The sequence below is a fragment of the Candidatus Filomicrobium marinum genome, assembly GCF_000981545.1.
GTDB classification, from domain to species: domain Bacteria; phylum Pseudomonadota; class Alphaproteobacteria; order Rhizobiales; family Hyphomicrobiaceae; genus Filomicrobium; species Filomicrobium insigne.
This window is the reverse complement of the sequence record NZ_LN829119.1, coordinates 3605056-3720398: the sequence shown is the minus strand read 5'-3', so window position 1 is coordinate 3720398 and position 115343 is coordinate 3605056. Positions and strand designations below refer to the sequence as shown.

114 protein-coding genes and 1 pseudogene (2 of these 115 only partly in view) are annotated in these 115343 nt (G+C 56.9%); 46 read left to right on the top strand and 69 right to left on the bottom strand.

All coding sequences use genetic code 11. The features are described from left to right. Window positions 1-1772, bottom strand: partial view of a DUF3141 domain-containing protein gene (locus YBN1229_RS17365; RefSeq protein WP_082101196.1) — the 5' portion only. 520 nt of this gene lie to the left of the window's left edge; the window shows 1772 of its 2292 coding nt (coding positions 1-1772); the start codon lies at window positions 1770-1772; the stop codon falls past the left edge of the window. Window positions 1773-2220: 448 nt separating this feature from the next. On the opposite strand from YBN1229_RS17365, the gene YBN1229_RS17360 reads away from it, so the two are divergent. Both YBN1229_RS17360 and YBN1229_RS17355 read left to right on the top strand, forming a co-directional pair. Continuing rightward, window positions 2221-2712 (top strand): hypothetical protein, encoded by a 492-nt coding sequence (locus YBN1229_RS17360; protein WP_046479445.1) that lies wholly within the window; start codon window positions 2221-2223, stop codon window positions 2710-2712. Next, complete coding sequence (locus YBN1229_RS17355) at window positions 2705-3937, top strand: HlyD family secretion protein (protein WP_046479444.1); 1233 nt, start codon at window positions 2705-2707, stop codon at window positions 3935-3937. Before YBN1229_RS17360 ends, YBN1229_RS17355 begins: the two co-directional genes overlap by 8 nt. A 73-nt stretch (window positions 3938-4010) precedes the next feature. On the opposite strand, the gene YBN1229_RS17350 is transcribed toward YBN1229_RS17355, so the two are convergent. The 10 genes from YBN1229_RS17350 to YBN1229_RS17305 all read right to left on the bottom strand — a co-directional run bounded on the left by YBN1229_RS17350 (window position 4011) and on the right by YBN1229_RS17305 (window position 13417). Beyond that, window positions 4011-4544: a GNAT family N-acetyltransferase gene (locus YBN1229_RS17350; protein WP_160298733.1), complete on the bottom strand. Its 534-nt coding sequence runs from the start codon at window positions 4542-4544 to the stop codon at window positions 4011-4013. 263 nt (window positions 4545-4807) lie between these two features. Further along, window positions 4808-5899: an AI-2E family transporter gene (locus YBN1229_RS17345; RefSeq protein WP_244464957.1), complete on the bottom strand. Its 1092-nt coding sequence runs from the start codon at window positions 5897-5899 to the stop codon at window positions 4808-4810. A 188-nt stretch (window positions 5900-6087) separates the two neighbouring features. Continuing rightward, on the bottom strand, window positions 6088-6882 hold the full coding sequence (scpB, locus tag YBN1229_RS17340; RefSeq protein WP_046479442.1) for a methylmalonyl-CoA decarboxylase: 795 nt from the start codon (window positions 6880-6882) through the stop codon (window positions 6088-6090). A gap of 65 nt (window positions 6883-6947) precedes the next feature. Next, on the bottom strand, window positions 6948-7112 hold the full coding sequence (locus YBN1229_RS18785) for a hypothetical protein (protein ID WP_160298732.1): 165 nt from the start codon (window positions 7110-7112) through the stop codon (window positions 6948-6950). 685 nt (window positions 7113-7797) lie between these two features. Further along, window positions 7798-8049, bottom strand: a complete 252-nt coding sequence (locus YBN1229_RS17335) for a hypothetical protein (RefSeq protein ID WP_046479441.1) — start codon at window positions 8047-8049, stop codon at window positions 7798-7800. Window positions 8050-8300: 251 nt separating this feature from the next. Next, entirely contained in the window at window positions 8301-8804 is a 504-nt protein-coding gene (locus YBN1229_RS17330) for a methyltransferase (RefSeq protein WP_348519228.1), read from the bottom strand. 682 nt (window positions 8805-9486) lie between these two features. Continuing rightward, complete coding sequence (locus YBN1229_RS17325) at window positions 9487-9732, bottom strand: helix-turn-helix transcriptional regulator (protein WP_197540868.1); 246 nt, start codon at window positions 9730-9732, stop codon at window positions 9487-9489. A gap of 278 nt (window positions 9733-10010) precedes the next feature. Then, the gene (locus YBN1229_RS17315; protein WP_046479439.1) at window positions 10011-10913 is read right to left on the bottom strand and encodes a helix-turn-helix domain-containing protein; all 903 of its coding nucleotides are present in this window, start codon (window positions 10911-10913) and stop codon (window positions 10011-10013) included. A gap of 457 nt (window positions 10914-11370) precedes the next feature. After that, window positions 11371-11751, bottom strand: a complete 381-nt coding sequence (locus YBN1229_RS18775) for a hypothetical protein (RefSeq protein ID WP_152025035.1) — start codon at window positions 11749-11751, stop codon at window positions 11371-11373. Between the two features lie 349 nt (window positions 11752-12100). Further along, a complete protein-coding gene (locus YBN1229_RS17305; protein WP_046479437.1) occupies window positions 12101-13417 on the bottom strand; it encodes a tyrosine-type recombinase/integrase in 1317 nt (438 codons plus the stop codon). 529 nt (window positions 13418-13946) lie between these two features. Here YBN1229_RS17305 and YBN1229_RS19220 point away from each other — a divergent pair. Continuing rightward, window positions 13947-14276, top strand: a pseudogene (locus YBN1229_RS19220) (HlyD family secretion protein); the annotation flags it as partial. Between the two features lie 52 nt (window positions 14277-14328). On the opposite strand, the gene YBN1229_RS17300 reads toward YBN1229_RS19220, so the two are convergent. Then, the gene (locus YBN1229_RS17300; protein WP_046479435.1) at window positions 14329-15027 is read right to left on the bottom strand and encodes a cyclic nucleotide-binding domain-containing protein; all 699 of its coding nucleotides are present in this window, start codon (window positions 15025-15027) and stop codon (window positions 14329-14331) included. 279 nt (window positions 15028-15306) lie between these two features. Here YBN1229_RS17300 and YBN1229_RS17295 point away from each other — a divergent pair, with 279 nt between their 5' ends. From YBN1229_RS17295 to YBN1229_RS17260, 8 genes are all read left to right on the top strand, one after another. Beyond that, the gene (locus tag YBN1229_RS17295) at window positions 15307-18039 is read left to right on the top strand and encodes a nitrate/nitrite transporter (RefSeq protein WP_046479434.1); all 2733 of its coding nucleotides are present in this window, start codon (window positions 15307-15309) and stop codon (window positions 18037-18039) included. A gap of 55 nt (window positions 18040-18094) precedes the next feature. Next, a complete protein-coding gene (locus tag YBN1229_RS17290; RefSeq protein ID WP_046479433.1) occupies window positions 18095-21850 on the top strand; it encodes a nitrate reductase subunit alpha in 3756 nt (1251 codons plus the stop codon). Then, window positions 21847-23373, top strand: coding sequence for a nitrate reductase subunit beta (gene narH, locus YBN1229_RS17285; RefSeq protein WP_046479432.1), 1527 nt, complete (start codon window positions 21847-21849; stop codon window positions 23371-23373). The genes YBN1229_RS17290 and narH overlap by 4 nt, the downstream gene beginning before the upstream one ends. Then, window positions 23373-24122 (top strand): nitrate reductase molybdenum cofactor assembly chaperone, encoded by a 750-nt coding sequence (gene narJ / locus YBN1229_RS17280; RefSeq protein WP_046479431.1) that lies wholly within the window; start codon window positions 23373-23375, stop codon window positions 24120-24122. Before narH ends, narJ begins: the two co-directional genes overlap by 1 nt. A 13-nt stretch (window positions 24123-24135) precedes the next feature. Beyond that, window positions 24136-24864, top strand: a complete 729-nt coding sequence (narI, locus tag YBN1229_RS17275; RefSeq protein ID WP_046479430.1) for a respiratory nitrate reductase subunit gamma — start codon at window positions 24136-24138, stop codon at window positions 24862-24864. 3 nt (window positions 24865-24867) lie between these two features. Further along, window positions 24868-25716, top strand: coding sequence for a peptidylprolyl isomerase (locus YBN1229_RS17270; protein WP_082101194.1), 849 nt, complete (start codon window positions 24868-24870; stop codon window positions 25714-25716). Window positions 25717-25728: 12 nt separating this feature from the next. Further along, window positions 25729-26040 (top strand): hypothetical protein, encoded by a 312-nt coding sequence (locus YBN1229_RS17265; RefSeq protein ID WP_046479429.1) that lies wholly within the window; start codon window positions 25729-25731, stop codon window positions 26038-26040. A gap of 182 nt (window positions 26041-26222) precedes the next feature. Further along, on the top strand, window positions 26223-26795 hold the full coding sequence (locus YBN1229_RS17260) for a flavodoxin domain-containing protein (RefSeq protein ID WP_046479428.1): 573 nt from the start codon (window positions 26223-26225) through the stop codon (window positions 26793-26795). Window positions 26796-27253: 458 nt separating this feature from the next. On the opposite strand, the gene YBN1229_RS17255 is transcribed toward YBN1229_RS17260, so the two are convergent. The 7 genes from YBN1229_RS17255 to YBN1229_RS17225 all read right to left on the bottom strand — a co-directional run bounded on the left by YBN1229_RS17255 (window position 27254) and on the right by YBN1229_RS17225 (window position 33671). Next, the gene (locus tag YBN1229_RS17255) at window positions 27254-28459 is read right to left on the bottom strand and encodes an NAD(P)/FAD-dependent oxidoreductase (RefSeq protein WP_046479427.1); all 1206 of its coding nucleotides are present in this window, start codon (window positions 28457-28459) and stop codon (window positions 27254-27256) included. Between the two features lie 83 nt (window positions 28460-28542). Next, complete coding sequence (locus YBN1229_RS17250; RefSeq protein ID WP_046480757.1) at window positions 28543-29373, bottom strand: alpha/beta fold hydrolase; 831 nt, start codon at window positions 29371-29373, stop codon at window positions 28543-28545. A 296-nt stretch (window positions 29374-29669) separates the two neighbouring features. Then, window positions 29670-30605, bottom strand: coding sequence for an MBL fold metallo-hydrolase (locus tag YBN1229_RS17245; protein ID WP_046479426.1), 936 nt, complete (start codon window positions 30603-30605; stop codon window positions 29670-29672). 129 nt (window positions 30606-30734) lie between these two features. Then, window positions 30735-31634, bottom strand: a complete 900-nt coding sequence (locus YBN1229_RS17240) for an AraC family transcriptional regulator (protein WP_052744054.1) — start codon at window positions 31632-31634, stop codon at window positions 30735-30737. Between the two features lie 43 nt (window positions 31635-31677). Further along, window positions 31678-32430: an SDR family NAD(P)-dependent oxidoreductase gene (locus YBN1229_RS17235; protein ID WP_046479424.1), complete on the bottom strand. Its 753-nt coding sequence runs from the start codon at window positions 32428-32430 to the stop codon at window positions 31678-31680. Beyond that, the gene (locus tag YBN1229_RS17230) at window positions 32430-32858 is read right to left on the bottom strand and encodes a hypothetical protein (RefSeq protein WP_046479423.1); all 429 of its coding nucleotides are present in this window, start codon (window positions 32856-32858) and stop codon (window positions 32430-32432) included. The genes YBN1229_RS17235 and YBN1229_RS17230 overlap by 1 nt, the downstream gene beginning before the upstream one ends. A gap of 57 nt (window positions 32859-32915) precedes the next feature. After that, window positions 32916-33671, bottom strand: a complete 756-nt coding sequence (locus YBN1229_RS17225; protein WP_046479422.1) for an SDR family oxidoreductase — start codon at window positions 33669-33671, stop codon at window positions 32916-32918. Window positions 33672-33875: 204 nt separating this feature from the next. Here YBN1229_RS17225 and YBN1229_RS17220 point away from each other — a divergent pair, with 204 nt between their 5' ends. After that, window positions 33876-35453: a winged helix-turn-helix domain-containing protein gene (locus tag YBN1229_RS17220; RefSeq protein WP_046479421.1), complete on the top strand. Its 1578-nt coding sequence runs from the start codon at window positions 33876-33878 to the stop codon at window positions 35451-35453. Window positions 35454-35638: 185 nt separating this feature from the next. On the opposite strand, the gene YBN1229_RS17215 is transcribed toward YBN1229_RS17220, so the two are convergent. Then, on the bottom strand, window positions 35639-37870 hold the full coding sequence (locus YBN1229_RS17215; protein ID WP_046479420.1) for a TonB-dependent receptor: 2232 nt from the start codon (window positions 37868-37870) through the stop codon (window positions 35639-35641). A 173-nt stretch (window positions 37871-38043) separates the two neighbouring features. Then, on the bottom strand, window positions 38044-38412 hold the full coding sequence (locus YBN1229_RS17210; RefSeq protein WP_076605354.1) for a DUF2946 family protein: 369 nt from the start codon (window positions 38410-38412) through the stop codon (window positions 38044-38046). A gap of 370 nt (window positions 38413-38782) precedes the next feature. Between YBN1229_RS17210 and YBN1229_RS17205 the strand changes: the two genes are divergently transcribed. Further along, the gene (locus YBN1229_RS17205; protein WP_046479418.1) at window positions 38783-39079 is read left to right on the top strand and encodes a hypothetical protein; all 297 of its coding nucleotides are present in this window, start codon (window positions 38783-38785) and stop codon (window positions 39077-39079) included. Window positions 39080-39135: 56 nt separating this feature from the next. On the opposite strand, the gene napH is transcribed toward YBN1229_RS17205, so the two are convergent. From napH to YBN1229_RS17150, 11 genes are all read right to left on the bottom strand, one after another. Beyond that, window positions 39136-40023, bottom strand: a complete 888-nt coding sequence (gene napH, locus YBN1229_RS17200; protein WP_046479417.1) for a quinol dehydrogenase ferredoxin subunit NapH — start codon at window positions 40021-40023, stop codon at window positions 39136-39138. Then, entirely contained in the window at window positions 40023-40706 is a 684-nt protein-coding gene (gene napG / locus YBN1229_RS17195; RefSeq protein WP_046479416.1) for a ferredoxin-type protein NapG, read from the bottom strand. The genes napH and napG overlap by 1 nt, the downstream gene beginning before the upstream one ends. Window positions 40707-40759: 53 nt before the next feature. Further along, window positions 40760-41104, bottom strand: a complete 345-nt coding sequence (locus YBN1229_RS17190) for a methylamine utilization protein MauL (RefSeq protein ID WP_046479415.1) — start codon at window positions 41102-41104, stop codon at window positions 40760-40762. A gap of 26 nt (window positions 41105-41130) precedes the next feature. Beyond that, window positions 41131-42168 (bottom strand): tryptophan tryptophylquinone biosynthesis enzyme MauG, encoded by a 1038-nt coding sequence (gene mauG, locus YBN1229_RS17185; RefSeq protein WP_082101286.1) that lies wholly within the window; start codon window positions 42166-42168, stop codon window positions 41131-41133. Window positions 42169-42243: 75 nt separating this feature from the next. Next, on the bottom strand, window positions 42244-43164 hold the full coding sequence (locus YBN1229_RS17180) for a methylamine utilization protein MauJ (protein WP_046479414.1): 921 nt from the start codon (window positions 43162-43164) through the stop codon (window positions 42244-42246). 26 nt (window positions 43165-43190) lie between these two features. Next, window positions 43191-43550: a cupredoxin domain-containing protein gene (locus YBN1229_RS17175; RefSeq protein ID WP_076605426.1), complete on the bottom strand. Its 360-nt coding sequence runs from the start codon at window positions 43548-43550 to the stop codon at window positions 43191-43193. A 74-nt stretch (window positions 43551-43624) separates the two neighbouring features. After that, entirely contained in the window at window positions 43625-44176 is a 552-nt protein-coding gene (mauA, locus tag YBN1229_RS17170; RefSeq protein WP_046479413.1) for a methylamine dehydrogenase (amicyanin) small subunit, read from the bottom strand. A gap of 38 nt (window positions 44177-44214) precedes the next feature. After that, a complete protein-coding gene (gene mauD / locus YBN1229_RS17165) occupies window positions 44215-44853 on the bottom strand; it encodes a methylamine dehydrogenase accessory protein MauD (RefSeq protein WP_046479412.1) in 639 nt (212 codons plus the stop codon). Window positions 44854-44867: 14 nt separating this feature from the next. Next, a complete protein-coding gene (locus YBN1229_RS17160; RefSeq protein WP_046479411.1) occupies window positions 44868-45419 on the bottom strand; it encodes a MauE/DoxX family redox-associated membrane protein in 552 nt (183 codons plus the stop codon). 14 nt (window positions 45420-45433) lie between these two features. Next, window positions 45434-46666, bottom strand: coding sequence for a methylamine dehydrogenase (amicyanin) large subunit (mauB, locus tag YBN1229_RS17155; protein ID WP_046480754.1), 1233 nt, complete (start codon window positions 46664-46666; stop codon window positions 45434-45436). Between the two features lie 52 nt (window positions 46667-46718). Next, the gene (locus YBN1229_RS17150; protein ID WP_046479410.1) at window positions 46719-47573 is read right to left on the bottom strand and encodes a cytochrome c biogenesis protein CcdA; all 855 of its coding nucleotides are present in this window, start codon (window positions 47571-47573) and stop codon (window positions 46719-46721) included. 629 nt (window positions 47574-48202) lie between these two features. Here YBN1229_RS17150 and YBN1229_RS17145 point away from each other — a divergent pair. Beyond that, window positions 48203-48673 (top strand): CYTH domain-containing protein, encoded by a 471-nt coding sequence (locus YBN1229_RS17145; protein WP_046479409.1) that lies wholly within the window; start codon window positions 48203-48205, stop codon window positions 48671-48673. Between the two features lie 77 nt (window positions 48674-48750). Here the strand turns inward: YBN1229_RS17145 and YBN1229_RS17140 are convergent, their stop codons facing one another. Then, window positions 48751-49245 (bottom strand): GFA family protein, encoded by a 495-nt coding sequence (locus tag YBN1229_RS17140; RefSeq protein ID WP_046479408.1) that lies wholly within the window; start codon window positions 49243-49245, stop codon window positions 48751-48753. Between the two features lie 1316 nt (window positions 49246-50561). Between YBN1229_RS17140 and YBN1229_RS17135 the strand changes: the two genes are divergently transcribed. The 3 genes from YBN1229_RS17135 to YBN1229_RS17125 all read left to right on the top strand — a co-directional run bounded on the left by YBN1229_RS17135 (window position 50562) and on the right by YBN1229_RS17125 (window position 54315). Beyond that, a complete protein-coding gene (locus YBN1229_RS17135; protein WP_046479407.1) occupies window positions 50562-51464 on the top strand; it encodes a formylglycine-generating enzyme family protein in 903 nt (300 codons plus the stop codon). 54 nt (window positions 51465-51518) lie between these two features. Continuing rightward, on the top strand, window positions 51519-53171 hold the full coding sequence (locus YBN1229_RS17130; RefSeq protein ID WP_076605353.1) for an arylsulfatase: 1653 nt from the start codon (window positions 51519-51521) through the stop codon (window positions 53169-53171). A gap of 112 nt (window positions 53172-53283) precedes the next feature. Further along, a complete protein-coding gene (locus tag YBN1229_RS17125) occupies window positions 53284-54315 on the top strand; it encodes an HAD family hydrolase (RefSeq protein ID WP_046479406.1) in 1032 nt (343 codons plus the stop codon). Window positions 54316-54352: 37 nt separating this feature from the next. Here YBN1229_RS17125 and YBN1229_RS17120 read toward each other — a convergent pair whose 3' ends face one another. Continuing rightward, the gene (locus YBN1229_RS17120; RefSeq protein WP_052744051.1) at window positions 54353-54748 is read right to left on the bottom strand and encodes a DUF983 domain-containing protein; all 396 of its coding nucleotides are present in this window, start codon (window positions 54746-54748) and stop codon (window positions 54353-54355) included. Window positions 54749-54848: 100 nt separating this feature from the next. Between YBN1229_RS17120 and YBN1229_RS17115 the strand changes: the two genes are divergently transcribed. Beyond that, window positions 54849-56219 carry a PLP-dependent aminotransferase family protein gene (locus YBN1229_RS17115; RefSeq protein WP_046479404.1) on the top strand — a complete coding sequence of 457 codons (1371 nt, stop codon included), beginning with the start codon at window positions 54849-54851 and terminating at the stop codon, window positions 56217-56219. Window positions 56220-56267: 48 nt separating this feature from the next. Here the strand turns inward: YBN1229_RS17115 and YBN1229_RS17110 are convergent, their stop codons facing one another. After that, window positions 56268-57173: a LysR family transcriptional regulator gene (locus tag YBN1229_RS17110; RefSeq protein WP_046479403.1), complete on the bottom strand. Its 906-nt coding sequence runs from the start codon at window positions 57171-57173 to the stop codon at window positions 56268-56270. A 138-nt stretch (window positions 57174-57311) separates the two neighbouring features. On the opposite strand from YBN1229_RS17110, the gene YBN1229_RS17105 reads away from it, so the two are divergent. Continuing rightward, window positions 57312-58394, top strand: a complete 1083-nt coding sequence (locus tag YBN1229_RS17105) for a YeiH family protein (RefSeq protein WP_152025034.1) — start codon at window positions 57312-57314, stop codon at window positions 58392-58394. A 20-nt stretch (window positions 58395-58414) separates the two neighbouring features. Further along, window positions 58415-58930, top strand: coding sequence for a tRNA (N6-threonylcarbamoyladenosine(37)-N6)-methyltransferase TrmO (tsaA, locus tag YBN1229_RS17100; protein WP_046479402.1), 516 nt, complete (start codon window positions 58415-58417; stop codon window positions 58928-58930). Between the two features lie 51 nt (window positions 58931-58981). Here tsaA and YBN1229_RS17095 read toward each other — a convergent pair whose 3' ends face one another. From YBN1229_RS17095 to YBN1229_RS17080, 4 genes are all read right to left on the bottom strand, one after another. Beyond that, a complete protein-coding gene (locus YBN1229_RS17095; RefSeq protein WP_052744050.1) occupies window positions 58982-59950 on the bottom strand; it encodes a DUF2950 domain-containing protein in 969 nt (322 codons plus the stop codon). 39 nt (window positions 59951-59989) lie between these two features. Further along, window positions 59990-61366 (bottom strand): DUF3300 domain-containing protein, encoded by a 1377-nt coding sequence (locus YBN1229_RS17090; protein WP_046479399.1) that lies wholly within the window; start codon window positions 61364-61366, stop codon window positions 59990-59992. A 686-nt stretch (window positions 61367-62052) separates the two neighbouring features. After that, window positions 62053-62817, bottom strand: a complete 765-nt coding sequence (locus YBN1229_RS17085) for a response regulator transcription factor (protein ID WP_076605352.1) — start codon at window positions 62815-62817, stop codon at window positions 62053-62055. A 230-nt stretch (window positions 62818-63047) separates the two neighbouring features. Further along, window positions 63048-63299: a hypothetical protein gene (locus tag YBN1229_RS17080; RefSeq protein WP_046479398.1), complete on the bottom strand. Its 252-nt coding sequence runs from the start codon at window positions 63297-63299 to the stop codon at window positions 63048-63050. 601 nt (window positions 63300-63900) lie between these two features. On the opposite strand from YBN1229_RS17080, the gene YBN1229_RS17075 reads away from it, so the two are divergent. The 4 genes from YBN1229_RS17075 to YBN1229_RS17060 all read left to right on the top strand — a co-directional run bounded on the left by YBN1229_RS17075 (window position 63901) and on the right by YBN1229_RS17060 (window position 68809). Then, the gene (locus YBN1229_RS17075) at window positions 63901-64992 is read left to right on the top strand and encodes an HPP family protein (protein ID WP_046479397.1); all 1092 of its coding nucleotides are present in this window, start codon (window positions 63901-63903) and stop codon (window positions 64990-64992) included. A 99-nt stretch (window positions 64993-65091) separates the two neighbouring features. Then, window positions 65092-65463, top strand: a complete 372-nt coding sequence (locus YBN1229_RS17070; protein ID WP_046480749.1) for a tRNA-binding protein — start codon at window positions 65092-65094, stop codon at window positions 65461-65463. A 528-nt stretch (window positions 65464-65991) separates the two neighbouring features. After that, on the top strand, window positions 65992-68166 hold the full coding sequence (locus YBN1229_RS17065; protein WP_046479396.1) for a protein-disulfide reductase DsbD family protein: 2175 nt from the start codon (window positions 65992-65994) through the stop codon (window positions 68164-68166). Window positions 68167-68182: 16 nt separating this feature from the next. Continuing rightward, entirely contained in the window at window positions 68183-68809 is a 627-nt protein-coding gene (locus YBN1229_RS17060; RefSeq protein ID WP_046479395.1) for a thioredoxin family protein, read from the top strand. Between the two features lie 94 nt (window positions 68810-68903). On the opposite strand, the gene YBN1229_RS17055 is transcribed toward YBN1229_RS17060, so the two are convergent. Beyond that, on the bottom strand, window positions 68904-69971 hold the full coding sequence (locus tag YBN1229_RS17055) for a hypothetical protein (protein WP_046479394.1): 1068 nt from the start codon (window positions 69969-69971) through the stop codon (window positions 68904-68906). A 165-nt stretch (window positions 69972-70136) separates the two neighbouring features. Here YBN1229_RS17055 and YBN1229_RS17050 point away from each other — a divergent pair, with 165 nt between their 5' ends. Beyond that, entirely contained in the window at window positions 70137-70688 is a 552-nt protein-coding gene (locus YBN1229_RS17050) for a BPSL1445 family SYLF domain-containing lipoprotein (protein WP_046479393.1), read from the top strand. 44 nt (window positions 70689-70732) lie between these two features. Here the strand turns inward: YBN1229_RS17050 and YBN1229_RS17045 are convergent, their stop codons facing one another. Then, on the bottom strand, window positions 70733-71656 hold the full coding sequence (locus YBN1229_RS17045) for a LysR family transcriptional regulator (protein ID WP_244464955.1): 924 nt from the start codon (window positions 71654-71656) through the stop codon (window positions 70733-70735). A 128-nt stretch (window positions 71657-71784) separates the two neighbouring features. On the opposite strand from YBN1229_RS17045, the gene YBN1229_RS17040 reads away from it, so the two are divergent. The 4 genes from YBN1229_RS17040 (at window position 71785) to YBN1229_RS17025 (ending at window position 74632) form a co-directional block, all read left to right on the top strand. Continuing rightward, complete coding sequence (locus tag YBN1229_RS17040) at window positions 71785-72348, top strand: NADPH-dependent FMN reductase (RefSeq protein ID WP_046479392.1); 564 nt, start codon at window positions 71785-71787, stop codon at window positions 72346-72348. 181 nt (window positions 72349-72529) lie between these two features. Beyond that, a complete protein-coding gene (locus YBN1229_RS17035) occupies window positions 72530-73009 on the top strand; it encodes a TspO/MBR family protein (protein WP_046479391.1) in 480 nt (159 codons plus the stop codon). A gap of 53 nt (window positions 73010-73062) precedes the next feature. Next, complete coding sequence (locus YBN1229_RS17030; RefSeq protein WP_046479390.1) at window positions 73063-73572, top strand: hypothetical protein; 510 nt, start codon at window positions 73063-73065, stop codon at window positions 73570-73572. Between the two features lie 88 nt (window positions 73573-73660). Then, window positions 73661-74632, top strand: a complete 972-nt coding sequence (locus YBN1229_RS17025; RefSeq protein WP_082101193.1) for a DMT family transporter — start codon at window positions 73661-73663, stop codon at window positions 74630-74632. A 5-nt stretch (window positions 74633-74637) separates the two neighbouring features. Here the strand turns inward: YBN1229_RS17025 and YBN1229_RS17020 are convergent, their stop codons facing one another. After that, the gene (locus tag YBN1229_RS17020; protein WP_046479389.1) at window positions 74638-75231 is read right to left on the bottom strand and encodes a TetR/AcrR family transcriptional regulator; all 594 of its coding nucleotides are present in this window, start codon (window positions 75229-75231) and stop codon (window positions 74638-74640) included. Window positions 75232-75321: 90 nt separating this feature from the next. Between YBN1229_RS17020 and YBN1229_RS17015 the strand changes: the two genes are divergently transcribed. Both YBN1229_RS17015 and YBN1229_RS17010 read left to right on the top strand, forming a co-directional pair. Further along, a complete protein-coding gene (locus tag YBN1229_RS17015; protein WP_046479388.1) occupies window positions 75322-76248 on the top strand; it encodes an alpha/beta hydrolase family protein in 927 nt (308 codons plus the stop codon). Between the two features lie 269 nt (window positions 76249-76517). Further along, complete coding sequence (locus YBN1229_RS17010) at window positions 76518-77783, top strand: multidrug effflux MFS transporter (protein ID WP_052744049.1); 1266 nt, start codon at window positions 76518-76520, stop codon at window positions 77781-77783. 93 nt (window positions 77784-77876) lie between these two features. Here the strand turns inward: YBN1229_RS17010 and YBN1229_RS17005 are convergent, their stop codons facing one another. The 3 genes from YBN1229_RS17005 to YBN1229_RS16995 form a co-directional block, all read right to left on the bottom strand. After that, a complete protein-coding gene (locus YBN1229_RS17005) occupies window positions 77877-78251 on the bottom strand; it encodes a DUF779 domain-containing protein (protein WP_046479387.1) in 375 nt (124 codons plus the stop codon). A gap of 157 nt (window positions 78252-78408) precedes the next feature. Continuing rightward, window positions 78409-79929 (bottom strand): aldehyde dehydrogenase, encoded by a 1521-nt coding sequence (adh, locus tag YBN1229_RS17000; RefSeq protein WP_046479386.1) that lies wholly within the window; start codon window positions 79927-79929, stop codon window positions 78409-78411. Window positions 79930-80148: 219 nt separating this feature from the next. After that, a complete protein-coding gene (locus YBN1229_RS16995) occupies window positions 80149-80505 on the bottom strand; it encodes a YbaN family protein (protein ID WP_046479385.1) in 357 nt (118 codons plus the stop codon). Window positions 80506-80625: 120 nt separating this feature from the next. Here YBN1229_RS16995 and YBN1229_RS16990 point away from each other — a divergent pair, with 120 nt between their 5' ends. From YBN1229_RS16990 to YBN1229_RS16965, 6 genes are all read left to right on the top strand, one after another. Next, the gene (locus YBN1229_RS16990; protein ID WP_046479384.1) at window positions 80626-80805 is read left to right on the top strand and encodes a hypothetical protein; all 180 of its coding nucleotides are present in this window, start codon (window positions 80626-80628) and stop codon (window positions 80803-80805) included. 78 nt (window positions 80806-80883) lie between these two features. Then, complete coding sequence (locus tag YBN1229_RS16985) at window positions 80884-81747, top strand: mechanosensitive ion channel family protein (RefSeq protein ID WP_052744048.1); 864 nt, start codon at window positions 80884-80886, stop codon at window positions 81745-81747. 141 nt (window positions 81748-81888) lie between these two features. Then, a complete protein-coding gene (locus YBN1229_RS16980) occupies window positions 81889-82452 on the top strand; it encodes a hypothetical protein (RefSeq protein WP_046479383.1) in 564 nt (187 codons plus the stop codon). A gap of 169 nt (window positions 82453-82621) precedes the next feature. Continuing rightward, a complete protein-coding gene (locus tag YBN1229_RS16975; protein ID WP_046479382.1) occupies window positions 82622-83212 on the top strand; it encodes a hypothetical protein in 591 nt (196 codons plus the stop codon). Between the two features lie 659 nt (window positions 83213-83871). Continuing rightward, on the top strand, window positions 83872-85608 hold the full coding sequence (locus YBN1229_RS16970) for an RNA-directed DNA polymerase (RefSeq protein WP_152025033.1): 1737 nt from the start codon (window positions 83872-83874) through the stop codon (window positions 85606-85608). Window positions 85609-85735: 127 nt separating this feature from the next. Continuing rightward, window positions 85736-86119, top strand: a complete 384-nt coding sequence (locus tag YBN1229_RS16965) for a VOC family protein (protein ID WP_046479380.1) — start codon at window positions 85736-85738, stop codon at window positions 86117-86119. 103 nt (window positions 86120-86222) lie between these two features. Here YBN1229_RS16965 and YBN1229_RS19285 read toward each other — a convergent pair whose 3' ends face one another. From YBN1229_RS19285 to YBN1229_RS16930, 8 genes are all read right to left on the bottom strand, one after another. Continuing rightward, window positions 86223-86345: a hypothetical protein gene (locus tag YBN1229_RS19285; protein ID WP_280136716.1), complete on the bottom strand. Its 123-nt coding sequence runs from the start codon at window positions 86343-86345 to the stop codon at window positions 86223-86225. 480 nt (window positions 86346-86825) lie between these two features. Next, on the bottom strand, window positions 86826-87212 hold the full coding sequence (locus YBN1229_RS16960) for a hypothetical protein (protein ID WP_139165319.1): 387 nt from the start codon (window positions 87210-87212) through the stop codon (window positions 86826-86828). Window positions 87213-87467: 255 nt separating this feature from the next. Further along, window positions 87468-87650: a hypothetical protein gene (locus YBN1229_RS16955; protein WP_046479378.1), complete on the bottom strand. Its 183-nt coding sequence runs from the start codon at window positions 87648-87650 to the stop codon at window positions 87468-87470. A gap of 195 nt (window positions 87651-87845) precedes the next feature. Next, window positions 87846-88958: an ABC transporter permease gene (locus YBN1229_RS16950; RefSeq protein WP_046479377.1), complete on the bottom strand. Its 1113-nt coding sequence runs from the start codon at window positions 88956-88958 to the stop codon at window positions 87846-87848. 2 nt (window positions 88959-88960) lie between these two features. Continuing rightward, complete coding sequence (locus YBN1229_RS16945; protein WP_046479376.1) at window positions 88961-90124, bottom strand: ABC transporter permease; 1164 nt, start codon at window positions 90122-90124, stop codon at window positions 88961-88963. Next, a complete protein-coding gene (locus YBN1229_RS16940) occupies window positions 90121-91869 on the bottom strand; it encodes an ATP-binding cassette domain-containing protein (protein WP_046479375.1) in 1749 nt (582 codons plus the stop codon). Before YBN1229_RS16940 ends, YBN1229_RS16945 begins: the two co-directional genes overlap by 4 nt. Then, on the bottom strand, window positions 91866-92888 hold the full coding sequence (hlyD, locus tag YBN1229_RS16935; RefSeq protein ID WP_046479374.1) for a secretion protein HlyD: 1023 nt from the start codon (window positions 92886-92888) through the stop codon (window positions 91866-91868). Before hlyD ends, YBN1229_RS16940 begins: the two co-directional genes overlap by 4 nt. Then, entirely contained in the window at window positions 92885-93733 is an 849-nt protein-coding gene (locus tag YBN1229_RS16930) for a CerR family C-terminal domain-containing protein (protein WP_082101192.1), read from the bottom strand. Before YBN1229_RS16930 ends, hlyD begins: the two co-directional genes overlap by 4 nt. Window positions 93734-94046: 313 nt before the next feature. Here YBN1229_RS16930 and YBN1229_RS16925 point away from each other — a divergent pair, with 313 nt between their 5' ends. Continuing rightward, complete coding sequence (locus YBN1229_RS16925; protein ID WP_052744046.1) at window positions 94047-94457, top strand: c-type cytochrome; 411 nt, start codon at window positions 94047-94049, stop codon at window positions 94455-94457. Between the two features lie 118 nt (window positions 94458-94575). Here the strand turns inward: YBN1229_RS16925 and YBN1229_RS16920 are convergent, their stop codons facing one another. Then, a complete protein-coding gene (locus tag YBN1229_RS16920) occupies window positions 94576-94764 on the bottom strand; it encodes a hypothetical protein (protein WP_139165321.1) in 189 nt (62 codons plus the stop codon). A gap of 249 nt (window positions 94765-95013) precedes the next feature. Here YBN1229_RS16920 and YBN1229_RS16915 point away from each other — a divergent pair, with 249 nt between their 5' ends. Beyond that, on the top strand, window positions 95014-95922 hold the full coding sequence (locus YBN1229_RS16915) for a cation diffusion facilitator family transporter (RefSeq protein WP_046479372.1): 909 nt from the start codon (window positions 95014-95016) through the stop codon (window positions 95920-95922). Between the two features lie 96 nt (window positions 95923-96018). Here YBN1229_RS16915 and YBN1229_RS16910 read toward each other — a convergent pair whose 3' ends face one another. Beyond that, entirely contained in the window at window positions 96019-97242 is a 1224-nt protein-coding gene (locus YBN1229_RS16910; RefSeq protein WP_244466779.1) for a serine hydrolase domain-containing protein, read from the bottom strand. Between the two features lie 206 nt (window positions 97243-97448). On the opposite strand from YBN1229_RS16910, the gene YBN1229_RS16905 reads away from it, so the two are divergent. The 4 genes from YBN1229_RS16905 to YBN1229_RS19210 all read left to right on the top strand — a co-directional run bounded on the left by YBN1229_RS16905 (window position 97449) and on the right by YBN1229_RS19210 (window position 99861). Beyond that, complete coding sequence (locus tag YBN1229_RS16905; protein WP_342027537.1) at window positions 97449-98312, top strand: lytic murein transglycosylase; 864 nt, start codon at window positions 97449-97451, stop codon at window positions 98310-98312. A 15-nt stretch (window positions 98313-98327) separates the two neighbouring features. After that, window positions 98328-98816, top strand: a complete 489-nt coding sequence (locus YBN1229_RS16900) for a DUF6653 family protein (protein WP_046479370.1) — start codon at window positions 98328-98330, stop codon at window positions 98814-98816. A 197-nt stretch (window positions 98817-99013) separates the two neighbouring features. Next, window positions 99014-99235 carry a DUF2188 domain-containing protein gene (locus tag YBN1229_RS16895; RefSeq protein WP_046479369.1) on the top strand — a complete coding sequence of 74 codons (222 nt, stop codon included), beginning with the start codon at window positions 99014-99016 and terminating at the stop codon, window positions 99233-99235. Between the two features lie 2 nt (window positions 99236-99237). Beyond that, entirely contained in the window at window positions 99238-99861 is a 624-nt protein-coding gene (locus YBN1229_RS19210) for a hypothetical protein (protein WP_046479368.1), read from the top strand. Between the two features lie 11 nt (window positions 99862-99872). Here YBN1229_RS19210 and YBN1229_RS16885 read toward each other — a convergent pair whose 3' ends face one another. The 7 genes from YBN1229_RS16885 to soxY form a co-directional block, all read right to left on the bottom strand. After that, window positions 99873-100994 (bottom strand): imelysin family protein, encoded by a 1122-nt coding sequence (locus YBN1229_RS16885; protein WP_052744044.1) that lies wholly within the window; start codon window positions 100992-100994, stop codon window positions 99873-99875. Between the two features lie 124 nt (window positions 100995-101118). Beyond that, a complete protein-coding gene (locus YBN1229_RS16880; RefSeq protein ID WP_052744043.1) occupies window positions 101119-101616 on the bottom strand; it encodes a hypothetical protein in 498 nt (165 codons plus the stop codon). A gap of 340 nt (window positions 101617-101956) precedes the next feature. Beyond that, a complete protein-coding gene (locus tag YBN1229_RS16870; RefSeq protein WP_046479366.1) occupies window positions 101957-102619 on the bottom strand; it encodes a c-type cytochrome in 663 nt (220 codons plus the stop codon). Continuing rightward, window positions 102603-103901, bottom strand: a complete 1299-nt coding sequence (gene soxC, locus YBN1229_RS16865) for a sulfite dehydrogenase (protein ID WP_046479365.1) — start codon at window positions 103899-103901, stop codon at window positions 102603-102605. Before soxC ends, YBN1229_RS16870 begins: the two co-directional genes overlap by 17 nt. Before the next feature lie 65 nt (window positions 103902-103966). Further along, complete coding sequence (gene soxB, locus YBN1229_RS16860; RefSeq protein WP_046479364.1) at window positions 103967-105661, bottom strand: thiosulfohydrolase SoxB; 1695 nt, start codon at window positions 105659-105661, stop codon at window positions 103967-103969. A gap of 160 nt (window positions 105662-105821) precedes the next feature. Beyond that, window positions 105822-106154, bottom strand: coding sequence for a thiosulfate oxidation carrier complex protein SoxZ (soxZ, locus tag YBN1229_RS16855; protein WP_046479363.1), 333 nt, complete (start codon window positions 106152-106154; stop codon window positions 105822-105824). 51 nt (window positions 106155-106205) lie between these two features. Next, window positions 106206-106661, bottom strand: a complete 456-nt coding sequence (soxY, locus tag YBN1229_RS16850) for a thiosulfate oxidation carrier protein SoxY (protein ID WP_046479362.1) — start codon at window positions 106659-106661, stop codon at window positions 106206-106208. A 146-nt stretch (window positions 106662-106807) separates the two neighbouring features. On the opposite strand from soxY, the gene YBN1229_RS16845 reads away from it, so the two are divergent. Beyond that, the gene (locus tag YBN1229_RS16845) at window positions 106808-107299 is read left to right on the top strand and encodes a transcriptional regulator (RefSeq protein ID WP_342027538.1); all 492 of its coding nucleotides are present in this window, start codon (window positions 106808-106810) and stop codon (window positions 107297-107299) included. Next, window positions 107299-107643, top strand: coding sequence for an ArsR/SmtB family transcription factor (locus YBN1229_RS16840; RefSeq protein WP_046479361.1), 345 nt, complete (start codon window positions 107299-107301; stop codon window positions 107641-107643). The genes YBN1229_RS16845 and YBN1229_RS16840 overlap by 1 nt, the downstream gene beginning before the upstream one ends. 19 nt (window positions 107644-107662) lie before the next feature. Here the strand turns inward: YBN1229_RS16840 and YBN1229_RS16835 are convergent, their stop codons facing one another. After that, window positions 107663-109171 carry a fused MFS/spermidine synthase gene (locus tag YBN1229_RS16835; protein ID WP_152025032.1) on the bottom strand — a complete coding sequence of 503 codons (1509 nt, stop codon included), beginning with the start codon at window positions 109169-109171 and terminating at the stop codon, window positions 107663-107665. Between the two features lie 206 nt (window positions 109172-109377). Here YBN1229_RS16835 and YBN1229_RS16830 point away from each other — a divergent pair, with 206 nt between their 5' ends. Next, window positions 109378-110343, top strand: coding sequence for an MBL fold metallo-hydrolase (locus tag YBN1229_RS16830; RefSeq protein WP_046479360.1), 966 nt, complete (start codon window positions 109378-109380; stop codon window positions 110341-110343). Between the two features lie 33 nt (window positions 110344-110376). Here YBN1229_RS16830 and YBN1229_RS16825 read toward each other — a convergent pair whose 3' ends face one another. The 6 genes from YBN1229_RS16825 to YBN1229_RS16800 all read right to left on the bottom strand — a co-directional run. Continuing rightward, window positions 110377-111507 carry a DSD1 family PLP-dependent enzyme gene (locus tag YBN1229_RS16825; RefSeq protein ID WP_046479359.1) on the bottom strand — a complete coding sequence of 377 codons (1131 nt, stop codon included), beginning with the start codon at window positions 111505-111507 and terminating at the stop codon, window positions 110377-110379. A gap of 75 nt (window positions 111508-111582) precedes the next feature. Further along, complete coding sequence (locus YBN1229_RS16820; protein WP_046479358.1) at window positions 111583-112017, bottom strand: GlcG/HbpS family heme-binding protein; 435 nt, start codon at window positions 112015-112017, stop codon at window positions 111583-111585. Continuing rightward, window positions 112014-113222: a CaiB/BaiF CoA transferase family protein gene (locus YBN1229_RS16815; RefSeq protein WP_046479357.1), complete on the bottom strand. Its 1209-nt coding sequence runs from the start codon at window positions 113220-113222 to the stop codon at window positions 112014-112016. Before YBN1229_RS16815 ends, YBN1229_RS16820 begins: the two co-directional genes overlap by 4 nt. A 48-nt stretch (window positions 113223-113270) precedes the next feature. Further along, window positions 113271-114551: a TRAP transporter large permease gene (locus YBN1229_RS16810; protein WP_046479356.1), complete on the bottom strand. Its 1281-nt coding sequence runs from the start codon at window positions 114549-114551 to the stop codon at window positions 113271-113273. Window positions 114552-114553: 2 nt separating this feature from the next. After that, window positions 114554-115096, bottom strand: coding sequence for a TRAP transporter small permease (locus YBN1229_RS16805; protein ID WP_046479355.1), 543 nt, complete (start codon window positions 115094-115096; stop codon window positions 114554-114556). A 147-nt stretch (window positions 115097-115243) separates the two neighbouring features. After that, window positions 115244-115343, bottom strand: partial view of a TRAP transporter substrate-binding protein gene (locus tag YBN1229_RS16800; protein WP_046479354.1) — the 3' portion only. It continues 884 nt past the right edge of the window; the window shows 100 of its 984 coding nt (coding positions 885-984); its start codon lies off the right edge, out of view — the gene reads right to left on this strand; its stop codon occupies window positions 115244-115246.

Here is a 115343-nt window from a genome sequence, read left to right as displayed (position 1 = left end):
CTTTTTCCCGGTCCTCGTCGGATCGGCGCATCCGACGCCTTGAGGCCCACCATGGCTTGAAGGGCGGGGGATCCGTAAACCGCGTGAAACATGGTTTCGAACATTCTGTCTCTAGTGTCGCCGTAAGCGTCCAATGTTGTTTCGATCCACCGCGCATAGCGTCCCTGCATCTCCCAAAAGGGATTGTTCTTCGGCACTTGCCTGCGTGGGGTCTCCGATCGATCGAGTATCTCGATCAAGGGGCGCATGAAGGGGTTAGCAGAAGAGAAGAGCTCGTACTGGAGGCGCAGTGGATGCATACGACGCGACCATTCCGCGATACCTTCATGTGCCCAAGTCTTCATCCACGGCTGCACGAACGTGCGATAAAGTCCGAGGTTGATTTCCGAGACGCGCGCGACGGTCGCAAATTCGCGGTCGTCCTCTTCTGAGTTACCGCCAAGGGCGCGGATGTCATTCAGCGTCCTGTCTTCGAAGCGAACCAGGTACTCGCCGCCTACCAGCTCCGAGCTGGGATCACCAGCGTCCTTCGGTGTCATGACCGCTTCGTAGAGACCCGGTGGAAGCACATCGATCAGGTCGATGTTGCTGGCGAACTCACCATGCTCCTTCTTGGCGACGGAGCCCGAGACAAAAATTCCAAGGTGGCCAATGGACTCGTGAACACCATAAACAATTGTCTGCCCGTGTGCCCGGATGTCATCGACGCTCTCGTAAAGATCGAGAATCCAGTCCAACGCCTGCGGCGGCGGCGTAATGTTGTCCGCTTTGGAGCAGAAGACGATGATAGGCGACTTGATATTGCGCAAGTCAACGCGTGCACCGTCGGACGTCCTAAGTTCGCCGGCAGTGAGCTTATTCCCAATGAATAATTCATCCGCAATAAATTGCATTTCTCCGCTGTTGAGCAGGACGTGCGCGCCCCACCACTGCTCGAACTCGAGAAAACGCGACTCTTCGGTGTCGATCTTCGAATAGAGGTTGTAGAGCTTCGTCCAATAGGTGTTGGCCGGATTGAGATTTTCAAAGTTCGATACGAGCCATGCACCATCGAACTTGCCGTTGCCGATATCTCCGGTAAGTGCGGTCAGCCAGCTTCCGCCAAGTAGTCCCCCAAGGTAGCGCATGGGGTTCTCTCCGCGAACACCGGCCCAATAAGAGAGAGGAGAGCCTGCGATAATGATCGGGCCGAAAAGATCGGGCCGAATTGCCGCGACCATCATGACAGCCCAACCTGCTTGGCAGTTTCCGATAACAGCTGGACGTCCTTCTGCGTCCGGATGCAATTCGATCACCCGCTCGAGAAAGACTGCCTCCGCGCGCGCGATATCTTCAATGGTCTGCCCTGGGATGGGATTGGGCAAAAAGCCTATGAAATAACAGGGATGGCCGGCCTTGAACGCAACTCCGAGTTCGCTTTCCGGCTTAAAGCCGCCGATGCCTGGCCCGTGGCCTGCACGCGGGTCCACGATTACGAATGGTCGCTTGCGTTTATCGATCTCGACACCGGCCGGCGGCTTCACGCGCACCAAAACATAATTCACCGGGTGCTCTAACGTGCGTCCGTCGACGAGAAGCTGAAGGTCGAACTTCAGGACATGTGGTGCGGTTTTTGCTGCATGGTCTTCATACCGCTCTCCCCGCTGCTGCAGCACCTTAAGGAAGAGAGCTGACCGCTGACCTGCGTCAATCCAATAGTCGGAAACGCTTTGGAATAGATCGGATGCACGATTTGCGTCGGCACTGATCGAGTTTGGTGCTCTTGCAGCCATGGGGCTCACTCGGCTAACGAACAAACCCCCGAGAGCAAGAGTACTCTTTCGATTCTAGCTGATCAATCCCAATCTTAGTACACAGGCTTCATGCGCTTTTGGCAGGGACTCTCACCGTGGTGGGTCGCCGTTTTGTGCCGTTCTTCGATCTTTAGCGAGCCTATTACCGGAGAATATTGGGTGATGCCCCCCGCCTGCGTACGATGGCATTAGATATTACACTATATAATTCCCTGCGAACTTCATTGCTTGACGTCGGGATTGGGCGCATCATGCAAAAGTGCTTTTGGCAATCTGCTTTTTCATTTCGATGCTCACAATAAAGAAAGTTGGTTCCCAACATCGCCTCGCGAATTGGACCGCAATCTGTGAGGCCATGACGTGTTCAAGGACTTCATTCTGCGCTTGAGCGAGCAGCGATTCTGTCTTGGCATGTGGGGAGAGAACGATGGAACACTCGCTCCATGAGGCAGCGTCACATCACCTGCCACCATTCATAACAGCGCCGGGTCAGACCGACTGGCTGCTCTCGCTCATGGCCGTAGTCCTCATCGGGTCGGTTCTCGGCGCCGGTGTATTCTTCTTCTGGCTGCACTCGCTGCCCGAGAGGATGGTTCACAACAAAGCACAATTCGATCTCGTTGCAGTGTTGGCTCTGTTGTCGCTTTTCACGCACATCCATGCATTTTGGGTCGCCGCCCTTATCATTGCCCTCATTGAATTTCCGAATTTCTCGGTTCCGGTTATTTCGAGCTCTCTCAAGCGGATCGCCGGTTCACTCGAAGCGATGGCTGATGCGCAATCGAAAACCGGCGAGATGAAGTCGCTAAAAGTAGACGGCACCCTGCACCCGCCTTCGGACAAGACGAAGATTGATGCCACGAGCGCAGGGACGCATGCGGACGAGCCAACGAAGAGGCAGGAGGCCGGACATGCTTGAGCTGATGATTTGCTCGCTGTTCACGATCCTGCCCGATTACCTTTACCGGCGCTATGGCCAAGGCAAGCGCTTGGGCCGGGAGATCACATTTTACTCGGTGTGGTACGAGTTCAGATACGGCATCACCACATGCCTGATGCTGACCGTGGCTCTGATCACCGTTATTTTTTACTTCCATCCATCGAGCACCAACGTCACGGCGTACTTCCGCACAATTCCAATCTTGCCTGAAACGAACGGCCGTGTTGCGGAGGTCTTCGTTGGGTTCAGCGATCAGGTCGAGAAAGGCGCCCCGCTTTTCAAGCTCGACAGCACCAAGCCGCAGGCCGCGTTCGAGCTTGCCACTCGACAGCTGGTTGAGGTGGATGCGGCGATGGTCATGGCCAAGGTGGACATCGCCGCGGCCGAAGGCGATATCCAAGAGGCGAAAGGGTCCTATAAGCAGGCACTCGAAGAGCTCCAGACGAAGGAGGAGTTACAGCGCCGCAACGCCGACGTCGTGACTAAGCGTGAGATTGAGCGGCTCCGAAATGCGGTAGAGGCCCGACAGGGAGCATTGACCGCAGCGGAGGCTGCCAAACAGTCTGCTGAGACGAAGCTTTCGACACTTCTGCCCGCACAAAGAGCCAGTGCCGAAGCTGCGCAGGCGCAAGCTCAAGTCGAATTGAACAAGATGACCGTATATGCCGGAGTAACCGGCCATGTGGAGCAGTTCAGCCTGCGCGTGGGAGATGTGGTCAATCCCTTAATGCGGCCTGCCGGAATTCTTATTCCGTCAGAAGCCGGTCGCCTGTACTTGGTCGCGGGCTTCAATCAGATTGAAGCTCAAGTCGTGAAAGTTGGAATGACAGCGGAAGCCACCTGCGCCTCCAATCCGCTCACTATCATTCCTCTGGTGGTCACACAGGTTCAGGACTTTATTTCTGCCGGTCAGTTCAGAACTTCGGAGCAACTGATCGACCCACAGCAGACTGCGCGGCCGGGGACCCTCTTGGTCTTCCTGCAACCCCTGTTCGAGGGCGGTTTGGATAAAGTCACTCCAGGCAGCAGCTGCGTTGCCAACGCCTACACAAACAATCACGACTCGCTGGCGCAGCCGAACATCGGATGGGGGCGCTGGCTTTTTCTGCATATGGTCGACACGGTCAGCATCGTCCACGCAATGATCCTGCGGCTACAGGCGCTCGTCTTGCCCATCAAAGTTCTCGTTTTCGGCGGACATTGAAGCGCGCGCGCAACAAGGCTTTCCTCCCTCGCCCACGGTTACCTTCGTACTGTCGCTAGGGCGTCGATCTTCTCTATTCGTTCAATAATAACGTCACATGCACCGTGTTTCCGTCACGCCGCTGAATCACCTTCAGACCGCTCCGGCCAAAGACAGCAAGCATTGCCCTGTTCTGTGCGAGTACCTCCGCCTCAAACGTTTCAATGCCCTGATCGCGGGCAATGCGCGCGAGGTGCCTTAGGACTAGGCTCGCAATGCCGCGCCCGTGCCAATCATCGGCAGTAACAAACGCCAATTCTGCGCTCCGGGGTGCCGGTGAAGCAGCATCGACATAATAACGCCCGCCGCCGATCAGCCTCCCTCCCTCACCGCTTTGAATGGTGACGACCAGCGCCACTACATTCTCGAAATCGACTTCGGTAAACTGCTTAAGCTCGGCCTCCGTCAATTCCTTTTTGTACGTAAATAGCCGCGTGTAGACCGACTCTCGATCGAGACTTTTGAATGTTGCGAGAACGGAGGCCCTATCATCGTGACGGATCGCTCGAACGATGACAAGAGTTCCATCCTTGAGAGCATCGGCAGCACTATAGCTTCGGACATCCATCACGATCTCCTCTACCGGGATCAGGTGCATCCTTTGACAAAAGCGCAAGAACGACTACCGCCACAGCCGCAATAGTGATGTCGCTGGCGGATAAGTTGGTTGAGAAAACTCCGATAAAGCAAATGCCAATAATTCCGGAAAAAGCGGCCCACCAGGCACACACAAGCCGGGCTGATTGATGCGGAGTCTGTCGCCGTCTACGATCGAGAGACGCTCGAGCCGCTGAGAGGCCCGTTGGATCAGGTCTGCCAGGCGTGAACATGCTAGCTGTGCCTCGATTGCTCGTCCGTATCATCGTCGCTCTCTAGCCAGACGAGAATGAGCTGCCATGCGACTGCGACGATAACGGGGCCCAGAAACAGACCGATGATGCCATTGGAAATTGTGCCTCCAAGCACGCCGATGATGATAAGGGGCATGGGCATCGACAATCCACGCGTCATCACGATCGGTCTGAGGACGTTGTCGACCAGCCCGACCGGAATCATGTAGGCGGTGAACAGTGCCGCCTGCACTGCGCCGAGCTCCATCCAACTCCAGATAACCACCGGCAGAATGACAAGGCCCGGGCCGATTTGAATAATTCCCAGCACCAGCGCGATGAAGGCCAGAATTCCGGCCCCTGGAACGCCAGCCACAACGAACCCTAAGCCGACGAGCGCGGTCTGCAACACAGACACGCCGACCACACCGCGCGAGACATTTCGGATCGTCGCCCCGACCAGCCGAACGATTTCGCGGCCGCGTGGGCGCAGCAGCCTGTCGCAAGCCCGACTGATGGACTCGACGATCTTGGGGCCCGGGGTAAACAGAAGCCCGGCGATCATTATCGCAACGAGAAATTGCAGAAGTCCCACCATAACGTTTTGCGCGATATCCAGGAAACTCGGTGCCAGCGGGCGAAGTTTCGGGGCGAATTCGACCAGCATGGCCTTAGCGTTCGTGGCACTTGCAAGCCACAGATCGTAGAGACGTTCACCTGCGATCGGCCATGACTTAATGCTATCGGGCGGCATCGGCACCAGCAGTCTGCCGCTTTCAAGGCCTTCGCCGATGTACCCGATCCCATGCGCCATCCCGAAGCCAAGCCAGGTCAACGGGCCCAGCACGACCGCAATACTGACAGCGGTGATGAAGAACGCTGCGAGCTTCTGCCCGACCCACGCAGAAAGTCGATTGTGCACGGGGTACAACGCCACGGCGAGAATGGCACTCCAGAGCCCAATGGTAAGAAACGGAGAAATGATGGCCCAGGACGCGTAGGCGACGACGGCGAGCAGCGCAACTTTAATGACCGTTTCGATGATCCGGTCATGCGAGGTGCCGTCTATGTCCATTTCGCTCTTTCCAGCCACGGCCCTGTTCCTCAACTTTGCACTGAGAGCTCTGCTCTTGAGAAGGTTCGCATTTCGACCAACTGAGCCTTGCTGGCAACAACGATGGTGGGTTTCGACCGTATTGGTGCCGCGCTCATGGTTCCGGCGGTGTAATGGCTTGCCTACAAGCGCAAGGGCCCTCTGACCTGACTAGCACTCGCCAGCGCTCACTTGCCGACAAACTTTGGCCGACGTTTTTCTCGGAATGCCTGAATGCCTTCTGCGTAGTCGGCGCTGTCGTAAACCACCCGGCGCAGACCCTGCACGCGCTCGAACCGCCGCGGGCTCATGGAATGAGCGCCGGCCAGCATACGAAGCTGCTCCTTCATAACGGAGACCGCGAGTGGCGCGTTATCCGCGATCTGTCGCGCGAGATCGTAAGTGAAGGACTCGAACTGATCGGCCGGCACGGAGTGGTTGACGATACCGAGACGCTCGGCGCGTTCGGCGCTCATAGGTTTGGCCGTAAAGGCCATCTCTTTGGCGATCCTCAGCGAACACGCGTTCATGAACGTCAGCATTCCAGAAACACTGTAAGGCACGCCGAGACGCGCCGGAGTGACGGCGAAGGACGCCGAGGGCGCGGCGACGATGAGATCGCAGGCAAAGACAAGCTCACACGCACCGCCCCATACACCGCCCTCGACCATGGCAATGACCGGGGCCGGGCATTTCTCAATGGCGCGGATGAGATAGGGAAGCGGATCGTCCCAGCCGAGCGGGTCACGCTTACCTTGGGGCAGCTCGTCGATGTCGTGACCGGCGGAGAAGACTTTCGCGCCCGGCCGAGCACGCAGGATGACCACGCGGAAGCCGTACTTCTTTGCCCGGCTGAGCGCCTCCACAATGGATTCGGCCATTTCTTTAGAGAGCGCGTTGAGACGCTGCGGTCGGTCGAGGGTGATGGTCCCGATGGGCAGTTCAGCGGCAATTTCAATCAACGGCAACTGTCGCGGCTTCATGGTCTGATCTCCGCAGAGAGCGACGGTACACGCCGGCTACCTCAGCAAACACAAAAGCCGATGCTCTATGCCGGAATGAGCTTAAATGCAGACAAAAGACGTTTGTTGATCGAAGTCAAAATCGTAACTCCATTGGCGATTTCTCCCCATGGCAGTATTCGCGTCTGCTTGTCTTCGAGCATATGGGTCGCATCGCCCGTCACCGTTCGCAGCATCTGCTCTACGGTCAAGCCCAGATGGCTCAAGATCGCCGCAGGCGGGGAAATTTTCCGCTCCTGAAGACCTCAAGTTTGTCGATCTGCAGAAATCCGTCGGAACCAAGGCGTCGGAACCGAGTAGCTTGTTGAGCGACGCTTGCTAAAGCTAGCCTCAGAAGTTGGGCTTCTCGTCGTCGCGCTCCACCCTCGTGTGGCATCTATTGGAAAGGGGGGGGCGCCTTGCTCGTGCGGATGAAGGAAACACATTCCACAGGAACACGGGGCGCCCGATGTTCTCCAGCATGCGCCAAATGATTGTCGCGGTGCGCTCTGCTGCCATTGGCCCTTTCGTTGCGTGGGAAAGGGAGGTGCAGCCGAAGATCTCAGCATGGGATGATAAATGGGCCCAAACTGCGGCTACTCCGACACAAATCTCATGCTAACGTGATCCATGACACAAAGCTGCTGGCAAGGGAATCAGGCATCACAGCGCCCCGGAAATTGAAGTTGGATTAGTCAAAGCTGTGATCCGTGGGCATCAATCCTAATCTCGTGAGCGGGCTCGCGCCAAATAATGGGCAGTGACACAATCTTTAAGCGGCGTTCTGAAGCGCGATTCCAAGCAGAGTTCAGGATGACGGAACGGAAGTTCGTCTAATGCCGATGCATAGCCAGCAGCTCCTGGAAGCAGCTGACTATGTCGCCTTCGTATTATCTCCTAATGCCGTTTTGGAGGCTTTGCCCCTACAAACAAGTGAACCTCGGCGTCAGCGCCGCTCTGGTCCCCGGTAAAGCCGATACGGTCGCTGCCAAGTGTTGAATCTACGGAGCCGTACGTCACGAATCCGTCCGCATGTTTAAAGACACGGTCATGTGGGCAGCGTTCATCTACGCTGAAAAGGTCGATGGGTTCGTCTGCATGCACGCGGAACGTGCCATCGGCGAGCCAATGCAATGCAATCCTGTTCACTGAGTAGATCTCCTTGTTTCAGATAGGGATATTTTGCTCAATGCCTGCGGTCTGGCTGGCTCCAATGATTGAACTGGAATCGTCATGTGACACAGCTTTACGGGGGGCTGCTTGACAAAACCAAATGGAAAAATCCACCGGCTAAATACACGCAAAATCTGCGGTACGGCGCGCCGCAACAGCGGCACCGCCAGGAAGAACCTAAAGGGGTCCCCCCGACATATCACGAGCAGAGCGGTCCCGAGAAAGCGCTACAGATCCCGGCTAGCTGAAATCACCCTAGTAGCAAACCTGTCGACATCCCCTGGGCGCGAAAGCTTCTTTCTCTGACCGGGCGGGATCCACTGAAGGCGAGTTTCACCAGTTGATGGCTTTCGCCAGATCACCCAAGCATACGCTGTGGCCGTTGAGGCCTTTGGATCCCAGCGCCCCTTGACCATCGGCACTCGCTCCGAGAACAACGCGACCTCATCGGGTGGAATTTTCTCGAACAACTCATTATAGCGCCGGGCTCCTTCCAACCAATTCGTGCGGACCAAGAACGCGACGCCGGACTTCGCTTCACTCAAGGCGCGAATTGCGAACTGCAGAGCTAAATTATAGGGTGGATTCGTTATGATCCAATCGGGATTGAAAGAGCAGAACGCCACTTTCGATCCTTCCCCTACAAACGAGCCTACTTCGTATCCTCGACCGTAGTCGTGGATGTCGCTCGCGTGGACCTTCCCAAAATATTCGCGAAGGACCTCGATCATATGACCCTCACCGCATGCCGGCTCCCAAATGCTAAGCTGACGAAAACCAATCACGTCTGGCGAGGCAGCGGGATGAAACGATTTAGCGAGCACATGCTCAATCAAGGCTCGCGTCGCCCATGGAGGAGTTGGGAAATAGTCCAGACCATTCGGCGGCTCCGCACGGGAAGCCATCACTGAGCGGGCGCCGAATGGCAGGTCTGAAGAGATACATGAATCAGATACTTCCTGCGTACCATTTACTGTCGCAGAATCCATAAAGAGTTGCATTTTCAGATGGCCTCTCAAAACATGGTCAAAGCTGTACCTCTATGCGTCACCGCATCGGCTCACATCTATCCGTTAGTCGGCATCGACGCTGACCTAGAGTCGCGCCAGAACATGTCGAGGCCGGCATTGAGTTTTCAGGATTGTGGGCGACGCGATTTCTATGCCGCCAATTGGGAGTTCATGTTGCCACCACCCGCCGCGATATAAGATCGAAGACCCTCTCTAATGTTTCGACATCTCGCGGCAACTTTTCGTCGATTCCTTTTTTGTTTAGCCACATTCGTAGTCGAGCGGCGCCCACTCCCGGCATCATCACTCTCTCACCCATGATTGCCCCCTGTTGCTGTCATGAATGTGAGACGGGCAGTAGCGCTCCTACTCTTAAGCGCAGGAGAGCTGCGATAGCTGGGCATCACGCCGCTCCCACGTCTAGCGTCGACGTACGGGCTCGGCCTGCGAGCCACAAATCCAAATCTGATCGACGGTAAAGCACCTTACGAGCGGACTGGCGAACAAAGAGAGGACCACCGCCGTAGCACCGATATTTCGCTAGCGTGCTACGGGATGTCCTCAGGTAAGCGGCCGCTTCCGCGGCATCGAGAATGTCGAGGTTCCGGATGTACTGCGGGTCGAGATTGCGCAGCTTTGTTCTTCGCACAACTTCCACTTCGATTCTCCATACGTTCAAACACGTACGGAAATATGCGTGGAGGCGCCAAGTTTTATAGGGCAATTCCGCCCTAAAGCTTGGCGATCAAATTGTCCCATTTCTGAAACTGCCGCTTGGCCCGCTCCTCCCTCGGAGTAACCATCCGGATTATCGCGACCAACTCCTTCCAGAGCGCGGCAGCTATCCATTTCCTGACCACTTTGACCTGTATTTGTCGCAGTTTCACGCCACCACTCTCCAGCGCGAGAAAGAACTCCCGCACCACCTCATAGTTCGTGGCATCGGCTATTCCGTTCGGCGCATACCGACTTCCGGCGGGGCCGCTGCCGCCGAGGAGATGATGCCGCGGCGGAAGCCGCAGGCCGGACACAGGAGTTTACACTTTCGTCGCTTTTATAATCAGTACTCTTAATAGGAGAGACGAAACTGTAAAATTCAGCCGCATTATCGAAGCCTCCGCTTCGCATCCGCTTATAGAGCGTCGGCCGGCTAATACCGAGCTTGCGTGCGATTTCGGAAACGGACGTTGATCGCGGCGTTGATCCGCTTGCCGCTCGCTTCGCGGCAGCGCGCTGCTTGTCGCGAGCCTTCTTCATGGCTCGCTGTAGTTTCAGAACCTCGCCTTTTGTCATGTCGGCCGGGTGGATGCCCCATGGTCGACCGGCGCGAAGCCAATGAAGCTTATCAAGTTCAAGATCGAAGCCGACAGCTGAGGGGGACTGAATGGTTCGATACCCCTCATTCATCATCACAGCCTCAAATGCTAGCGCCACTTCTGCACGCGTCGCGCCGTCAATGTATTTGTCTGCCCACTTCTGAAGACTGGCTAGACCGACGCTGCGATTGTCGTGCTCCGCCACGAGCGCGAGCAAGTTGCCGGCGATAGTCAGGAGGGCGAGCCGGTGGCGTGAGCGAAACAGGGCCGGCCTGCGTGTCGCGTAGACCTTCGCTAGTGATCCAAGAAGACGAAAGGCACGGCCCCTTACGGCCATCCTCATCCGCTTTTCAGGGCCGACACCTTTGACTTGATCAATCGTCGCCAGGTTTCGCCGGACCTTTGGCTTCGAAGATTCAATCTTCTCGTGGAAGGTTATGACACCTGTCTCGGTCTCCTCACGGTAGACCTCCGTGATTGACTCACTCTTGAAGGCGGTTGCAGTTGCTCGCATAGGCATAGATGTTTCATTTCATTTGAATCGCGCTGCGGTGCCGGTCGGAACGCGGTTTTTCGTTGAGGTCAATGGGGTCGCGGACAGTCGCGATCACGCGGTTGCACGCGAAGCGAGGGATCAGCATCGCGATCTTCACTCAATCCGGAGCGAGCGGCGCGCACAAGAGCACCCTGGCCGTCTCCGTGCGGGTGTAATGCGCTAAGAAGCGTTCCTCATCCCCTCAAATTCAAAGTAGGGACCGTCCCAGTAGCACCGATAATTCGCTAGCGTGCTACGGGACGTTCTCAGGTAAGCCGCTGCTTCCGCAGCATCGAGAATGTCGAGGTTCCGGATGTACTGCGGGTCGAGAATGCGCAACTTTGCTCTTCGCACAACTTCCGCTTCAACTTTCAGTACGTTCAAAGACGTACTGAGATATGCATGAAAGCGCCAAGTTTTTTAGGGCGATCTGACCCTAACGACTGGGGGGCGAATTACCCCAATTCTGAAACTGCCGCTTGGCCCACTCCTCCTCAGAATAACCATCCGGAATATCGCGACCAAACTCCTTCCAGAGCGCGGCAGCTATCCGGTTCCTGACCGCTTTCGCACCACGTCGACCTGTATTCGTCGCAGTTTCACGCCACCACTCTCCAAGCGCGAGAAAGAACTCCCGCACTTCATGGTTCGTGGCATCGCCCGTTTCCGGAAGCGGTTCGGAGGCGTAGGCATCTAAGAGCGGAGTCAGCTCTTCTCCGAGCAGCAGTATCTTCCTCTCGTTGTCGATGTCAGGCTCCTCGTCCCCTTTATCGGCTATGTACTCTGCGCTGTCGACTTCCTCTGCGACGACCTCCAAGAGCTCTCGTAATGCCTCCGCGATCCGCTTGGCTTTTCGTTGCCTATCGATGCGCACCGGAACGGATAACACTCTCGCATAAGTGACAGTGGCACCGGCTCTCGCCGATACCGCCCAAGCGCATAACTGCTGTCGCAGCGAGGCTATCTCACCCGCCAGGAAACCCCTGGAGATTGCTTCCGCCAATGGCCCGTCAACAGCACAAATATCGTCTGGGTGCGAAAGTCGCCCTATTGCGTCGGTCTCGGAGTTGGGTAGTAGGACACACCCCCCTGAGGGACCTTGAACGTACCGGCGCGCGTCCTCGGCGAAGAAGCGTTCAGCACGTGATTGCTTAGCTACACGCTCCTTAGGCGGCATCCTCTGCCCCCTTGCGGATCAGCGTGATCTTCCCCTTCGTACCGCTCATAGCGCCGGCGATCGCCCCAGCCGCCGCTTCGGCGGCAGCACGGACAGGATCAGCCGCCAAATGAGCATATCGTTGCGTGGTGGTTGGGCTGCCGTGTCCGAGCAGCGCGCCGATCATGGGAAGGCTTGCACCCCCGCTGACAGCCACGGATGCGAAGCTATGGCGCAAGTCATGGATACGAAGGTCAGGCAGGCCCGCCATCCGACGGATGCCGCGCCAGGGCCGATTCAAGTCAGCCCTCGGCTGATCCGGTACTGATGAGCGGATTACATAAGGGCTATTTATCCTCGGCAAGTCGACAAGGATTTCGAGGGCGGGCGCGGGCAGTACGATATGACGTCTGCCAGTCTTGCTGAACACCGTAAGCAGACCCCGGCTCATGTCGACATCCGCCCATTTAGCATGAAGAATTTCGCGGAGCCGCGCGCCACTGAAAATTAGCAGCCGCAAAGCAGCGGCCGTGTACTGGTCAATGATCGTCGGGGGCACGTTCTTCGGAACGTGCTTAGCCTTTTTACCGGGCCTTGACGGCGGCTCGTAGGGAATCCCCGTTGTCTCGGCTTTACGGATAGCCTCACCCAGCCGAGCAAGCTCCTGCGGAGTGAGGAAGCGTTCGCGCTTCCGCTCCTTGTACGCCTTGATACCCCTCGCTGGATTGGTGCCTTCCCCGACGTGACCTGCGTGGTCAGCAGCCTTGTATATCGAGCCAATGAATTCCAGGCATCGGTTAGCCGTAGTCGGACTAGTCTTACCGATCCGCGTGTGCAGTCGCTTGATTTCATCGCGCGATATTGCGTCAAGCTGGCAAGAGCCAATGGCCGGCCCAACATGCCTCTTCAATAGAGAGCGGTAGTTTCTGATGCTCCCCGGCCGCAGCGTCGCCTGCTCTGGATGATTCTGAGCAATTTCATCCATGGCATCGAGATGTGCGGCAGCGTACTTGGCGAAAGTCGGAACTCTCTTCGCCTTGGCCTTAGCCGTTGCCGGATCGCTGCCCAGCCGCACTTGCGCCAGAAACGTCTTTGCCCGCTCCCTTGCTTCCTCCGGCTTTAGCTCGGCGGTCGTGCCAAGCGTAAGTCTCTTCTTGACGACGCCGCGACCGCCGGCACCGGGACGGTATTCGACGAAGTACGTCATGCGCCCCGTTGGCTCGACGCGCATGGCAAAGCCTGCAAGATCTTCATCATAATACACAACGCGTTTATCGGCCGGCGTAATGCCGGCGAGACCACGCCGCGTGAGCTTCGTCGTTGGCATGAGGCTCCCCCTATTCGTGCGCCACCCGTGCGCCACCGCATCGGATATCACGTGGTATGAATAGAAGCCAAGCTAGACTTAAAATTACTTGTATTCAATTGGATAGGGAGAGATACGGAAACTCTTGGAAACAGCGGAATAGATCAAAAATAAAGCTCATAACCTGAAGGTCGTAGGTTCAAATCCTGCCCCCGCAACCAAAATCACCAAACCAAATCAGCAAGTTAAGAAGCCCGGCCAGCGCCGGGCTTTCTTGCGTTTGGGCATTGGTAGCCACGGCTTGGCGAACGCCTTACTGCGCACCATCCGCAACTGGCTTGAATGGCTCAGCAAGTTGCTGGCCCGCGAACCTTCGCGACATTACACTAACGTGGCTCGAAGACGGCTTTGGGAAGAGAGCCATCACGGACGGAACGTCCAGGCGGGGGGCGACAGAAAAAGGAAGCTCGTCATGGCGAAGGCGGACATCGCAGCGGCAGAAGGCGAGATTCAATAGGCAAAGGGTTCCCATAAGCAGGCACTCGAAGAGGTGGTCACACAGGTTCAAGACTTTATTTCTGCCGGACCAGTTTAGAACCTCTGAGCAATTGATCGAGCCCCAGCAGACTGCGCAACCGGGAACGCTCTTGGTCTTTCTGCAACCCCTGTTCGAAGGCGGTCTCGATAACGTCACCCCAGGCAGCAGTTGCGTTGCTAACGCCTATACCAACAATCATGACAAGCTGGCGCAGCCGGACATCGGATGGGGCGCTGGCTTTTTCTGCATATGGTCGACACGGTCAGCATCGTCCATTCAATGATCCTGCGGCTACAGGCCCTCGTCCTGCCCATCAAAGTTCTCGTGTTCGGCGGACATTGAGGCCTGATAGCACAACGACGCTTGAGCTCATCGCTCTTAGCAAGCTCTGCATTCACGAGGTTGGATCATCGATAAGCGGGTTCGGCTTGCTGAAGGCAATAAGCTTCGCCGCGTCTCCCACGCGGATCATCGGCCCATCAACGGTAACGCCAGCCTCGGCAAGCTCAGCTAAGGCCCGCGACAAGTTCTCCGGCCGCATGCCGAGGCGGCTCGCCAGCGCCCGCTTTTCGAACGGCAACCGAAACGTGCCACAGCCTCCCGACTGGCTCGCTTGGGTGAGAATCCAATTGGCGAGACGTTCGCTGCTGGACCGCAAGCGTACGTTCTTCAACTCTTTAACGATCGTACGGTAGCGGCAAGCAAGCTCGGCCACCGTTGCTCGTGCAAAGCCTGTGTCGCGCTCGAAGACCTCGCGCACAGCCCCGGCTGGTATGAGCACAACCGTCGACGACGACAAGGTGCGAGCCGATTTCAGATAAGGTCCGTCGACAATCACGGCAGCAAGAATGAAAGCAGCTGGCGGCGTCAGGATCGACACCGTCGCCTCACGATCATTATGAGAAGCAAAGAAGGCGATCTGACCGTCGACCAGAACGTGCAAGAAGTCCGGCCTCTCACCTTCGTGGATGAGCACAGTCCCCGTCGGGAAACGTTGCACATATCCAGCTGCGATCAGCGTTCTGAAATTTTCCAGCTCGACGCCGCGAAAGAGCGGTAGTTCGCGGACAATCTCGGAATCCTCGCGGCGCATGCTCTATCGCAGGTGCTCCTATTACGGTCGGTCAACGTTGCCTCGGTCCTGGCCTCGTTGCAACGAGCATCTTGCCTTGATTTTTATCAATCATTGTATTGAACAATATCAATTACAAAATTGCTTTTACATTACTCAGGACACAAAGAAGCGACTAATATTTCTTTTGTCTGCGTAGTTTTTAACAAGTTGATCTCGATCAACGAAAAGCATTTCCCCAAACGTAATTCTTGTCGTGCCGAGTTTTTTTCCGGCGACCTCAAGTGGGGTGCTTGATACATGAATACTCAGCCTACCGTGGATCCTGGCGACCAGAGCAGGGCGCTTTGGCTGTCCACCATTTCCTTCACTGTCTGCTTTGCGGTTTGGACAATTTTCTCAATCATCGGTGTGGGCATAAAGGAAGAGCTGGGACTTAGCGATACCGAGTTCGGCCTACTGGTAGCAACACCTATTCTAACCGGTTCGTTGAGCCGGATATTCCTCGGCATCTGGACAGACCAATACGGCGGCCGCGTCGTATTCACAACGACGATGGTGCTGGGTGCCATTGCGACCTTCCTTTTATCGTACGCGACGACCTACGAGTTGATGCTTTTGGCCGCCCTCGGGGTGGGACTCGCAGGCGGCTCATTTGCCGTCGGCATCGCCTACGTCTCCCGCTGGTATCCGTCGGAAAAGCAGGGGACGGCACTCGGGATCTTCGGCGCCGGCAACGTCGGCGCAGCCGTGACTAAGTTCCTGGCACCTTTTGTGATGGTCGCCTACGGCTGGACCGTGGTGGCTCAAGTGTGGGCCGCAGGGCTGGTGATCATGACCGCCGTCTTCTGGTTCGCAACCAAAGATGACCCGGTACTGCGCGCTCGGCGACAGCGTGGGGAGAGCGCACGCAGCACGCTGTTAGAACTAGATCCACTGAAACGGCTGCAGGTGTGGCGGTTCTCGCTCTATTATTTTTTCGTGTTCGGTGCGTTCGTCGCCTTGGCTCTGTGGCTGCCGCGCTATCTAGTCGGTGTTTACGAACTCGACATCCGGACCGCCGGCATTCTGGCCGCCTTCTATTCTGTGCCGGCGAGTATCTTCCGCGCCTACGGTGGCCACCTTTCGGATCGGATCGGCGCCCGTAAGGTGATGTACTGGACGTTTGGCGTGTCGGCGGTGGTGTGTTTCATGCTGTCCTACCCGAACACCGACTACGTCATTCATGGCATTCGCGGCCCGATCACCTTCTCGACGAGTGTAGGCCTAGTGCCATTCGTGATCCTCGTATTCGTACTGGGCTTCTTCATGAGCCTGGGCAAGGCAGCGGTCTATAAGCACATCCCCGTCTACTATCCCAACCACGTCGGCGCAGTCGGCGGCATGGTCGGACTCGTAGGTGGGCTTGGGGGCTTTATCCTACCGATCATGTTCGGTGTCATGCTTGACCTGACGGGCATATGGACCAGCAGCTTTATGCTACTCTTCGCCATCGCCAGCATCTCGCTCGCGTGGATGCACTTCGCGATCCTTGCGATGGAGCGCAGAGCGCGCGCCCCCGAGCCAGAGATTCTGCCGCAGCTGCCGGAGATGACAGAGATCCATCGGCCGGAGCATCGTGGCGCGCTAGCTGGTGTCATCGAGGATTGGCGACCGGAAGACAAAGAGTTCTGGGAGAGCAAAGGTCGGACCATTGCACGCCGCAACCTTTGGATCTCGATCCCGGCCTTGTTGCTCGCGTTTGCGGTGTGGATGGTATGGAGCGTCGTTGTCGCCAAGTTGCCTGCGATCGGCTTCACCTACTCGACAGATCAGCTCTTCTGGCTAGCAGCTCTGCCGGGCCTTTCCGGCGCGACACTGCGCATATTCTACTCGTTCATGGTGCCGATTTTTGGTGGTCGACTTTGGACATCGCTGTCGACGGCCTCGCTGCTGATCCCGGCGTTCGGCATCGGCTATGCCGTGCAGGACCCGCAAACACCCTACGTCATCTTCCTCGTGCTGGCACTACTCTGCGGTTTCGGCGGTGGCAATTTTGCCTCGTCGATGGCCAACATCAGCTTCTTCTTCCCGAAGGCTGAAAAAGGCAACGCGCTGGCTCTTAATGCCGGCCTCGGCAATGCCGGCGTCAGCGTCATGCAGTTTATTGTGCCGCTCGTGATAACGGCAGGCGTCTTCGGCGCGCTTGGAGGTGAGCCGCAAACACTGTCAGACGGTAAACTGCTCTGGCTGCAAAACGCCGGCTTCATCTGGGTGCCGTTCATTATAGCCTCGGCGATCTTTGCATGGTTCGGCATGAACGACATTGCCGATGCGAAAGCCTCTTTCGCTGAACAGTCGGTAATTTTCCAGCGCAAGCACAATTGGGTGATGTGCTGGCTCTATGTCGGCACCTTCGGCTCGTTCATTGGCTATTCGGCGGGCTTCCCACTCCTCGCAAAGAACCAGTTCCCGGCTGTCGACTCGCTGCAGTACGTCTTCCTTGGCCCGCTGGTCGGTGCTCTCTCCAGGGCAGCCACAGGCTGGGTCTCGGACAAGTATGGCGGCGGCCGAGTGACCTTCTGGGTCTTCATCGTGATGATCGCCGCAGTGGCGGGAGTGCTTTACTTCCTGGGTATCAAAGAAGAGCCGGGCGCGTTCTGGGGCTTCTTCGCAATGTTCCTGATCCTGTTCCTGGCGACGGGCGTCGGCAACGCATCAACCTTCCAAATGATCCCGATCATCATGCGCTCCGAGATCGGGCGCCTGATGCCCGAAAAACCTGCCGAGGAGAGACTGCGTCAAGCGGAGAGGGAAAGCGCAGCCATTATCGGATTCACCTCGGCGATTGCAGCCTATGGGGCCTTCTTCATCCCGAAGGCCTACGGCTCATCGATAGTGATAACCGGCGGCCCGGAGGCGGCACTGTGGGGTTTCATGGCCTTCTATGTGACGTGCGTTCTGGTGACGTGGTGGTTCTACACGCGTCCCGGCGGAATGCTTCATGACATCGAGCGCGGGAAAACGGCCGCTTCCCCACAACCAGCGGAATAATCATTGCGCGGACGTTGGGCAAGACGGCCGAAGCCCGCCATATCGGAGCTACCAGATGAGCCACATTCTCGATCGCCTCACGTTCTTCAACCGCGTCGTCGACGAGTTCTCGGATGGCCACGGCATCACCACCCGTGAGGACCGCACGTGGGAGGACGGCTATCGCAAGCGGTGGGCGCACGACAAGATCGTCCGCTCGACGCATGGGGCGAACTGCACGGGCTCATGTTCGTGGAAGATCTATGTGAAGGGCGGCATAGTTACCTGGGAGACGCAGCAGACAGACTATCCACGCACCCGTCCTGATCTGCCAAACCATGAGCCACGCGGCTGCTCCCGCGGCGCCTCCTACAGCTGGTATCTCTACTCCGGAAATCGCGTCAAATATCCGCTGGTGCGCTCGCGGCTTCTAAAGCTGTGGCGCGAGGAGCGCGCCATTCGCACGCCGGTTGCCGCATGGGCCTCGATCGTCGAAGACCCGACAAAGCGCGCTGCCTATACGAGAAAGCGCGGACTTGGCGGTTTTGTGCGCGCCAGCTGGGATGACGTGACCGAGATCATCGCCGCGGCCAATGCGTATACCGTCAAACGCTATGGCCCGGACCGCATCCTTGGCTTCTCGCCGATCCCGGCAATGTCAATGGTGTCCTATGCGGCGGGTTCGCGCTACCTGTCGCTGCTCGGCGGCGTCGCAATGTCATTCTACGATTGGTACTGCGACCTGCCACCGTCCTCCCCACAGACATGGGGCGAGCAGACGGACGTGCCCGAGAGTGCCGATTGGTACAACGCCGGCTTCCTAATTCTGTGGGGTTCGAACGTCCCGCAGACACGCACCCCCGACGCTCACTTCTACACTGAGGTTCGCTACAAGGGGACGAAGAGCGTCGTCATCTGTCCAGACTATTCCGAAGCCTCGAAATTCGCGGACATGTGGCTCAGCGTGAAGCAGGGGACCGATGCGGCGCTTGCCATGGCCATGGGTCACGTCATCCTCAAAGAGTTCCACGTCGACCGCAAGGTCGCGTACTTCGAGGACTACGCCCGCCGCTACACCGATATGCCAATGCTGGTCCGGCTCGTGAAACGTGACGACCATCTTGTGCCGGACCGCTTTGTACGCGCTAGCGATTTCGCTGAAGAGCTGGGCGAGAAGAATAATTCGGAGTGGAAGACGGTCGCATTTGATGAGACGTCCGGCAATCTGGTTGTACCCAACGGCGCTGTCGGATTCCGATGGGGCGAGAAGGGAAAGTGGAACCTTGAGGAAAGGGCAGCGAGCGCCGAAACCAAGCTGCGCCTCTCACTCGCAGGAATTAGGGATGACATTGCCGCTGTCGCGTTCCCCTACTTCGGCAACATTGAGCACGACCACTTCAACGGCACCGATCACCCGAGCATTCTGCCGCGCAACGTGCCGGTGAAGAAGCTCGTGCTCAAGGACGGCGAGACCTTGGTCGCCTCCGTTTACGACCTCTTCCTCGCCAACTACGGAGTCGACCGCGGTTTCGGCGGCAAGCACGTCGCAAAAAGCTACGACGACAACGAACCCTATACCCCGGCATGGGCCGAGGCGATCACTGGCGTCAGGCGCGACCAGATCATCCAGGTGGCACGCGAGTTCGCGCTGAACGCCGAGAAGACCAACGGCCGGTCTATGGTGATCATAGGTGCTGCGATGAACCATTGGTATCACTCCGACATGAACTATCGCGGCGTCATCAACATGCTGGTCATGTGCGGCTGCGTCGGTCAGTCGGGTGGCGGCTGGTCGCACTACGTCGGGCAGGAGAAGCTGCGCCCGCAGTCAGGCTGGCTGCCACTCGCCTTCGCGCTCGATTGGGCCCGCCCACCGCGTCAGCAGAATTCAACCTCGTGCTTTTATGCCCATACCGATCAGTGGCGATACGAGACGCTTAATGTCGGTGACATTACCTCGCCAACTGCACCGCCTGGCCCATGGGACGGGGCGCTCATTGACTACAACGTCCGCGCCGAGCGCATGGGCTGGCTACCGTCGGCGCCACAGCTGGAAACCAACCCAATCGAGGTCGGCAAAGCGGTGGCGGCATCCGGCAAGGATGCGCCGACTTACGTCGCCGACGCGTTGAAGTCCGGCGCGCTCAAATTGAGCTGTCATGACCCCGACAACCCCAAGAATTGGCCCCGCAATCTTTTCGTCTGGCGCTCGAACCTGCTCGGCTCGTCAGGCAAAGGCCACGAGTACTTCTTGAAGCACCTGCTCGGCACGAGCCATGGCGTGATGGGTAAGGACTTGGGTGAGATGGGTGCGAAAAAGCCCAAAGAGGTGGCTTGGCGCGACGAGGCGCCAGAAGGAAAGCTCGATCTCCTGATCACGCTCGACTTCCGCATGTCGACGACGTGCGTTTACTCCGACATCGTACTACCGACGGCGACTTGGTACGAGAAGAATGATCTCAATACCTCCGACATGCACCCGTTCATTCACCCGCTGACGGGCGCGGTCGATCCGGTGTGGGAAGCAAAGAGCGACTGGGAAATCTACAAGGCGATCGCCAACAAATTCTCCAACGTGGCACCCGAGGTGCTCGGCATTGAGAAGGACGTCGTACTGACCCCAATCATGCACGACACGCCAGCCGAGATTGCACAGGCCACGGACGTGCGCGACTGGCACCGCGGTGAGTGCGAGCCGGTGCCCGGCAAGACCATGCCGACCGTAACGCTTGTCGAGCGCGACTACCCCAACCTCTACAAGCGCTTCACGGCGCTCGGGCCGCTGATGTCCAAAATGGGCAACGGCGGCAAGGGCATGTCGTGGAACACGGAGAACGAGGTGAACTTTTTGAAGCGCCTTAACGGCGAGGTGACGGAAGAGGGCCCGACGAAGGGCCTTGCACGAATTGAGAGCGATATCGATGCCGCCGAGGTAATCCTGTCGCTCGCGCCCGAAACCAACGGCGAAGTAGCGGTCAAGGCTTGGGAAAGCCTATCGAAGGCCACCGGCCGCGATCACACACACCTCGCACTGCCCAAGGAAGATGAAAAGATCCGCTTTCGCGACATCGTCGCCCAGCCGCGCAAGATCATCTCTTCGCCGATCTGGTCGGGGCTCGAGAGCGAGAAGGTTTGCTACAACGCCAGCTACACGAACGTGCATGAGCTGATCCCCTGGCGCACATTGACTGGCCGTCAACAGCTCTACCAAGACCATCTTTGGATGCGAGCATTCGGCGAAGGGTTGTGTGTATACCGCCCCCCAATCGACACGCGAGCCGTCAAACCGGTGCTCGACGCGAAGCCCAACGGCAACAAGACCGTGGTCCTGAACTTCATCACGCCACACCAGAAGTGGGGCATCCACTCGACCTACACCGACAATCTGCTGATGCTGACCTTGAGCCGCGGTGGGCCTATTGTCTGGATCAGCGAAAACGACGCCAAGAAAGCCGCTATCGTCGACAACGACTGGATTGAAGCCTTCAATTCCAATGGCGCCCTCGTGGCACGTGCTGTCGTCTCGCAACGCGTGAAGGACGGCATGTGCCTGATGTACCATGCACAAGAGAAAACCGTGAACGTGCCGGGCTCCGAAATGACCGGCCAGCGTGGCGGCATACACAATTCGGTAACGCGTGCCGTCGTCAAGCCAACGCACATGATCGGCGGCTACGCCCAGCAGAGCTACGGTTTCAATTACTACGGCACGATCGGCACGAACCGCGATGAATTCGTGGTCGTGCGCAAAATGAGCAAGGTGGACTGGCTCGAGCGGCCGAACACCGATGCCCCAGTCGTTACCACTCAATCCCGTGAGGCCGCTGAATGAAAATCCGCGCTCAAATCGCAATGGTGCTGAACCTGGATAAATGCATCGGGTGCCACACCTGCTCTGTTACCTGCAAGAACGTTTGGACGAACCGGGAGGGCATGGAATATGCCTGGTTCAACAACGTCGAGACCAAGCCAGGCATCGGCTATCCCAAGGATTGGGAGAATCAGAAGCGCTGGAACGGCGGCTGGGTGCGCAAGTCGAACGGCAAGCTCCAGCCCAAGATCGGGTCGAAATGGCGGGTACTGGCAAAGATCTTCGCCAACCCCGACTTGCCCGAAATCGATGACTACTACGAGCCATTCACCTTCGACTACGAGCACCTCCAGAAGACGCCGGAACTCGAGGCCTCTCCAACGGCAAGACCGCGCTCGCTGATCACCGGCAAGCGGATGGAAAAGATTGAGTGGGGACCGAACTGGGAGGAGATCCTAGGCGGCGAGTTTTCAAAGCGCTCAGCCGACTACAACTTTGAAGGTGTCCAAAAGGAAATTTACGGACAGTTCGAAAACACCTTTATGATGTACCTGCCGCGGCTGTGCGAACACTGCCTTAATCCGGCGTGTGTCGCAGCCTGCCCATCAGGTGCCATTTACAAGCGCGAAGAGGACGGCATCGTCCTCATCGACCAGGACAAGTGCCGCGGATGGCGCATGTGCGTGTCGGGCTGCCCATACAAGAAGATTTACTTCAACTGGTCGAGCGGCAAATCGGAGAAGTGCATCCTTTGCTATCCGCGCATCGAGGCCGGCCAGCCGACGGTGTGCTCGGAGACCTGCGTCGGGCGCATCCGCTATCTAGGCGTCGTGCTCTATGACGCCGACCGCATTGAGGCGGCTGCAAGCGTCCCGGATGAGAAGGCGCTCTACGAAGCGCAGCTTTCCGTCTTCCTCAATCCGCAGGACCCCGAGATCATCTCGCAGGCACGTGCCGATGGTGTGCCTGAGAGCTGGCTCGAAGCCGCGCGCCGCTCGCCGATCTGGAAGATGGCGATGGAGTGGAAGGTCGCCTTCCCCTTGCATCCGGAGTACCGCACGCTGCCGATGGTTTGGTACGTGCCGCCGCTATCGCCGATCCAGTCCGCGGCGGAGGCAGGCAAGATGGGCTCGGACGGCGAGATGCCGGATGTTCGCTCGCTACGCATTCCTCTGCGTTATCTCGCCAACCTCTTGACGGCTGGTAACGAAGAGCCGGTGGCGCAGGCGCTCGAACGCATGCTCGCCATGCGCTCTTACATGCGCGCGAAGACAATCGATGGCGTCATAGACGACGCAATCGCCAGGCGCGTTGGCCTCAAAGCCAATCAGATCGAGGACATGTATCAGGTGATGGCAATCGCCAACTACGAGGACCGCTTCGTGATCCCGACAACGCACCGCGAGCTAGGGGAGGACACCTACGATTTACGCGGATCGTGCGGCTTTACGTTCGGCGGGGACTGTTCCGATGGACGGACGGCGGACGTCAACATGTTTGGCGGCCGCAACAAGGCGCCCAAGAGAACCACGGAGACCGTGTAATGGCAAAGACCTTCAAAGTTCTCTCGACACTGCTAAGCTATCCGACCGAGGAAATAGTCGCTGCCGCACCGATCATGGCAGGTGTCCTGAAAGAAGAGCGGCTCTTGCGACCACGAGAGATCAAGGCGCTAATACCCCTCGTCGAAGAACTCAGCGCCAGCGATCTTTACGAGCTTCAGGAGCGCTACGTGCTTCTGTTCGATCGTACGCGCTCACTGTCATTACACCTCTTCGAGCACGTACATGGCGAGAGCCGCGACCGCGGTCAGGCCATGGTTGACCTGAAGGCGGTTTACGAGAGAGCTGGCCTGGAGATCAGCTCCAACGAGTTGTCCGACTACCTACCTTTGTTCCTTGAGTTTCTGGCAACACAACCGCTTACCGAAGCGCTCGATTTAGTCGGCCAACCTGCGCACATCTTTGCCGCGCTTGCAGAACGATTGAGGCGGCGCAAATCGATCTACACGGCGGTTTTCGATGTGCTCGCCAAGCTGGCGAAGGCTGATCCGAGGTCGGCGGAAGTACGTCAGCTCGTCGGCGAACCGGAGATCGATCCCAATGATCTGGAGTCGCTGGATGCCGCCTGGCAGGACGAGGAAGTACGATTCGGTCCGTCCGCGGATGCGCAATGCGGCGGCGATCGGTTGATCCCGAAGCTCCGCGCCGGAAGCCGGCCAGCGCCGGGCATGGAGGTTGTCCAGCCGCAGCCTCGCACCATAATCACCCACTCCGGTTCCCGGAGCATCTAAAGGAGCCGCTGCGATGCGCGATATGCTGTTCCACCTTCTGTTCGTCTGGTACCCTTACGTTTGCTTGGGCTTCTTCGTCGTCGGCTCGCTGTTCCGCTTCGAGCGTGATCAGTATTCGTGGCGTGCGTCCTCAAGCCAGCTTCTGCGCCGCCGCCAATTTATTATCGGCTCCAACCTGTTCCACTTCGGGATCCTGTTTCTGTTCGTCGGCCACTTCGTTGGCCTTCTAACACCCACTTGGCTTTACACGAAGCTCATCACCATAGAGCAGAAGCAGATGATTGCCATTACGGCCGGCGGCATCGCCGGTGTGGTCTGCTTCGTCGGACTGACCATGCTGCTCCATCGCCGGCTGTTTGACCCGCGTATCCGTATTACCTCGACGACGATGGATATGGCGATCCTGACCATACTCTGGGTGCAGCTTGCCCTCGGGCTCGTGACACTGCCCTACTCGCTGCAGCATTCGGATGGGGAGACGATGCTCAAACTTTCGCATTGGGCCCAGGGCGTGCTGACCTTAGAGCCAAATGTCGACAATTACCTGAAAGGGCTTGAGTGGCCCTACCTCGCTCACCTCGTGCTCGGCATGACAATCTTCCTGTTGTTCCCGTTCTCACGGCTCGTCCATATCTGGTCGGCGCCAGTCGGGTATCTTGGGCGCAAAGGTTATCAGATTGTCAGAACGAGCCGGCCCCAACGTCAGAGCGCCGTCGCAGGATCGAGCCAGCGAAGTAGATGACCAATGACAACGGTTTATAAGGCCGAAGATCCGGCGTTGCCGTTTCGTGCAGCGCAAAGCGCGAAGGTCAGCGTCAACGGCGTCTCAATCCCCGCCGCCGCCATCTCGCGGGAGGTCCAGCATCATACGGCCGCGACGCCGTTGCAAGCATGGAAGGAGGCCACCCGCAGCCTCGCCCTGCGCGAGTTGATACTGCAGGAGGCAAGACGGCTTGAGATTGAGCCGGAGCCGGAAACGGACGAGGAAGGACGTCGAGAGACCGACGACGAGGCGCTGATCCGCCAGCTCATCGAGAGAGAGGTGAAGACGCCGACGGCCGACACAGAGTCTTGCCGGCGTTACTACGAGTGCAATCGCGCGCGCTTTCGCTCACCCGACATTTTCGAGGCGGCGCACATCCTGATTGCGGCGCACCAGAATGATGTAGAGGCCTTCGTTGCGGCACGCACCCTTGCCGATCAACTAATCGAAATTCTGTCCGTTCGACCCGAACTATTCGGTCAATTTGCCGAGACCTACTCAACCTGCACCTCGGCCAAGACGGGGGGAAACCTCGGTCAAATATCGCGCGGAGACACGACACCTGGATTTGAAGCTGCACTGTTCAAGTTGGTTCCTGGAGAAATGACGCGGGAGCCGGTTGCGACGCCTTACGGCCTGCATATCATCCGGCTCGACCGACGCATTGAGGGGGGTGTGCTTCCCTTCGAGATGGTCGAGGAACGTATCGCGGCTTATCTCAGCGAGCGCAGCCGGCGCCAGGCAACCGCGCAGTACTTGGCGTGCCTTGCCGCGACAGCAGAACTGGAAGGCGTTGATTTTCTAACCCCCACGGACGTCCGGGTGTATTAGGGAACAGGCGACATGCTCCTCGGGGATCTCATAAAGCAGCTCGACGATGAGGCTGCAGCCACGGAAGCGCTGCTGTCGATTGGCGACATCGCATTTATAGTGCGCATTCAAGAGCTAGCGGCGGCAGAAGAGACGGCGCTTGGCGCTTATTTGAGGCGAAAGATCAGCCACTTCTCTGCGACCGCGGATGCTGACACATGGATGGCCGTAATGATGACGTCGAGCCGCTCGAAAAACCCCGGGGGAAATTGTCTGCGCGCGATTCTCGAAACCACTTGTATGCCCGGCGGTGGTTGCGCCGATACCAGCGAGGGGCAGGCCTAGTTGGGACCGACATTTGACAGGGATCAAGGTCGGCAAACACTAGGCCTGTTTAACTTAAAGCCGAAACTAGAAAGCCGCTCATTTGCGGTGCGGAAACGACTGCGAATTCGTTTTCCAGATAGAGCGATGCACCTGTTTGCTATTCTGACTGCCGCAAGGATGCATCGCGCAGAGTGGTGCTAATGAAGGTCCTCATCGCATATGGATCTGTAGAAGGTCAGACACGCAAGATCGCGGAAAGAATAGCCGAACGCATTCGCAATCGCGGCGAAGAGAGCACTCTCTACGACACTGAGTGCCGTCCGCGTCATCTGGCCGTCGACGTGTTTGATGCTGTTATCGTGGCGTCTTCCGTACATCAAGCGCTGCACCAAATTTCTGTACGAGATTTCGTCGCCGCGCATCGTGCCCTGCTCGAAGATATTCCGTCGGCGTTTGTGTCCGTGAGTCTCTCCTCGGCCTTCCGCAACGGAGGAACTGACGCGCAGAACTACGTCGATTATTTCTTTGAAAACACCGGCTGGCATCCGACGTACTACATCAAGGTCGCCGGTGCGTTGCGCTACTCAGAGTATGACTTCTTCAAGGAACAGATTCTAAGGCATGCCGTTTTCAAGGACAGGCTGGAAATCGTCGATGGTCACGATCATGAATTTACTGACTGGTCCGAAGTAAACGAGTTCATCGATCGTTTTTTGCAACACACCAAAGCCCGATCGAGAACGAGCCCTGTTCCGACTGCAAGCAAAAACTAGCAGCGGGCCGACCATATCAAATCGTTAGCGGCAGACTTGGCTGAGGACTGCGGGTACCGTCGATGTCAACCTCGCTGACGTGCGCTTCTGAAAGAATCCGCTGGTTCCCGCGACAATCGACTCGACCGCGTCCACCGTACAAGTCGTGCCCATTAGGTAGGTGATGGCGGCCGGCCGCGAGGGGAGGGCCGGCCGCATTGCGCACCCTATCGTATTGCAGCCGGGGGGAAGCTGCAGGGTGGCAATCTACTCGCTGGGGGAAGCGAGGTTCGAAGACCTGAACCCGAACATTGGGTTTCACTGAGCCGGCCAGTCACCTTCAGACACCGCCCGGCGCAAGGCGTCCGAGTTAATAGGAACAGGGTGGGAAACGCAGGATTGGCGAGTGGCGTGGCAAACGCTGGGTTTCTCGAAACATAGCAATGGCCTTCACTTGGTACGACAGTGTCAGGGCTGGGTCAGAGATCAGTAACGCGCTGCGGATCGGCAGACGCGAGGGCCGCAGCGCGCACGGGTTTCGGCGGATAGATCCAAACCGTATTGATCTCCTGCTTAATCTTCTTCGCGTCAGCGCCAACGTGCTCGACGTTGCGATCCCAGCCGCGCGTGAACAGCGCGCCTGCCTCTCCAAGGTCGAGGCAGGTAACATAGGCCTTCTGGTGATAGGGAGTCGGCGCTTCGCCGAGCAACTCGGCCGCGGCGTTGTTGCCGGCGAAGGCGCCCATACGCGTGGCGTGTTGACACGACATTAGCGCGTGGTTGCCGTCGTCGTCGCAAACAGCTTTTGCAGCATCTCCCGTCGCGAAGACGCCGGGAACGCCGACGACGCGCAGCTCGCGGTCAACGACGAGGCGACCAAAGTTGTCGCGCTCGCCTGGCACTTGGGCGGTGAGAGGAGCTGCGCGGATTCCTGCTGCCCAAATGACGGTCGCGGCTTCGATGCGTTCACCATTGGAAAGCGTGACACTCGTCTCGTCGATCGCCGCAACGCCTGCTCCGAGCCTGGTTTCGACGCCGAGTTTGCGAAGCGCATCCTCGATTAGCGGACGCGGACCGGCGCCCATGTCGGGGGCGATTGCTGGGTTGCGCTCGACAATAATCACGCGCGTGTTGACATCCTTGCCAAAGATTTCACGCAGCCGGCTGGGCATCTCCGTCGCCGCCTCGATACCCGTGAAACCGCCGCCTGCGACGACCACCGTATTGCGAGCTTCCGATGCCGGCCGGCTCGAAAGACTCTTGAGGTGGCGGTCTAGTGAAATGGCATCTTCCAAACTGTCAACGCTGAATGCGTCCTCGGCGAGGCCCGGTACGTTCGGCCGAAACAGCCGGCTGCCGGTCGCGACGACTAGGCGGTCATAGCTGATGGACTTGCGTCCCTCGTGGGACGTGGCCACCACGACTGAGCGGCACGTTGTGTCGATGCTTTCGGCTGTTCCCCGCAGAAACGTGACGTCTGTCGCCTTCAAGACGTCGAGCAGCGGAGCTGTCAATGTCTCCGGCTTAGGCTCATAGAGGCGCGGCCGGACCACGAGGGTGGGCTCAGGCGCAACCAGCATGATCTCAAGCTCCTCGGGAGCCAAGCCTCTAATGTCGCGAAGACGAGCTGCAGAAAGAGCTGCATACATGCCGGCAAATCCGGCACCGATGATGACTAATCTCAAGGGACTTCTCCGTTCAATTGGGCCGCACGCCTCTCTTCTCCGTTTTGCAACGGAGTTGGCTATCGTGCAGAGTTTTGCGCTCGTCAGTCGGTGATGAACTTCAGCAGGTCGGCGTTAACGGCATCGGAGTGCGTCGTGCACATGCCGTGAGGCAGCTTCTCGTAGATCTTGAGCACACCATTCTTCAGAAGCTTGGCCGACAGGGGCGCGGAGTTGGCGATCGGAACGATCTGATCATCGTTCCCGTGCATCACGAGCGTGGGCACGGCAATGGCCTTTAGATCGTCAGTAAAGTCTGTTTCGGAGAATGCCTTGATGCCGTCGTACTGGGCCTTGGCACTCCCCATCATGGCCTGCCGCCACCAGTTCCAGATGACACCCTGCGATGGCTTCGCGTCGGGGCGGTTGTAGCCGTAGAAGGGTCCGCTCGCGAACTCGAGATAGAACTGCGATCTATTGGCTGCGAGTTCCTTGCGTAGACCGTCGAACACATCGATCGGCAGTCCGGCGGGGCTGGCAGGAGTTTTGACCATGATCGGCGGCACGGCGCCGATCAGCACCAGCTTCGCCACGCGGCCGTTGCCGTGGCGCGCGACATAGCGCGCGGCTTCGCCGCCGCCGGTCGAGTGTCCGATATGAACCGCATTGCGCAGGTCGAGATGCTCGACAACGGCCGCGGCGTCGGCAGCGTAGTGGTCCATGTCGTGGCCGTTGCCGACCTGGCTCGAGCGGCCGTGCCCGCGACGATCGTGAGCAACGACTCGATAGCCATTGCCGACGAAGAAGAGCATCTGCGCATCCCAGTCGTCTGAGCTCAGCGGCCAGCCGTGATGAAAGACGATCGGTTGTGCATTTTCCGGTCCCCAATCTTTGTAAAAGATTTGGACGCCATCCTTGCTGGTGATCGTGTTCATCGAGCGAAATCCTTCGGTTTGAGAAGAGGGTTGGAAAGTTGCAGCGACGCCTTTTGTGGCCAATAGGCTGACCGTTGTGGTAGCCACGCTGGCCGCGAGGATCTCGCGCCGCGTCGCCATGGATGAAGAAAGATGTCCGTCCATCAGGTTTCTCCTTAGTGGCGGGCAAATGTGATCAATGGACCAATCTCCCGCGGCGCTGCCGGAGCAGACCGGGCAGAACGGGCACACATGGTCGACCCGCTTCAGCCGAAGCCGATCGACCACTTGGTCAAGTGGATGCGGTCATCCCGCGGTCAGTAGTCCCAGAAGACCGGCACCCAACGAAAGGCGTCGCCGTCGATCGCCACCCTGCCGACGGATGGGAACGGGAGGTGAGTAGCCACCAGCATCTCGCCGGTCTCGGCCAGCCCCCGCAGAAGGCGGACCCGAACGCGCTCCGCCTCCTCGGGGTCGTGTTCAAAACCGTTGTGCCAATCGGGATGATCGAACCCGACCGCGAACACGGCATCGCCCGCGAACGTCAGCGCTTCGCCGCCGGACGCCACACGAACCACGCTATGCCCAGGCGTGTGGCCACCGGTTCGATAGACCACCACACCTGGCGCCACCTCGTACGTCTCCTCGAAGGGCCGCAGATGGGTGTGGTACGCATTCACGAACCGCTTGGCAGTGACGCGAAGCGCGTCCGGGAATCCCGCCGGCATGGAGGCGCGAGTGAAATCGGGCGCCTGCCAGAACTTGATTTCGGCAGCCGCAACGTGGATCCGCAAGTCCGGACTCAGCCGGTCCTTTACCCCATCGATGAGCAGCCCACCGATGTGATCCATGTGCATGTGGGTCAGAATCACGTCGGTCACGGAGCCTAGATCGATGCCGGCAGCCTCCAGTCGCTTGATCAACTGCCCGGCGCGCGGCAGGTTCAAATCCGGGTCCAACCCGAGCCCCGCGTCAATGAGAATGGTCTGCGCACCGCTGCGCACCACGACCACGTTCAGCGACCAGTCGAACGCATCCGGCGGCAGGAACATGTCGGCCATCCAAGCTGCCCGCGCGGACGGGTCGGCGTTGTGTCCCAACATTTTTGTTGGGAGCGGTAGCACGCCATCGCTGATCACCAGTACTTCGATTTCGCCCACCTGCACTGCGTAGCGCGACGGAACCAGTTCGCTCGGCGCCGATCCGCCGGAGCGTGTGGCGGTGTCTCTTGGGTTCGTGACGACTTTCAACATTGCAGCTCTCCTTCGGCTATCTCGCTGAACCAGTTCGTTTCGCCCCGCGTGTGTGGGCATGCCGATGGTTTAGCGAAACGCCTCAGATGCTGCGCCAGAGCGATTGCGGCGATTGAAGAGCAATTGCTGTCAACTCGCCTGGCGCCGAAATTCTCTGGGAGATAGCCCGGTGAGCTTCTTGAATGCCGCCGCGAAAGCCGTCTGGGACGCATACCCGAGCGCCACGGCGACCGCGATGACCGACATGGATGGATCACGCAACATTGCCTTTGCCTGCTCCAGCCGATACTGCCGGAGCCAGACATGCGGCGGCATCCCGGTACTTTCCTTGAATGCACGGCAGAAATGAAAGCGCGACAACCCGGCGTCTGCGGCCAAAGCGGCCAACGAGACATCTGCGTCGCTCTCCGAGCGAAGACGCTCTAATGCGCGGCGCAGAATTCTCGGAGGCAGTCCGCCTGTTACCAGCTGAGGTGCAACCGGAATCCCGGCATGCGCTGCTAACAACCGGGTTGCCAGTAGATCTGTCAGTTGCTGGCGGAACATCGTGTCCAGCGTGGTGTTACCATCAAGCGCTTCTGCCGCCGTGGTGAGCAGACGCGACGTAATCGGGTCGAGATGGCCAGTCCGCTCCATAAGCTCGGCCGGAGATACATTGTCGGCTTCAGCAGAGACACGCTCGATCGTTTCTTGAGGAAGATAGAGTTGCACGACATTGACGGCACCTGCGATGTCCCATCGCGCACTTGTGCCTGAAGGGATGATCGTAACGACACCCGGGCGTGCCACACCGGTCGCGATGCTTCGACCTGTCCGTCGCGCCAAGGGTTGCATGGTGTCGATGTACGTCATGATCACATGATCGGCCATCGGTTGAACAACGTCGTGCAAGGCACCATGCTTCCAATGGGCAATTCCACCGCTGGACGGGTCAGACCCAGAAACAAGGTTAAGTGGCTTAGTCTTCAAAACGCGAGCCATTTCGGCATCGGCGGGTCGGCGCCGCTGGTCCTCCTCGCCGTCGATCATGGTACACCTCCCCATGTGGTGGCTTCAAACTGCGGCGGGATTGTCAGGTCACGCTTAGCCCGCCATCGACGGCGAAGACCTGACCTGTCACCCACTCCGCGTGCAGCCCGGCAAGGAAAACGATCCAACGCGCCACATCGTCAGGCACACCGCGACGCTTGAGGGGAATGTGCTCGCGCTCCTGCGCTTCTATGGCTGCGGCAGCTTCAGGAGACAGCCCCATCATGCCGGTCAGGGCGTTCGATTCGGTCGGCCCAGCCGCAATAGCATTGACGCGGATACCCTGAGGCGCAAGTTCGAGAGCCCAGCATCGCGTGAGATGCTCCAAGGCTGCCTTGCTAGCCGCGTAATGAGAAAGGTCGGCAGCCGCTTTGTGTCCGAACGTGCTTGAGATGTTAATAATCGCGCCATTGCTTTGCGCGAGATAGGGGAGCGCGGCGGCGGCCAGAAGACTGGGCCCGACCACATTGACCGAGAAGATGCTCGCGATCTGATCCGCTGTGGCCTCAGCCAAGGGAAGAATGGCTCCAGCACCCGCATTATTTACCAGCACATCAAGGCGGCCCCACAAGTTTGTCGCACGCGCGGCGGTGCGGGTGGCGTCTTCCGGCCGGGCCACGTCGGCAACAAAGCCTGTGATGTTGCTGTGAGCCGCTGCGACCTCCGCGACAGGCCCATTACGACGCCCCGTGATCAATACGTTTGCGCCTTGTGCTGCAAATCCGAGAGCAGCTGCCCGACCGATGCCGGAGCTTCCACCGGTTACGATCACAACCTTTCCCGCGAGTGTACCCATCACGCCACCGTGCCGAGGGTCGCGAACGTTTCGTTGCGGGCTTCAGCCATCGCCCACACTGTGAGGCAGAGTCCAATGACTGCCGGCAGCGTCACCGCCAGAAAGTCACGCGCAAGAGCCGATGGACCACAGATGCCGACAGCCACTTCCCAAAAGTGAAAGAGCGCGTGCCCTGCGAGCCAGAGCGACGGAGCAGCCCAGAAAACAACCCTAAGACGCGACCGAGCGGCACCGAGCAGGAACGAGCCACCCACGAGGAGAAAGATCAGTCCAATGTCGCGGACGAAGTGTTGATTGAAGGGGCCGGTCGTGGTCACTCCAGGCACCTCAAGGTACCAGCGCTCGGGATAGATCAGCATAAACGTGCCGTTAGCGATGGTGGCTATCCCAAGTACGACAGATGCTGAGATACAGGTTGTCTTAAGCATAGTTGCCTCTTGGCGATGGAAAGCCGCTGGCTATTGGGCTGCGAGACGCGAACGAGATCAGCCCCGCCCCGACGGACGGAGTAGCCACTCCTCGAAGCGGATCGCGCCTAACATCGGATGTGCGCCAGGCGTAAGCGACCTGTCGTCGAGCTCAGCGCCGAAATAGCGGGCGCGGATGTCGGCAATTACTTGGCGGCGGTCGCCCGTTGCCGCCAGGTAAAACCTCACCAGAGCGTCGAGCGGAATCTTCTCGGGCCCTGCCAGTTCCACGATGCCGCAGACCGGTTCGCCCGTTGCAACCGCGGCCAGCGCTGTTGCAACGTCATCCGAGGCTATGGGCTGAAGAAGCGCCGGCGACAACCGGATCGTCGTACCATCCGAAGCCGATTGCGTAATCGCCCCGACAAACTCGAAGAACTGGGTCGAGCGGACGATCGTATACGGGATCGTCGACCCACGAATGAGCTTCTCCTGCATAACCTTGGCCCGCATGTAGCCGCTGTCGGAAAGGTGATCGGCGCCCACAACAGAGAGCGCCACGTGATGGCTAACGCCTGCTGCCGTCTCCGCGGCGAGCAGATTGCGGCCTGCGGTCTCGAAGAACTCCAGCACAGCTTGGTCCTCGAATGATGGCGAGTTGGCCACGTCGACGACGACGCTTGCACCGGAAAGCGCTTCTGCCAGCCCCTCCCGTGTGATGGTGTTTACGCCTGTGTTCGGAGACGCAGGCAGGACATCGTGCCCCTTGCCACGCAAAAGTCCGACGACCTTTGATCCAATGAGGCCAGTCCCCCCGATCACGACGATTTTCATGACACATCTCCAAGAATCCGACGTCGCACCGCGAGGACGTCGCTACTGCATGGAGAGTGCCGTGAATGCCGCAGAAAGGCTTTGCAGCGACCTTCAAATACCCTTTAGTTTACCCTGGAAATACGTCCAAAACCCAGCCAGACACCGTATTATGTTATGTACTTTGACCGACACTCTCCGGTTGGACTCCTGGCGGAGTTATACGTGCAATTCTTGTTCTCAGACTGTACCCTCGACCCAGAGCGCCGAGAGCTTACGCGGGCTGCCCAGTCAGTCGGCGTTGGACCACAAGTCTTCGATCTTCTGCTCTACCTCATTCAGAACCGCGATCATGTGGTGAGCAAGGATCGCATAATCGAGGCCGTGTGGGGCGGACGCATCGTTTCGGAATCGACGCTCACCAGCCATATCAATGCCGTTCGCAAGGCCATTGGCGACAGCGGCGAGAAGCAGCACCTCGTTCGCACCCTCCCACGAAAAGGCTTCCGCTTCGTGGGCGACGTGACCGAGGCTCAAGTAGCTGAGCAGATCGCGAACGAAGCTATTCACCCGACGACGAACGTCTCCCGTCCTGCGCCGCTCCTTCCGAGCAGGCCGTCCATTGCAATACTGCCATTTCAGAATTTGAGCGGAGACCCCGAGCAGGCCTACTTCGCTGATGGTGTGGTAGAGGAGATCATCACCGCACTGTCGCGCGTGCGCTGGCTGTTCGTAATTGCTCGCAATTCAAGCTTCACGTACCAGGACCGAACCGTCGACCTGAAACAGGTAGGCCAAGAACTCGGCGTCGGCTACGTGCTGGAAGGCAGTTTGCGCAAAGCTTCCGATCGCATCCGCATTACAGGACAGCTTGTCGAGGCTTCAACCGGCGTACACCTCTGGGCTGAGCGTTTCGAAGGACGGCTCGAAGACATCTTCAAGCTGCAGGATGAGATCGCAGCGAGTGTTGCCGGCGCGATCGCTCCACAAGTGGAATTGGCCGAAATCGAGCGTGCGAAGAACAAACCTACGGCCAGTCTGAACGCCTACGACTGCTACCTGCGCGGAATCGCGCACATGCATCGGGGCACACAAGAGGCCATCGAAGAAGCCTTGTCACTTTTCCAGAGAAGTATCGAACTCGACCCCGATTTCGCGGCCGGTCACGCCATGGCTGCCTGGTCCTACTTCTGGCGCAAGATCAACGGTTGGACAGATGATCGCGCCCGGGAAATCGCCGAGGGAGAACGCCTCGCACGCCGCGCCGTCGAATTGGGCAGGGACGATGCTGTAGCCCTCACGCGAGGTGGCCATGCACTCGCGCATCTGACCGGCGATCTCAACAGTGGCATTGCACTTCTCGACAGGGCCGTATTCCTAAACCCTAATCTTGCCTCAGCCTGGTTTCTCGGCGGCTTCCTACGGATTTGGCACGGTGAATGCGAGGACGCAATCGAGCACTTCGAGCGAGCTATGCGCCTGAGCCCTGTCGACCCAGAGCTCTATCGCATGCAGGCGGGGATCGCGATGGCGCATTTATTTGCCGGTCGCATCGGGACGGCGTCTACGTGGGCAGAACGATCATACAGCAATCTGCCAAGCTTCCTCATGGTCGTGGCGTTGATTGCAGCGACCCGAGCGCTCAACGGCCGCCAAGAAGACGCAAGACGTGCAATCGAAGAACTGCGGAGGCTCGATCCGGGGTTGCGCATTTCAAATATCAGGGACTGGCTCCCGATCAGCCGCCCTGAGCATCTTTCGATATTTGCCGATGGCCTGCGGAAAGCTGGACTCGCGGAGTGAACGGCCCCCCGTCGACCTTGCGTGAGATCGAGCCGACCAGAGTTCCAGTGATTACTGAGGAATTCCAAGACATCGGGATCGCTACTGAACATGTTCGTTACCTGAGACGGAAACGGTTTTACACCTATTGTTCCGCTTGCAGAATTGCCCGGGTCCTGAGACCCGAGCAATCTTGAAAACATGGATCAGAAGTCGACAGTCATTCCAACGTTGAAGGAACGCCCAGGACCATGCACGCGGGCATGGTCGAGGTTTGCCGCATCTCGGTTGTAAACGTAGGCGCTGAGCCCGCCCAAAGGCAGCTCGTAGTCCGTGTCGAACACGTTATCGATGCCGAAGTCGAACCGGACGTTGTCCATTGCGTAACTGCTGCGCCAATTTACGAGCGCATACGCACTCGTGCGTGGCTCGAGACGGACAACATCGACGTTGTTCTTCGCCGCCACGCCCTGCAGTTCGACGGTGTTTGACCAGTTCCCAAGAGTATGGGTCAGCGCCACACGCACATTCGCAGGCATGATGTTGTAGAGGTAGGTGTCCGCGTCGAGATCGCGTCCCGCGACATAGCTGAAGACGCCACTGACCCGCCAATCGCCCCAGGCATAGCCGAGCGCCTTCGAGGCCTCGATATCGACACCTGCGAGCCGCGCATCATGATTGACGAACCGCAGCTTCGTGCGTCCTGGTGGCGGCGCACCCCCGATCGTATTCGTCTCCACGTTGATGTAATCATCCACGTAAGTCAGATATCCGCTGACTTTGAAATGCCAATCACGATGCGCCGCATCGTGCCATTCGGCACTGGCGCGCGCGCTATGGGCAATCTCCGGCTTGAGATCAGGATTGCCGACATAGGCATTGAGATCGCCAAACCAGTTGACCATAGTCCCGGCCATAGTCGCGTTCGACCAAGCGTAACGCTCGTAGAGATTGGGAGAACGCGTTTTGCGGGCCGCTCCGAACTCGAAGGCATGCGTAGCAGCCGGCTCGTAGCGCGCGGTCGCCGTGACATCGACATTGGTATCTGTCCGTTTACGGTCAAGCGAGTTAAACGCGTTGGCATCCGCAGCGTACATCATCATGGGGCTGTAGCCCTGCACGGGCCCGGTGTCGGATACGACGCGATCGAGGCGTACACCGACAAGCGTCGTCCAGGCCGATGACCAGTCGGTCTCCAGCTCACCGAATGCGGAAGTTCGATCCCGCTTACCATCGTTGATGTTCCAGTAGGTATTGGGCCCCATCATCGGGGCTGCACCCGCAAGAGGAGGCCACCAGTCGTCAAGCCGATAGCGGTGATACTCGTGACCAACCCGGAGCTGTGTCGCCTCGGTCAGCTGCAGCCCGGCCTTGAAGGCATAACCGGTGTCGCTCCCGCGCGTTTCCATCGGCATATCCCAGCCCAGACTCGCTTTGTCTTCGAGCATATTCATGGAATGGCGAATGGATTGGCGATAAACCCGGCCTTCTAAAAAGCCCCAGTCGAATTGTCCTTTGTAATGGGCATTGACAGAAAAGCTCTTGTTGTCGGTCATGTCCATGTACTGATTGACGAAGCCCTGATAGGGGATCGACTGCCATCCGAAATCGACACCGAACTGATTGTTGCCCGACCGACCTGCGGCACTGAGCAGGTGATTGGTTGCCTTATAGAGCGAGGAATAGACTTCCCTGCCGCTGCCGTCTTCGTAGTTGCTGGCGCGGGTCGTCGACCCTGTGTAAGCGATGCTCACGTCTTCGGTAGCGGCATAAGCATGCGCCGTCGCGCCAAAGCCATTACCGTTGCTGCGGTAAAAAGCGGAAAGACGACCGCCCGCAATCGCACCTTCACCTGAAGTGGCGAATAAGGGCGCAGCGGAATCGACCGCGATGGTGCCGCCCAGACTGTCGCCCCCCATGCTTACGGGCGTCACGCCCGCCACGACCGAGATCTTATCGACCGCAGTCGCGTCGATATACGACAGCGCCGGATTCATGTGGTTGCCGCAGGACGACGTCAGCGTCATGCCATTGACGACAACCTTCAGCCGATCGTCTCCAAACCCGTTCAAATACGGCAGCGCCGATACACCGCCTCCAGTTTGAAAGCTCATGCCGGGTACGCTTTGGAACAAACGCGCACTGTCATTGCTGCTCAAAAATTGCTGCGGCATGACAGATTGCTCGCGCGCGAACGGCTGCGTCGGTGGCGGCGATGAATGGGTTGGCATCGCCTCCATTTGGGCAGGTGATGGTGAAGACGTGAGCTGAGCACTCGAAGCCTTTTTTGGGGTCGGCGTTCCAGTCGTTTCGACCGTAATCTCCGGCAACTGTGCAGGTGCAGATTGTTGCTGTCCAAGCGCGCCGCTAGGTCCGACAACAACGGCTACCGCCGCAGACGTCGCCCAGAGCGCCCGAATGTTTTTTCTTAGTCGCATTGGTGAAACTCGATGAGATGTCAGTCATGACCACGCACAGCCGTGCTCGCCGTCCGCATCAGACATGCGGCCGCGCGCCCAGCGATGGTGTTCGTTGCAAGGTCAGCGTTCTGGTTCGACAGTCATGACGACTACCGACGAACACGCACGGACGCAGTATCCGCAAGGAAAGTTTAAGCGAGGGGAGGACCGCGCGCGGGAGCCGGCAATTCCGGTCGCGATGACGGCGCTGTATAGGATGCGTTGGGAGCAATCCTTAGCTGAGGCGCAGAGCGCGCCGGTTCAGCGATAAGAAGAGGAGGAAGAAGGGCGACAATCGTTGAAGCCGCGTACGGACACTTCGAGTGCTCACCAACCCCTTCATCGGATTTTGTTGGGAGCCCATCGCCGCCGACCTGAATGTCGACAGCACCGTGTTCCGTACAGATAACGACAGTAAGGCTATCAGAGTCCGGCGTCGCGCCCAGCATAAAGCCCGGCGCAACCAAACTGCGTAGGACAACGGCTAGGATAATAAAATAAGCGACGACACCACTAGGCACGGAATTCCCCCTGTCCGTAGCGTTAAGTTACGGGCATCACAAAGGCAACATTATCAGGGAGCTGCCTGAACAATTGTCCACCGACTGTGACGTACTTGTGACTCATATTTTCAGGCCCGTGACTTCATAAAAGCCGCATGCTTCGTTTCGCTTAATCGAGAAGCGCGAGAAGCACCTTCAATGGCCCAAACGTGGAATGGTTTCTGCGCGCAAACCTAAAGCGCAGATCGCGGACGAAACGGATCCGTGTCAGTCGACAGAGTTCCAACAAAGTACGTCGGCAGATTGCGGATGCGCCGCAAACACGAAGCCTGTTGGTGATCGATAGCGGCTGAGAAAACATCGCGAAACCATCAAGCGGGACAGCTTAATGAACACCGGACTTCTGTTACTGAGTATCGGGCTTCTTCTCTGGACTTTCTTTCACACGTTTCGGAAATCAGCAGAAAACCGTATGGCTTGGGGCACCGTGGCCCTTCTCCTCACAACCGCACTTGGGCTGCTCTATCTGGGCAATCGCTTCGTAGCAATCGATGAGGACGGCATCCTTCGCGAGTTTGGTCCGTCGCTCCCCGTTGGCGCGACCCTCTTGATACTCGGCATCCTGGGAAGCGCGGCACTGAGCATCCGGCTGGCTTATCGGCGTCTCGTATCATGTCGACAATGAACACGTCATCAATGCGTGCAGACCACGAACCTACAGTCAGAGAATATTCGGAGCCGTCATGATACGCGATCTGCGGCAGGCGGATCGACGGGCCAAGTCCGAAACCTTTGAGTCATTTCGAAAACATCAACCGGACAGGAATCGATACAGCTTCCACAATTGACGCAGTCTCCCGAAAGAATGAGACGCGTACCATTACCTTTTAGCGCCGGCGTAATGACGTGGGGTTCTGTGCAAACGTTGAAACACTTTCCGCAGTTTGTGCAATCCTCACGCCGCGCGGCCGCGACGCGGACCAGACTGCCCCGACCAATGACGCCATAAAAGGCTCCGACGGGGCACAAATGGCTGCACCATCCACGCCGTGTCACAAATAGATCGAGCAAGAACACGGCAACGACAATGCCCCATCCCGCGCCAATCCCGAAGATCAGCCCACGTTGCAATATCGATACGGGATTGACGAACTCCCACGCGATCGTTCCGGTTGCAAACGATGTGACCAAAGACGCGAACAAGATCCAAACGCGCGTTCGCCGGTCCAATTTGCGGTCCCGCGTAATCCCAAGCTTTTCTCTGAGCCAGAAAGCACTGTCAGTTACGACATTCACCGGACACACCCAGCCGCAGTAAGCCCGCCCACCAACGACCAGATAAAGAGCCGTGATGAGAGCCGCGCCAATCACCGCAATGGCAATCGGCGGATTACCGGCCACCAACGACTGTACAAAGATGTAAGGATCAGCCAGTGGCACCGTGCCAAGAAGCTCGCTGGAAGCGAAATTACCTCGCATGATCCAGACGCCGGCCATGGGCCCAATCATGAAGATGCCTAACACGGAAACTTGGCACAGCCTGCGCAACAACCACCACTTGTGCGCACGTAGCCAACCTTTTGCTGCAGCCCCCTCTCTGCGGCCCTCGCTCGTCAGCGTGAACCCCATTACGATGTACGCCCCGCAGGGTTTCTGCCTGGCGCTCCAAGGCCGAGCTTACGCGGCAATACGCGGATCGCGGCTTCCTTTAATACGCATTGCTTCTCGCATGTCCCGCACCCTGTACATTTGTCTGAGTGCACGATAGGGATCACCATCTTGCGTCCGCGGATCACCTGCGGCTCAAGCGTAATGGCCTCATTCAGAATCGGACAAACACGGTGACAGATGCTGCAATGCATCCCACGATAATTGAGACAGTTCTCATGATCGACCAGAACGGCCACGCCCATGTCCGCCTCACGAATGTTTCCGATATCGCGGTCCAGCGCACCGGTGGGGCAAGCCTTTGCACACGGCACATCGGGACACATGAAGCACGGGGTCTCCCGCGCCACGAAGTACGGCGTCCCAACTGGCGCCATGTCACCAAGCGTAGCGAGATGAAGCGTGTCATACGGACAAGCACGAACGCAAAGCCCACAGCGCACGCACGCGGCAAGGAACTCTTCCTCTGGGAGAGCTCCCGGCGGACGCAGAGCCTGCGCGTCTCGTGCCCGAGCAGTATCCACATACTTTGCAAGCGCAACGGCCGCCAGACATCCAACACCCGCGACCTTGGAGGCGCCGACAATCATCTCTCGACGAGAAATTTCCTTCGGCTTGTTCGTTTTTCCTTCCGGGTCTGCCATGCCAACCCTCCGTTCAAACGTTTGTCGATCACCTCAAACAAAGCACGTCAGTTTCAGTCGGCATCCGCAGCGTCGAATTCCATCCGGATCACCGGATGAATCCAACAGCGGACAACGACCTTTCCGCTTCTTTCAATTTTTGCGGTTTTTGACATGCCGGGAAACTGAGTATCCAAATTTTGGACCGTGCCATCTTCATAAGTGAGATAAAGATTGTGAGCGATATCGGCTTGATTGATGAACTTCACCGTATCTCCCACTTTCGGCCGAATGTTCGTTTCGGCAATTTCCATGTGCGTTATAACAAGCTCATGCTCTTCAGCCTGAACGGCATTGGGCACCAACGCCCAAACCAGAACAGCAGCCAGCGCAATGATCACGCGCCTAATTTGGTCCATTGACGACCTTCTCCATTCACTCATCATCATGGCAAGTCCGGAAGCTGCGGCTTTACCGAAGGGCCACGTAGTGTCTCAAGAAACGCGATCAAATCGCTCTGTTCCGTTTTGGAAAGCTTCACCGGCCGCATCTCCGGCGAGAGGTTGGGGCTCTTACGGCCACCCTTCACATAGTGTTCCAAGACTTCATCAAGATCGGCCATCGAGCCGTCATGCATATATGGCCCTTGCATACGGAGATCTCGCAGGGATGGCGTTTTAAACGCGTACTTCATGATGGCAACACTTGGCGGAGTAAACTTGCCACGACCGACGTCGTCCGTTTCAAGACCGATGTTGTGAAAACTATCGTCGGTAAACCGCCAGCCGGCATGACACGCGCTGCAACGGGCCTTCGTATTGAACGTCACGAAACCACGTTTTGCCTCTGCCGAGATCGCATCCTCGTCACCCTCGACCCATAAATCAAACGGGGCCTTATGAGAAACCAACGTCCGTTCGTACGTTGCAAGCGCCGCGACGATATTTTTGGCATTGATGGAATCAGTTTCGCCGAACGCCTCCGAAAATAACTCTCGGTAACCGGGGACCATGCGCAGCCGATCGACGACATCATCCATCGTCATATTCATTTCTTGGGGAGCCGTAATCGGCATCAGCGCTTGTTGCTCAAGCGAATGCGCCCGCCCATCCCACATGAGGCTTAGGGCCCAGGCGAGATTCAACACAGGCGGGGAGCGCCGTTCCAATGGCTCCATACCGTGACCGACGCCTTTGGGGAGCCCGTCGGACCATCCTAAACTCGGGTTGTGGCAAGTTGCACACGACACGATTTGCGATCGCGACAACCGCGGATCGAAGAACAGCTTCTTACCGAGCTTCTCCTTCTCTTCCGTGTAGGGATTATTCTTTGGAAACGGGATCGCATCGGGCCGCTCATAGCGTTCCTTCAACGCCTCCAGCGTTATGATCTTATCGCCGGCTGCTGTAGAGATTGTGATTCCGCCAGCCTCAGCCAGACCGGAAACTGCAGCGAACGCGATCGCGGCCAGAGACAGCGACATCTGCGCGCCCCGTCGAATCATGCGACCAACCCTCTGCGAAGTCTTAGTCAAAGCTTTGACATCTCCCTTTTCGACTCACACATGTTCCAAGCGTTTAGCTTCTTCAGTCGCTTGAAGAAGCGTCAGTTCCCCAGTAAGCACCTCACGGGCACAAGCATCTGCTAGGTTGGCGAATTCGGCCAATTGAGCCGCTTCTGCACGTGTCGGGACGCTGTAAGCGTCGCGCTCGCCTTCAAGCGCGCGAATGACTTTTCGACATACCGGCTCAAGACGTTGAATGAGTTCGGCAAGCGGTTTGTCTCGCAGGTCGGACGCGCTCGATCCCGCGCCACTATGCATAAGCGTCTCAAAGGTCACGAGATGCTCTCGCCGCGACTGCCCAACTTCAGAAGCACGTTGATCTGTCGACCCGAACGGCTCGGCGCGATCCCGCCACGCTCTTAGGATCGTCATTGCGTTCAGCAACCGCCAAGCGGGAGACGTCGCGTTCCGCACTTCGCCATAAAGGTGGAGAAGATGACGATGCGTATCGGGAACCTGGTCCAGAGTTGGCTGCTTGAGTTCCAGTGCACTTGGACGAAACGGCACGCAGCGCCAACGCGTCTCATGTTTCAGATCTGCGACACGCCAGCCGGCCACCGCCATGCCGCGTCCAAGTCTCAAGGCCCACGATGCCAATTGCGTGGTTACGTGCGCATAACACGCGTCTACGGCTTGCTGGGCGCTACACGCCTCAATGCGGTATAGGATCTCGTCAAGCTTCCCAGCATCGTTCGGAAAGAGATTCATGACGGCTGGGCGCCCATGAAAATTCAGCGTCTCGCTGTGCGTTCCGTTATTCAACAGAATGTCGACTTCCCAAACCTGGGTAACTGGATTTCGCACAAAGAAGCCGACGAGAAATTCACGCTCATTCGTATCTTCGGCGGAATTCCGAACTGTTTCCGGAGCACTTTCAGCCTTTAATGGCCCGAGCAAACCGTACGGGATCCACATACCTTCACCTCAGCTTTTGAAGCGCCTTATTCAACCTTCACTGTCGCCTTCATGAATGGGTGCGGCGTGCAGATATAGGGAAATTCGCCAGCCTCATTGAATTTCAATGCGTAGGACTGTCCGGCGCGTAGCATGTCGCCTTTAACTTCGTTCTTTGGATCGCCTTTGCCGAAATGCACATTGTGCGGCATGGCGTCGTCATTGGTCCAAATGACGGTCGTTCCCTTGGCAATGACCAGCTCTTTCGGGTCGTATTTCATTTTATCGATATGCACGGTAACCACCTGCCCTGAAGCAGCGGCAGGGTCCACATGCTCCAGCCGATCAGCAGCGTGCAATGGTGTTGTGAGAAGAAGCGTTCCAACAATAATTGAGAGAAATCTCATACGCAGTTCGTTTCCTTGCTTTCCCAGTGTGCCTGTGTCGGCGGCAGCAACAAATGCTGCCGCCGACAATGAAATCACGCCTTACCAACGATTGGCGAAATCGTGCAGTGATAGGTCATCGCGTCGTCTTCGGCACCGAAGCACCAAATGATGTCGTTCGCGAATTCCGGACGGTAAACCGGCAACTCGCCTTCCGTGTTCAGACAGCCGCAACGGCCGCACACGTTCTTGCCGCAACAATCGCGGTAAGCGATCAGGTAGCTTTGCTTGTCACCTGGGTTGTAGCAGCTTGCCACCCACGAACTCGGGGAAAGCTTGGTGCCCGGAGGGCAGTTCGTCAGCGAGCCGCCGCAGCAATCGCAAATGTTGCCGTCGATCGAGCAGTGGCGCCAGTAGTCGCACTGTGACGGGTCGTTATCCTGCGGCTTCCAACCTTCGCGCGTTCCGGAAGCGGCGTGGGCGCTCCGGCTCACGCGTCCGCGACGGTCGACTGGAAGCAACGGAACGAGAGCAACACCGGCAAGGGCGGTGCCAACTTTTCCGATAAAGCCGCGGCGGCTCGTGCGCCCCGCGATAGTACGCGAGAGGCTTTCAAAAACTTGATCGAACTTCGTCTTCTCCAACATGGGGTATTCCTCCTCCACTTATCGCTATGTCGTGGCGTTTAGTGCTCGACGTGAATGCCGCTACCGTTGGCATTCAGTGCATTGATGCCTTGCTTGCTCATGTAGTCCTGGAGCGAATGGTGACCGGACCGTGCACCTTCGAGCAGGCTCTCAAGATGTTCGCGCGTATTCGTCAGCCCCTTCGCGCGGATCTTTCCGTGTTGATCTAAGACAACGCCATAAGGGATCTTGCCGACCTGAAAGCGCATGCCGACTTCCGGAGAAACGATGTAGGGAATATCTCCGACGTCGTGGTTCTTCAGGAAGCGCGCGTGGTCCTCCGGCTGGCCGTCACTGATCAGCAAAACCGAAACCTTCTCATCGCGCGCCACCGATTTAATGATCGGCAGAAGCTTGTCGCAGATCGGGCAGGTTGGAGCCGTGAACATGAGAAGCGTCTCTCTACCACGGGCTTCGGGGCCTCCGATGCGAAGAGCCTTCCCGTAATAGTCGAACACATCAAAGGTCGGCGCACTGTCGCCAATGTCGGGACCATGGTCCGTGATCATGGCTCCCAACGGAGCTGATCTCTCGTGCAAAATCCCGACCTGGCGGGTTACTCCGAGCAGAACGACCGCTCCGCCAATGAGCGCGAGCCAAAGCAAAATATTAGACGCAATCAGGAACTCGATCGCCATTGCGTTCATCCTTTCTAGACAAGGTGGCCGTTGTTCCGCGCGGTGTTCGCCACACCGGTGAGAAGTCCGGACGTGAAATAGAGAGTCATGGCGACGAGCGCAGCCAAGACACCGCTCATAAAGTCGACAACGGTCGCAGTTCTGACCGCCTGTGGAGCCAACACGAGGATCAGACCTGCACCTGCCAGCAACACGTTGCGGAGAACGAGAAGCCAGCTAAGGTTCTGCCTGTAACCCGTACGGAAACATCCGCAGTCGATAGCCTTCCGGCCGCGTGCCACATTGATGGCGATCGCGAGTGCAAAGACGATGAGAAGTGAACTCGCCGCCACGGCGGCCACCGGCATCGCACGATCGACCACCAGCCCGACCGCAACTGCAAGTTCCAGCCACGGCAGAATCATAGCGAAGGGGTAGGCCAACCAATCCGGCATCAGCCGGAAATTGCGCACCACCCCATAGAACTCTTCCTGGTGGCGCAGCTTTGAGTAAGCTGCGCCCGCAAACAGAAGAGCCAGAAACGACCGAACGAAGATCGTTACGAGTGGATCTGACCAAAGCCACATGGCTTGTTCCTCGCTCAGTTATCGTGAGCGACGATCACTTGTGGACCGTGGCCAAGTTCTGGAACCTTGTGCAGTTCTTTGCCAGTCTCAGCGTCGAGGATGTAGAGGGTTTTTTCCCCGGTCGAGAGCGCATAGAGCTGAGGCTTGTCGTCCTGGCTTACAGCGATCGAATCGATGTCTCGGCCAAGTTCGATTTTGCGAATGCGCTTGCCTGTCTTCGCGTCGTGTACAAACACGAACTGGCTAGAATACTTGTGAGTCCACTTTGCCCGCTGGTCGGCAAGCAGATAAACTTGCCCGGAGTCACGATGATAAGCGACAGGTAACCACCCGCCCGTACGCCAGTTGTCGGCCTTTTCCTCGTCCGAAAAAACATCAAAATGTTTTCCGAACTTTGCCTCACCCGAAGAGACGTCGATCATGAAGATCTTGCCTTCGTAAGTCGGCCAGGCAATCTGTCCCGCCTTCATGGAAAAGGCCGGCGTGTTGATCAGATATTCGCTCTCGCTGTGGAAGGCCTCTGTTTGCTTAACGTCAACCTTGCCATCCTTGTCGAAGGTGATCTTCGCCATGCTGCCATTGCGGCAATGCATGAAGAACGTATCGTTTGACGTCGGGAAGATGTGATAGCAATCCGGCACGTCAAGCATGCGGACGAACTTCTTGTTCTCGATGTCGACGAGACCGACCTGTGGCGACGGCGTGAATTGATAGAAGAGCAGCGACTTGTTGTCCGGCGTAACTGTCGTCATCCACGGATACGTACCGACGAGAAACCGGCTTTCCGGGATATCGATGTCAGCGATTACGTCGTGCGTCTTCGCATCGTAAACCTCGATGTAGTCATCCCGCTTGCCGTGCGAAACGCGCGAGTAAACCGTGCTGGCCAGCCCGAAATAGCTGCCATCCGTTGCAGCGAAAGGATTGGCTAGGAAGCCACCGTCAGTGATACTGAGAACCTTGCCTTCATTGCCGTCAATGGTGAACGTCTGGGTCGCAACCGCGAAGTGAGCGGGATCCGTGATATAAATGCGGCGTGAATCCGGGGTGGAAGCACTTAGGATCTGCGGGTCGTCCTCGAGTTGAGACGTCGCTTTTTCATCAAGGTGCTTGGGAACTTCGGCTCCGGACGGGCTCTGCTGCGCATAGGCTGCACCAGAGACAAAAAGGCTGAGACTCGCCACACCGCCCAAAAGGGCCGTGCGATACTTTGCCAATAATTCCGGTGTAGAGTGGACGTGCGTCATTGTTTCCTCCATGAGGCCACGATTGTTCTGGTTGCGTTGAAGGGCGGAAGGCTTAGGCGAGGTACATCGCCAGGATCGCCGCGCCAGAGCCGACCAACAGTGCGCCATCAAAGGTCGCAGCTGCCTCCTGCCTGCGGGCAAGCCATGCAGTGACCGATCGATCCGTAACGGGAAGCAGATTGATTAGCATTGGTAGAAAGCGGCCAAGATTGAAGATCGCAAACAATGCGATTGCCGTTGTCACGTTTCCGCTTAAAACCGCAAGCGCGGTCACGAGATAAAGGATAGGCGTCTGGACATACGTCAGGTAGTTGAGCCCCAAAGATACGCCGTAGAGCAACCCAATCGCTTCAATCGGAAACCGCTGACGCGCATCATGCGGAACTTGCGCACGGCGCTGCGGATAAGGCACACGCAGAAATCCGAATTGGTGCGCGCCGTAAAGCACAGCAACAACCGCAAGAACAACAGCTCCAGTCGTTACGTAGTTATCAAGGCCTACCACGTAGCCAATGCCAGCCAAGACACCACCAAGCACAACAGCACCAAATGCATAACCCAGACCATGCAGAACAAGCGTCGGCACATAACCAACAACAGACCGCAACGAGTATTCATGACCTCGCGGCCGCAACAAGGTAAGACTGGAATAGCCGCAAGGTGACCACGTAGACAGCAGACCACCCATCAGGGCCACACCCGCAACAAGCCAGATTGCAATCTGTGTTTCCGGGAAAAAGTGAGAACCGCCCAGACCGACAGCGACACCAATCGCAGCGCTAAGAGCCATAAGAACGGCGCGTGAGCTGCGCGACTGCGGTGCTGCGAACGAGACGCAATCAGGAACACCTTCTGTAGCAACAGCAGATGCTTGTGCCTCTTTGGAAAGAGATGCGTAGGTGGACATGGCGTGCCCCCTTTGAATGTTTCCTACCAATGACTGCAGTTTCCCTACAGTTCACTGGCCGCGACTATAAGCATCAGTCACAGGAAACTTCAAGCACCCACAGGAAAATTAATACATAAAAATGATGCATAAAAATGCAACTCGCTCAAGAAATGGGCATTTTGCGCGCAAGGATTGAACAGGAGTTACTGGCGCAGATCTGCGCATTTTATCCTGCCATGAGCACCATTCCCACGCTCATGTAGTCAAAGATTTCTGCGGGAACGCAAGGCAGCAAGACCATTATGTCCGACGACTGACATCGCCCAAAATCAGTGGATCGACCCTGCACGCACTTACCGACGTCATCCGCGCGTTATTTCACTTCGGCGAGGGCATGCCGATAAAACGTCCTCGAACTCTTATTTGTAGCAAGAGCCAACACCACATCGGATCACGCGCAACATCCAATGGCGGAGTCATAGTTGGCAGTTAGCCTAAATATGTTCGACGAGGATGATCCGATAGCGGCTTCGGCAGTGACAATTTTGAATCTCATTCAGGTAGCGCAAGAGTGGGAGTGAGGTTCTGATCCGTTAGAATATACTGAGCCCTGAGCTTCTACTGACTTTGCTCTGAAACGAGGCCACATGGCGTTAGAGATCGAGCGCAAGTATCGCGTTGCAAACAAAGAGTGGAAACCACTTGCCTCGGCAAAGAAACACATTCGCCAAGCCTACCTAGCCGACACGGAACAAATCTCACTGCGTGTACGCATCAAGGATGCCACGACGGCGACGTTGACGATCAAAACCGCCACACCAGGGCATACACGCCAGGAATTCGAATATCCCATTCCGCTTGCTGATGCCGAGGAACTTCTGCAAGCGCGGACAGGATCAGTCGTTGTCAAAACCCGACACATTGTACCTGCAGGAAATCTTGCCTGGGAAATCGATGTGTTCGAAGGAGAGAATGCTGGCCTCGTGCTGGCCGAGATAGAACTGGAACACGCCGACCAGCCATTTGAGCATCCCGCTTGGCTAGGTGAAGAAGTGACCTTCGATCGGCGATTCTATAATTCCGAACTCGCCCGGGTTCCATTTTCACAATGGTCCTGACCAGCGCTCCTTACCCGACCAAGCCTGTCACCAACCGTTAGGAACTCGTTCTTCACCAAGAACGCCGTGTCTCCAAACTAATCGATCCAGAAACCACGCTGCTTGTGCCACGCCTCAATGGAAAGCTCTGAGTACTCTTCGAAACAGTCATCTTCCGGCCCGACATCCGGCACAACCCAGCTCGTTCTGTAACGCAGCATCAAATGTACTTTGGCAGGTGGAACCGGCAAATCAGTGTCAATGGCCGAAGCGAATGGATGCACCAGATCCGGCCAGCTTGGATCAGAAATCCAGAGTGCACTTGCACAACGCGCGCAATAATGCCGTTCACCCGTAGACACATTACAGTGTCCGGCCTCGTCACGTATCTCTGCATGATAGACGCGTAAGGTGCGCTTGCCTGTCACCTGCAGGGTTGCCGCATCACCCATGATGTTGATGGCGAAACCACCGCCACCCGCAGTCTTGCGGCAGATAGAGCAATAACAAAGCTGATAGGGATAGGGCGTATGACTCGCGACTGTGAAATGCACAGCGCGGCAGTGACAGGAGCCGTCCAATTGCATCGGCATGGCCATCTCCATAGTCCAGTCAAAAGCTGGAGCATACGCGATACGATGTCAACGCGATCACCGATCCCATTCGCGTGAGCAAAATGCGATCGCCGTTGCAGCCGTACTCATTGGAGCACGCCAATGATCTCTGAGGTCGTGCCAGCGAGACATCATCGTAGTGTCGCCGTCGTGGCCACGCCGAATTGGAGGAGCCAAGCCACGCAGGCGGACGTTTCTTCCACGCCGCCTTCCAGTAAGGCCGGTAATCCTCAGCCTCTCCAACACTGAGATAAACAAGCACGACACGACGTCCACCATCCGGTTTGACTTTTAGCTTTCTACGTCGTGCGCATTCGCCACCACAAATCCGGGGTCACCCAGAGCATGATCCACAACGATAAGATCGAGTGAGGAACTCGTGATCTTATCGATGTCTGTGTTTTGAAACTGCCCCCCCAAAAAGCGCACGCTGTTCAAAAGGCCTCGCCGCTTCCCGAGCCCTCCGAGGGTTCATGAAAAAATTTCAATATTGCCCGCCTATGTCGCGGCCAGCCCCCCCCCAAGACTATGAACAAAGTCTTATCGCGGAGAAGTTTCAGTTCACCCCCTCTTAGCAATTATGATTAACGCCATAATCGAGAGCCATTTTCTATAGCGCAGCACGCAACAATAAGAAGCGTCTATTGGGTTTGCACTCGTGGAGTTATGCAGATTCGCATGCGCGATATTTCGCTAAAAAAACTTGCTCGAATAAGCCCACCAAGAACAATCTCCAACGCACATCATTCAATCGGCAAATTAATCCCGCTGACACGCGTTATTAGACAATTCTCGACGTCCAGCGCCAGCCTCCCCTCGCGAGGCAAACCGTGCGAGCTCTCAACAGGAGAGCAGGAGAGCAGGAGAAAGAGACAAGTTAATCAATAGTTTTTGGATTAATTTTGCGGTTGCATACGAAGTAGACTGCCGATAGCATCCGCCTGTCACGACGGGTGGCTGAGGGACTTGTTTAAAGGAGCAAGTCCATGACAGCCGGGGTGGTTATTTTCCGAAGGCAGAGCGTTGCCTTCAGTACGTTTTTTTTAAATTGGTTTTTTAGATGGGTCGCACGCGACAATCTAAAACTCCAGAACCTCGGCATATTTTATACTTCTCCTCACAACTCCGACAAATCTTGCCGGAAGAAGCTCGCGCTTCACGCGTATAAAAGTGCACTTTTATCAGCATCAATAGCGCTAGCGTTTCTAGCCGCTCCGGGGACCGTCAGGTCCGAACCATCGCAATGCTCTGTGCGACCCACCAATACGTCATCGCAAGACGATGCCGCGCCTGAAATGGAGTTCATTCCCGGTGGCGCATTTCAAATGGGATCCGATCGGTTTCGTCCTGAAGAGCGATACGCGCATAGCGTTCGGATAGATAGCTTTTGGATTGATCGCCACGAAGTGACGAATGCGCAGTTCCGCAAATTCGTACAAGCCACGGGCTATGTCACGCGGGCGGAGCGCGGAGCAGATTCAAAGACGCATCCCGACTTGTCGGCTGAGGTCCTCGTGCCAGGCTCCGTGGTCTTCATCAGCCCAGCGAACTTAACGCGCGGCGGGAACCTTACACAGTGGTGGCAATACGTTCCCGGTGCTGATTGGAGACATCCAACGGGTCCCGGCAGCTCCATCGACGACAAGGACGATCATCCCGTTGTCCACGTTGCTTATGAGGACGCCGAAGCCTACGCGCAGTGGCTAGGCCACAGCCTGCCTACTGAAGCGCAATGGGAATTTGCAGCGCTCGGTGGACGGGGATCGGACGAGGATTGGACAAAGCCCTATGATGCGGAAGGAAAGCCATCCGCTAATACTTGGCAAGGCGTCTTCCCAATCGTGAATACCAATGACGATGGATACGAAGGCACTGCGCCCGTCGGAAGCTTCAAACCGAACGGCTATGGCCTGTACGACATGCTCGGCAACGTTTGGGAATGGACCAACGACTGGTACCGCCCAGGCCATATGCGCGAACCGGTCATTAATCCTTCCGGGCCCTCTTTCAATCTCATCCGCCTAGCACCCAACGAATTTCCCCGACGTGTGATCAAGGGTGGCTCTTACTTATGCGCGGTCAACTACTGCGCCCGCTACCGCCCCACCGCACGCCAGCCCCAGGAAGCAGATCTCAGTGCCGCCCATCTCGGTTTCAGGACGGTACTCAATTGCCCCTCAAACAAGAACGACAACTGAAGAGAGTTTCATCAAGCGAACATAGTGGTTTTTTGCGTTCAGGAGGAAGTGAGAATGAAGCCTAGTTTGTCCCGCTGTGTCGCCGCGTTGTTTGCGGTAGCATTTCTCGTCCCAGCCAGCCTTTCGTCCGGCGCACACGCCCAAGACAAAAAACCAAACATCCTGTTCATCGTGTCGGATGACACGGGTTATGGCGATCTCGGTCCCTACGGTGGCGGTGAGGGAAGAGGCATGCCCACCCCGAATATCGACCGCCTGGCCAACGAAGGAATGACCTTCTTCTCGTTCTACGCGCAGCCAAGCTGCACGCCCGGCCGCGCAGCGATGCAGACGGGCCGGATCCCGAACCGCAGCGGCATGACAACCGTGGCATTTCAAGGGCAGGGCGGCGGCCTGCCGGCTGCAGAGTGGACACTCGCCTCCGTCCTGAAGGAAGGCGGCTACAAAACCTATTTCACCGGCAAGTGGCACCTGGGCGAAGCGGACTATGCCCTGCCGAACGCCCAAGGCTATGACGTTATGAAATACGTCGGCCTGTATCATCTTAACGCGTACACCTATGCCGACCCGACGTGGTTCCCAGACATGGATCCGGAGCTTCGCAAGATGTTCCAGGAAGTCACCAAGGGTTCGCTTTCCGGCAAAGCGGGAGAGCCAGCAAAGGAAGATTTTAAGATCAACGGCCAGTATGTCGATACGCCGGAAAAGGGCGTCGTCGGCATCCCTTACTTCGACGGCTACGTAGAGAAGGCAGCATTAGAGTTCCTCGAGGACGCATCGAAGTCAGACGCCCCCTTCTTTATCAACGTCAACTTCATGAAGGTGCACCAACCAAACATGCCCGCACCGGAGTTCGAGCATAAGTCACTCTCGAAGTCGAAATATGCCGACAGCGTTGTGGAGCTAGATACGCGCATCGGCCGCATCATGGACAAACTCCGCGAACTCGGTCTCGATAAGAATACTCTGGTCTTCTACACCACGGACAACGGCGCGTGGCAGGACGTTTACCCAGACGCTGGCTACACGCCGTTCCGCGGCACGAAGGGTACAGTCCGCGAAGGCGGGAACCGCGTTCCGGCCTTCGCTTGGATGCCCGGCAAGATCGCGGCCAACTCAAAGAACCACGACATCGTTGGCGGCCTAGATCTCATGGCGACCTTCGCCAAGGTCGCAGATGTAAAGCTCCCGGAAAAAGACCGCGATGACCAGCCGATCATCTTCGACAGCTACGACATGTCGCCTGTCCTCTTCGGCACGGGCAAGTCCGAGCGCAAGTCCTGGTTCTACTTCACTGAAAATGAGCTGAGCCCGGGCGCCGCCCGTGTCGGGAACTACAAGGCCGTGTTCAACCTGCGCGGTGACGACGGCGCCTCGACCGGCGGTCTCGCGGTCGACAGCAACCTCGGCTGGAAAGGTCCAGATAAGTATGTCGCAACCGTTCCACAGGTCTTCGATCTCTGGGCGGACCCCCAGGAGCGCTACGACATCTTCATGAACAATTATACGGAGCGCACCTGGACGTTGGTGACGATCAACGAGGCCGTCGCGGACAAAATGAAAAGCTACGTGAAGTATCCGCCGCGCAAGTTACAGAGCGAAGTCTATACCGGCCCGATAACGCTCACTCAGTACCAAAGGCTGCAGAGTGTGCGGGATCAACTCGCCAAAGAGGGCTTCAAGTTGCCACTACCAACGGGCAACTAACTGCACGCATTTGGCCGCTGAAAAGTCTAGCAGCGGCCACTCATTTCTCGCGAACGTAGTCAGTAGCTGGCCAATGCCGATCCCAATTCATAGGCGCTGCAGGAGACGCAAAATGAGTTCGAGCACATTTGCTAAGAAGACAAAAATCGCCGCTATTCTTGCTGCTGCTATTTGCTTCGCTCCGGCTCAGTTGCATGCCGATATGGCGACGCTTGCCTCCTGGAACGATGGTCCGGCAAAGACGGCCATAACTGAGTTCGTCGAAAAGGTAACGAAGGAAGTTGGCCCGGACTACGTGGCCCCCGATGAGCGCATCGCTGTCTTTGACAACGACGGAACGCTTTGGGCCGAGCAACCCATGTATGTCCAGCTCGCTTTTGCCCTCGATCGCGTGAAGGCGTTGTCGAACCAGCATCCAGAGTGGAAGGACAAACAGCCTTTCAAGGCCGTCCTAGAAAACGATATTCAAGCCCTCGCCAACTCGGGTGAAAAGGGCTTGATGGAACTTTTGATGGCGACTCATGCCGGCATGAGCACTGAGGACTTCGAGAAGATCGCGACTGACTGGATCGAAACCGCCAGACATCCCAAGACGGGTAAACCGTATACCGAAATGGTCTACCAACCGATGCTGGAACTGCTGACCTATCTGCGAGACAATGGCTTCAAAACATTCATCGTCTCCGGTGGCGGCATTGAGTTCATGCGGCCATGGACGGAGGGCATCTACGGCATACCTCCGGAGCAGGTCGTCGGCTCAAGCATCAAGACAAAATATGAGGTTAAAGACGGCAAGCCGACGCTAATGCGCCTGCCCGAAATTGACCTGGTCGACGACAAGGCAGGCAAACCCGTCGGCATCAATTCCCATATCGGCCACCGCCCGATCGCCGCTTTTGGAAACTCCGACGGCGACTTCCAAATGCTCGAATGGACCACCACAGGAAACGGCGCTCGGTTCGGCCTCCTCGTCCATCACGACGATGCGGAGCGCGAGTGGGCCTACGATCGCAAGTCCCACTTCGGCAAGCTGGACAAGGGTCTGGATGAAGGGCCGAAACGCGGCTGGATCATCAACAGTATGAAATCCGACTGGAAATGCATTTTTCCATACGCATGCGAGCAAGCCGCAGCGGATAAGTAAAAACCCCCCGAGAACACAGCTTGAGGGAACGGCCCCGTCAGCCACGTAACCGCCGTGCCTGAGCTTCACCGAAACCATGCATGCCGGACTTCCACTGCAGAGCGACCACAAAGCCTTTCACGGGCTGCAGCATCGCGAGCGAGAGAACCAACGTTAACGGCACCCATATAGCTAAATGCCATGCGAAGGACAGGTTGTATTCACTGTCCGCGAACATGACGAGCGCAATCACAATGTGCCCCACGATGACCATGACCAAGTAGGCTGGTAAATCGTCGGCGCGATGATGGTAAAGTGCTTCACCGCAATTCGGGCAGTGGTCATTCACTTTCAAAAACGAAGCGAATAGCTTGCCCTCGCCACAGTTTGGGCAACGGCACTTAGAGCCCCGAGCAAGCGCCAGTTTCGTATCTGGTCCGGTTTCTGTCGGCATGGGCCGTCCCCTCATCTGCATCATCAGATTGCGCTACGAGCATTCATGCCGTACGTAGACAGTCAAAACCATACAATCAACAAACGGAAGAGATAATTGTATGGATTGGGTGCCTACACTTAATGACCGTCCAGGCCCAGCCTATCTACGCATCGTGGAGGCTCTCACCGAAGACATTGCGAGCGGAAGGTTGCGGCGCGGCCAACATCTGCCGACCCACCGCGAGCTCGCGCGGAACCTCGGCCTCGACCTGACAACTGTCACACGCGCCTACGCGGAAGCCAAAAAGCGAGGCCTGACAATTGCTCGTGTCGGACAGGGCACTTTCGTTGCGGAAAGCCGCCTCCAAGCAACACCGGAACCAATAATACCTGCCTTCGACCTCTCCATGAACCTGCCACCTCAACCCGCGGACGCTGACATAGAGGGGCGGATCACCCGCGGTATCGGCGCGATTCAACGCGAAGGCGCACTCGCCGCCTGCCTCAACTATCTTGAGCCCGGCGGGAGCAACGACGAGCGCGAACGCGTAGCGACGTGGCTAAGACCGCGCCTCCCCGAAGCCGATGTGGATCGGGTCCTGATTACACCAGGAACGCAAAACGCGTTGCTGTCCATCCTGCTGACGCTGACCTCTCCGGGAGATGTGATCCTGACGGAGCCATTGACCTATCCTGGCCTCAAAGCCGCCGCAGCAATCGCTCGGCTTAACCTCGTTGGGGTCGCCACCGATACCCACGGGCCGTTGCCTGATGCGCTAGAGACCGCCATCCAAAATCATCGGCCGAAAGCTCTCTACCTCGTTCCGACCATCCACAATCCGACGACCGTCACCATCCCACTACGCCGCCGCAAGGCCATTGCCGACATGCTTGATCGCAACGGCATCCCCTTAATAGAGGACGACGCATACGGCTTGCTCGATCCCACCGCCGTTCCCTTCGCGGCTTTACTACCGCACCTCACATTTGCAGCAGTCAGCTTGTCGAAATGTGTTTCCCCCGGGCTGCGTCTTTCATTCGTGCAAGTGCCGGACGCCGAAATGGCAACACGCATTTCCGAAGGCGTACGCGCCAGCGCCCAAATGACGACCGGGCTAATGCTCGCGCTCACCCTGCGTTGGATTGAGGATCGAAGTATCGACGCCATCATCGCAGCGATCCGCGATGAAGCCGCCGAACGACAGAAGCTGGCCGCTAAGGCACTAGCTGGCCACACGTACAAATCTCATCCGCAAGGACATCATATATGGCTTCAGCTGCCACGTCCGTGGACCAGGTTCGACTTCGCAGCCCACGTTCACCGTTTAGGCATCGGCGTGGTCACAAGCGATGTCTTTGCCGTAACCGAACCTGTCCCCAACGCGATCCGCGTGGCGCTTGGAGCAGCGAAAAGCCGCCAGGAATTGTTTTCCGCCCTGGACGTACTAGCGGCCTCCCTACGCTCTGGTGCCGGCAACAGGATTGTTTAAGTTGAAAGTCCAGCAAGATCGGTAAACACAAGCACATACCCCTTTTCCCTATTTGTGTTGTCGACGCGGCTCGGCAAGCGACGGCATCAACTCCAAGAAGGCTTCCCCGATCTTGCTGCGATACCGCTCCTTGTGCCGAAGCACATGAAATTCGCGCTCGGGAAGAGAAAACCGAACATGATGCAACAGCCCCACTTCAAGACTTGGAGCGGCCACCGTTGCTGAAATCGCGGTAGCACCGAGACCTGCCTCGACAGCCGCACGAACGGCTTCGTTAGAAGGAAGCTCCATCGCGATCGGAAGACTAGCGAGATCGACTCCCAACTGAGCAAGCGCATGCTCGAAAGCCGATCGGGTACCCGAGCCGCTCTCGCGAAGTGCCCAATCGCTTTTAGACAAGTGCTTCGGCGTTATACGGCGTCCCTCAGCCCACGGGTGCTCCGGAGCGACGACAACAACCAACTGGTCACGCGCCACGGGAATGCTCTGGAAGTGAGCAATATCAACGACACCCTCAACAAAGCCTAGCTCTGCCTCACCTGTTTCAACGGCGTCCGCAACCTGCGCCGTATTGCCGATGGATAGGTGTACATCGATACGCGGATACTGCCTCCGGAAATTCGCGAAATAACGCGGAAGCCAATAACTCGCGATCGTCTGGCTCGCCTTCACGCGCAACGTCCCGCGTTCAAGCATCCCAAATTCGCTAAGAACGAACTCAGCGTGCTCAGTCTGGGCCAGAATACTCCGCGCCTCGGGCAAAAACGCACGCCCTGGCTCGGTCAGTTCGATCCGGCGACCTACCCGATCGAAGAGCTTCGTATGATAGCGCGCTTCCAAAGCACCGATCGCATGGCTGACAGCGGATTGCGAAAGATTGAGTGCTTCCGCAGCACGCGTGACGTGCTGACGCTCGGCAACCGCCACAAATATCCGCAACTGCTCAAATGTCATGGCCGCTGTGTCGCCTAACGTGTGGGGATGAGTATAACCCATCTCAATCAATCGAAATATTAGATCGATTTAAAAAATACTATGCATTGGACAGATTGGTCGTGTCCAGTCATCGAATACGGGGACAGGAGCTATTCGATGATGAAAACAATCACGACACGGTCTGCGCCCCTTCACGCCAACGCAATCAACACCACGCAACCACCGGGCAGAACGGCCTTCCAACCTTACAGGAAATTCGGCATCTGGCCCGGCATAGCCCTCGTTTCTGCGATTGCCGGACTAGCCATTCTTCTCAGGCAAGTTCCCGGTCTCGGCATATTCAGTCCGATGATCCTCTCTATCCTTATCGGGATGGCTTTTCACAACATCATCGGCACACCGAGGGCGGCAAAGGCAGGCGTGACATTCGCACTGCGCAGGATCTTACGTCTCGGCGTCATCCTGCTCGGACTACAGCTGACCGCGTGGCAGACCGCATCTGTGGGCATCACGGGTTTCCTGATCATTACCGTAACACTGGTCGCCACATTCGCGTTTACCATCTGGTTTGGGCGCATAATTGGCGTGGATCGCAAACTGGCGGAATTGATAGCCGCAGGTACGTCCATTTGTGGGGCCTCCGCCGTACTTGCGACCAACACGGTGACGGCAGCCCGCGATGAAGATGTGGCTTATGCGGTCGCGTCGGTGACAATATTCGGCTCAATCGCCATGCTTCTTTATCCGTTAACCCCAGCCTTCCTGGGGCTGTCAGCACACGACTTCGGCCTGTGGACGGGCGCTTCAATTCACGAGGTCGCGCAAGTCGTTGCCGCGGCCTTTCAACATGGGCAGGAAGCCGGTGAGTTCGGCACCATTGCGAAACTCTCGCGGGTCATTTTGCTTGCCCCCCTCGTCGTGACGCTCGGGCTACTCATGGCGAGACGTGCGCGAACCATCAGGGGGGACTCCCCGGATCAGACCACGCCCGTCCCTTGGTTTGTTTTCGGCTTTCTCGCGATGGTGGTCCTCAACAGCGCGGTCGCAATCCCTGAAGAAATCAAAGCTGTCAGTCCACTCATCACAACATTTCTGCTATCCATCGCTCTCGCCGCAATGGGGCTTGAAACAGACCTGTCTAAGCTGCACGAAAAAGGAATACGGCCATTTATTCTCGGACTGGCGGCATCGCTCTTTATCGCCGCTCTCAGTCTGATACTCGTGAAGCTGTTCGCTTGAATACGACCGGAGACACGCCCATGGTCCGACGCGATGAAGTAAGAAACGGCGAGAAGACCGTCACGATGCCGGAGACACCCGATGCCGGCGTGGTCTTCATCGGCCGGATCCACTCACCATGGACCGACCGCCTTACCTGCCCGCGATTGGGCCGAATGGACGGACCCATTTGCCGGATAGAGATCTTCGAACCTTGGGTCGATGCACTCAAAGGCATCGACGAGTACGAAAGGCTGGAGGTCCTTTACTGGCTCCACCAGTCCCGCCGCGATCTCATACTGCAAAGTCCAAAGAATGACGGCATCGCACGCGGCGCGTTCAGCCTGCGCTCACCCGTGCGCCCCAACCCGATCGGAACGCAGAACGTCAAATTAGTTCGGATCGAAGGACCGAACGTTTTTGTCCAAAGCCTCGACTGCCTGGACGGCACCCCATTGCTCGATCTCAAACCGGATCGGGATCTGTTTACACCGATCGCCCCGCGCCAAACTGGAGACGATGAAACTCGGAACGCGGCCTCCGGAGATGAACGCTAGGCCCCGTGGCAATAACAAACCTTTTGAAGTTGTGATGACGGCGCGTAGTCCTCAATCCACATCAGCGGCATGCCAACCCTCGCCGGGATCGTACTCTTTCATCTCAGCCACAAGCATGCGCGACTCTGGCCCCAAGTCTTGTTCGTAGACTGTCCCATCCTGGTTGACGATGAAGGACATAATGCCGGAATTGCCGTATTCAGCTGGTGCCGCTGCGAGCCCAAACCCGCCGATCATTCGACCATTCACAACGAAATCCCGCGCGCCTGACTTAGCCGCAGAGCCCTGTCCGTCAAGCATTTTAAAGACATACCCATGGTAAGGCACTGAGGCATCGTTCTGCTCAGTACCCCGCCGATATCCTTCAGCCCTCGCCTCCGCCACCAGGGGCCCCATTGGGCTCGTTACCTCGCCTTCCTGGGTTGGCCAAAAGAGTCCGTCTTTGTTGCCTGGCGTACTGAGAAATCGGCGTGCGTATTGCAGCCCATTCCCGTCTCGGTCCTGCGAGGCATATTCCATCTGCGCAGCCACATACGCGAGCATCACACGCATGGCAGCATGCTCGTTTTCCCCAATCCTGCGGTTCAGAATCTCATCTGCGCCAGCCTCGCTGTCGAAACGCCATGTGACACCTTCAGCGACCAGCGGGATAGGAAATGGATATTCTTCCTCGCCAATCAAAAGCACACTTCGAATTGGGTCGTCCTTACGCAGTCGGTGCGATTTGGCATAGGCCTTAAGAAATTTTTCGCGCATGGCTTCGTCATAGATCTGGTCACCAGACGAAATCAGCTGCTCCGATCCCGGACCAAGCACCCTTTCCAAGGCGTCGGTTCCCGATGATTGCGCTGCCCTAAAAAGGGCCGCCGCAGCCTCATCTGGACTCGCGAACATCATCTGACGGATTGCTCGATCCTCCGCCTGCGATGAAGAAATCGTACCGACACCGATCAGAAAACACGTTGTTACGGTGAAGAAAATCAGTGAAGGATATCTCGAACAGCTGCGATGGATGGGCATGACGACCTCTCACCCGATTTCAAGATATTGATGTTGAAACTAGCGGCGACGCCCATGTCCTCCGCCCCCGCGCCTCATTCCTCCTCCATGCCTGGACATTCCGGAACGGCTCGCTCTCCCACGACTAGCGTGCTTGGCAACATCGCGGCCACGTTTCATGTCGAAAGCATTCGATCTCCGCGGCCCAGATGAGGATCGTCTTGCAGATGGCTTGTGCGTCGTCTTTGAGGATGGGCGCTTGTGTGGACTACCGCTCGGCCTTTTATGCGACGGCTTTTTCTTGGCGGTTTTATCGCTGACTTTGTCCTTCATCTTGCCCTTATTGGGGCGGTCTTTGTGGGCTCCAGCCTTGTCCTTAAGCTTGCCTTTGTCGATGTTGCCGACCCGGTCTTTGACCTTGGCCGCATCACCTTTGCTGATCTTATCATGAAGCTTTGCTGCCCCAGCTCCTGCTGCACCTGCCGCAAGCTTGTCGCGCACCCCTTCAACTGAATCACGGTCGTGGAACCCGCGAAAGTCCTTGCCGGCCTCCTTAAATCTATCGCCATTCTTGCCGAACTTCTCGCGGCTCGCGTGATCACGATAGGGCACAGGGCCGCGATGCCGCGGATTGTGAACCCAGGTATTTGACGTGATCTTCGGGTTATTGACGTTGATCCTGTTGTATCGATCGACGTCGATGTGAATGTTGCGGTGGCGCCAATCACAGTAACCCCATCCCCAAAGTGAGCGCGCGACGGCGTATCCGGTCCCCCAGAAGAAGCCCGAAACAAATGCTGACGTCGGATATCCCCCATACCAATAGTAGGGCGGATAGTCTGGATACCACCATGACCCGTACACAACCGCAGGCTCATAAATTGGAACGTAGACGACATCAGGACTCGTCTGCTGAATGATGATCTCACTGGATCCATCATCTTGCTTCCGGCTCACTTTCTGCTGCTCATTGCTCTTGAGCGAACCAGCATCCTCGGCCTTCATACGAAGCGCCTGGATCTGATTCATGACGTCATCTTCTTGGGCGAGGAACGCATCGCCAAGCTTCTGCGTCCATTCCAACTTCTCGCTCATCATCTGCAGCACGTCAGGAACGAGCGTAAGCGCTTTGACGCTCGGATCCCAATCCTTGGCATCCAGAGCCTTTGTGAGGTCCTCACCTTCAAGCTTCGCGTTCTCAGGATCTTTCCGCCATCGCGCAGCCTGTACGACTTCAAGCGGATAGGTTGATGCCATCAACACGTTGGACAGAAGGTCGTCGGGATAGAGCGCAATCGGAGCCAGCAGCTGCGCCAGTTCCTCCTTCTTGAACAGCGGCGCTTGATCAGCATCCTGAGCCTGCAGTGTTCGCGGCAACGTGCCTGCCAGCAAGATCACAGCCGCGGCAAGACACTTCATCAATTTATAGGCGCTCATGGATAAAATCCTCACCGCCTCTCATCGCTACTAGGACGTCATTTCGAATACCAGTTGAATTAGAAGGCGCGCCGACGCCAAGCGAGCCAATGGATTGCCCTATACCTTGTGATCTTTTTTTCATATCGGCTTCTCCTACCCGGCAAAACATGCAGCGAGTAAATCCGAAAACAACGGATGGAGCCTGTTCAACATCGTCAACGATCTAAGTCGGATGCGCCGCGTTCCGTTCCAGGCCGAAACAGACGGAAAAATGAAATCGGCTGTCAACGGAAACGACGCTCCGCAGTCAGACTGCGGCAAATCTGGATGACATAAGAGAATGAATTGGAAGGCTGGTTAATCGGCGATGTAAAGCCGCTGCATAACACGCGTAAAAAGTCTTACCCGAACGAAGCAAGCCCCGGGACCGGGGCCGCTCGAAGTCGCCAGCGGGCGGCGCGACTGACGCGGCTCCCGGTCCCGGGGCTGGACCGGTTCGTAGGTTTGGGCGTCCGGTTTCGAAAAGCTGCAGCAAGCTTGGCTACATCGCGCAAGGAGCGAAGGGGTTTTTCTCCCCTTCGCTCGTGCAGTCCCCCGGGACTAAACAGTCCGTAAGGAAACCTTCCCCCGATTCCCTGCGGCGGTCACCGATGCTGGTGTATTGGAAGTCGCCTGTATACGTCATCCCCGATTTGGGGGAGGCCTTATGGGATGAGATTAAGCCGTATAGCCTGCGCCACAGCTTGCACACGGTTCCGTGCCCCAAGTTTCACTTGTACCTTCTTAAGATGGCTCCGGATTGTCTCTTCGCCGAGACCAAGGAGTTCGGCAATTTCCCTCATTTGGTGACCGAGCGACGCAAGCCGCAACACGGCAAGCTCACGCGCCGTCAACGCGGCCGCCGAACCGATGCGGTCGGTTTGGAGTCCTATAAGCTTCTGGAGGCGAATAGCAGCGAACGTCGCTCCCATGAAGATGATGGTGCGATCTTCCGGGGTGAACCGATTTGAAAGAACGTTACGCGACCAGTAGGTCACAGTCCAACGCCCGCCAACCGGGCACGTGAAATAATCACGCATACTGTACTTCATCGCGAGCTCGAAGGGCCACTGATCTACGCCCAATGGCTCGAGCATGCGCATCATTTCAGACATCGTGAACGGGGCAATGGAAAGCTGAGCCAGCGAAAGGCCAGGGCCTGGGTGCTTTTGCGTGCGTTCGAAATAGTCTTCCCACCAGCCCTCTGGCACACTTTTGTGCAAGAACACCGTCTTACCTTTTTCGACGCCGCTCCAATCGCACCAGCGTATTGGCATGAGGCCGGCCATAAGAACGTTCATCTTACACGCCTTGGCCGTCACGCCGTGCAGGTTATCCAGAACCTGATCAGGTGTTTCTAGCTCTTCAATGCTGGTAATAAACCGCAACATGTCAGAGCCGAGTTTTGAAACTTCCTTACTCACGGGCATTCGGCATTCGATAAACGCCTCCCGTCAGAATCACATTACCCACCGTCCCATAGCAAAGGACTTGTAGGCTCCTCCTCTCCCAAACAAAGAATAGCAGCAACCCGAAATCAAAGGGATCCGTGAGCATAGAACTTGGTTACGGACGCAAGCCATTCAATGCGTAGTAAAAAATTCCCTCCAGCACCAACGCGCTAGAGGGAGCATGTAATTCAAAATTTAAGGCGTGAAAGTCACCACCAACCCTTGCAGATAAAATAACGCTTCTTCCAATAGAATTTTCCGGTCGCATACCACTTCGCCTTGTAGAAGCCGCAGCCGCGAGGGCGATGGAAGTTGTGGTGATGAAAGTGGTGAAAATTATGCTTCCAGTGATGATGCTTGAAGCCATGCTTGCCGCCAGCTTCTGCGCCGGTGGCGCCCCCCATTAGGGCCGCGATAGCAACAGATCCGGTTAGCGCAAGCGCCATAACAGTCGTCTTCATTTACAATCTCCTTACTTCTGCGTAGCCCGCGCTTCCCATGATCATCGGAGTAGGCGGTGAGCTAACGATGCGAGAAGCGATCCTTAGCCGCTGTTCCCACCGAAACAGGAAGGAGATCCATTTCAGCTCCGGTACTATTCGCCGATAGAGCCAATCTGCCGTTCATTAGCCAACTTCAATCCCCAACCGCGGCCTCAAGCCGCTATGGGTAGGAAGACATTTTTTTCTTTGTATGTTGGAAATACCCCCCGAATGGTGTCCATTCTCGAACATACGGATTACGAACCGACAGGCCACGATGGAGCAAGAAACCGTGCACGAATGCACCGGCCGCAAAATGCGGTAGGGGAACGAAATGAAACGTAGAATAAAACTCATGCATCATAGTGCACGCTGGAATGAGCACCCTGGCTAGGAGCTTTTCAGCGAGACGCGATCGGCGCAGCACGAGTCGCTCACCGCCAGACCAAATGCGTCACCCTAGCACTGTCCGTTGAACCAGAGCGTCTTCGCGAGACAGCCTCGATCCGAAAGAACTATAAAGTTGTGTGTGGTTTCATGAGCCACCGTACTGAACAAGGCAGCAATACCTTTGAAACAAATGACGCACCCTGAACAGCGCTCGCCATTCAGGCTCGATTTTCGCATTTTCGCACCGATACTCCCCGGCGCTACGGTACGAGAACGTATTATTGCCTGTGTTGGCGCTGCCCTGGGCATCGGTCTGACGTTCCTGATCTGTGAGAGAATTATTGGGCCAGGAAGCCATCTGCCGTTGATCGTCGCCCCCATGGGAGCGTCCGCCGTCATACTTTTCGCTATTCCAACGAGCCCACTCGCACAACCCTGGCCGATCATCGGCGGGAGTACAATTTCAGCTTTCGTGGGATTAGCAGTGCACTTCCTGATCCAAGATCAGGTCTTAGCAGTCGCCATCGCCGTCAGTCTGGCAATTGCCATTATGTCCCTAGCTCGATGCTTGCATCCGCCTGGCGCTGCTGTCGCGATGACCGCGATCATCGGGGGACCGGCGATCACCGAAACGGGCATTTGGTATCCGTTCATTCCCGTCGCACTTAACGCCCTGATACTCGTATTGCTCGGAATAGGCTTTCACAAGTTGTCGGGGCGACCGTATCCAAACTACGCGGCTCGGAACGATATCAATGATTACGGAACCAGTGATCCGCCAACCCTCTCGCGAGCAGGCTTCAAGCAAGAGGACGTCGATGCAGCCCTATCGGCTTTGGACGAAACCTTTGACATCGACCGCCATAGCCTGACCCGTTTGCTGCGTGAAGTCGAACTGCAGACAATTTCCCGCTCCCGGGGTGACCTTAGATGCGAGGACATCATGTCCCGAGACGTCATCAAAACGCACCTCGGAGAATCCGCCGACGCTGCTCAGGTGCTTCTTCTAAAGCACAACATTCGCACATTGCCCGTACTAGACGGTGAAGACCGGTTGGTGGGAACCGTTGGACTCCGCGAGCTGGCCGGAGCCACAGGTGTGGTTGATGAGGTGATGTCACGCGCGGCCGTGTCTTCTCCAACGGCTCCCGTGATGGGCCTCGTGCCGATTTTGACCAACGGCCGGATGCACGCAGTCATTATCACCGACACCGATGAACGTGTACTGGGGTTGATCACGCAAACAGACCTACTCGCCGCCGTCGCGCGCGCCGTCTCATGAGTTTGCAGCGGCGCCACTACCCAGCGCCAAAAGGCAGGATTGCGACCACGGCTGCAAGCGATAAGAATGCGCATCGAAACATCCCGGCAGGACTTCCAGATGCATGCCAATCACACTCTCGACGCTTCGGCAGCGCCGGAAATCTCATTTGATCAGTTCCTCGCGGTCGACATCCGCATCGGAACGATCACATCGATCGAGCCGTTCCCAGAAGCTCGAAAGCCAGCCCTCAAGCTGGTGATCGATTTCGGTCCAGCTATTGGGCTGAAGAAATCAAGCGCACAGATTACCCACCATTACACACCGGAAGATCTCGAAGGCCGCCAGGTCGCGGCCGTTGTCAATTTTCCGCCGCGGCAAATCGGAAAGTTCATGTCGGAAGTTCTGACACTTGGCTTCGCGGATGAAGAAGGTGAGGTCGTCCTGTTCAAGCCCGACCATCCCGTTCCGAATGGAAGCCGGCTGTTCTGAAACGCATACGGCCGATTGGAACGTCCACCGAATACACCCTGTCCAGGGATGCAAATTTCTGCTCGGTTTTGGCCTCACAGAACACTCAAATTCACGGCAAAGTTTTTACCTGTCGCATTGCTGTGAGGCAGACTTGGTGCGTGGCAGCCACCAAAGCTTCAGCCGCATCTCGATCCACACCAGGCAATGAAACCGCAAAGTTACAGCAGCCCACCCCCACTTTGCGAACGTGGCCCGACGCCGACCGTTGCGGCCCCTTGCGTCAGAAACACCTTCGGATGTCAGCCCTACGAAGTCACAAACATCATTGCACCGAGGATGCAGGCGGAACACCCAGCGGAAAAAAAGCTGTTCTAACCGCCCACATCACCGACAAACACTATTAGTTGAGGCAACCACTATTGGCTTTGCAAAGCGTCCACCAGCCAACCATATGGCGGGACGACGGAACGTGTGCAGCGGCATCGTTCAAAGCACACGGATAGTCCTTGCGCTGCAAAAGCGATGTGAGAGGGGCCGAGACAAAGAATGGCAATTCGGTACACTGCCACTACGATCCTCTGGGCGACTATCGTTGCGCTAATAGGGCCCAACCTCGCCGTCGCCCAACAGCCTAAAGTTCAAGCCGATCTCATTTCGGCGGTAGATCATATCCAGCCCGGAGTTCCCTTCACCGTCGGCCTGAGCCAGCGCATTACGCCACACTGGCACACCTATTGGAAGAATCCCGGTGACTCGGGCGAGCCCACACGCATTGAATGGTCTCTGCCGGATGGCTTTAAAGCGTCTGAGATTCGTTGGCCTGTTCCCGACGCCATCCCTGTCGGACCGTTGGTGAATTACGGCTACTCCGACACCGTCCTGCTCCCCGTCACCATTACACCGCCCGAAACGCTCGACACCCAGTCCGTTGAGCTGACCGCGAAAGCCAATTGGCTGGTTTGCGAGCAGATCTGCATCCCTGAATCGGCGGAACTCAAACTGATCCTCCCCGTCGCCTCAGCAGGCGAACCGCCAACCCCAAGCGAGCACGCCGACCATTTCGCAGAGACCGAACGCAGCATCCCGACACCGGCCGATTGGCCTGCCACGGTCGAGCAATCCTCTGACACTGTCACCCTGAAAGTCGCCGCCCCCGAACTCGATCCCAATCGCGTCACGAAAGTTGAATTCTTCCCCGATACCTGGGGCCTGGTTGATCATGCCGGCGCTCAGAAAGTCTCCTGGACGGACGACGGCGTCACCCTCAGCTTGAAGTCGGGGGAACTCGCCAGCAACGGCATAAAAGAACTAAACGGCGTTTTGGTTCTGACCGAACAGATCGGTAACACGCAGCAGGCTCGGCACGGCTTCACCATAAGCGCGAAACCAACCGGAACTCAGGATATCGCCGCAACGGACGCAGCCACACCCTTGCAAGCCATCGGCACCCCGTCCGGAGAGGGCGACAACACCGGCACACAAATCACCATCTGGCAAGCAATGCTCTTCGCGCTCCTGGGCGGGATTATCTTGAACCTGATGCCGTGCGTGCTCCCGATCCTTTCGCTTAAAACGCTGTCCCTCGCCAAACACAGTGGAAGCGGCGGAAGCGAAGCCAGACGATCGGGGCTCGCCTATCTCGCCGGCGTTCTCGCAAGTTTTGCTATACTTACTGGCGTGCTTGTTGCCCTGCGCAGCGCCGGCCTCGCCTTCGGCTGGGGCTTCCAGTTCCAGTCGCCGGTCTTCGTACTCGCCATGGCCGCTCTATTCCTGGCGCTCGGCCTGTCGCTCTCCGGCGTCTTTGACATCGGCGGCGGCGCTGTCGGCCTTGGGGAAGGATTGACCCGCAAATCGGGTCTGACAGGCTCCTTCTTTACCGGTGTGCTAGCGACCGTCGCGGCAACACCCTGCACCGCGCCGTTCATGGGCGCCGCGATCGGCTACGCGCTGACGCGGCCCGCCCTCGACATGGCGCTCGTTCTCCAGGCCATGGGTGTCGGCTTCGCGCTCCCTATTCTCCTGATTTCGTTATCTCCAGCCGCCCGTCGCATTATTCCGAAGCCCGGCCCCTGGATGGACACGTTCAAGCAAGTCCTGGCTTTCCCGCTCTATGCCACGGTTGTCTGGCTCGTTTGGGTGCTTTCGCTACAGGCCGGCAGTGATGGCGTCCTTAGCGCGGGCGTCACGTTGATCGCCGTCGGCTTCGCTGCATGGCTGCTGGGGAACCGCACAGGCCAACCGGCTCTCAGGGGCGCTTTGGCAGTCGCCGTCGTCGGTGCTGCTCTTGTCTTCACGGTTCCCTGGATCACGAGCGCTGAGGTCCCCACCACCTCAGCCGACAAAGGCGACATCACCGCCGGCGAGCCCTTCTCCGAAGAACGCGTCGCCGAGCTTCGTGCTTCGGGCCGCCCGGTCTTCGTCAATTTCACCGCCGCGTGGTGCATCTCCTGCAAGGTCAACGAGCAGGTCGCCTTGCGTACAGACGGCTTCCGCAAGGCGCTGACCGATCACAACGTCGCCTACTTGAAAGGCGATTGGACCAATCAGGATGAGCGCATTTCCCGCGTGCTGAAGGCTTACGGACGCGCGGGCGTTCCGCTCTACCTGCTCTACCCCGCGGACCCGCAAAAAGAAGCCATCGTGCTTCCCCAGCTTTTGACCGAGGCGATTGTGGTGCGCCACTTCGCCGAACTAAACCTCGCACAAGCTTCCAATCGTTAAGAGGAGGACTGAGACCATGACATTCCGCACGACAGCTAAGGTCGCCGCCGCCGCGTGCTTGGCCTTCGTACTCGGAGCCGCCAGCGCCGCAGCCGCACCTGAGGTTGGCAAGCCCGCACCCGACTTCACCGGCGTCGACACCCATGGCAAAACCCACACGCTTAAGGAGCTGCGCGGCAAGACCGTTATCCTGGAATGGTCCAACGACGGCTGCCCTTACGTCCAGAAGCACTACGGCAGCGGCAACATGCAAAAGCTGCAGAAGGACACCACAGCGGACGGCATCGTTTGGCTCACCATCGTCTCGTCCGCCCCCGGCACACAGGGCAATCTCCCACCGGCCGAGCACGATGCCCTGATGCAAAAGCGTGATGCGGCTCCATCCGCCGTTCTAATCGACGAAGAAGGCACAATCGGCCGCGCGTACGGCGCCCAGACCACGCCACACATGTACATCATCACGCCGGACGGCAATCTCGCCTACAAAGGTGCGATCGACGACAAACCGACAGCGAACCAGTCCGACATCGAAGGCGCGCGGAACTATGTCCGCGAAGCGCTGGAGCAGATTGCCGCCGGTAAACCGGTCGACCCCGCCGTCACCCGCGCTTACGGCTGCTCGATCAAATACAAAACATCCTGACCCCGACGCGATTTAGCGTGAGACAGGAAACAATCGTGGGCCGGAGCATGATGCTCTGGCCCGTCCCACTCTGATAAAGCAATCTTGCCTTCCTCTAGGGGCGTGGCGATCCTGATAAAATTTCAAGCTGCTGCAAAATAGCCTCTCGAGCAAACGTTCTGAGGAAATACCAAGTCGGCAATACGTAGGCGAAAGTATCTCGAAAATCACTCAAGTCTTTCGGTTCAATCATTTCATGTAGCTCAATAAAATCATTCTCGAACAAAGCACCATGATTAAAAGTACGTCGCCATGCCAGCCCTGTTGAAAGAGGAAGATAAAGCGCACCGGGCCCAACATACCCGAACGCCTCTTTCACAGAATCAGGGATTGGAAAGCCTATATGCATAAACTTGTTACGATAAACGTACGCACTTAAAAAACACACAAAAGCAACCTGCGTAGAATCATCAAAAGAAGAGAGAGCTGCAGCAACATCTCCATCCTGCTTAGCGAGCACCGCAGCAAACTTCGCGCGCGCTTTGTCTGTTCTAGGCTTAAAGACAGGCATCGCATCGATAGCACTGACAACTTCCTGATTAATCTGTCCAGATATTTGCGCCGCTTTCATCGCAAACTCTAACCGCGTCCTCCCGCGAGATCTAGGGGATGAATTGTCGGCACCAGCAGCCTCTATTATTCTCAGCATGGACACGTACGTTTCCGAGCAATAGTTCGGATACATCAGTCTTCCATTATTATAAGTATCCATTAGATGCTGGCAGCGGATAGCCTTTATAGCTTCGCTTTTACTCTTTGACTGAAATGCCAAGTTTATTGTGTCCACGATCCACGCGAAAGTATCTGCGTCGAAATCGCTCTGACTTATCGCTCGAGAGGATTGCACTGGCCGAACGGCCTCGCCCCAGTAATAGCCATCGTAACGCGTGAGCGCTTTCTCCCTCGCAATCCCAATATCCAGTACAAATCCGAGAATTGCATCCGATACGGCGAATGTTGCAGGCTTAGACTCGCCCAGGGTCGATGCTGTCAGCTCATCGCTTTCTACGAGCACAACGGCGCCGTCGTCGCTACGGCGTATCCGGACAAGACCATGCTTCCCCTGAAGCTCAATCTGTCCGCTCAGATTAAACTCAGTCAACCGCCAGCAACTCAAATTCATTACTAGCCTCCTTAGTAGCCTATAGCTATTCACTGACCAGATAAGCTATTCGAAACGATCATATTGTCCCACTTCCACACCTCCCCGCCCTACCCCTCAGAATTCCGCCACGAATCGCGTTCAATAGTCTCCGCTGGGGAACCCTTTGGAGAGAGAGAACCATCAATGTCGTCGTGGAAGGCCGTCTGTCTGGCCCTGTTTTCGTTCGCCGCCATCATTCAATCGGCACCTGCCAGCAAGGCCGCCTCTGGCCCTGAAATCGATGCAGGCGTACATGCCACGCTCGATAAGTTCTTCTATCAGGTGAGAGGCGCGCGCGATCTCGCCAACAAGTCCGTCGGCATTCTCGTCTTCCCGTCCGTGGTCAAAGCCGGCTTCGGCTTCGGCGGCGAATATGGCGAAGGCGCGCTTTTGATCGGCGGACGCACGGTCGATTACTACAACACGCTCTCGGCCTCCGTGGGCTTCCAGCTTGGCATCCAGGAGCGCGCGGTGATCATCATGTTCATGACCGAATCCGCGCTCGATCAGTTCAGAAGAACGGCCGGCTGGAAAGTGGGCGTGGACGGCTCCGTCGCCATCATCACGGTCGGCGTCGGCGGCTCCATCGACACCAACAAGATCACAAGCCCCGTCGTTGGCTTTGTCGTCGATCCCAAGGGGCTGATGTATAACCTCACCCTCGAAGGCTCGAAGATCACGCGCATCTCACGCTGATCGAGAAGGCACTGGCTTGTGTGCTTCGGGAAGAAGCACGCCCCCTAGATGTGCCCCGCCTCCGCGCACTGGGGCACCTGCCGTTTAAGCCGTTCCAACAGCCAGCGTGCCGCCGGCCCCAAGGCGCGATCCTTGCGATGCGCCGCGACTGTCGGCACGCGCGGCAGCGATCCGTCGCCCTCCCAATAGTCGAGGGGCAACTGGACGAGATTTCCGCGATCCAGATCGTCCTGCACCATGTGGCGGGGCATGCTTCCCCAACCGAGCCCAGCGCGCAGCAAAGCGTGCTTGGCGCCTAGATCCGACAGCCGCCACGTACGCGTGGACAGCACCCCACGATCGACACCGCGACTGAAATCAGAGCGGTCACTAAGCACCAATTGCAGCTCCTCCCGCGCACGTTCTAATGGGATCGGTGCCGCGATCTGAGCCAGCGGATGAGACGGCGCCGCAACGAGCAGCAGCTCAATCGGCACGAGGTGCGACTGTTCCAGTTCCAACGCCCGCGCATCCAAATAAATCAGCAACCCAAGATCGACCTGACCCTCCAACACCATGCTGGTCGCCGCACCCAGGGACTCAACGAATACGCGCGCCTGCACCGAAGGATAGAGCTGCTCGAAATCGCGTAGCTGCATAACGAGAGGCGCCATCGGAAATAGCGGGTCCACAACCAGCGCCACTTCCGCTTCAAGCCCACCAGCAATGCCGCGGGCCATCACATCGAACGCATTCGTCTCTTCAAGCAATCGCCGCGCCCGCGGCAACAACGCTTGTCCCGCCAGCGTAAGGACCGGCCGATAACCTGACCGGTCGAACAGATCGAGGCCAAGCTGCTCTTCCAGCTTCTGGACCCCATACGTCACGACGGATTGCGCGCGATCCAGCTTGCGAGCTGCGGGAGCAAAGCCACCGTTGTCGACCACCGCCACGAAAAGACGGACATATTCCAGAGCCTGACCGTTCATAACTATCAACTTAGTAGATAGAGACGTTCGAACGTCTACCCATTTTTTAGAATGCCTGAAAGCAATAAATAGGACGCATGCCCCCGGCCACCGAGACCGGAGCCAGATAAAGAACCAGGAGAACGGCTATGCATCGTCCTAAGCTTCTTGGCATCTCCGGCAGCCTCCGCCGGGACTCCTTCAACACCCAAATCCTTGAATCCATCAAGCAAGTCATCGCGGACCGCACCGATTTCGATGTGTTCCGGCTAAATGAAGTCCCGCTGTATAATCAGGATCTCGACATCGCCCCGGCAATCCCGGGCGTCGCAGCATTGCGCGACGCCATTGCGGAAGCCGACGGCGTCGTCATCGCAACGCCTGAGTTCAACTATGGCATCCCCGGCGTACTGAAAAACGCGCTCGACTGGGCGTCCCGTCCCTACGGAAAAGCCGCGTTAATCGGCAAACCCGTCTTGACCTTCTCATCCTCTCCCGCATTCACCGGCGGCGTACGCGCTCAGGCCCAGCTCAACGAGACGCTTCTGGCCATCGGAGCAAGACTTATAGTGCGTCCTCAGACGGTTATCGCCGAAGTTCACAACAAATTGCAAAACGGCCGTCTGGCCGATACAGCCAGCCTCGACTTCCTCATTGCTGGCGTGAACGACCTGATCACCGAGAGCGCCCAACCGGCCCGAAAAGCGGCTTAAACACAGGCACACCGCGTTTCTCCCCACTGCCCAGCGCAGCGGCTGGCGGTTCAAAACCGTCGGCCGCTTTGCATTTTGCAAATGGAGGTATGCGCATGATGACTGGTGCTCCGCTTGTCTCTGCACTAGCAATAGTTCTCATGTGCGAGTTCGGATCAAGCCGCGGGTGAGAAGAAACGCGATGGATGGTTCTGTAATGAGAACGGTACGCAATGTGCTGATCGCAATCGCCCCCGTTCTGGCCGCCGGCATCCTTGGCAACCTCGCGACCATCCCGAACATTCCGACATGGTACGCCGGACTGGAAAAGCCCGCCTTCACACCGCCCAACTGGGTGTTCGGGCCGGCCTGGACCACGCTATACGTCTTGATGGCCTACGCCTTCTTCCGCGTGCTGCAATCACACGCGCCCGGCCGTGCGGCGGCAATCATCTGGTTTGGTCTGCAGATTTCCGTAAATGCCTTGTGGTCCTGGGTCTTTTTTGAAGGTCAGAACCCTGCGGGCGGCTTCGTCGTTATCCTCTTGTTACTCGTACTGATCATCGGCACCACGGCGGCTTTCTGGAAGGTGGACCGCCTCGCCGCACTGCTCCTGGTGCCCTACATCGGATGGGCTACATTTGCGGCCCTGCTGAATTGGGAAATATATCGCCTCAATTAGTCGGCGCGACCGGTCGCAGCTTGAATGGTTGGAGCGAACCGCAGGAAGGCTCAATGAAGCGCAAGATCATCGAAGTGAACGACACCATGCAGCAGGGCTATCGCTACGAACTCACAGCTCCAGCGGGCCAGGATTTCGCCCCCGAGTTCGAACCCGACCTCACGCCCAAGGGCATGTTGGAACTGGGTGTATTCGGCGGAAAGTACATGACCGATACGCGAGCTGAATTCCCCAAAAGCTGGTTCACGAATGCCAAGCTCTCACCCAAAGGCAGCGACCCATCCCTTAACTACTTTGGCGTTGACGCAAGCCAACCACTTTCGGTCTGGCGCAAGAAAGGCTGGATCCACCCCGATGACCCGCGCGGGTGGTTTCAATGGTACTGCCGCTACTATCAGGGTCGCCGTATTGAGGATGAGGATCAGCGTCAAATCGGCCGCTGGAAAGCAATGAGGCGCCACATCGCCCAGATCCGCCGCAATTGCGAGCCGGGCGATATCTTCTGTAGACGAAGGCAACGGCAAGCCCTCCTCCACTGGGCCTATGACAGCCGAAAGTTCTGACGAGGAAACGCGACTTTGCCCGGCGACAGGCAAAGGTCGGTGGATCTAAGCTCGCACGAAACAATCAAAAAAACGTCGGACACGGAACATGAGCACCTGCCACCGTCAGGAAGACACAACGCGCACGTCCGAGCCAATCATTTCCGAACAGAACATCTTCCTGATTACGCTGCTCGCGTCGACGTTCCTCATGGGCTCAAGCTTCATCTCAGGAAAAATCCTTCTGCAAGACGGCTTCAGTCCATTGGTGCTGGTGGGATGGCGTTGCTTTGTTGCAGCCATAGCCGCAGCACCGCTCGTCCGGTTCGACGGGCCCTATGGCCAAGCGCTCGCCCCGCCACAGCTTGGCTTACGCGACGCAGCCCTGATGATACTCATCGGCCTCCTTCAGACGACAGGTGTCATGGGCTTCTTGTTCCTGTCCATGCAGTACATCTCAGCGTCGGCCAGCGCTATCATGCTTTTCACAAACCCCATCTGGGTCGCAATGCTGGGCATCGTGTTTCTGGACGAGACACTCCACAAATGGCGCACCATTGGATTGGTGCTCGGCTTAATCGGGATCGTCTTTGCCATCGGGGTAGGCCCCGAGCTTTCACTCCACCCCGACACGATCCTCGGCGAAATTTTCGGATTATGCTCTGCATTCTGCTGGGCCGCGGCGACAATCATCAATAAGCGCGCAAAATTACCTTTTGGCGGCTGGGCGATGAGTTTCTGGCAACTATTGGTCGGCTCTCTGGGACTCCTCGTTATCGCCTACGCATCTGGCGAGCACTGGCCGGAGAACGTATCATTCGAACAATGGGCCTGGTTCTTTTGGCTCGCGATCCCAGCCACCACCGGATCGTTCGGCCTGTGGTTCGTGGCCTTGCGCAAAGGCGGCGCGACGCGAACGAGCGGGTACCTTTTCCTCACACCGCTTTTCGCAGTGATCTTATCCTTCATCATACTGGGAACGACATTGTCAGTGCTGCAAGCAACAGGCGGCTTCCTCATATGCGTCGCACTCTGGCTGATCAACAGAGATCGCCCAGACACGCCAGTGCGCGGGCCCTGAAAGGACTAGCGCCGTCGCCTCTTCGTCGGCACCGCCGCGTTGACCAATGCGAAGGCCGCGTCTCCGGCCGTCTCCATATAGGACGCATCCCGATGTAGGAGCCCAGCCGCAAACGCCCCGTCCATCAGCAAGACAACTTGGCGTGCTAAGGGTTCGGCTGAGGCGATGCCTTCACTTTCAAACATCTCACTCAGCCAACCCTCAAACCGCTTCTTATGGGCCGCACCGACCTTTATCGCCGGATGCCCCGGCATGTTGGCCAATTCAGCGGACGTCCGCAGGAAGCCACATCCCTTCCATTTGGGATGGCGCGCTGACACCGCGAGGTGATGGAAAATACTCCGCACCTTGTCCGCAACGCTCCCTTCCGCTTCGCTAAACCAGCGTCGAAATAGAGCAAGGTTGGGTTGATCGCGCCCCTCTAGATATGCCGCAACCAGATCATCTTTGCTTTTGAAATGATAATAGAGCGTCCGCTTCGTCACGCCCGCTTTGTCCGCCACGGCATCAACGCTAACAGCCCTCACCCCCTCACTGTAAAAGAGTTTTGAGGCTGCTGCGATGATGCGCTCGCGCGTTGAAGGCGTCGTCGGTCCCATGCGCTTTGTATACTAACTAGTGAGTGTAAAATCATCGGCTTTTCATCAAGGATCGTCTCCCGACGCAATAGGCACGCGAGAGACGCTGAGATGACGAAGATAGGGGTGGCACTGGAAGCGCAAAAGATCTCGATTGTCTGCCGTGACGACGTAACGCTCCATGGCCATCTTTGGGAAACATCACAGGAGCAACTCGCAGGCACAGTCATCGTAAATCCCGCCACAGGCGTCGCAGCACGTTATTATCATCGCTACGCGACCTTCCTGGCGGAACACGGCTTTGACGTTATCACCTACGACTATCGCGGGATCGGCCTCTCCCGCCCCAAGCATCTACGTGGCTGTGGCTACCGCTGGCGCGACTGGGGAGAATTGGACTTCGACGCAGTCCTGCGTTTCGCCAAAGCACGCACACCCTCTCTCCCCTTACTCGTTGTCGGGCATAGTATCGGTGGCTTTCTCCTGGGCTTTGCTGAGAATGCGCCTGCTATTGACCGTATCCTTACCGTCGGCGCGCAATATGCGTACTGGTGGGACTACGCCCCAGCGTATCGCGCGCGCCTCTTTCTGAAATGGCATGTCGCCATGCCAGCGATAACAGCGCTCATCGGCTACTTCCCAGGCAAAAGGCTCGGTTGGCTCGAAGACCTTCCCGCCGGTGTCGCCAATGAGTGGAGCTTTCGCCCCGCACGCATGGAACTGAGCTATCCGCGAAGAGAGAGAAAAGCGATCCTCGAGCGCTTCGCCTCTGTCTCGGCACCGACTTTGGCAGTAACAATGAGCGATGACGAACTGGCAACCGTGACCGGTATCCGACGCGCGCTATCCTACTATCCCAACGCACGCCGTAGCCAGGTACTGCTTTCCCCACAGGACGTCGGCTTTGAAACAATCGGCCACTTCGATTTGTTTCATGATAGGCACGCGTCCGGCTTCTGGCGCGATACCCTGAATTGGCTGCGTCAGGGCACGAATCCCTGGCCACACAATCATCTTGCACAACATTGTGAAGGCTGAGGTAGCCCCCCGAAAACTGCGGTTCTGTCACAGTTTTTGGCTAAAGGCATTCCCGTCGGAACTTTGCACCCCACGGGGCATATAGTAGGGGAACCGGAACAAGCAGCCGGGCAGCGCTCACACCATTCTCTCAACCGGAAATATGGCCATCCCAACGGCCAGTGAAGAATTTCCCGTTGGGTTCATCTTAGGGACGTCACATCCCGCTCCCAATCCGGAATGTATGTCACCGCTACGCAGGCAGACAGGATTCCGTCCAAGGACGCACCATGAATAAATTCGAACAGGCCGAAGATATCGTCACTGCACGGCCGGATCTTCCAGCGCTTTCAATCCCGCTGTCATTCGTTGAATTCGTCGGGCTCACGGCTGCCTTGATGGCGCTAACAGCATTGTCGATCGATATCATGCTGCCGGCACTGCCAGAGATCGGCTCCGCGCTCGGCGTTGATAACCAGAACGATCGCCAGCTCGTCGTCATTTTGTATATGGCGGGTTTCGCAGCTGGACAGCTGATCTATGGCCCTCTCTCCGACCGATTTGGACGACGCCCGGTCCTGCTGGCAGGCCTCGGTATATTTGTCGCCGGTACGGTCGCAGCCCTGGTCTCACAATCATTTTACTGGCTCCTTGCCGCCCGGATTGTGCAGGGCCTCGGAGCAGCCTCGCCACGCGTTATTGCCATGGCCATCGTCCGCGATCTTTACAGCGGCCGCCAGATGGCACGCGTCATGTCGTTCACCATGATGGTGTTCATTATCATCCCGGTGTTCGCGCCATCGATCGGCCAGGGCCTTATTCACATCGGCGACTGGTACTGGACGTTTTACGCTTTGCTAGCCATCGGCCTGGGCCTGACTGTCTGGGCCGGTTGGCGATTGCCAGAAACAGCGGCCAGCGCACGCGGTAGCGAGGAGCCTCTGGCGCTTGGCCAATCATTCAAAATGGCCATTCTGGATCCGCAGACCGCCGCCTATGGCATCGCGATTGGCTTCATGTTCGGATGTCTTGTGTCATACATCGCCAGCGCGCAACAGCTCTTCGTCGACGTCTTTCACATGGGCACAATGTTTCCGCTCCTGTTCGGAGCGGTAGCCTCAACCATAGCAATCGCATCGTTCACGAACGCACGTCTCGTGGGGCGCCTCGGCATGCGCTGCGTTTCCCACATAGCCTTGGTGGGCTTTCTCATCGCATCACTGTGTTTAGCCGTGGCATCGGAACTCGGCGTCGCCACGCTCCCGGTGTTCGTCATCCTCATAGCCACGACGTTCTTTCTGTTCGGCCTCGTTGCACCAAACTTCAACGCATTGGCGATGGAAAATCAGGGACACAATGCCGGAATGGCTTCATCCGTCGTCGGTTCGCTCAGCACTTCGATTGGCGCTGTTGCCGGCGGCCTTATCGGTCACGCGTTCGACGGCTCCGTTCTGCCCCTGAGCCTGGGCTTTGCCGGGTGCAGTCTGATCGCGTTCCTGATTGTGCTCTGGGCCGAGGGCCCAGCCGGATTGTTCGGGCGCAATCGACCCAACTAACGGCGCACATTTCCCTTAAATGCATAGAGGCGCCCTCCCAAAGGAGGGCGCCTCTACGAAAATATGATGCGTGCTCTCTGAAAGCGTCGTCGGCTACTCACCCGCAACGGTTACCGGAGCCAGCGACGCGAACTCGTCATCCGTGAACACGCGGCTGCGAGTCAGAAACCGGACCCCTTCCGGCGCCTCCAGCGAAAAGCCGCTACCACGGCCCGGGACAACATCGATAATCAAGTGTGTGTGCTGCCAGTACTCGAACTGGGAACGGCTCATATAAAATGGAACGCCACCAATCTCTCCGAGCAAAACATCCTGGCCGCCGACGCGAAAATCGCCGGCAGGGAAACACATCGGCGAACTCCCATCACAGCAGCCACCGGATTGATGAAAAATCAACGGTCCGTGACGACTTTTTAGAGAGGCAATGAGTTCCAGAGCCTCAGGCATCGCACTTACACGCTCTGTCATGATCGCACCTCATAAGGATCTCGTCATACATCCCTGCACTTGCAAAAATGCCGCGGCGTCAGGTGTTTGCGCCAGCGCCGCGGCAATATCACCGGAAGTAGCTCATGCCCGGTGGAGGAAAGCTCCCGGGCTCTTCCGGAATCCCTCCTCAACGGCCTCAGAAGAAGCCAAGGGCCTTCGGACTGTAGCTGACCAGCATGTTTTTGGTTTGCTGATAGTGATCCAGCATCATCTTATGGTTCTCGCGCCCGATGCCCGACTGCTTGTAGCCGCCGAACGCTGCGTGCGCCGGATACAGGTGATAGCAGTTGGTCCACACGCGACCAGCCTGGATCGCACGCCCAAACCGATACGCACGCGTTCCGTTCCGGGTCCATATGCCGGCGCCAAGACCATAGAGGGTGTCATTGGCGATCGAGAGCGCTTCTTCGTCATCCTTGAACTTCGTCACGGCGAGGACCGGTCCGAAAATCTCCTCTTGGAACACACGCATCTTGTTGTGTCCTTCGAGGACCGTAGGCTTGACGTAGTACCCTGAGGCCAATTCGCCATCGAGCTCATTGCGTCCGCCACCGGTGAGGACCTTCGCGCCCTCATCCTTACCGATCTGGATGTAGGCAAGGATCTTCTCCAGCTGATCGTTCGAAGCCTGCGCGCCAATCATGGTGCTAGCCTCGAGCGGGTGGCCAGTCTGGATCTTTTCAACACGTGCAATTGCCCGCTCGATAAAGCGGTCATAGATGCTTTCATGAACAAGCGCGCGTGACGGACACGTGCAAACCTCGCCTTGATTGAGGGCGAACATCGTGAAGCCTTCAAGCGCTTTATCGAAAAAGTCATCATCGGCGTCAGCGACATCTGCGAAGAATATGTTCGGAGATTTGCCGCCGAGTTCCAACGTGACCGGGATAATGTTTTCACTTGCATACTGCATGATGAGACGGCCCGTCGTCGTCTCACCTGTAAACGCCACCTTGGAAATGCGCTTGTTCTGCGCCAGCGGCTTACCGGCTTCCACACCAAAGCCGTTGACCACGTTCACGACGCCCGGCGGGATAAGATCGCCGATGATGTCCATGAGAACCATGATACCCATCGGAGTCTGTTCAGCTGGCTTAAGCACGACGCAGTTGCCGGCAGCCAATGCTGGCGCAAGCTTCCAGATGGCCATGAGGATCGGGAAGTTCCACGGAATGATCTGACCGACAACTCCGAGCGGCTCATGGAAATGATACGCAACGGTGTCGTGATCGATTTCGGAAATCGAACCTTCCTGCATACGGATCGCCGCTGCGAAATAACGGAAGTGATCAATACCAAGCGGAATGTCTGCCGCCATGGTTTCGCGGATCGGCTTACCGTTATCCAGCGTCTCAACCGTGGCGATCAGCTTGAGATTGGCTTCGATACGATCGGCAATTTTCAGAAGAACAGCTGAGCGCTCTGCTGGCGAAGTCTTCCCCCATGCATCTTTCGCCTTGTGGGCAGCATCGAGTGCCAATTCGATATCAGCAGCTGTTGACCGGGCAACCTCGCACAGAGGCTTGCCGCTAACAGGTGTCAGATTGGTGAAATATTGCCCCTCGACAGGAGCAACCCATTGTCCGCCAATGAAGTTATCGTACCGCGGGCGAATGCGCACTTGTTGGCCGAGTTCAGCGAGAGTTTTCTCGATCATTGGCTTATCTCCTTGGGAATATAGGACCGCCCAGCTCACCTTCTCGGGGCGCCTAGTCCGATCCGATAAAGTACAATCTATGGGCTATATTGGGTTAGGCAAGAATGAAATTGCCCAAAAGTACGACACTTTTCGGAGAGCGCCTCTGAGGGTGTCGAGATGTTGGACAAGGCGTCCCATTTATAATTTCTGGATCCGCAGCTTTCGCTTTTCGTGATCTTACTCCGGACGCGAAACAACATAAACCGCACCCGTCAACATCAGCGCCGCCACCAGCCCGGCGATCAACGGGCTCGGTCGAGCGCCAAACCAAAACACCGCATAACTCGCAGCCATACAGCTGCAGGCCACAATTTTCGTCCGCCGCGGAATGGCGCCCCGCTCACGCCAGCGCATCAGAGGCGGACCAAAACGAGGATGCGTCATCAGCCGCATCTCAAGCCGCGGTGACGAACGGGCAAAGCACGCCACCGCCAAAATGAGGAAAGGCACCGTCGGCAGCACAGGCAAAAACGCCCCGACAAACCCAAGCCCGACGAAAAAATAGCCAAGCGCCAAAAAGCCGACCCGTTTCATGTCAATCGCTTCCGCCGCATCTCATGGCCACAACTCCGCAAAGTATACGACAAACCGATCCTAAAAGGCTGCGGCACGTGGACAACCCTACGCAAAAGAACTGGTCCAACAGACGCAGAATTGCGGATCTCCACCAGCAACACCTTTGCGCCGGTAGACATCAGCGCTCCCAGCTTTACATTGACGACCCGTCACGATGACTGCGACTTCGATGTGGTCGACGCTGCCGGCTATGTCATAGCCACACCCGGCCTTAAGAACTTCCAATCGATTGCTGTCGGATCACAGATCGCGTTCTGAAGCACTGCGCCTTAGAACGGAAAACCCCATCGCGTTCCCTGGACGGACGAGCACGACCGAACAAGAAGGAGGTTTCCCATGCCGCCCCAAGATACACTCGCCGAAGCGACAACCTTTCTCGAAGCCCTGATTGCCTGGGCCGCCCAGGCTTTGCCAAATCTGCTCGCCGCTCTCGCGTTGATGCTGTTCGGCCTCTGGTTCGCAGGATGGGCTGCACGCACCGTCGGGCGCATCGCCGACCGCGAGCGTCGCTTCGACCCAACGCTCAAAGGCGTGCTCACCTCGCTCGTGCGCTACACCATCGTCGTCATCTTCTTCATCGCCGTGCTCGGCCAACTCGGCATCCAGACAACGAGCATCCTCGCCGCCCTCGGTGCTGCGGGCCTGGCCATCGGCCTCGCCCTCCAAGGCACGTTATCGAATATCGCCGCAGGCATGATGCTGCTTTGGCTGCGCCCCTTCCGCACCGGCGACTACATTGACGCCGGCGATGTCGCCGGCACCGTCAAGGAAGTCGGCCTGTTCGCGTCCGAACTTCATTCCTGGGATGGCGTCTATCAGTTCGTCCCCAATTCTCAGCTATGGAATAAGCAGCTCATCAACTATAGCCGCCTGCCGACACGCATGGTCCAGGTGAAGTATGGCATCGCCTATGACGACGACATTGAAACCGGAAAGGCGACGTTGTTGGCGCTGGCGGAAGCTGATGCCCGCATCCACGCTGACCCCGCTCCGATCGTCTTCGTCTCCACGCTCGGCGACAGCGCTGTTGAACTCTCACTGCGGGCGTGGGTCCAAAATACGGACTACTGGCCCACCGTTCGCGCGCTGAACGAGGAAGGCAAGCGCGCCCTCGAAAATGCAGGCCTCAGCATCCCATTCCCGCAACGGGATATCCACATTTACAACAGTGCACCGCCAGAGAACCCACCTTCCGCTTAAATTGCCGTCCATACAAACAATCTGACAGCGGAAACTGCGTCCTGCCGCCAGATTGTCCACTATTCGGACATGCGGCAGGATGACGCAACTCTAGCTATTTGATACAGTTATCTCAGAAGCCGGCTCGTGGAGATAACTTCCATGCCTCATGTCAGTTTTGCGATCGATACAATTCTTAAAGATCTGAATGATCTAGAAAATGAAATTAATCGCGAGCTTTCGAAAGAAAGCGAAACAGGCCTTCCACAAATCATGGCGGAAAATGGCTACGCCAAGCAGCTCGGCGATATCCGCGAGCGAATAAGCCTCCTCCTGGAAAAGGTGAAATCCCGATTATCCAATTTGCTCCGGTTGAGGGACGTCCGCGGCTCAGGATCGCTCTCTGAAATGGGATTAGACAAAGAAATTCCCGAAGCTCTCAGTGAGTTATCCCAACTCTACGCCGTAAGCGAACGGCTGCAATCGCTCATCGCCACCATCAGTCTCAACCTCGACAGCACAACAAAATCTCTGACGCAGACCGTTACGGCGCACGCACTCAACTGGATTCAACTCATCACAAGCTGGATCAAACGCATCTCGACGCAGCTCTGGAATTTGCTGTGCAGCCTACTCACACCGCAGGAGTGGAAGCTTGCTGGCAGCCTCAGCTCCGGCCCCTTCGGCCTCGCCAACGCCAGCATCGAAATCACCTTTGGCCCGTGAGCCAATGTCTCAGAACGAGCCCGGCCTGCTTCCCCACCACTCAAGCATCTTAGGCGACACCACCGTCCGCGTCGTCCGCATTCCCCCACGGCACTCCGCAACATCCTCCTGACGCATCCCAAATGTTGCTATGCTCCCCGACGCCGAACGCTGGGGAGCCCACACACACATGACCCGCAGACACAATCGCACGCGGACGCTCGAGTCGCCTTTCCACGCGGCCGCGACTGCACTCACCGCGATCCTTTTCTGCGCCGCGCCATCGGCAGTGGCCGACGAATTGGCCAAGCTCCAGGACCATCTCGACCGCTACGTCGCGGGCGCCCGCCCCGCCCTCTATGACGGCGTCAAATGCTTCGACGACGATCAGCGACTATGGATGAAAAATGTCCGCGATGCCTGCCGCGGTGAGACCCAATGTCTGACCATCGCACTACGCGCCCGCCTGACGGCACTCCACCCCCTCCAGCCCGGAGCGGCAGCACTCGGCGACCTGGAAATGCCCGGCGTGCCGACGTTGGAAACCGTCATCCCGCCCGTTCCCGGCGTCGACAGCGGCACCACCGGCGACACGCCGATGGAGATCGTCGGTCAGCTCGTGCGGGAGAATGAGGATATCGACAACCTGGGCCTCGCCGTGCGCGACGCTCAAGGTGCGCCGCACGCCTTCGTTTACGATATGGACATCGGCTCAAGCCCCACGCACGACCCCGTCCGCGCGCACATCCGAAACGGCACCGACGCTACCTTCCGAAATTGAATAAAAGGATGCCCCAAAAGAACGCCCGGCAGCTTAATTGCGTCGCGGTCAGGCATAACGGAGCGGCCCGCGCTTTCCCCGGTATTCATTTCGCGGAAGCACTGGCCGCACACTGATGCATTGGCGTTAAACCCCACCTCAACGCAAGCACTCGGCCGAACCTTGGATACCGGGGACAAGCCCCGGTATGACAGACGGTGGTTTGTTTATTCTGCTCTAGCGAAAATCACGCGCCGCACGCTTTCGAAACTCAGCCCCACCACCACACGCACAACCGTCATCCCGGCACTTGTTGCCGGGATCTAACGTTCGGCTGGAGCGTCCATCCGAGATTGAACTCGCGTTTGCCCCAATGTTCCGTTCACGAACATATCTGCTATGCTCAATACCAATGAAAGAAGAAAGGGAGGAACGGATCGAATGCGACCACTTCACAGCAGTCAGAAAACCAAATCCCCAGCTGCAGCTTCCGCGCGGCGAGTCGAACAAGTAAGCGGCTCCAAAACTAAGGGGATATGCCCCCACAGTCGAGGCACTCAATCCCCACGTATCAACTAACACCACATGATCCCATGCAGTCTCCCAAGTTTCCAAACAAAAGTCAGCATCTACGGGATATAATCAATGCATCTCGGCTCAAGCATACCTGGAAAAATCGAGTGCGGGACGCACTAAGGCGCCAACCAATTCCAGATCCAGTCGAACATCTCGATTTTCACGTGCACCTGGGCGCTTCCTGTTCCGCCATCGAAGCCGAAGTGTGCTCCGCATCATACCTGCCCCGCGCACCGACCCGATTTCTATCAGAAAAATCGAAAGGATTGTGCCGACAGATCGTAATTCCCACCGTCAAAGATGCATTGATCATTCAAGCGTTGTCTGACGCACTTTGGGCCGAGATAAAGAAGAAGGCCCCATCTCCAAATGCCTACTACGCCCCAGGAGATCAAAAGTTCTCAACGCAACATCGTGGATACGAGGCGGAGTATGGCCCGACAGATCCCTGGCTCTCATTCCAAAAAGCTATCTTTGGGTTTGCCGAACAAAGAGAGTTTGTTGTTGTAACAGACATCGCTAATTACTACGATTTCATTTCCTACGATCATCTCAGAAACGTTCTTTCGTCTCTTTCTCTGACGAATGAATCAGCTCTCGATCTCCTGATATATTCGCTATCGTTCATGTTGTGGCAGCCAGACTACATGCCGAAGGTCTCCGTAGGACTCCCACAAATGAATCTCGACGCGCCAAGGCTTCTGGCACATTGCTTCCTCTTCGAGGTCGATCACTTGATTACAGAGAAGTCTAACGTTGAATTTGCGCGTTTTATGGATGACATGGATATCGGAGTGGACGATCTCCCTACCGCAAAGAAAATTGTCCGCGACCTAGACTTGGCCTTACAGACGCGTCAGTTACGCCTTAATTCCGGAAAAACCAAGATACTAACTAACAGCGCTGCTACTCGCCACTTCAAAATACAAGAAAACCGAATCATTGACGAACTAGCTGACGAAATTGAAAACCGGAAAAAGAACAAGAAGAGCATCTCCAGGCAGAGGACTAAAATTATTGAGCTACTCGACGAGTGGTGGAAGACGGGCATCTTCGATGACGGGAACGGAGACAAGATCTTAAAGCGCTTGATAAACTTGGCGCGCATAAACCGAGCTGAGATCAGTGCCTATCTAGTGCGCAACATCTTAGAAACGCGCCCTTCTCTTAGAGGCACAATTCTTAATTGGTGGCAGCATTCCCTCCATCCAAATGGACACATACAACGCATTGCCACCTTTGTGGAAAGCGGCATCATTATTGATCACGCCGCACTGATGGAAGTGGCCAGTAGCCTTGTCGCATGCAGACTACCGAACAACGATTTCTCCACATCCGCAGTCGATCGAATAATCGACACGCTGGATCCTAGAGACCCATGGTGCTTCTATGCTGCGCTTTGGATCGGCTCGAAGTATAGGTCGAGCGAGTATCTGATGGAAATGATTGAGGGTCACGGCACAACATGGCAAATGCATGAGCATACGGGACGCTTGGCAGCAGGCATATTCCCAATGATAAATCCCGGGCAGCGCACGAAGTTCAGAAGGATCATACAAAGATCTGGCAACTTGGGATCTCAATCGGTCTTAAAATTTCACGAGGCTCTTTTCGAAGGACCCGATGGAATTGCTTCGGTAAAACCCTTTTTATTGGCGCCAAATCCCTCCTTGCCGAATCGCCTCACGCACTCAAAATTTTTGATGGTTTCCACTGTCCTACAGAATCAGTCTTGTGGATCCGCAGCCAAGGCTGAGCTCAGGAGAGCCCATAAGACGGCTCTCACCGATGCGTTTTATTCGTCTCACATCGATTTAGAGGTAGCAGCTACAGCCGGTTAACCCCTACGAGTCGGCACTGACACCTTGATTTGTTTTCCGCTAACCTCCCCTCCTGATAAACATATCCCCGGACCCACGACGCCACGCAATCTGTCCCACCACGCCTGCCAAATATCGGGAGGAAAAAATGCCCGAACCCACCGTCAACGTTCGTTACATCGTCGCTGATGTTGAAGCCGCAATCGAATGGTACACGAACCATCTTGGCTTTGAGCTTCTGACGAACATGGCCCCCGCGTTTGCGGACGTTCGGCGCGGCGCGTTGCGGCTGTTGCTCAGTGGCCCGACAAGTTCAGCGGGACGGCCCATGCCGGACGGCGAACAGCCCCAGCCCGGCGGCTGGAACCGCATTCATCTTATCGTCGACGATCTCCCGGCCGAGGTCGCACGGCTGCGCGCGGCAGGTGTCAATTTTCGCAATGAGATCGTCACGGGGCCGGGTGGATCGCAGATCTTGATTATAGACCCGTCCGGAAATTTCGTTGAACTCTTCCAGCCGGCGCAGCACTGAGTACATCATGGACCGAGCCACAAAATCGGCCGCAGGGAGAATTTCCCCACGGCCAAGTTGTGCCATAGCTTAGCCTCACCACCTGAGGCCATCTAGCCCTGCCTCAATCACCCTGGAAAACCGGGTTGTCGCAGTGGCTTTGCGCGGTTAGCGCGTCCGCCTGCGCGGCCGAAACGCCGGTGACAAGTGCGAGAACAACGAAAAGCGAAGCGAGAATACGGCTCATGATCATCTTCCTTTTTTGAGAACTCATCGCGTGTGGTAATGACTGCCCACACGTCATTGATTTCGCTCTCAAGCCGAGAAGCGTTACACGCCTCGCAGACCTGTGATCATGTTGTTATGTAAGCCGAAGAGACCGCAGCACCTTGAGCTCTCGATGGCTCATAAGACCGGATCGGGCCAACAGCCGCCCGGTCCCCACCCAAAAACTTATCCCCGCCCTGGCTCCGCAGCCCTAAGCTCCTCTCAACCGCGTCCCACACGCTCAAGACAATCGCGCCGGCCGGTTTCGAAACGCGGATGCTTCGGGGCTCCCCTCTTGGCCCTGTTCAGTGCGCCACACACTAAAGCGTCCGCGCCTCGAAGCCGGCGGTCTCACGCCGGGTGAACCTCGCCAATTCTATAACGCACAGACAAAAGAAAAGCCTCGGGGCCGAGGGCCCACGAGGCATAGCGTCATGGCATCGATGGACTGCCCGGAGGATTACCGCGCAAAAACCGTAACGACCGCTTGCGGGCCTTTGGTCCGGATCGTTTTGTAACGCATCACAACGCGGCGAACGCGGCGCTTATTCCCCTTCAGGTCGATGGCACGCGTGCACGCGCCTGGACCGATCCGCTTACGGACCTTCACATCCTGCTTGCCGCCGTTGCCGAACACGACGTCAACATCGCGGAAGTGCACCGCACGGCGCGCGACACACAGCCGGATCTGCGAGAAGCGGCCCTCGCCAACCCCGCTCACCGAATCCGTTTCCATCTTGTCGGAAACCATTCGCGTCCCCAGGCGCTCCCACGCCTGAGCTTGCACCGCACTCATGCCGACGAGCAGGAGCGAAGCTCCAGCAACCGTTGCAAAGGTCCTGAACATCAATGTCTCCATGTTTGATACGACTTCCCTCGGCCAACCGGATAACGGTTTGGCCCGAAGAGTTCCGTCGTCCGCCATTCCGGATAAGTCCGTGGCAAATCGATGGCGAAACGAGGCGCTTGAACAAAAGATGAGAACATCCCGTGCAGACACGAAAAAACCTCGCAGACCAGTTGCGTCTGCGAGGTTCATAAGCCGGTGAATCGGCTTAGCTTCAGGCGCACGCGTCAGGTGGCGTGCGGCCGCATAAGGGGGTTATGCTGCGGGGCGCCATTTGCCCGACACGAAGCCGAATGCGATGGCATCGTTATAGCGGGTAGCGGCCGCTTCCAGTTTGTCCTTGGCGACCACGGTCACCGCCGCGCTGCCTTGGTGCTTCAAAAACCCGCTGAGTAGAATGACTTTCTTATCTTGCAGGTCGATCGTAGGGAACGACATGTCATGATCCTCTATTGGCCTCCCTCAGTGGCATCCTTCTGCCAGCCTCAAGTGGAGCCCGTGTGACAATATCCAGGCATTTTAATCAACATTTATTGACGCTTGGTGAGCTTCCAGAAAATCAGAAAGCGGTTTTCCGATAAGAAGCACGGCCAAACCCTAGGCAACGCCTGGCTCAAGCGGTTGTGATCCCCCTCACTCCATGCGCCGCCGGAACAACCAGGCGGCTGAACTCAACGTCACAATGGCGATGACCGCGAGGGGCGCTGTGTTGAGCGCGACGTCCCACGGTCCAAGGTCTTTGAGGAACACTCCCTTCACGATAACGAGGAAGTAGCTCAAAGGATCCATGTACGAGATCGGTTGTAGCCACTCAGGCATGTTCTCGATCGGCGTCGCGAACCCCGAAAGCAGCATCGCAGGCACCAGGAACAGAAACGCACCCAGGATCGCCTGCTGCTGCGTCATCGATAGCGACGAAATGAAAAGACCGATGCCGACAACCGAGGCCAGAAAGAAGAAGCCGCTGGCATAGAGAAGCACCACGGAGCCACGCAGCGGAATGCCGAACACGAAGACCGCCGCAAGAATGAAGATCGTGATGTGAAACATGCCGATCAGCATCGGCGGAACGAGCTTGCCGATGAGAATTTCATGCGGTCTGAGCGGAGAGACCATAAGCTGATCAAACGTACCGAGTTCGCGTTCCCGCGCCACCGACAGCGCCGTCACCACGAGCCCAATCAATAGCGCAATGCTCGCCACCAGGTTTGGCACCATGAACCAGAGGAAATCGAGATTCGGATTGAACCAGTTGCGTGGCTCAACACTCACCGGTGCAGCAAGCCGGCCATTGGCTTTCGCGGCATCCGCAGCCAGCCCGTTGATGATCTGCGTCAGATACCCCGACACGATCTGCGAAGCGTTGGAGCGACGGCCATCCAGAATGATCTGAACCGGCGCGGGCCGTCCCGCCGCGATATCCCTTGAGAACGTTGCGTCAATGCGGACAGCGGCCATCACACGCTGCATGTTGATCGCGTCCCTGATCTCAGCCGGATCTTCGGTCCGCAGCACATGCCGGAAGGACGGGGCACCGGAAATCCGCTGCACCAGTTCGTATCCCGCCACACCGGAATCCTGGTTGAGAATGAGGATATCGACGTTTTTGACTTCAAGAGTCGCCGCGTACGAAAACACCAGAAGCTGGATGATCGGCGGACCGATGAGAATGAAACGCCCCTTAGGATCGCGCAGAACCGCCAGCAACTCCTTCAAGATCAACGCTCTTAACCGCACCCACCACATGATCAACCGATCCTTTTGCGCGTGCTGCGCGCCGCCAGCACAAACAAAACCGTTCCCATCGCAAGCAGGATGGCGATGTTGCGCAGGAACAGCGGCCAGATATCTCCGGCAAGGAAGACGGTCTGTAAGCTCGCGATTACATACCGCGCCGGCACGATCATCGTGATCCATTGGATGACGACAGGCATCGACTCGATCTCAAATAAAAATCCGGACAGCAAAAACGCCGGCAAGAACCCGCTCATCAACGCCAGTTGCGATGCCAGGAACTGATTTTTTGTCGTCGCCGAAATCAGCAATCCCTGGCCGAGCGCAGGCAACAAAAACGCCGCCGAGATTGTGTAAAGCGCAAACAGTGAACCGCGAAACGGAACGCCAAATAGGAACACCGCAACGATTACACACAGCGTCATCGAAATAAGCCCGAGCACGAAATACGGCAGCACCTTTCCGGCAAGAAGTTCAGCCGCCGTCACCGGCGTCGCCATCATCGCTTCCATCGTCCCGCGCTCCCATTCGCGCGCAACGACAAGCGAAGTCAGCAGCGTCCCCACCAACGCCATGACGATGGCGACGGAACCCGGAACAAGGAAGTTGCGACTGGCCAGTTCCGGATTAAACCAGAACCGCTGCTCCGGATTGATCACGGGCAACCTGGACCCAACCTCAGCACTCCGCATTCGCCCCCAGTTCGCGACGACGCCCTGCGCGTAGTTTTGAACAAAGTTCGCTGTATTCGGATCGGAGCCATCGACGAGAACTTGAATTGGTGCGGCGTTGCCACTCGCGAAATCGCCTGCAAAGTTCGCCGGAATTACGACGATCCCGCGGATGCGGCCGCGAATGAGATCCTCTTCAAATTCACGCCGATCGTGCCCATTGATGACCCTGAAATAGCGCGATCCCTGGAAGCTCGCAGCGAGATCCTGAGTCACCGGTGTCGCGGATTCGACCACAAGCCCAATCCGCGTACGGGTCGCATCAAGCGAAACGCCATAACCGAACAGAAACAGCAGGATCAGCGGCAGAACAAAGGCGATCAAAATGCTGCTCGGATCGCGAAGAATCTGAAATGTTTCCTTTCTGACCAGAGCTAGAAAACGGCGGGTTCTAAGTTGCCTATTCCGCGCAGCGCCAAGCGACACACTCTGACCCGCATTGCTCATGCCGCAACAGCCTCCGCTTGAGACTGCTCCACCAATGCGATGAAGGCATCTTCCATCGTCGGGTCGGGATTTTCTGCGCTCGCCACACGCACTTTCAGTTCATCAGGCGAACCCAACGCAATGGATTGGCCGCGGTAGATGAGTGAGATGCGATCACAATACTCAGCCTCCTCCATGAAGTGCGTCGTCACCAGAACCGTCACACCCTTCTCCACGAGACCGTTGATGTGCGTCCAGAACTCTCGCCGGGAAATGGGATCAACCCCCGACGTCGGCTCGTCGAGAAACAATACTTCCGGCTCATGCATGACCGCACACGCCAAGGCGAGCCGCTGCTTGAGACCGAGCGGCAGATCCTTAGCTGACATTTTGGCATGCGGACCGAAATCAAAGATATCGTTCATCAGCGCGATGCGTTGCGACTTGCCTTTGCCTCGCAACCCATAAACACCTGCGAAAAATTCGAGGTTCTGACCAACCGTCAGATCTCCATAAAGCGAAAATTTCTGGGCCATGTAGCCCAAGCGATTGCGCGCCTCCGCTGTGTCGCGACGCAAATCGAAGCCCGCAACCCGCCCTTGTCCTGCGGTCGGTTTGAGTAGCCCGCAGAGCATTTTGAATGTCGTCGATTTACCTGCACCATTCGGCCCCAATAGTCCGAAAATCTGCCCGCGCGGAATCGAGAAGGTAATGTCCTGAGCGGCCGTGAAATCACCGAAGCGTTTGGTCAAGCCACGCGCCTCGATAACGGGCGCGGCATCTTGAGCGGGAAGTGCCTTAACGGCTTCCGCGAGCTGAGACGTCCCGCCCGGACCGCCGCCCAACAGGTCAACAAAGGCATCTTCAAAACGAGGTTGCGTCGGTGCGACCTCAACACCGGCCCCTTCGAGGAGAGGCTCCCCCTTCGCATCGGACCTCATGACAAGCCGGACGGCATCACCCTGAATAACGCCATCTATCACACCAGGCCGGTCCAACACCTTGGCCAAGAACTCTCGGCGTCTCCCCGAAATACCGGTGACCTTGAAGACCCGGCCTCCCATTCTCTCCGTGAGGTCTGACGGCGGTCCCGAGAATAGCAGTTTGCCCTGATTGAGGAGAAGCACGCGGTCACAAGCCTCAGCCTCATCGAGATAGGCTGTCGACCACACGACACCGACGCCTTCGGCCGTGAGGTTCTCCACCATCTTCCAAAGTTCGCGACGCGAAATCGGATCGACACCAACTCCTGGCTCATCAAGAAGCAGCAACCGCGGCTTTTGCAGCAACGCACACGCGAGACCCAGCTTTTGCTTCATTCCTCCAGAAAGCTTACCAGCCAATCGACGCGTAAAATTCTTGAGATCCGTGAAGCGCAAAAGTTCCTCAAAAACGCCAGAACGCTCGTGGAGGGGCAAACCTCTAAGATCCGCATAAAGATTGAGGTTCTCTTGTACCGAAAGGTCTTCGTAGAGCCCAAACCGCTGCGGCATATATCCAATTGCATCATGGATACGCGCGGCCTCCGACCGGCTGTCGAAACCGAGTACCGAAAGCGAGCCTTCGTCAGGTACGAGCAGTCCGGTCATCAAACGGATGAGCGTTGTCTTGCCCGCGCCATCTGGCCCAATGAGCCCGGTGATCTCACCACCGCGTATAATTCCAGAGACATCGTCAAGGGCCGGCGAGGACGCGCCGAAGCTTTTCGTAACTCGAGAAAGAGTGACGTAAGGCGCGGCGCCGCTCTCGCGCGTGGAAGACATCATGAACCAGCCTGAAGGCTTGCAGACTTAGACGGCAAACGCACCGTGACCGGCATCCCCTGACGCAATCCATTATCAGGATCGTCAATTACGACGCGCAAACGATAGACAAGGCTCGTCCGCAACTCGGGCGTTTCAACCGTCTTAGGAGTGAACTCAGCCACAGGTGAGATGAACCCGATCTGTCCGAGATAGACGCGCTTTGGATCACTGTCAGAGGTAACGCCCACGGCCATACCGGGATGGATCTGACCAAGACGCGTTTCTCCGATATACGTCCGCACCCAAACCGGTTTTGTAAGCGATAGGACGTAGATTGGTTCTCCAGGAGACACGATTGCGCCCACCTCACGAACACGAGAGAGGATGATGCCATCGGATGGCGCACGCAGTTGCGTATCCTCAACTAAGGTTTTCGCCATAGCGAGTTCCGCTTCGGCATTGTGCGACTGCGCGCGTGCAACTGCCAAATCTTCCGGGCGAGTTCCCTCTTCCAGAAGCCGCAACGCCTCCCGCGCAGCCTTCTCCCGCGCGACGGCCATATCTTTGTTGGCTTGCGCCTGATCGAGTGCGGCCTTGGACGCAGCGCCTGCTGGCGTCAGTTTCAGCATCCGTTCGAAGGCAGGCTCCGCATTAGCGACATCTGCCACGCGTTCCGCCAGAACAGCACGCGCCTGCGCAATCTCAGCTTCTCTCGGGCCAGCTTCAAGCTTCGCAAGATTGGCCTGTTGGCTTGCCAGCTGAGCTTCGGCAGCGTTCACCCGGTCTTTGTAAGGTTGGTCATCAAGTCGCGCGAGCACATCACCCGCTTTGACGCTATCCCCCTCTTCGAAAGACATCTCGGCTACGCGGCCACTCACGCGAAATCCCAGTTGCACCTGCCGGATATCGACATTGCCGTAAAGCGTCAGACCCTCACTCGCCTTTGAAACAAAGCCCAAGCGCGCAGGAATGTTGAACCACCAAGCAGTGGCACCAACTCCTATCAAGACAGCAAATACAATGAATAATCTTTTGCTCATGGCGCCAACCCCCCGGCGGCCGACGCCTGCAAAGCAGAAACGTTACGCCCGATCATCTGGGCAATTTCTGAAAATTCAGATGTGCCGATGTTCCGCCAGCCGAGCGCCCGCAACACAGCTGCGCGACCGGACCGAAATATCAGAATTTGTCCGATCAGCCCGATAGCTTGAACCTGCACAGTTTTCGACTGCGGTGGCTGGCCAACTATCGCTGCAACAAGTTGTGTTGCCGTTCCTATGTACCGACCCATCCCACCGTCATAAAGCCGATCAAAAGCCGCGCTTGGGTGTTGCTGCTCACGAATGATGAAGCTCGCCCAAGATGCTGTCTCGTCGCTGACGAGCAGGTGCGCGAACGTCGTCAGCATATCTACCAAGAGCCCGCGCGCCTCATCTGGCGAAGGTAGGTATCTGGCTTTACCGTTTTCATCGAGATCCAAACGGCTGCGTATCTTTTCCGCAAGCGGCTCCATATGCGCACGAATACGGCTCGCGATGTGCTCAGCCACCGCCAGATAAAGCCCTTCCTTGCTTCCGAAGTAATAGGGGATCGCTTGCAGGTTCACGCCAGCATGCGTTGCCAATAACCGCGTCGACGCAGATTCGAAACCGTGCGTCCCAAACACTTCGATAGATGCGAGCAGTAATTTGTTTTGCGTCTCGTCGTTGGCTTCAACAGCCGCGCGAGATACTGCCCCCTTAGCTTGTCGCACCCTAGATTTTGCAGGTTTACCGCCAGCTTTACCCGTCCCAGCGGACGCGACCTTGCGCGCCTTGCTCCGCGGAGCGGTTGCTTTGACCTTGGGGCGCATTCGGCCACCATGACGCTCTCTTGACGTATCCATAATACGCCAACATAGGCAACGTCCATCATAAATTCAATCGATTGATTTAATTTATGATGGACCCCAAAGGTCAACAATGTCGGGCAGTGGCCAAATAGAACCGTGCAGCCTAACAAGGCGTGAGCCCACGGCCATCTGAAAGCGTAAGTCACTTGAACTCAGCATCGGATTTGCACGTTGGGTTCATCTGAAAATCACAGACTAAAAACAACACTTCACGTTCGCGAGAAAACCCTAAGAGTACGCCTGCGAACCGGAACGGCATCTCATTGATCCGTGTTACGGATGTATAGTTTCTTTGAAAGGAAATGAGATGCTAAAGGCCGTAATTGCGAATGCGATCTCAGTGTGCGCATTGATTTTACTAAGTTCCTTGCCAGCACTTTCCGAAACAAGCTGGTACACGGCAGATCAGGCCAGCAAGGGTCATACGCTGTTCAACAATCACTGCGCCGAATGTCACCGTCCCGATCTTACGGGCGCGATGGGTCCAGCCTTAATCGGCAAACCTTTCCTGCAACACTGGGGAGGACAGCCTGTCGAAGCACTCTTTCAATTCGAGCATGAAAAGATGCCGGCCACGAACCCAGGCTCTTTGCCCAAGGATGAAGTGCTAGCCATCACCGCGTATATACTTCAGCGTAATGGTCTGTCAGCGGGTTCAAAAGCCCTTTCGGAGGCAACCGCCAAAACAATGAAGATTCCCCAATCGGTCTCAAAATAACTGCACCAAGATAAAAGCTAAATAGATTTCAGCGTCAGCGGCTCCCTGATGACGACGATACCGTCATCAGAAAGCCGTTACGTGCCTCCCGGAAAGTACTAACGGACGCGACCCCGATCTACGCTGCCGGCACCCATTTGCCAGAAACGTAGCAAAAGGCTACCGCGTCCGTATGGCGCTCCATTTCGGTTTGCAGCTTCTCAAGCGCTACGACTTGCACCTCTTCGTCCGTCGAGTTGTCGGACCATTGGTAGCCGCTCAGAAGAATGACCTTCTTCGTATTCAAATCAATCGTTGGGTACGGCATGCCATTCACCTCTGTGGCCCCCGTCGTCCCCACAAACTAGTGTGCCATGATCTCGTCTGAGGTCACCCGGCAATCCACAATATGCGCGATCAACTATTGTTGCAGATAGGAAATATAATTCATCAAATATGCAGAGCGGCCTTCTGTCCCGCATCTAACAACGGCGATTGCTTCAACCGCATCGCTATGTGGTAATTCTCATGTACAGGAGTGAAACACCCATCACACGACAAGCGAGGTACCAGCCAAGTGCACGGTCATGACCATTCCGACCATGGGCACTCTCACACCCACGGCGCTAACGAACGCAGTGTCGGAATAGCGGCACTCCTGACGGGCGGGTTCATGATGGCCGAGGTGGTCGGCGGGCTTCTGTCAGGATCTTTGGCCTTGCTCGCGGATGCCGGCCACATGCTGACAGACTTCGCTAGTCTGGCGCTCGCGTGGTTTGGTTTTCGCCTCGTACGCAAGCCGGCCGATTGGAAGCGCACCTACGGGTTCGACCGTTTCTCCATCCTCGTCGCGTTCGTCAACGGCCTGACGTTGTTCGCCATAGCCGCCTGGATCACCTTTGAAGCGATCCATCGTTTGCGCCAACCTGTCGAAGTCATGGGCGGCTTGATGTTCTGGGTCGCCTTCGCCGGCCTCGCCGTCAATGTCCTTTCATTTTTGATCCTCCAGAGCGGCGATAAGGAGAACCTGAACATTCGCGCTGCGGCTTTACACGTCATGGGCGACCTACTCGGTTCAGTCGCTGCCATCGCGGCAGCTCTGATCATTATTTTCACAGGTTGGATGCCGATTGACCCGATTCTATCGGTCCTGGTCGCACTTATAATCTTGCGATCAGCTTGGCGCGTCGTTAGCGAAAGTGCACATATTTTGCTTGAGGGCAGTCCCACGCACATCGATGTCCGGGAAATCGAGACTGACTTGGCCAGCGCGGTGTCAGGCGTCGCAGACATCCATCATGTTCACGCCTGGTCGATCACGCAGGAGCGGCCGATGATCACCCTCCACGCTCGGCTTGAACCCTCCGCCAACAGTGACGCAGTTCTTGTCGCGATCAAAAAACGGCTCGCGACCCACTTCAAGATCACCCATGCCACCGTCGAGATCGAACGCGAAACATGCGTTGATGGACATAAGGGATGTTAAAGACCCGAGTATCGCGATTGCCCAACGGGAAACCGAATGGCCAATCGCAGAACTTGGCTGTTACCCTCGACGGCCGAATAGATCACGTCACCCGAGTTACTGAATCGGCGTCTGGCCATTCGGACCGTACCGCCGATAAAGCCATTCCACCATCTCCCTAACGGCCGCATCTGCCTTTTCGCCGGGAAAGTTCGTTGTTACGACGATGCCAATATCGTGATCAGAATCAACGAGGATCGTGGCCAGATTGAGCGAATTGGATCCATTGTGTGTCAGAACTGGCCGTGAAGTCCAATCCATTTTGGCCAATCCCCAACCAAGCGCATACTGGCCGGTTTTTGGGGTGCCGGGTTTGGGGTTTTTGATCTCCGGAGTCGTGACAATAGCCGTGTGCAGACGCTCAACAGTCTCAGGTTTTACCAACGCTGGTCCGCGCCGCCCAACGCCCGCATTCCAATCCGCCCAAATTGCAAAATCGGAAATCGACATGTGCGCATTTCCTGCCGGTCCCATGACTGCGGGAACATCGGCGGCCGGTCCCCATGGCATCGGAATGATCTTCCCGTCGTCGTGGATTCTGTGGCCGATAGCGGCATCATAACGGCCGAACGTTGCCTGAGGACCGAGCCCGGCTGTCGTCAATCCCAACGGCTCGAATATCCGGGTCGTGATGAGGCTTTCCCAGGCCTCTCCCGAGACCTCCTCGATCATTGCCCCCGCGATCACATAGCCGAAATTCGCATACTGGAAAGGTGAGCCTTCAGGTATCTTCGGCGCGTTCTTGCTCCCCCACTCAGCGATAATGCGCCTGCGATAATCATGGAGTGAATAGTCGTAGCTCTTGTCGCTGAAGTAGAGCTTTATCATCTCTTCGTCGTCAGTCGGTATTCCGCTGGAATGAGATAGCAACTGCTCGAGCGTTATCTTTGAAAATGCGGGCGTGAGACCGGGCATGTCAGCCCCTAGGACATCACCAATCGTCGATGTCCAACTCAGCTTGCCATCTTCCACCATCATGGCAGCAATTGTCGCGGTCATCGCTTTGGTGTCTGATCCCAAATGAAACCGGTCATCAATCTTGGTCTCTGTATCTCCACCCAGCATACGTTTGCCCGTCACACCCTTCGCAACGATCCGGCCGCCCTTCGTGACTGCAGCCGCCAGCGACGGCAGCGTGTACTTCGCCCGGAGGTTTTCAAGTTGCGATGTAAGAGCACCATCGTCGGCAAAGGACGAAAGCGGGAATAGAAACGTTGCGGCAAACGCCACAATCAACGCCAACGACGTCACAACAGCGCGCATAAGACCTCCGATTTGCACGAACGCCTCTAAGTAGCATCCGTAGCCCACTCACGGCACAGAACAGCCACTCTAACGTTAAGTCTTCTTTACTTTGCCCCACGCCAGAGCCGGCAGAACAAGCTGAAGATAAGAAACGGCGCGAGACCGATGCCAATCATTTCCTGCGCCTGCATCCGCGCTCATACCTAGTCATCACGCATCCGATCGGATAGTTAGAGTCGGACGTGAAAATCGTCAGCGGAGTATGTGCGTTGAAGCCTGCCAGATTATTTCACCACCTCACGATCGCCGTGGGAGTTGTCCTCACGGCCACCTTCGCGGCGACACCATCCGCAACGGCAGCGAAGTGCGGCAACGGCCCAGGCGGCTTCTCCTCCTGGCTGAACGATTTCGAGGCGCGCGCCAAAGCCAATGGCATCACGCAGCGCACGCTTGATCGAGCACTGAGCGGCGTTACCTATGACCCCAACGTCATAAGGCGAGATCGTTCGCAAAAATCATTCAAACTGAGTTTCGAAGAATTCTACAAGAGGCGCGTCGGCAGCTACCTGATGAAGCAGTCTCAGGCACGCTTGAAACGTCATGCCGGCCTGCTGGCAAGTATCGAAAAACGCTACGGCGTCCCCGGCGAGATCCTAGTCTCGATCTGGGGCTTGGAGACGAACTTCGGCAAAGACACCGCGGGCAAATACTCCATCATCCGGTCCATCGCGACGCTGGCTTATGATTGCCGTCGCTCTGAATTTTTCACGGACCACCTACTCGCCGCGCTCAGGATTGTGCAGAAGGGTGACATGAGCCCGAAAGACATGCGAGGCGGCTGGGCGGGCGAAATCGGACAAGTTCAATTTCTACCCGGCTCTTACGACAAATATGCAGTCGACTTCGACGGCAACGGACACCGGGATCTCGTGCACAGCATTCCTGACTTGCTTGCCTCGACCGCCAACTATCTTCGCGCCCACGGCTGGCAGAAGGGGGCATCCTGGGATCCCGGCACAGCCAATTATCAAGTCATCAAGGCCTGGAACCGCGCTGACGTCTACGCCCGCACCATCGCGGTCATGGCGAACCGCCTGCAGAGCTGATAGGAACACCGCACATTGCGACTTGACCAGTCCATAAACAATGCGATGGCCATGGACGACGAGGCATGGGCGCGTCATGCCAATCCATGGAGCGTCTGGACGAGACTAGCCACACTCCCGGCTTTCGCTTTAGCGGTCTATGCCCGTGTATGGATTGGATGGTGGTGCCTCATACCGATTGGCCTCATCGTAATTTTTCTCTGGTTGAACACGCGCATCTTCTCGAAGGCGACAACAGACGAACGTTGGGAGACTCGTGCCATACGCGGCGAGCAGCTTTGGCTCGCCCGCAAAGAGAATCCGATTCCGGAACATCACAAGACAGCAACGTTCTGGATCGTTTTCGGCAGCTGCGTCGCGATCGCCCCGCTCGCCATCGGGTTGGTCATGCTCGACCCTTGGGCCATCGCTCTCGGTGTCGCGGGAATGTTGTTCGGCCAGCTCTGGTTCCTCGACCGGCTTGCTTGGCTCTATGCTGAAACACGCAACAGCGAAGGCAAGTAAGGTATCTCATCTCGTTTACAATTTGTATCCTCGTCGTCATCCCGGGGCTTGTCCCCGGGATCCAAGTTCCGGTTCAAGTCAGCTGGCAAGCTAGGCACGACAGCGAAGTGCTCACCGGCATGCGTGCCAGCGACGGCAATGGAATTAATCTTGGGTCTGAGTTACGCTCATGCGGTCCAACTAAGGAGCTTTTGCTAATGTCTCGAAAGGGTCAGCACGTCATACCCTCCGCGGGAAAATGGAGTGTGAAAAAAGCGGGATCTTCGAGAGCCACCAGCATTCACGCGACCCAGGCTGAAGCGATCAGAGCAGCTACGGAAATTGCTCGAAACCAGAAAACCGAAGTCTATATCCACGGTGCAGACGGACGAATTCGCGAACGCAATTCTTATGCTGAAGCCCCTTATCCCAAGGGCTGACATTGACTTCACCATTCGACCGATCGGTATTCATCAACTGCCCTTTCGACGACGACTTCGCACCCTTGCTTCAAGCAATGGCGTTTTGCGTCGTTTACCTAGGCTTCTTCCCGCGCCTCGCTCCGGAGAATGCTGACAACTCAGCCGCGCGCCTCGATAGAATTATCGAACTGATCCGAGGGTCCAAGTACGGCATTCACGACCTGAGTCGCTGTAAGTTTTCTGACACTGATCAGTACGCTCGAATGAACATGCCCTTCGAGCTCGGTTTGGATCATGCATGCCGAAAGTTTGGCACCGGCGGCCTGGCCGACAAGGTAATCTTGGTCCTTGAGCACGCGAAGTATGATTACCAAAAGACTTTGTCCGACATCTCTGGCTGGGATATCAAAGTTCACAACGGAAGCTTTGAGAAATCCATGCTCCACGTGAGGACATGGCTCGTCGCACACGGGGCAGAGAAGATCGGACAGTCACGGATACAGGGAAAGTACGCCGACTTTCAGGGGTGGTATTGGAAGCGGGAACTCGCTGCCGGTTCCTCAGAAAATGACATAAGGGAATACCCAACCACCGAATTCATCGTTGCGATGCACGAATGGATGGACGCAGGCCAACCTTTGTAGATGTTCTGCCCTCAATCCCCGTCCAACGCATTGAAGCCGGAACTCAAGCCCGCTTCCGCTTTCAAGGTTTCGTCAGCGATCTCGCGAGCGTTCTCAACCGGCAGACGAACCGATTTCCACATCGCCACAGGTATGGTCTTGAAGTCACCCCGCGCTTCTGATTGAGCGATAAGCCCCAACGCTCGTCGGGCAAAACGTAGCTCGGTCAGCACGACGTTGAGACGTTGCTGCACGTCCTCTGTATCTTCCGCGCTGCCGCTTGCGGATTGATCGAGAAAGCCGCCTTCCTTGAGTAACGCTTCCAAGCCATCCAGGCTCGCGCTCAGAAAATCGATCGCAACACCACTGGGGCCAAAGATCGGCATCGTCCCATTGCCATTGCTCGCTTCACCATCCGCGGATGGAATATCAAACGCAAGCATGCGATTAAGCCGATCTGCGAAGCTTTGGACCAGCGCCTGCGTTGTCTCGGAGGGTTTCAGGTAACGCGAATTGTCCGCACCTGGATGAAGCCACAGCTGCTGAAACCTATCGCTCGAGGTCCAGTCCTCGAAGATAACCGCAGCGGTATGATGAAGGTCTTCTGATAGCGCAAGCGCCAACCCGCACCGATAGTGTGTCTTGTCCTTATCCGCGCTCGCGAAATCGTCTGACCCTGGCCCGAAGAAAACGATCTCCAATGCGCGCAGGCCAACAGTGGCCACGCTGGCCGTCGCAACATTCTCCGGCTTTAGCGCGGCTTCAGGCTTCGTCCGCAACAGCCGCCCAACTTGCTTCATCGTCACATGCCGAGGATCCGGCCAGAACAGGATCCGGTCGTAACGGTTGTCCGTCACCGCAGGCCCAAAGCGGATATGGCCGATCCGCCCCCACGCAATGACTGCGCCCTTGAACGCCGAACGGGCCTTCGCTAATCCAGCCTCTGATCGCGCGTCGCAGAAAGAGCGCGTGGCATCCGCCAAGGACTGAGTCCGGCTCGCAAAATCTTGGTACGAAGAAATGATGTGCTCTTCGAGCGACCGTCGGGCCACATCAGCATGGTCAAAGGCGGCCGCCGGACCGGCGGCCCATAAAACCGCCGCCGCGGCCAGCGCCACGTGCCATGCCGACCGAACAAACCGTACCGCTGCCATCGTGCGCTCCGCCTGAAATTTCAATCCGGCAGTCCTATCCGAATTGCGTCGCAAGCTAAGCAGATAAGTTGAGTGTTACAATCAATAATACGAGAGGGCGACGATGCGCCCGACCCAATCTTTCTTAGCCCTTTTTCAAGACAAGTGTCAGTCCGCGCAGCGTATTTCCGCTAAACTTGATCTCGATGACCTGCATTCCATCCTTCACGATGATCTCCATCTCAGCCCCGACATCGCCGCCGGTGACCGACACGCGGTACCCGCGTTCTGTTATGGCGCCACTGAGATCACCGACAAGGTTGTAAATGCGTTCGGTCCACGTGCCAGAGAGCTCGCCGTCGTCGTTCGTGACATGACTTACGATTTCGACCTTCCCGCTCGACGTCGCACAGCGAATGTTCTGCTCGAGCTTGGTGGGGACGTCCCCCAACACGTACGTTGCCCGGCATGTGACATTTTCGGTCTGTCCTTCTTGGAAGCCAAGGCGCCCCTGCCCCTTCCACCACCCCAGCAATGGCGCAAAAGCAGAGTCATCTTGACTATGCGCGCTATGAGAATCCAAACCGCTCAGCCCGACCATCAGCGCAGCGACGAGCGCCACGGCAGCACCTTGAAATTTCATCGCATCCACCCTCACCTACGATGCCGCCAAAAGGCGCAACCTCGCTAGCCAAAGCGCTTATCCGTTTCCCCCCACCCCCGAAGGCAAGCTTCTGAGCGCGAACGCATCAGCGAGGAAAGTCGAACGCCGGCAATCGCCACAACCTCAATCTTGAGCAAGATAATAGAGTTTGCAGACCAGGGGCGTTTCCGTCCCGCAACACTGAGACGCAGAAGCGTGGCTACTCTGCACAGGAGCATCACCTCTTACAGCGACGTCCGACTCTCAGATTGCCCCAAACACAAAAAAGGCCCGGAAAGCCGTTGGCTCCGGGCCCTTCTAAAAAAGCTGCGATCTTCGATCAATCGACGCTAAGCTTCGGCGCGTCCTCACCCTCTTTCGGCGTCACATCCAAAATCCGCGCGCGTCCAGTGATGTCGACGTTGGACTTGCAGTTGGTTATGCACGGCTCTTTCGCCGAGACCAATGGCGTATCCGGCCGCGGATCCTCGGTAAAATGCTCGGCGTTCGGCATCTGGATGGAGAGAAAGTTCTCTTTCGACAGCTCAAAATCTTCATCCGTCACGATGTCGTTCAGATAAAGGATGTAGGCAGTCAGCGCATAGACTTCGTTGTTCGACAACGATTGCGCATAACCAAACGGCATCGCGCGATGAACATAGTCGAAAACCGTCGAGAGATAGGGCCAATAGGACCCGACTGTTTTGACCGGGTTATCGCTCTTCAAAGTGTCCCGACCACCGGACAGCACCGGCCAACGTCCGGCACCTTCTCCGAAAACGCCATGACACATCGCGCATTGTTCCGCGAACTTCTCTTCACCCTGCGCGACCGTTCCGCGGCCCGCAGGCAACCCCACGCCGTCCGGGCGTACATCGATGTCCCAAGCCGCAACCTCTTCGGGTAGCGCTTCACGTCCAAGTCCCAGCTTTGCCGCCAATACCGGAGAGACGCTCAACAGCAGCACGCCGGCAACCGCAAACGCCTTAAGAGATTTCGACATTCTCAACCTCACCGTTCGCCTTCACGTGCCACGTCTGGATCGCGTTGTTGTGGTAGATGGAGTTATAGCCACGCACCTGGCGCAGTTCGTCCTTGGTCGGCTGCACGTAGCCGGTTGAATCGATAGCCCGCGATTGCAAGAGCAGCGGCTCACCGTTCCAATCGAACTCGTAGTAGAAGCGGTGCATGGACTTATCGAAGCTCGGCCCGTCAAGCCGCGCCGTGTGCCAGTTCTTGCCGCCATCAATCGTGACATCCACGCGTGAAACCTTGCCCCGCCCGGACCAAGCAACACCCGACAGCACCGTAAATCCCTTCTTGTGCTTTATCGGTGCCTGAGGCGAAGGATTGGTGATGACCGACTTCGCGTCCATCTCCCAGGTGAAGCGGCGGGCATTGCCGTTCTCCATAAGGTCCGTGTACTTCGAGGTTTCTTCACGTGCGTGCCAGGGCATGTCACCGACTTCGATGCGCCGGATCCACTTGACCCACATATTGCCTTCCCAGCCGGGAACAACGAGCCTCAGCGGATAGCCCTGCTCGGGACGCAGCGCCTCACCGTTCATGGCGTATGCCAACATGCAATCGTCCAGCGCCTTGAACAGGGGGATGGAACGGTTCATCGCGGCGGAATCGCCACCCTCAGGCATGACCCATTTGGCGTTTGTCTTGAGACCGGCTTCCTCCAGCACGCGCTTCAGTGACACGCCCGTATACATGACGTTGTGAATCATGCCGTGCGTGAACTGGCAGCCATTGAGCTGAGCGCCGCGCCATTCCATGCCCGAATTCGCTGCGCATTCGAGGAAGAAGATCCGGTTCTCTCTGGGAAAACGCTTCAGGTCGTCGATGGTGAACACCATCGGCTTTTCAACGAGACCGTTGATCATGAAGCGGAACTTCGCCGGATTGATTTCCGCAACCCCGCCATGGTGCCGCTCGAAACAAAGACCGTTCGGGGTGATGATACCCTCCAGATCGTGCAGTGGCGTGAAATTGACGGAGGACTGCGGCGACGCCGTCAGCCACTCGACGTTGCGCCGCACGACACCGGCCTCGTATTTCGAGGGAACGCCATAAGGCTTGGCATCGACGCCATCGCCAAGAGCCTGCGACCAATCCTGCAATTCCGTAATGGCCTTATCGGGAGTAGTCGGCGCATCACCCGCGGGATTGGCGTAGACGCGCGTCGCGGCGAAGGCCATTCCAGCAGCACTCGCCCCCAAGATGTGACGGCGCGAAACGCCGCCGCTATGGCCACGTATGTTGTCCGGCTTGCTCATCTCTCTTCTCCCGATGCCCCATCCAAACTGGACAAGCCTTTTGTGTAAGAAGCCGGACCGGCTCCCTACGCCTTCACAAGAACGGACTGGTTGGGCTTACCCTGAACCGTTCCGACACGTTTGATGTATGAAGTCACGACATCCCAGATCGGAGGCCCTTCGGTAGCCTCCGCCACGGAAGCCCAGCCAGCCACGATGTAAGTCTTCTGCGGATCGATAGGCTCGCCGCTCTTCAGGAGCGTCATGTCAGAAATGCGATTGCCAATCGTTTGCGAAACGTCGATCGCGTAACCCATTCCTCCGACACGAACCATGTCGCCCCCTTGCTGATAGTAGGGGTCTGGGTTGAACAGATTGTCTGCGACGTCTTCCAGGATCTCCTTCAGCCGCGCCCCAGTCATTTCCGAGCGATATGCAGCTGGGTACGTCATACCGGTCGCGTTGTAGATATCCTCGACGGTGATGTCCTGGCCGGGCAGCACACTCGTTCCCCAACGGAACCCAGGAGATAGGGCAATGTCCGCCTCGCGCTCCGACAGCAGCGCATCACAGATCAGATCATCAAACGTGCCGTTGAAGTTGCCGCGCCGATAAAGCAGCGTATCCGCCTTTCCGACTACGGTCTTGAGCTCGGCTTCATAGGGCGCACGAACTTTGTCGACAAGCTCAGTCATCGATTTGTCGGGGGTGATGACGTCCGAGAAAATCGGAATGAGCTTGTATTTGTAGCCCTTGACCTGACCGTCACGCACATCGAGATCCAGCCGCGACAGGAACTTTCCGTGCGAGCCGCTTGCGACCAGCAAGGTTTTATCGACGATGACAGGCTCGGGAATGGCATCATGCGTATGGCCGGTCAGGATGACGTCGATACCCGTCACACGGCTTGCCAACTTGCGATCGACATCGAAGCCGTTGTGAGACAGCAGGACAACGACGTCAGCACCTGCTGCACGCGCCGCATCGACGTTCTGCTGTACGTTCTGCTCGCGGATGCCAAATGACAGCTTGGGGAACATCCAACGTGGATTTGCGATCGGCAAATAAGGGAAGGCCTGACCGATGACGGCGATCTTAGAGCCCCCACGTTCGAACATTTTGTAGGCTTCGAAGGCAGGCTCGTCCCACTCATTGTCAAAAATGTTTTGGCCCAGGAAGGCAAACGGCAGATTGTCGACGATCTCCCGAACTCGGTCGATACCAAAAGTAAATTCCCAGTGCGCCGTCATGGCATCCGGTTCGAGGTGATTCATCACCTCCACCATGTCGGCACCTTGAGTTTTCAGCGATGTGTAGCTGCCCTGCCAGGTATCACCGCCGTCGAGAAATAACACCCGGCCTTCACGATCTGCGCGGATCGACTTCAAGACCGTCGCGATGCGGTCGATCCCGCCCATGCGTCCGTAGGTTTTCGCGAGCGCCGCGAAATCCTCGTAGGTCAGGGCAAAGGCTTCCGGACTACCGGGCTCGATTTTGTAAAGCTCGAGAAACTCCTTGCCGGTCACATGAGGTGGTTTCCCCGCAGCTTCGCCAACGCCAATATTTATTGACGGCTCACGGAAAAAGATCGGCTTGAGTTGCGCATGAATATCGGTGAGATGCACCAACGTCACGTTTCCGAATTCCGGAAACGCCAACAGTTCCGCCTCGCTCATCAAGCCTTGCCGTGCGGCAAGGGCCGTCCACGCACCGCTGCCGGCCGTCCCGAGCAAAGCGCCTGTGGCTACGGAAACTTGAAGAAATTCGCGTCGTGATATCATTAGCTTTCGCCCAGTTCGTTTGCTCTTGGATCAAACCGCTGCTTCTCGGAAATGAGGGCGAGCAGCAGCGCGCGCAGACTAGGCATATTTTGCAAGCCTGAGCCAAGTCGCAAGTCGTGCGAGAGCAACCGTGGTGCGGAATAAACCGCACCGTCACCGGTTACCCGGTGACTTCGATACCTTTTTCAGTCTTGTAGGTCGTTCCGGCATCGTCGACCCAAACGAACTCAAATTTGCCGCTCTCCTCCACCTTCATCGTGAATTCGAGATACGGGTTGGCCGAAACGGCAGGTTCGATATTGGCGCCGAACACCTGTTGGCCGTTGAACGTCGCAGTGAACTTATTGATGATCATCCGCGGGATTTTCTCACCCGTCTTCCGATCCTTGCGCTGACCCGACTCCATAGGGTGGCTCACCAGAGTTTTGATAGTAATCACTTCACCCTTCGTCGCTTTGTCAGGCAGTTTCACGCGGGGCTTCGCAGTCGCCATCTCTCAATCCTCTTCAGAGAAATTTCGTTTGAACGCAAAGGGTTGCAGACATCAGCCGCCGCAACCGCCAATCGTAACTTTCACGTTCTTCTTTTCCATGAAGACCGAACCATTGCTCATCTTCGCAACGGCAATGACATTTTGCGTCGTCGCAAGCCTAATGCGTGTTGTTGCGGTCGCCTCGCCACTCATCGGCGAAAAGAGGAACGTAATGACGCCAGGCATGGGGTTGCCGTCCGCCAGCACCATAACCTCGGAAACGTAATCGTCCTTCGTCATAGGGCTTTCGACCTTGACCTCAATCGGAACGGTATTTCCGTTTTCAGCGATCTCGGGAGCCGTAAGGGAAATCCGCCCTTCCCGAAGCTCTGCATCTCCGGCGAAGGCCTTAATGCGCTCATCGGTAGCACTCGCCAAAGCCGGAGTCGAAACGGCTGATACGCCAAGAGCGAAGCAGGCTATCGACCCACCGCTCAGAGCCAGAATTTCGCGTCTATTCAGCTCCATAGACATCCCCTCCGCTGCGCTTCGCTACTCTCGGAAGCGAGAATTGATTTTTCAGACTCTTACGGTGACAGCAATTTTGTCCTCTCAACTGCCACGCACGCAGACTAAACAGCTACTCCAAACCAAATCAAGAGATAAATTCAAATATGCGCATATATTGCAACGCACCATCCCTGCTTGAAAATGTGCGCGGCCCAACTCAACTTACGAACTATCTTCGAACTCCCGAACTATGCGAGGTTGAATTGAAGCTTTTGGCTGCCGCCTTGGCGCTGATGCTATCGTTTGCTGCCCTTGGACCGGCTAAAGCCGCTGAACTCGTGATGTTCGAGGAAGACGGTTGCGGCTGGTGCGCGCGCTGGAATAACGAAATCGGCGTCATATATCCGAATACGGAGGAGGGTCGCATCGCGCCTTTGCGCCGCGTGGACATCCATGATCAACGCCCTGACGATCTCGCCAAAATTACCGCGGTAACGTTTTCTCCCACGTTCATCGTGTTTCAAGACGGCAAGGAATATGGAAGGATTGTTGGGTATCCAGGTCAGGATTTCTTCTGGCCGATGCTTCAGGATATCCTGTCGTCCCTTCCCTCCACTGAGGACGCCGCCGCTGCGAACTTGAGGATGAAAGAATAATGTCGTCTCCTGATCCAGACGTTCTTCCAGACAAGCAGCTTGACGAGATGGCGGAAAGCGCCAAACAGGCGACCGCTCTGCTGAAGGCGCTTGCCCATGAAGGCAGGCTCATGATCCTCTGCCACATCTCCAGTGGCGAAAAGACCGTTACGGAACTGGAAGAGTTATTAGGGCAGAACCAGCCGGCTGTGTCCCAGCAGTTGGCACGCCTGCGTGAGGAAGGGATCATTGAAGCCCGCCGCGTTGGCCGCACGATCTACTATTCGCTCGCCGATGGCCGCGCACGCGCTGTTCTCGAACTGGTCTATGATCTCTTCTGCGCGAAGGCAGATCGATCATCCTGAAAACTGATCTGGTATCAGCTCACTGAACACCGATAAGCCGGTCAACGGGCGCGAAATCATCCCGCAGCACAATGGGCGAAAGCATCCTAGACATCTGCGATGTCTCAAGCCGTTCAAAATTCACACCTTCCGAATGCCGGGCTGGCAAATCTCCGGCCGGAGTTGCCTTCGCTAGCCCCGCGACCACAAACGTGGCGCGCTCACCAGCCTCATCGGAGCGCCAAAGCTCGACGATCGGAAAGTGCTCCGCAAGGCTAGCGACAACGGACAGCGCCATACGGGGATGTTCCCGATGATCGACGACGTTCATCAGATAGATGCCTCCATCGCGCAAACGCGACCGAACTTGTCCGAAAAATTCCGACGTCACCAGATGCTGCGGGACGGTGATGTCATGAAAAGCATCGCCAACCACAACGTCGAACTGATCAGCCAGCATACTTACGAGCACGCTCCGCGCATCACCGTGCCGAATTGTCAATCTCGGATCAGGCTTGAGCCAAAGATGCGTTATCGCAACTTCGGTAACGGCAGGATCGACTTCCGCCACTGTTATCTCCACGTCCCTCCGGGCAGCCAGCCACGCCCGCGGTATTGTGTAGGCGCCGCCGCCAATAAAGAACGCGCGAAACGGTGACCTCTCACCGACATGAATACGCATGAGCGTATCCTGCAGATCCGCATAGGGCGAAACGAGTCCGCCCGGAAAATCCCTCAGGTTTATACCGTGCGCCAAATGGTCGAGAACAAGCACCTTTGCTGGCACACCAATTTCGCCAGAAACATTCTCAACGCGGATGCAGTAATAATCGCTTTCGACGATGCAGACGCGCGCAAACACTCCCGTCCATTGACCAGCAAACGCAACGGCACCCCAACCCAAAAGTATGACGAACGAAACTAGACGTTCCTTGGCCGCCCCTCCTCGCCTACTGATGAAGAGAGACGCCGCCATAACGCAGTACAGGGCCGAAACGAGAAGTAGCGTCCAAACTGTCCCAAGCCACGAAATGAAAATGAACCCTGCGGCCAGTGTTCCGAGAATGCTGCCCGCCGCACCCACGGCGTAAAAACCTCCCAGGATCGCGCCGGCCTTGGTCGGCTCATCGTCGATCGCGAGCTTCGTCAGAACCGGAGATGCGATCCCGACAAAAAGGCTTGGAAGGAAAAAAAGCGCGAACGTAATAATCAGAATTGTCGCGACAGGCGGGAGGCTCAGGTTGATCACCGGGCCTGTAATAATCCGGATCAAAAAAATGCTTACAAGCGCACTGCCACCCGCGAGCAAGAGACTCCAGGCGACATCGGATTGCGCCCGTCCCCCCGCGCGCTGAGCAATCTGCCCTCCAATCCAGTGGCCGAGTGAAAAGCCTGCCAGCACGACCGCGATAATCGCCGTCCAGGTGTAAAGAGACATTCCAAGATAAGGAGCGATCATGCGCCCCGCGACGATCTCCACAACGAGACCGCATGCTGCACTTAACCCCACAAGAATGAGGTAGAAGAACCTCCGCGCGCGTATACTCAAGGCAGCTCGCCCATATAAGCGACGAAGACTGACAAAGCATTGAGCATCACGCGAATCCACCCCAACTCTGCTGCAAACATACGATTGGCATTCGCCCTCGTGACCCATTAAATGGCAAACGCGGTTCAGGTGAACATTGCGTCAACCGTAAGTGTCACCGAATATCCAGCAGCATGTCGCCGTTTGCAATATGAGGGAGCCCAACGATGTCCCGAGATCGTAATAAGCCTGAAAATGCCGAGGAAACGCTTGCATGCAACCGTCGGCAGTTTGTCATCGGAGCCGGCGCCGTCACCACACTCGCAGCCACAGGGTTTCCCTTCCCAACCGCAGCCGCGGAAACAATCAAGTTCGGCGAGTTCGAGATCCTGCCACTGAGCGACGGCCACCTGATGCTACCCGCACGCCTTTTCGCCCCGAATGCTGAGGAAAGCGCACGCGCCGCAGCCTTCGCCGCTGCGGGCCACAAAGGGGATCAAATCCGCCGCCCACTAAACGTAACTCTCATTCGCAACGGCGATGAGCAGATCCTGGTCGACGTTGGCTCGGGACCACGCTTCATGGCCACAGCCGGCAAGCTTATCGACGATGTCGATGCGAACGGCATCGACCGCGAAGCCATAACAACCGTTGTCTTCACGCACGCGCATCCCGACCACATTTGGGGAACCACGGATGACTTTGACGAACTCGTCTTTCCAAACGCGCGCTATCTGATTTCCGAGGAAGAGTACAATTACTGGATGGCCGACGACATCCTGTCCAAATTGCCCGAAGATCGTCAAGGGTTTGCAACCGGCGCGCAACGCAACATCGATGCGGTCAAGGACAAGCTGGAAACCTTTAAACCGGGGGCAGATGTCGTCACCGGTGTAACCACTCTGGAAACCGGCGGCCACACGCCCGGCCACATCTCACTTGAAATCAGCCAAGGCAACGAGTCCTTCATCGTGCTCGGCGATGCGCTCACCCACCATATCGTCTCGTTCCAACATCCAGACTGGATTTCAGGAAACGATCACGAGCCGGAACGGGCAATCAAAACTCGTCAGAAGCTATTGGACAAAATGGCCAACGAAAAAACGCGTCTTATCGGATACCACTTGCCCGATCCCGGCGTCGGTCGCGTGGAACGCGACGGAACCGCGTACAAATATGTAAGCGAAAGCTGAGCAACAACCGTGCGGTGCAAAGAGGTTGTGCTGCTAGAACACACAACCTCGCGCCGTAACTGGCCAGATCTCTTGAACTGTGCCATCGCCCTCGGCCATCCCACGCACACCGATAAAAAAGTCGTGCTGGTTGGCCGTTGGATCGACATGACTGGGCACGATCAGAATTTTCTCACCTAGGTCAGGAAGGGCCGAGTCCAGTTCCGCAACCAGGCAACCGTGCTCGTCTGAAGGCCGCTCATAGCGAACACCCGGACGATCAAACGGGACCGGCATACCCGAGTCGATAGGCAGCACTTTATGCCCGGCATCCACCACAGCCTGACCAACGCTGGTACGGCTCATGACGATCGCCCAAACAAACATGGCGTGCTCAAATTTGGGAACATCGCCACCCGCCGGGGTATTGCGAGCATAGTCGGCATCCATAAAAGCGTAGGACCCCGGTTGCAGCTCATTCCACACGCCGCTCATACCGTCGAATGCGAAGGAACCCGTTCCGGCGCCCCCGACAGTTTCGCACTCAAGCCCAATATCGCGAAGCGCCGCAATGGTCTGCGCGGTAACATCACCCGCACGCGCCGCACGCGCCTTGCGTTCATCCGGATCGCGGACATGCTGCGTAATTCCGTCATAAGACTGTAAGCCCGCAAAACGCAGGCCATCCGCCTGCGCAACAGCTGCACCCAGCCGAACTGCAGGGTCGCCCGGCTCAACACCGCAACGGTTCCCGCCGATATTGATTTCAACAAGCACATCTATTGTTGCGCCAGCAGCATGCATCGCCTCAGACAAATCTCTGATTTGCCGGATATCGTCGACACACACACCCATACGCGCTCGTAGCGCCAATTGCGCCAGCGCCTCTAGTTTCGTGCGCCCGACGACCTCGTTGCTGATCAGCACATTAGTTATGCCAGCATCCACCATCACCTCGGCTTCCGAGACCTTCTGGCAGCAGACACCGACGGCTCCGAGCGCCATTTGTCGATGCGCGATCGCGGGGCATTTGTGAGATTTTGCATGTGGGCGCAATCGCACGTTCTTGCTTTTGGCCCAATCCGCCATCGTCTGGAGATTGCGCTCAAACGCATCGAGATCGAGGATCAAAGCAGGGGTATCGACGTCTGCAAGCGGAATACCAAGCCGTGCTGGTGCGCGCATTTTCCAACGCTCTCTCTATGCTCGGCAATAGACAGCGGGCCGAGTCAACGTGTGACAGGACTAACTTTTCGAAAATCAGTAAATGCGTGCGACGAAACCTGCCGCTTCTATGCCGGCCACAGCACAGGTCTCATCATTGTCGGATGTATCACCTGTAATGCCGACTGCACCAATGATTTCACCGTCACTTGTCGTGATAAGCACACCACCAGGCACAGGAACCAGAGAGCCCCCAGCAAGTGCATTGACCGACTGAACGAAGAAAGGTTGTTTCTCCGCGCGCTCGAAGATCGCCCGCGAACCGATACCCAGATGAATAGCACCACGGGCTTTTCCTTGCGCCATCTCGGGTCGGAGCGTGCTCGTTCCATCTTGACGCGCCAGCGCCTTTAGGTGACCTCCTGCATCGAGCACCGCAACGGTGAGCGGCTTGAGCCCCAACTCCGCCGCCTTCTCCAATGCAACCGTGATGATACGATTGGACCTTTCAAGCGTCAGCGCCAAACTCATGCGAGACTTTCCTCCTGGCGTGCCGCTCCGGCTCTAATCATGTCTTCGACTTCCGCTTGTGAATAGCCCGCTTCTAGCAAAACTTCACGCGTGTGCTGACCAAGGACGGGGGCAGCACGCTGCACACCGCCCGGCGTCTCCGAAAACTTTACCGGCAATCCGAGTGTGCGCACGGCACCAACTACCGGATGCGCAACCTCCGGCACCATATCTCGCGCCAGGGTTTGCGGATCGTTGTGCATTTCATCGATGCTCAGAACGGGCCCAGCAGGAATACCGGATGTTTCGAGAGCCTCGAGCCACTCAGCTGTCGAACGCGTCCTGAGAATGACGCTCAAGACGTCTTCTAGAGCCTCCCGGTTGACGATGCGCTCAGCATTGGAAGCAAAACGCGGATCATCATTAAGCTCCGGCGCACCAAGAACATGCACCAGCCGTTCCCAGTTCGTCTGATTGGCTGCCCCAATATTGATCCAACCATCCGCGGTTTCGAAAGCCTGATAGGGCGCATTCATCGGGTGAGCTGAGCCCATCGGCCCCGGTGAGGAGCCCGTCGCGAACGTTATGGCCGACTGCCAGTAGGTCTGCGTAATGGCCGCCTCGAACAGCGATGTATCAACCTTCTGCCCTTCTCCCGTCTTAAGTTTGTGCGAATAAGCAGCAGCGATGCCCATCGCGAGCAGAATGCCCGCCGTGATGTCCGACACGGGCGCTCCGACCTTCACCGGCGGCCGCCCCGCGCCCTCGCCGGTAATCGACATCAAGCCACTCATGCCTTGGGCAATGAGATCAAAGCCTCCGCGATGGGCGTAGGGGCCGGTGCGTCCAAAGCCCGAGATTTCAGCGTAGATGAGACCCGGATTGAGCTTACGCAGCTCCTCGTATCCCAGCCCAAGTTTCTCCATCGTTCCCAATCGATAGTTTTCGATGACAACGTCGGCATCACGCAAAAGTCGCCGCAGGACCTCAAGACCCTGTGCAGATTTGAGATCGAGAACGATGCCCCGCTTGTTGCGATTCATCATCATGAAAGCGGCGCTCTCGCCATTGATTGTCGGAGGCACAAAGCGACGGGTATCGTCACCCTGAGCCTTCTCGACCTTGACGACGTCCGCTCCCATGTCGGCCAGCATCAATCCGGCAACAGGCCCCGCCATAATGTGAGCCAACTCGATAACTCGACACCCCTGCAGCGGTCCTGACATGTCTCACTCGCCTCCTGTGGTTATTGTCTTTGCGAGCACGTTGCAGTGTTAGCGGTAGAGATATTCAACCAAGAACATCGGAACAGCTGGCACATAGGTGCATAGAAGAAGAACCGCCAACAGCACGGCCACGAACGGGAGGTTGACCTTCGAGACTTCCCATATATTAGCCCGAGCCACGGCACACGCAGTTATGAGCACGCTTGCTACCGGTGGCGTTTGCTGTCCGATTGCCAAATTGAGCGTCACAACCAGCCCAAAGTGCACCGGATCGATACCTGCTGCGTGTATGAGCGGAATCACGATCGGGATGACCAGAATGATCGCTGCGGCCGAGTGAAGGAAGAAGCCGATAATCAGGAAGAAAACGTTCATGATCAGCAGGATCAGATACTGGTTGGTCGTCATGTCCAGTATCGCGGCCGCAATCTCCTGAGGGACCCGAGCCCGGGTCAGGAAGCCACCCATCAAAACCGAAGCTGCAACCAGCAGCATAACGATCGCCGTCTGCATACCGCCATCAAGCATCGCACGCTTCAGATGCTTGAAATCCATCTCGCGATACCAAAGCCCCACGAGGAGCGCAGCGATCACGGCAAGTCCGGCCGCCTCAGTAGCTGTGACGAAGCCGCCGAAGATGCCACCCAGAATGATAACGGGCAACGAAAAGGCAGGAAGCGCGTCGATAAAGGTTTTGCGCAATCGCGGCATATTAAACGCTTCTTCGACCGGCAAATTGTACCGAAGCGCGAACATGTAGGCGACGAACATCAACCCCGCAGCGCCAAGCAGCCCCGGCACGAAACCCGCAACGAATAGCTGTTCAACAGATGTGTTGGCGGACGTCGCGTAAAGGATCATCGGAATCGACGGCGGAATGATAATGGCCAGCGAAGCCGAAGACGATGTAACCGCCGCCGCAAGCGGAGCTGAATAACCTCGCTTCTTCATTTGCGGAATGAGAACGGAACCGAGCGCGGCCACGTCCGCAACGGCCGATCCCGAAATTTCCGCAAAGAACAGGGACACGCCGATGTTGACCATCGCCAAGCCACCGCGCACGAAACCAATCAACGCAGTCACGAAGTTAATGAGACGGTCAGTAACACCGCCCGCGTTCATAATGGCACCAGCCAGAACAAACATCGGAATGGCAATCAGCGAAAACTTCGTTGAGCCGTCGTACATATCGAGAGCGACGGTGGGAAGACTGCTGACGCCTTCGGTCGCCAAAAGACCGATAATGCCCCCGACAGCGAGTGCGACCGCAATCGGCACGTTGATGAAGATCAACGCAACAAGCGCGATGAAAATTGCAAGAATAAGCATGCCTATCGCGCCTTCGCTTTCTCGAGCTCAGATTTGACGTCTTCTTCGATCTCTTCGTGCTCCAGCGACTTACCTGCCGCGGTCAAGCCCCAGTATTCAGGCAGGCTAAGAAGCTCGCAGATGATGAACAGCACTGCACCAACGGGAATGATCGACTGCGTGAATTGAACAGGCATCCAAGTCAGGGAGATAAGGGTTTCACCCTCCAAAACCTGAAGAACCTGCATGCCTGTGAGAGCAAGGATTGCAAAGAAGCCAACGACCGTGACTTCTGCCACCAACAAAGCCACCATCCGCAACGGCATGGGGATCAAAAGCAACACGGTATCGAAACCGATATGCCTCCGTTTCAGCGCAGCGAGGGCCGCACCGTAATAGGTAATCCATGCGAGTAGGATTGCTGCGATCTCGTCGTACCAGGACAATGAGTCGCCAACGATACGGAATGAAACGCCGACGATAACGACGACGGTCAAGGACACCATCAAAAGGATGGTCGCCCATTCCAAGACGAGTTCAAGGCCTCGTCGTACAGCACTGATCATAGTGGAATGCTCTTCTCGCGATAATCGTGGAAGATGTGCCGTACGTACCGTTGAGCGTCCGGCGAACGAGACAAAGGCGCTCCTGGAAGGAACAGTTTCGGATTGGGCACGCGGCAGCGTGCCCAATCTCAGAAACTTCGCGCGAGTTTACGAACCGTCCGCCAAAGACTGCACGGTCTCAACCAGCTTCCTCGCACCATCGAAGCTTTCGGCGTATTCGTCATAGATCGGCTTAGAAGCCTCTACG

Bases quoted from the DNA above. Each gene is read 5' to 3' on its own strand.
- YBN1229_RS17070 (WP_046480749.1), top strand. From the start codon at position 65,092: ATGCATGCCAATCACACTCTCGACGCTTCGGCAGCGCCGGAAATCTCA.
- narH (WP_046479432.1), top strand. From the start codon at position 21,847: ATGAAAATCCGCGCTCAAATCGCAATGGTGCTGAACCTGGATAAATGC.
- YBN1229_RS19285 (WP_280136716.1), bottom strand. From the start codon at position 86,345: ATGAGCCGTATTCTCGCTTCGCTTTTCGTTGTTCTCGCACTTGTCACC.
- YBN1229_RS16845 (WP_342027538.1), top strand. From the start codon at position 106,808: ATGCGCATATATTGCAACGCACCATCCCTGCTTGAAAATGTGCGCGGC.
- YBN1229_RS17095 (WP_052744050.1), bottom strand. From the start codon at position 59,950: ATGCCCATCCATCGCAGCTGTTCGAGATATCCTTCACTGATTTTCTTC.
- YBN1229_RS17355 (WP_046479444.1), top strand. From the start codon at position 2,705: ATGCTTGAGCTGATGATTTGCTCGCTGTTCACGATCCTGCCCGATTAC.
- mauG (WP_082101286.1), bottom strand. From the start codon at position 42,168: ATGTCGCTGTCTCTGGCCGCGATCGCGTTCGCTGCAGTTTCCGGTCTG.
- YBN1229_RS17175 (WP_076605426.1), bottom strand. From the start codon at position 43,550: ATGAGATTTCTCTCAATTATTGTTGGAACGCTTCTTCTCACAACACCA.
- soxY (WP_046479362.1), bottom strand. From the start codon at position 106,661: ATGGAGCTGAATAGACGCGAAATTCTGGCTCTGAGCGGTGGGTCGATA.
- YBN1229_RS17125 (WP_046479406.1), top strand. From the start codon at position 53,284: ATGAGTTCGAGCACATTTGCTAAGAAGACAAAAATCGCCGCTATTCTT.
- YBN1229_RS17300 (WP_046479435.1), bottom strand. From the start codon at position 15,027: ATGCGCCGCGAGGATTCCGAGATTGTCCGCGAACTACCGCTCTTTCGC.
- YBN1229_RS16995 (WP_046479385.1), bottom strand. From the start codon at position 80,505: ATGAAACGGGTCGGCTTTTTGGCGCTTGGCTATTTTTTCGTCGGGCTT.
- YBN1229_RS16965 (WP_046479380.1), top strand. From the start codon at position 85,736: ATGCCCGAACCCACCGTCAACGTTCGTTACATCGTCGCTGATGTTGAA.
- YBN1229_RS17330 (WP_348519228.1), bottom strand. From the start codon at position 8,804: ATGATCGAGGTCCTTCGCGAATATTTTGGGAAGGTCCACGCGAGCGAC.
- YBN1229_RS17225 (WP_046479422.1), bottom strand. From the start codon at position 33,671: ATGAAAATCGTCGTGATCGGGGGGACTGGCCTCATTGGATCAAAGGTC.
- YBN1229_RS16805 (WP_046479355.1), bottom strand. From the start codon at position 115,096: ATGATCAGTGCTGTACGACGAGGCCTTGAACTCGTCTTGGAATGGGCG.
- YBN1229_RS16985 (WP_052744048.1), top strand. From the start codon at position 80,884: ATGCCGCCCCAAGATACACTCGCCGAAGCGACAACCTTTCTCGAAGCC.
- soxZ (WP_046479363.1), bottom strand. From the start codon at position 106,154: ATGGCGACTGCGAAGCCCCGCGTGAAACTGCCTGACAAAGCGACGAAG.
- YBN1229_RS17120 (WP_052744051.1), bottom strand. From the start codon at position 54,748: ATGCCGACAGAAACCGGACCAGATACGAAACTGGCGCTTGCTCGGGGC.
- soxC (WP_046479365.1), bottom strand. From the start codon at position 103,901: ATGAGCAAGCCGGACAACATACGTGGCCATAGCGGCGGCGTTTCGCGC.
- YBN1229_RS17025 (WP_082101193.1), top strand. From the start codon at position 73,661: ATGAGCACCTGCCACCGTCAGGAAGACACAACGCGCACGTCCGAGCCA.
- scpB (WP_046479442.1), bottom strand. From the start codon at position 6,882: ATGAAGCCGCGACAGTTGCCGTTGATTGAAATTGCCGCTGAACTGCCC.
- YBN1229_RS17230 (WP_046479423.1), bottom strand. From the start codon at position 32,858: ATGCTTAAGACAACCTGTATCTCAGCATCTGTCGTACTTGGGATAGCC.
- YBN1229_RS17305 (WP_046479437.1), bottom strand. From the start codon at position 13,417: ATGCCAACGACGAAGCTCACGCGGCGTGGTCTCGCCGGCATTACGCCG.
- YBN1229_RS16975 (WP_046479382.1), top strand. From the start codon at position 82,622: ATGACCCGCAGACACAATCGCACGCGGACGCTCGAGTCGCCTTTCCAC.
- YBN1229_RS17245 (WP_046479426.1), bottom strand. From the start codon at position 30,605: ATGTTGAAAGTCGTCACGAACCCAAGAGACACCGCCACACGCTCCGGC.
- YBN1229_RS16885 (WP_052744044.1), bottom strand. From the start codon at position 100,994: ATGGCAGCGGTACGGTTTGTTCGGTCGGCATGGCACGTGGCGCTGGCC.
- YBN1229_RS17105 (WP_152025034.1), top strand. From the start codon at position 57,312: ATGATGAAAACAATCACGACACGGTCTGCGCCCCTTCACGCCAACGCA.
- YBN1229_RS17180 (WP_046479414.1), bottom strand. From the start codon at position 43,164: ATGTGGATCCCGTACGGTTTGCTCGGGCCATTAAAGGCTGAAAGTGCT.
- YBN1229_RS17235 (WP_046479424.1), bottom strand. From the start codon at position 32,430: ATGGGTACACTCGCGGGAAAGGTTGTGATCGTAACCGGTGGAAGCTCC.
- YBN1229_RS16980 (WP_046479383.1), top strand. From the start codon at position 81,889: ATGCCTCATGTCAGTTTTGCGATCGATACAATTCTTAAAGATCTGAAT.
- YBN1229_RS17360 (WP_046479445.1), top strand. From the start codon at position 2,221: ATGGAACACTCGCTCCATGAGGCAGCGTCACATCACCTGCCACCATTC.
- YBN1229_RS17135 (WP_046479407.1), top strand. From the start codon at position 50,562: ATGGAGTTCATTCCCGGTGGCGCATTTCAAATGGGATCCGATCGGTTT.
- YBN1229_RS16940 (WP_046479375.1), bottom strand. From the start codon at position 91,869: ATGATGTCTTCCACGCGCGAGAGCGGCGCCGCGCCTTACGTCACTCTT.
- YBN1229_RS17065 (WP_046479396.1), top strand. From the start codon at position 65,992: ATGGCAATTCGGTACACTGCCACTACGATCCTCTGGGCGACTATCGTT.
- YBN1229_RS16825 (WP_046479359.1), bottom strand. From the start codon at position 111,507: ATGCGCGCACCAGCACGGCTTGGTATTCCGCTTGCAGACGTCGATACC.
- YBN1229_RS17190 (WP_046479415.1), bottom strand. From the start codon at position 41,104: ATGGACCAAATTAGGCGCGTGATCATTGCGCTGGCTGCTGTTCTGGTT.
- YBN1229_RS17045 (WP_244464955.1), bottom strand. From the start codon at position 71,656: ATGAACGGTCAGGCTCTGGAATATGTCCGTCTTTTCGTGGCGGTGGTC.
- YBN1229_RS17315 (WP_046479439.1), bottom strand. From the start codon at position 10,913: ATGCGAGCAACTGCAACCGCCTTCAAGAGTGAGTCAATCACGGAGGTC.
- YBN1229_RS16815 (WP_046479357.1), bottom strand. From the start codon at position 113,222: ATGTCAGGACCGCTGCAGGGGTGTCGAGTTATCGAGTTGGCTCACATT.
- YBN1229_RS17110 (WP_046479403.1), bottom strand. From the start codon at position 57,173: ATGACATTTGAGCAGTTGCGGATATTTGTGGCGGTTGCCGAGCGTCAG.
- soxB (WP_046479364.1), bottom strand. From the start codon at position 105,661: ATGATATCACGACGCGAATTTCTTCAAGTTTCCGTAGCCACAGGCGCT.
- YBN1229_RS16930 (WP_082101192.1), bottom strand. From the start codon at position 93,733: ATGGATACGTCAAGAGAGCGTCATGGTGGCCGAATGCGCCCCAAGGTC.
- YBN1229_RS17075 (WP_046479397.1), top strand. From the start codon at position 63,901: ATGACGCACCCTGAACAGCGCTCGCCATTCAGGCTCGATTTTCGCATT.
- YBN1229_RS17150 (WP_046479410.1), bottom strand. From the start codon at position 47,573: ATGTCCACCTACGCATCTCTTTCCAAAGAGGCACAAGCATCTGCTGTT.
- YBN1229_RS16925 (WP_052744046.1), top strand. From the start codon at position 94,047: ATGCTAAAGGCCGTAATTGCGAATGCGATCTCAGTGTGCGCATTGATT.
- YBN1229_RS17010 (WP_052744049.1), top strand. From the start codon at position 76,518: ATGAATAAATTCGAACAGGCCGAAGATATCGTCACTGCACGGCCGGAT.
- narI (WP_046479430.1), top strand. From the start codon at position 24,136: ATGCGCGATATGCTGTTCCACCTTCTGTTCGTCTGGTACCCTTACGTT.
- YBN1229_RS17085 (WP_076605352.1), bottom strand. From the start codon at position 62,817: ATGCCCGTGAGTAAGGAAGTTTCAAAACTCGGCTCTGACATGTTGCGG.
- YBN1229_RS17250 (WP_046480757.1), bottom strand. From the start codon at position 29,373: ATGAACACGATCACCAGCAAGGATGGCGTCCAAATCTTTTACAAAGAT.
- YBN1229_RS16830 (WP_046479360.1), top strand. From the start codon at position 109,378: ATGTCCCGAGATCGTAATAAGCCTGAAAATGCCGAGGAAACGCTTGCA.
- YBN1229_RS16945 (WP_046479376.1), bottom strand. From the start codon at position 90,124: ATGAGCAATGCGGGTCAGAGTGTGTCGCTTGGCGCTGCGCGGAATAGG.
- YBN1229_RS16895 (WP_046479369.1), top strand. From the start codon at position 99,014: ATGTCTCGAAAGGGTCAGCACGTCATACCCTCCGCGGGAAAATGGAGT.
- YBN1229_RS17005 (WP_046479387.1), bottom strand. From the start codon at position 78,251: ATGACAGAGCGTGTAAGTGCGATGCCTGAGGCTCTGGAACTCATTGCC.
- YBN1229_RS17020 (WP_046479389.1), bottom strand. From the start codon at position 75,231: ATGGGACCGACGACGCCTTCAACGCGCGAGCGCATCATCGCAGCAGCC.
- YBN1229_RS17270 (WP_082101194.1), top strand. From the start codon at position 24,868: ATGACAACGGTTTATAAGGCCGAAGATCCGGCGTTGCCGTTTCGTGCA.
- YBN1229_RS16820 (WP_046479358.1), bottom strand. From the start codon at position 112,017: ATGAGTTTGGCGCTGACGCTTGAAAGGTCCAATCGTATCATCACGGTT.
- YBN1229_RS17265 (WP_046479429.1), top strand. From the start codon at position 25,729: ATGCTCCTCGGGGATCTCATAAAGCAGCTCGACGATGAGGCTGCAGCC.
- YBN1229_RS16880 (WP_052744043.1), bottom strand. From the start codon at position 101,616: ATGAAATTTCAAGGTGCTGCCGTGGCGCTCGTCGCTGCGCTGATGGTC.
- mauB (WP_046480754.1), bottom strand. From the start codon at position 46,666: ATGACGCACGTCCACTCTACACCGGAATTATTGGCAAAGTATCGCACG.
- YBN1229_RS17160 (WP_046479411.1), bottom strand. From the start codon at position 45,419: ATGTGGCTTTGGTCAGATCCACTCGTAACGATCTTCGTTCGGTCGTTT.
- YBN1229_RS17260 (WP_046479428.1), top strand. From the start codon at position 26,223: ATGAAGGTCCTCATCGCATATGGATCTGTAGAAGGTCAGACACGCAAG.
- YBN1229_RS17050 (WP_046479393.1), top strand. From the start codon at position 70,137: ATGTCGTCGTGGAAGGCCGTCTGTCTGGCCCTGTTTTCGTTCGCCGCC.
- YBN1229_RS17115 (WP_046479404.1), top strand. From the start codon at position 54,849: ATGGATTGGGTGCCTACACTTAATGACCGTCCAGGCCCAGCCTATCTA.
- YBN1229_RS17040 (WP_046479392.1), top strand. From the start codon at position 71,785: ATGCATCGTCCTAAGCTTCTTGGCATCTCCGGCAGCCTCCGCCGGGAC.
- YBN1229_RS17240 (WP_052744054.1), bottom strand. From the start codon at position 31,634: ATGATCGACGGCGAGGAGGACCAGCGGCGCCGACCCGCCGATGCCGAA.
- YBN1229_RS16920 (WP_139165321.1), bottom strand. From the start codon at position 94,764: ATGCCGTACCCAACGATTGATTTGAATACGAAGAAGGTCATTCTTCTG.
- YBN1229_RS17215 (WP_046479420.1), bottom strand. From the start codon at position 37,870: ATGCGACTAAGAAAAAACATTCGGGCGCTCTGGGCGACGTCTGCGGCG.
- YBN1229_RS17130 (WP_076605353.1), top strand. From the start codon at position 51,519: ATGAAGCCTAGTTTGTCCCGCTGTGTCGCCGCGTTGTTTGCGGTAGCA.
- YBN1229_RS17350 (WP_160298733.1), bottom strand. From the start codon at position 4,544: ATGGATGTCCGAAGCTATAGTGCTGCCGATGCTCTCAAGGATGGAACT.
- mauA (WP_046479413.1), bottom strand. From the start codon at position 44,176: ATGTTGGAGAAGACGAAGTTCGATCAAGTTTTTGAAAGCCTCTCGCGT.
- adh (WP_046479386.1), bottom strand. From the start codon at position 79,929: ATGATCGAGAAAACTCTCGCTGAACTCGGCCAACAAGTGCGCATTCGC.
- YBN1229_RS16810 (WP_046479356.1), bottom strand. From the start codon at position 114,551: ATGCTTATTCTTGCAATTTTCATCGCGCTTGTTGCGTTGATCTTCATC.
- YBN1229_RS17055 (WP_046479394.1), bottom strand. From the start codon at position 69,971: ATGAATTTGAGTTGCTGGCGGTTGACTGAGTTTAATCTGAGCGGACAG.
- YBN1229_RS16960 (WP_139165319.1), bottom strand. From the start codon at position 87,212: ATGTTCAGGACCTTTGCAACGGTTGCTGGAGCTTCGCTCCTGCTCGTC.
- YBN1229_RS17295 (WP_046479434.1), top strand. From the start codon at position 15,307: ATGAATACTCAGCCTACCGTGGATCCTGGCGACCAGAGCAGGGCGCTT.
- YBN1229_RS16840 (WP_046479361.1), top strand. From the start codon at position 107,299: ATGTCGTCTCCTGATCCAGACGTTCTTCCAGACAAGCAGCTTGACGAG.
- YBN1229_RS16950 (WP_046479377.1), bottom strand. From the start codon at position 88,958: ATGTGGTGGGTGCGGTTAAGAGCGTTGATCTTGAAGGAGTTGCTGGCG.
- hlyD (WP_046479374.1), bottom strand. From the start codon at position 92,888: ATGAGCAAAAGATTATTCATTGTATTTGCTGTCTTGATAGGAGTTGGT.
- YBN1229_RS17030 (WP_046479390.1), top strand. From the start codon at position 73,063: ATGAAGCGCAAGATCATCGAAGTGAACGACACCATGCAGCAGGGCTAT.
- YBN1229_RS17145 (WP_046479409.1), top strand. From the start codon at position 48,203: ATGGCGTTAGAGATCGAGCGCAAGTATCGCGTTGCAAACAAAGAGTGG.
- narJ (WP_046479431.1), top strand. From the start codon at position 23,373: ATGGCAAAGACCTTCAAAGTTCTCTCGACACTGCTAAGCTATCCGACC.
- YBN1229_RS17035 (WP_046479391.1), top strand. From the start codon at position 72,530: ATGGATGGTTCTGTAATGAGAACGGTACGCAATGTGCTGATCGCAATC.
- YBN1229_RS17205 (WP_046479418.1), top strand. From the start codon at position 38,783: ATGAACACCGGACTTCTGTTACTGAGTATCGGGCTTCTTCTCTGGACT.
- napH (WP_046479417.1), bottom strand. From the start codon at position 40,023: ATGGGGTTCACGCTGACGAGCGAGGGCCGCAGAGAGGGGGCTGCAGCA.
- YBN1229_RS17080 (WP_046479398.1), bottom strand. From the start codon at position 63,299: ATGAAGACGACTGTTATGGCGCTTGCGCTAACCGGATCTGTTGCTATC.
- YBN1229_RS17090 (WP_046479399.1), bottom strand. From the start codon at position 61,366: ATGAGCGCCTATAAATTGATGAAGTGTCTTGCCGCGGCTGTGATCTTG.
- tsaA (WP_046479402.1), top strand. From the start codon at position 58,415: ATGGTCCGACGCGATGAAGTAAGAAACGGCGAGAAGACCGTCACGATG.
- YBN1229_RS17060 (WP_046479395.1), top strand. From the start codon at position 68,183: ATGACATTCCGCACGACAGCTAAGGTCGCCGCCGCCGCGTGCTTGGCC.
- napG (WP_046479416.1), bottom strand. From the start codon at position 40,706: ATGGCAGACCCGGAAGGAAAAACGAACAAGCCGAAGGAAATTTCTCGT.
- YBN1229_RS17290 (WP_046479433.1), top strand. From the start codon at position 18,095: ATGAGCCACATTCTCGATCGCCTCACGTTCTTCAACCGCGTCGTCGAC.
- YBN1229_RS16870 (WP_046479366.1), bottom strand. From the start codon at position 102,619: ATGTCGAAATCTCTTAAGGCGTTTGCGGTTGCCGGCGTGCTGCTGTTG.
- YBN1229_RS16955 (WP_046479378.1), bottom strand. From the start codon at position 87,650: ATGTCGTTCCCTACGATCGACCTGCAAGATAAGAAAGTCATTCTACTC.
- YBN1229_RS17015 (WP_046479388.1), top strand. From the start codon at position 75,322: ATGACGAAGATAGGGGTGGCACTGGAAGCGCAAAAGATCTCGATTGTC.
- mauD (WP_046479412.1), bottom strand. From the start codon at position 44,853: ATGGCGATCGAGTTCCTGATTGCGTCTAATATTTTGCTTTGGCTCGCG.
- YBN1229_RS17140 (WP_046479408.1), bottom strand. From the start codon at position 49,245: ATGCCGATGCAATTGGACGGCTCCTGTCACTGCCGCGCTGTGCATTTC.